This is a genomic window from Lentzea flaviverrucosa, from assembly GCF_003350445.1.
Taxonomy (GTDB): Bacteria; Actinomycetota; Actinomycetes; order Mycobacteriales; family Pseudonocardiaceae; genus Lentzea; species Lentzea californiensis.
The window spans coordinates 1-112435 of sequence record NZ_QQAU01000019.1; the positions used below are offsets into that span (position 1 = coordinate 1).

Annotated in this window: 117 protein-coding genes, 1 tRNA gene, 2 pseudogenes and 1 riboswitch (1 of these 121 cut by a window edge); of the genes and pseudogenes, 71 read left to right on the plus strand and 49 right to left on the minus strand. The window is 69.5% G+C overall.

All coding sequences use genetic code 11. The features are described from left to right. Positions 1-287: 287 nt before the first annotated feature. A complete protein-coding gene (locus DFR72_RS40095; protein ID WP_211335709.1) occupies positions 288-1235 on the minus strand; it encodes an MASE1 domain-containing protein in 948 nt (315 codons plus the stop codon). A 256-nt stretch (positions 1236-1491) separates the two neighbouring features. Between DFR72_RS40095 and DFR72_RS40100 the strand changes: the two genes are divergently transcribed. Together DFR72_RS40100 and DFR72_RS40105 are read left to right on the plus strand one after the other, a co-directional pair. Beyond that, entirely contained in the window at positions 1492-3630 is a 2139-nt protein-coding gene (locus tag DFR72_RS40100) for a molybdopterin oxidoreductase family protein (protein ID WP_090072292.1), read from the plus strand. 40 nt (positions 3631-3670) lie between these two features. Further along, entirely contained in the window at positions 3671-5452 is a 1782-nt protein-coding gene (locus DFR72_RS40105; RefSeq protein WP_090072294.1) for an AMP-dependent synthetase/ligase, read from the plus strand. Between the two features lie 217 nt (positions 5453-5669). Here the strand turns inward: DFR72_RS40105 and DFR72_RS40110 are convergent, their stop codons facing one another. Together DFR72_RS40110 and DFR72_RS40115 are read right to left on the minus strand one after the other, a co-directional pair. Beyond that, positions 5670-6653, minus strand: a complete 984-nt coding sequence (locus tag DFR72_RS40110) for a LacI family DNA-binding transcriptional regulator (RefSeq protein WP_090072297.1) — start codon at positions 6651-6653, stop codon at positions 5670-5672. Between the two features lie 258 nt (positions 6654-6911). Then, positions 6912-7472 (minus strand): TetR/AcrR family transcriptional regulator, encoded by a 561-nt coding sequence (locus tag DFR72_RS40115; RefSeq protein WP_090072299.1) that lies wholly within the window; start codon positions 7470-7472, stop codon positions 6912-6914. Between the two features lie 101 nt (positions 7473-7573). Between DFR72_RS40115 and DFR72_RS40120 the strand changes: the two genes are divergently transcribed. After that, positions 7574-8455 carry an alpha/beta hydrolase family protein gene (locus DFR72_RS40120; RefSeq protein ID WP_090072301.1) on the plus strand — a complete coding sequence of 294 codons (882 nt, stop codon included), beginning with the start codon at positions 7574-7576 and terminating at the stop codon, positions 8453-8455. A 13-nt stretch (positions 8456-8468) separates the two neighbouring features. Here the strand turns inward: DFR72_RS40120 and araD are convergent, their stop codons facing one another. The 3 genes from araD to DFR72_RS40135 are packed head-to-tail and all read right to left on the minus strand — an operon-like array spanning position 8469 to position 11708. Beyond that, positions 8469-10175, minus strand: a complete 1707-nt coding sequence (gene araD, locus DFR72_RS40125) for an L-arabinonate dehydratase (protein ID WP_425459941.1) — start codon at positions 10173-10175, stop codon at positions 8469-8471. Further along, on the minus strand, positions 10172-11077 hold the full coding sequence (locus tag DFR72_RS40130) for a dihydrodipicolinate synthase family protein (RefSeq protein ID WP_090072307.1): 906 nt from the start codon (positions 11075-11077) through the stop codon (positions 10172-10174). Before DFR72_RS40130 ends, araD begins: the two co-directional genes overlap by 4 nt. Continuing rightward, positions 11064-11708 (minus strand): GntR family transcriptional regulator, encoded by a 645-nt coding sequence (locus tag DFR72_RS40135; protein ID WP_090072686.1) that lies wholly within the window; start codon positions 11706-11708, stop codon positions 11064-11066. The genes DFR72_RS40130 and DFR72_RS40135 overlap by 14 nt, the downstream gene beginning before the upstream one ends. Positions 11709-11910: 202 nt before the next feature. Between DFR72_RS40135 and DFR72_RS40140 the strand changes: the two genes are divergently transcribed. From DFR72_RS40140 to DFR72_RS40160, 5 genes are all read left to right on the plus strand, one after another. Then, positions 11911-12465, plus strand: a complete 555-nt coding sequence (locus DFR72_RS40140) for a hypothetical protein (protein WP_090072309.1) — start codon at positions 11911-11913, stop codon at positions 12463-12465. 166 nt (positions 12466-12631) lie between these two features. Continuing rightward, on the plus strand, positions 12632-13567 hold the full coding sequence (locus tag DFR72_RS40145; RefSeq protein ID WP_245983858.1) for a DUF1996 domain-containing protein: 936 nt from the start codon (positions 12632-12634) through the stop codon (positions 13565-13567). A gap of 122 nt (positions 13568-13689) precedes the next feature. Then, positions 13690-14241 (plus strand): sigma-70 family RNA polymerase sigma factor, encoded by a 552-nt coding sequence (locus DFR72_RS40150; protein WP_090072311.1) that lies wholly within the window; start codon positions 13690-13692, stop codon positions 14239-14241. Next, positions 14238-14942 (plus strand): anti-sigma factor family protein, encoded by a 705-nt coding sequence (locus DFR72_RS40155; RefSeq protein WP_090072313.1) that lies wholly within the window; start codon positions 14238-14240, stop codon positions 14940-14942. The genes DFR72_RS40150 and DFR72_RS40155 overlap by 4 nt, the downstream gene beginning before the upstream one ends. A gap of 51 nt (positions 14943-14993) precedes the next feature. Further along, complete coding sequence (locus DFR72_RS40160; protein ID WP_090072315.1) at positions 14994-15338, plus strand: hypothetical protein; 345 nt, start codon at positions 14994-14996, stop codon at positions 15336-15338. Here DFR72_RS40160 and DFR72_RS40165 read toward each other — a convergent pair. Then, positions 15328-16272, minus strand: a complete 945-nt coding sequence (locus tag DFR72_RS40165) for a zinc-binding dehydrogenase (RefSeq protein WP_090072317.1) — start codon at positions 16270-16272, stop codon at positions 15328-15330. The genes DFR72_RS40160 and DFR72_RS40165 overlap by 11 nt on opposite strands. 188 nt (positions 16273-16460) lie before the next feature. On the opposite strand from DFR72_RS40165, the gene DFR72_RS40170 reads away from it, so the two are divergent. Continuing rightward, entirely contained in the window at positions 16461-17249 is a 789-nt protein-coding gene (locus DFR72_RS40170; protein ID WP_170176623.1) for an oxygenase MpaB family protein, read from the plus strand. Here the strand turns inward: DFR72_RS40170 and DFR72_RS40175 are convergent. Beyond that, complete coding sequence (locus DFR72_RS40175) at positions 17224-18612, minus strand: aldehyde dehydrogenase family protein (protein WP_090072321.1); 1389 nt, start codon at positions 18610-18612, stop codon at positions 17224-17226. The two genes, DFR72_RS40170 and DFR72_RS40175, sit on opposite strands and share 26 nt — an antisense overlap. After that, positions 18609-20222: a thiamine pyrophosphate-binding protein gene (locus DFR72_RS40180; protein WP_090072324.1), complete on the minus strand. Its 1614-nt coding sequence runs from the start codon at positions 20220-20222 to the stop codon at positions 18609-18611. The genes DFR72_RS40175 and DFR72_RS40180 overlap by 4 nt, the downstream gene beginning before the upstream one ends. Before the next feature lie 307 nt (positions 20223-20529). Here DFR72_RS40180 and DFR72_RS40185 point away from each other — a divergent pair. The 6 genes from DFR72_RS40185 (at position 20530) to DFR72_RS40210 (ending at position 25040) form a co-directional block, all read left to right on the plus strand. Beyond that, positions 20530-20601, plus strand: a tRNA-Glu gene (locus tag DFR72_RS40185). A 118-nt stretch (positions 20602-20719) separates the two neighbouring features. After that, complete coding sequence (locus DFR72_RS40190; protein ID WP_090072326.1) at positions 20720-21382, plus strand: SAM-dependent methyltransferase; 663 nt, start codon at positions 20720-20722, stop codon at positions 21380-21382. A gap of 96 nt (positions 21383-21478) precedes the next feature. Then, positions 21479-22087 (plus strand): DUF4383 domain-containing protein, encoded by a 609-nt coding sequence (locus DFR72_RS40195; protein WP_090072328.1) that lies wholly within the window; start codon positions 21479-21481, stop codon positions 22085-22087. 87 nt (positions 22088-22174) lie between these two features. Then, positions 22175-22855 (plus strand): M50 family metallopeptidase, encoded by a 681-nt coding sequence (locus DFR72_RS40200; RefSeq protein ID WP_211335711.1) that lies wholly within the window; start codon positions 22175-22177, stop codon positions 22853-22855. Positions 22856-22916: 61 nt separating this feature from the next. Then, positions 22917-24650: an arginine--tRNA ligase gene (gene argS, locus DFR72_RS40205; protein WP_090072691.1), complete on the plus strand. Its 1734-nt coding sequence runs from the start codon at positions 22917-22919 to the stop codon at positions 24648-24650. A gap of 72 nt (positions 24651-24722) precedes the next feature. After that, positions 24723-25040 (plus strand): WhiB family transcriptional regulator, encoded by a 318-nt coding sequence (locus DFR72_RS40210; protein ID WP_090072333.1) that lies wholly within the window; start codon positions 24723-24725, stop codon positions 25038-25040. On the opposite strand, the gene DFR72_RS40215 is transcribed toward DFR72_RS40210, so the two are convergent. Beyond that, a complete protein-coding gene (locus DFR72_RS40215; RefSeq protein ID WP_090072336.1) occupies positions 25013-25810 on the minus strand; it encodes a SigB/SigF/SigG family RNA polymerase sigma factor in 798 nt (265 codons plus the stop codon). The two genes, DFR72_RS40210 and DFR72_RS40215, sit on opposite strands and share 28 nt — an antisense overlap. Beyond that, positions 25807-26205: an ATP-binding protein gene (locus DFR72_RS40220; RefSeq protein WP_245983859.1), complete on the minus strand. Its 399-nt coding sequence runs from the start codon at positions 26203-26205 to the stop codon at positions 25807-25809. The genes DFR72_RS40215 and DFR72_RS40220 overlap by 4 nt, the downstream gene beginning before the upstream one ends. Before the next feature lie 131 nt (positions 26206-26336). Between DFR72_RS40220 and DFR72_RS40225 the strand changes: the two genes are divergently transcribed. Then, positions 26337-27005, plus strand: a complete 669-nt coding sequence (locus DFR72_RS40225; protein ID WP_170176624.1) for an ATP-binding protein — start codon at positions 26337-26339, stop codon at positions 27003-27005. On the opposite strand, the gene DFR72_RS40230 is transcribed toward DFR72_RS40225, so the two are convergent. Together DFR72_RS40230 and DFR72_RS40235 are read right to left on the minus strand one after the other, a co-directional pair. Next, complete coding sequence (locus tag DFR72_RS40230) at positions 27002-27358, minus strand: STAS domain-containing protein (RefSeq protein ID WP_143086978.1); 357 nt, start codon at positions 27356-27358, stop codon at positions 27002-27004. The two genes, DFR72_RS40225 and DFR72_RS40230, sit on opposite strands and share 4 nt — an antisense overlap. Before the next feature lie 142 nt (positions 27359-27500). Then, the gene (locus tag DFR72_RS40235; RefSeq protein ID WP_090072345.1) at positions 27501-28169 is read right to left on the minus strand and encodes an ANTAR domain-containing protein; all 669 of its coding nucleotides are present in this window, start codon (positions 28167-28169) and stop codon (positions 27501-27503) included. Positions 28170-28472: 303 nt separating this feature from the next. Here DFR72_RS40235 and DFR72_RS40240 point away from each other — a divergent pair, with 303 nt between their 5' ends. From DFR72_RS40240 to DFR72_RS40285, 10 genes are all read left to right on the plus strand, one after another. After that, the gene (locus DFR72_RS40240; protein ID WP_245983860.1) at positions 28473-28688 is read left to right on the plus strand and encodes a hypothetical protein; all 216 of its coding nucleotides are present in this window, start codon (positions 28473-28475) and stop codon (positions 28686-28688) included. A 104-nt stretch (positions 28689-28792) separates the two neighbouring features. Continuing rightward, positions 28793-29374: a cardiolipin synthase ClsA gene (clsA, locus tag DFR72_RS40245; protein ID WP_090072350.1), complete on the plus strand. Its 582-nt coding sequence runs from the start codon at positions 28793-28795 to the stop codon at positions 29372-29374. A 42-nt stretch (positions 29375-29416) separates the two neighbouring features. Then, entirely contained in the window at positions 29417-29800 is a 384-nt protein-coding gene (gene gcvH, locus DFR72_RS40250) for a glycine cleavage system protein GcvH (protein WP_090072352.1), read from the plus strand. 113 nt (positions 29801-29913) lie between these two features. Continuing rightward, entirely contained in the window at positions 29914-30372 is a 459-nt protein-coding gene (gene garA / locus DFR72_RS40255; RefSeq protein ID WP_030476302.1) for a glycogen accumulation regulator GarA, read from the plus strand. 48 nt (positions 30373-30420) lie between these two features. Next, positions 30421-30960, plus strand: coding sequence for a MerR family transcriptional regulator (locus DFR72_RS40260; protein ID WP_090072355.1), 540 nt, complete (start codon positions 30421-30423; stop codon positions 30958-30960). A 152-nt stretch (positions 30961-31112) separates the two neighbouring features. Beyond that, complete coding sequence (locus DFR72_RS40265; RefSeq protein ID WP_030468959.1) at positions 31113-31586, plus strand: bifunctional nuclease family protein; 474 nt, start codon at positions 31113-31115, stop codon at positions 31584-31586. Between the two features lie 330 nt (positions 31587-31916). Continuing rightward, positions 31917-32483 carry a MerR family transcriptional regulator gene (locus DFR72_RS40270; RefSeq protein ID WP_090072357.1) on the plus strand — a complete coding sequence of 189 codons (567 nt, stop codon included), beginning with the start codon at positions 31917-31919 and terminating at the stop codon, positions 32481-32483. A 104-nt stretch (positions 32484-32587) separates the two neighbouring features. Further along, positions 32588-33559, plus strand: coding sequence for a Clp protease N-terminal domain-containing protein (locus tag DFR72_RS40275; RefSeq protein ID WP_090072359.1), 972 nt, complete (start codon positions 32588-32590; stop codon positions 33557-33559). 56 nt (positions 33560-33615) lie between these two features. Continuing rightward, positions 33616-33711, plus strand: a riboswitch (glycine riboswitch). A 156-nt stretch (positions 33712-33867) separates the two neighbouring features. Beyond that, positions 33868-36762 carry an aminomethyl-transferring glycine dehydrogenase gene (gcvP, locus tag DFR72_RS40280; RefSeq protein WP_090072361.1) on the plus strand — a complete coding sequence of 965 codons (2895 nt, stop codon included), beginning with the start codon at positions 33868-33870 and terminating at the stop codon, positions 36760-36762. Between the two features lie 269 nt (positions 36763-37031). Then, positions 37032-37922 carry a hypothetical protein gene (locus DFR72_RS40285; RefSeq protein WP_090072363.1) on the plus strand — a complete coding sequence of 297 codons (891 nt, stop codon included), beginning with the start codon at positions 37032-37034 and terminating at the stop codon, positions 37920-37922. Positions 37923-37956: 34 nt separating this feature from the next. Here the strand turns inward: DFR72_RS40285 and DFR72_RS45200 are convergent, their stop codons facing one another. From DFR72_RS45200 to DFR72_RS40300, 4 genes are read right to left on the minus strand one after another with little or no spacing between them, the layout of a single operon-like run. Continuing rightward, positions 37957-38139 carry a hypothetical protein gene (locus tag DFR72_RS45200; protein WP_143086979.1) on the minus strand — a complete coding sequence of 61 codons (183 nt, stop codon included), beginning with the start codon at positions 38137-38139 and terminating at the stop codon, positions 37957-37959. Between the two features lie 12 nt (positions 38140-38151). Next, positions 38152-38757: a class I SAM-dependent DNA methyltransferase gene (locus tag DFR72_RS40290; RefSeq protein WP_090072366.1), complete on the minus strand. Its 606-nt coding sequence runs from the start codon at positions 38755-38757 to the stop codon at positions 38152-38154. Between the two features lie 11 nt (positions 38758-38768). Beyond that, positions 38769-39428, minus strand: a complete 660-nt coding sequence (locus tag DFR72_RS40295; RefSeq protein ID WP_090072368.1) for a maleylpyruvate isomerase family mycothiol-dependent enzyme — start codon at positions 39426-39428, stop codon at positions 38769-38771. 2 nt (positions 39429-39430) lie between these two features. Then, positions 39431-39808, minus strand: a complete 378-nt coding sequence (locus tag DFR72_RS40300) for a DUF3224 domain-containing protein (RefSeq protein ID WP_143086980.1) — start codon at positions 39806-39808, stop codon at positions 39431-39433. 49 nt (positions 39809-39857) lie between these two features. Between DFR72_RS40300 and DFR72_RS40305 the strand changes: the two genes are divergently transcribed. Together DFR72_RS40305 and DFR72_RS40310 are read left to right on the plus strand one after the other, a co-directional pair. Then, a complete protein-coding gene (locus tag DFR72_RS40305) occupies positions 39858-40829 on the plus strand; it encodes a helix-turn-helix transcriptional regulator (RefSeq protein ID WP_090072374.1) in 972 nt (323 codons plus the stop codon). Beyond that, complete coding sequence (locus tag DFR72_RS40310; protein ID WP_090072377.1) at positions 40817-41632, plus strand: aldo/keto reductase; 816 nt, start codon at positions 40817-40819, stop codon at positions 41630-41632. The genes DFR72_RS40305 and DFR72_RS40310 overlap by 13 nt, the downstream gene beginning before the upstream one ends. An 18-nt stretch (positions 41633-41650) precedes the next feature. On the opposite strand, the gene DFR72_RS40315 is transcribed toward DFR72_RS40310, so the two are convergent. Together DFR72_RS40315 and DFR72_RS40320 are read right to left on the minus strand one after the other, a co-directional pair. Continuing rightward, on the minus strand, positions 41651-43357 hold the full coding sequence (locus tag DFR72_RS40315; RefSeq protein WP_090072380.1) for a substrate-binding domain-containing protein: 1707 nt from the start codon (positions 43355-43357) through the stop codon (positions 41651-41653). Positions 43358-43420: 63 nt separating this feature from the next. Further along, positions 43421-44236: a 3-methyladenine DNA glycosylase gene (locus DFR72_RS40320; RefSeq protein WP_245983881.1), complete on the minus strand. Its 816-nt coding sequence runs from the start codon at positions 44234-44236 to the stop codon at positions 43421-43423. Between the two features lie 76 nt (positions 44237-44312). On the opposite strand from DFR72_RS40320, the gene DFR72_RS40325 reads away from it, so the two are divergent. Beyond that, on the plus strand, positions 44313-44771 hold the full coding sequence (locus DFR72_RS40325) for a DUF1801 domain-containing protein (RefSeq protein ID WP_090072384.1): 459 nt from the start codon (positions 44313-44315) through the stop codon (positions 44769-44771). On the opposite strand, the gene DFR72_RS40330 is transcribed toward DFR72_RS40325, so the two are convergent. Both DFR72_RS40330 and DFR72_RS40335 read right to left on the minus strand, forming a co-directional pair. Beyond that, positions 44746-44991, minus strand: coding sequence for a hypothetical protein (locus DFR72_RS40330; protein ID WP_143086981.1), 246 nt, complete (start codon positions 44989-44991; stop codon positions 44746-44748). The genes DFR72_RS40325 and DFR72_RS40330 overlap by 26 nt on opposite strands. Before the next feature lie 10 nt (positions 44992-45001). Beyond that, complete coding sequence (locus DFR72_RS40335) at positions 45002-45430, minus strand: winged helix-turn-helix transcriptional regulator (RefSeq protein ID WP_090072389.1); 429 nt, start codon at positions 45428-45430, stop codon at positions 45002-45004. An 82-nt stretch (positions 45431-45512) separates the two neighbouring features. On the opposite strand from DFR72_RS40335, the gene DFR72_RS40340 reads away from it, so the two are divergent. Next, on the plus strand, positions 45513-46169 hold the full coding sequence (locus DFR72_RS40340) for an SDR family oxidoreductase (protein WP_090072392.1): 657 nt from the start codon (positions 45513-45515) through the stop codon (positions 46167-46169). A gap of 242 nt (positions 46170-46411) precedes the next feature. On the opposite strand, the gene DFR72_RS46560 is transcribed toward DFR72_RS40340, so the two are convergent. From DFR72_RS46560 to DFR72_RS40355, 3 genes are all read right to left on the minus strand, one after another. Next, positions 46412-46693 (minus strand): hypothetical protein, encoded by a 282-nt coding sequence (locus tag DFR72_RS46560; RefSeq protein WP_090072395.1) that lies wholly within the window; start codon positions 46691-46693, stop codon positions 46412-46414. After that, the gene (locus DFR72_RS40350) at positions 46671-47267 is read right to left on the minus strand and encodes a dihydrofolate reductase family protein (protein ID WP_090072397.1); all 597 of its coding nucleotides are present in this window, start codon (positions 47265-47267) and stop codon (positions 46671-46673) included. Before DFR72_RS40350 ends, DFR72_RS46560 begins: the two co-directional genes overlap by 23 nt. 89 nt (positions 47268-47356) lie before the next feature. Continuing rightward, on the minus strand, positions 47357-48049 hold the full coding sequence (locus tag DFR72_RS40355; protein WP_090072693.1) for a DUF2848 domain-containing protein: 693 nt from the start codon (positions 48047-48049) through the stop codon (positions 47357-47359). A 46-nt stretch (positions 48050-48095) separates the two neighbouring features. On the opposite strand from DFR72_RS40355, the gene DFR72_RS40360 reads away from it, so the two are divergent. Further along, positions 48096-49439 (plus strand): MFS transporter, encoded by a 1344-nt coding sequence (locus DFR72_RS40360; protein WP_090072399.1) that lies wholly within the window; start codon positions 48096-48098, stop codon positions 49437-49439. On the opposite strand, the gene DFR72_RS40365 is transcribed toward DFR72_RS40360, so the two are convergent. Continuing rightward, on the minus strand, positions 49400-50017 hold the full coding sequence (locus DFR72_RS40365; RefSeq protein WP_245983861.1) for a GntR family transcriptional regulator: 618 nt from the start codon (positions 50015-50017) through the stop codon (positions 49400-49402). The genes DFR72_RS40360 and DFR72_RS40365 overlap by 40 nt on opposite strands. Before the next feature lie 55 nt (positions 50018-50072). On the opposite strand from DFR72_RS40365, the gene DFR72_RS40370 reads away from it, so the two are divergent. Further along, a complete protein-coding gene (locus DFR72_RS40370) occupies positions 50073-50849 on the plus strand; it encodes a carbon-nitrogen hydrolase family protein (protein WP_090072403.1) in 777 nt (258 codons plus the stop codon). Beyond that, complete coding sequence (locus DFR72_RS40375; RefSeq protein ID WP_211335713.1) at positions 50849-51235, plus strand: cupin domain-containing protein; 387 nt, start codon at positions 50849-50851, stop codon at positions 51233-51235. The genes DFR72_RS40370 and DFR72_RS40375 overlap by 1 nt, the downstream gene beginning before the upstream one ends. Here DFR72_RS40375 and DFR72_RS40380 read toward each other — a convergent pair. The 3 genes from DFR72_RS40380 to DFR72_RS40390 form a co-directional block, all read right to left on the minus strand. After that, the gene (locus DFR72_RS40380) at positions 51232-52257 is read right to left on the minus strand and encodes a hemolysin family protein (RefSeq protein WP_090072407.1); all 1026 of its coding nucleotides are present in this window, start codon (positions 52255-52257) and stop codon (positions 51232-51234) included. The two genes, DFR72_RS40375 and DFR72_RS40380, sit on opposite strands and share 4 nt — an antisense overlap. After that, the gene (locus DFR72_RS40385) at positions 52254-53564 is read right to left on the minus strand and encodes a hemolysin family protein (protein ID WP_090072411.1); all 1311 of its coding nucleotides are present in this window, start codon (positions 53562-53564) and stop codon (positions 52254-52256) included. Before DFR72_RS40385 ends, DFR72_RS40380 begins: the two co-directional genes overlap by 4 nt. Before the next feature lie 114 nt (positions 53565-53678). Beyond that, positions 53679-54695, minus strand: a complete 1017-nt coding sequence (locus DFR72_RS40390; RefSeq protein ID WP_090072694.1) for a LacI family DNA-binding transcriptional regulator — start codon at positions 54693-54695, stop codon at positions 53679-53681. 122 nt (positions 54696-54817) lie between these two features. Here DFR72_RS40390 and DFR72_RS40395 point away from each other — a divergent pair, with 122 nt between their 5' ends. The 3 genes from DFR72_RS40395 to DFR72_RS40405 are packed head-to-tail and all read left to right on the plus strand — an operon-like array spanning position 54818 to position 57775. Then, positions 54818-55960, plus strand: a complete 1143-nt coding sequence (locus tag DFR72_RS40395) for a Gfo/Idh/MocA family protein (RefSeq protein ID WP_090072413.1) — start codon at positions 54818-54820, stop codon at positions 55958-55960. Beyond that, the gene (locus DFR72_RS40400; protein WP_090072415.1) at positions 55953-56987 is read left to right on the plus strand and encodes a dihydrodipicolinate synthase family protein; all 1035 of its coding nucleotides are present in this window, start codon (positions 55953-55955) and stop codon (positions 56985-56987) included. Before DFR72_RS40395 ends, DFR72_RS40400 begins: the two co-directional genes overlap by 8 nt. Beyond that, positions 56969-57775: a sugar phosphate isomerase/epimerase family protein gene (locus DFR72_RS40405; RefSeq protein WP_090072417.1), complete on the plus strand. Its 807-nt coding sequence runs from the start codon at positions 56969-56971 to the stop codon at positions 57773-57775. Before DFR72_RS40400 ends, DFR72_RS40405 begins: the two co-directional genes overlap by 19 nt. A 114-nt stretch (positions 57776-57889) precedes the next feature. On the opposite strand, the gene DFR72_RS40410 is transcribed toward DFR72_RS40405, so the two are convergent. Further along, entirely contained in the window at positions 57890-58924 is a 1035-nt protein-coding gene (locus DFR72_RS40410; protein WP_211335715.1) for a serine hydrolase, read from the minus strand. A 50-nt stretch (positions 58925-58974) separates the two neighbouring features. Between DFR72_RS40410 and DFR72_RS40415 the strand changes: the two genes are divergently transcribed. Together DFR72_RS40415 and DFR72_RS40420 are read left to right on the plus strand one after the other, a co-directional pair. Further along, positions 58975-59658 carry an SDR family oxidoreductase gene (locus DFR72_RS40415; protein WP_090072419.1) on the plus strand — a complete coding sequence of 228 codons (684 nt, stop codon included), beginning with the start codon at positions 58975-58977 and terminating at the stop codon, positions 59656-59658. Between the two features lie 11 nt (positions 59659-59669). Continuing rightward, complete coding sequence (locus DFR72_RS40420) at positions 59670-60281, plus strand: alpha/beta hydrolase (RefSeq protein WP_090072422.1); 612 nt, start codon at positions 59670-59672, stop codon at positions 60279-60281. Here the strand turns inward: DFR72_RS40420 and DFR72_RS40425 are convergent. Further along, positions 60268-60693, minus strand: a complete 426-nt coding sequence (locus tag DFR72_RS40425; protein ID WP_090072424.1) for a MarR family winged helix-turn-helix transcriptional regulator — start codon at positions 60691-60693, stop codon at positions 60268-60270. The two genes, DFR72_RS40420 and DFR72_RS40425, sit on opposite strands and share 14 nt — an antisense overlap. Before the next feature lie 82 nt (positions 60694-60775). Here DFR72_RS40425 and DFR72_RS40430 point away from each other — a divergent pair, with 82 nt between their 5' ends. After that, positions 60776-61651, plus strand: a complete 876-nt coding sequence (locus tag DFR72_RS40430) for a hypothetical protein (protein ID WP_090072426.1) — start codon at positions 60776-60778, stop codon at positions 61649-61651. Here DFR72_RS40430 and DFR72_RS40435 read toward each other — a convergent pair. The 4 genes from DFR72_RS40435 to DFR72_RS40450 are packed head-to-tail and all read right to left on the minus strand — an operon-like array spanning position 61635 to position 64918. Beyond that, positions 61635-62186 (minus strand): S1 RNA-binding domain-containing protein, encoded by a 552-nt coding sequence (locus tag DFR72_RS40435; RefSeq protein WP_211335717.1) that lies wholly within the window; start codon positions 62184-62186, stop codon positions 61635-61637. The genes DFR72_RS40430 and DFR72_RS40435 overlap by 17 nt on opposite strands. Continuing rightward, positions 62183-62986: an alpha/beta fold hydrolase gene (locus DFR72_RS40440; protein WP_090072428.1), complete on the minus strand. Its 804-nt coding sequence runs from the start codon at positions 62984-62986 to the stop codon at positions 62183-62185. Before DFR72_RS40440 ends, DFR72_RS40435 begins: the two co-directional genes overlap by 4 nt. Positions 62987-63005: 19 nt before the next feature. After that, positions 63006-63437: a cupin domain-containing protein gene (locus DFR72_RS40445; protein WP_090072430.1), complete on the minus strand. Its 432-nt coding sequence runs from the start codon at positions 63435-63437 to the stop codon at positions 63006-63008. Beyond that, the gene (locus tag DFR72_RS40450; protein WP_245983862.1) at positions 63434-64918 is read right to left on the minus strand and encodes a GGDEF domain-containing protein; all 1485 of its coding nucleotides are present in this window, start codon (positions 64916-64918) and stop codon (positions 63434-63436) included. Before DFR72_RS40450 ends, DFR72_RS40445 begins: the two co-directional genes overlap by 4 nt. A gap of 137 nt (positions 64919-65055) precedes the next feature. On the opposite strand from DFR72_RS40450, the gene ruvC reads away from it, so the two are divergent. From ruvC to DFR72_RS40485, 7 genes are all read left to right on the plus strand, one after another. Then, on the plus strand, positions 65056-65625 hold the full coding sequence (ruvC, locus tag DFR72_RS40455; protein WP_170176625.1) for a crossover junction endodeoxyribonuclease RuvC: 570 nt from the start codon (positions 65056-65058) through the stop codon (positions 65623-65625). Between the two features lie 208 nt (positions 65626-65833). Beyond that, the gene (gene ruvA, locus DFR72_RS40460; RefSeq protein WP_090072434.1) at positions 65834-66415 is read left to right on the plus strand and encodes a Holliday junction branch migration protein RuvA; all 582 of its coding nucleotides are present in this window, start codon (positions 65834-65836) and stop codon (positions 66413-66415) included. After that, on the plus strand, positions 66412-67425 hold the full coding sequence (ruvB, locus tag DFR72_RS40465) for a Holliday junction branch migration DNA helicase RuvB (protein WP_090072436.1): 1014 nt from the start codon (positions 66412-66414) through the stop codon (positions 67423-67425). The genes ruvA and ruvB overlap by 4 nt, the downstream gene beginning before the upstream one ends. A 93-nt stretch (positions 67426-67518) precedes the next feature. Then, positions 67519-67869: a preprotein translocase subunit YajC gene (gene yajC, locus DFR72_RS40470; RefSeq protein WP_090072438.1), complete on the plus strand. Its 351-nt coding sequence runs from the start codon at positions 67519-67521 to the stop codon at positions 67867-67869. A gap of 129 nt (positions 67870-67998) precedes the next feature. Further along, on the plus strand, positions 67999-69783 hold the full coding sequence (secD, locus tag DFR72_RS40475) for a protein translocase subunit SecD (RefSeq protein WP_090072440.1): 1785 nt from the start codon (positions 67999-68001) through the stop codon (positions 69781-69783). A 1-nt stretch (position 69784) separates the two neighbouring features. Beyond that, positions 69785-70939: a protein translocase subunit SecF gene (gene secF / locus DFR72_RS40480; protein WP_090072442.1), complete on the plus strand. Its 1155-nt coding sequence runs from the start codon at positions 69785-69787 to the stop codon at positions 70937-70939. 23 nt (positions 70940-70962) lie between these two features. Then, complete coding sequence (locus tag DFR72_RS40485; protein WP_090072444.1) at positions 70963-71454, plus strand: adenine phosphoribosyltransferase; 492 nt, start codon at positions 70963-70965, stop codon at positions 71452-71454. A gap of 62 nt (positions 71455-71516) precedes the next feature. Here DFR72_RS40485 and DFR72_RS40490 read toward each other — a convergent pair whose 3' ends face one another. The 3 genes from DFR72_RS40490 to DFR72_RS40500 are packed head-to-tail and all read right to left on the minus strand — an operon-like array spanning position 71517 to position 72482. Then, entirely contained in the window at positions 71517-71798 is a 282-nt protein-coding gene (locus DFR72_RS40490; protein ID WP_090072446.1) for a hypothetical protein, read from the minus strand. Between the two features lie 12 nt (positions 71799-71810). After that, entirely contained in the window at positions 71811-72155 is a 345-nt protein-coding gene (locus tag DFR72_RS40495) for a hypothetical protein (RefSeq protein WP_090072448.1), read from the minus strand. A gap of 51 nt (positions 72156-72206) precedes the next feature. Continuing rightward, entirely contained in the window at positions 72207-72482 is a 276-nt protein-coding gene (locus DFR72_RS40500; protein ID WP_143086982.1) for a hypothetical protein, read from the minus strand. 222 nt (positions 72483-72704) lie between these two features. Here DFR72_RS40500 and DFR72_RS40505 point away from each other — a divergent pair, with 222 nt between their 5' ends. The 4 genes from DFR72_RS40505 (at position 72705) to DFR72_RS40520 (ending at position 77381) form a co-directional block, all read left to right on the plus strand. Further along, on the plus strand, positions 72705-73901 hold the full coding sequence (locus tag DFR72_RS40505; RefSeq protein WP_090072452.1) for an HNH endonuclease signature motif containing protein: 1197 nt from the start codon (positions 72705-72707) through the stop codon (positions 73899-73901). Between the two features lie 66 nt (positions 73902-73967). Further along, the gene (locus DFR72_RS40510) at positions 73968-74822 is read left to right on the plus strand and encodes a helix-turn-helix domain-containing protein (RefSeq protein WP_170176628.1); all 855 of its coding nucleotides are present in this window, start codon (positions 73968-73970) and stop codon (positions 74820-74822) included. Further along, on the plus strand, positions 74800-74973 hold the full coding sequence (locus DFR72_RS40515; RefSeq protein ID WP_090072456.1) for a DUF397 domain-containing protein: 174 nt from the start codon (positions 74800-74802) through the stop codon (positions 74971-74973). The genes DFR72_RS40510 and DFR72_RS40515 overlap by 23 nt, the downstream gene beginning before the upstream one ends. Before the next feature lie 122 nt (positions 74974-75095). Continuing rightward, on the plus strand, positions 75096-77381 hold the full coding sequence (locus DFR72_RS40520) for a RelA/SpoT family protein (RefSeq protein WP_425459942.1): 2286 nt from the start codon (positions 75096-75098) through the stop codon (positions 77379-77381). 70 nt (positions 77382-77451) lie between these two features. Here the strand turns inward: DFR72_RS40520 and DFR72_RS40525 are convergent, their stop codons facing one another. Beyond that, the gene (locus DFR72_RS40525; RefSeq protein WP_090072460.1) at positions 77452-78309 is read right to left on the minus strand and encodes a peptidylprolyl isomerase; all 858 of its coding nucleotides are present in this window, start codon (positions 78307-78309) and stop codon (positions 77452-77454) included. 114 nt (positions 78310-78423) lie between these two features. Between DFR72_RS40525 and DFR72_RS40530 the strand changes: the two genes are divergently transcribed. The 3 genes and pseudogenes from DFR72_RS40530 (at position 78424) to DFR72_RS40540 (ending at position 81109) form a co-directional block, all read left to right on the plus strand. Next, the gene (locus DFR72_RS40530) at positions 78424-79137 is read left to right on the plus strand and encodes an MBL fold metallo-hydrolase (RefSeq protein WP_090072704.1); all 714 of its coding nucleotides are present in this window, start codon (positions 78424-78426) and stop codon (positions 79135-79137) included. Between the two features lie 5 nt (positions 79138-79142). Next, a pseudogene (hisS, locus tag DFR72_RS40535) lies at positions 79143-80390 on the plus strand (histidine--tRNA ligase); the annotation flags it as partial. Positions 80391-80482: 92 nt separating this feature from the next. Continuing rightward, positions 80483-81109 carry a hypothetical protein gene (locus DFR72_RS40540; protein WP_090072464.1) on the plus strand — a complete coding sequence of 209 codons (627 nt, stop codon included), beginning with the start codon at positions 80483-80485 and terminating at the stop codon, positions 81107-81109. Positions 81110-81115: 6 nt separating this feature from the next. On the opposite strand, the gene DFR72_RS40545 is transcribed toward DFR72_RS40540, so the two are convergent. Continuing rightward, positions 81116-81952 (minus strand): spermidine synthase, encoded by an 837-nt coding sequence (locus tag DFR72_RS40545; protein ID WP_090072466.1) that lies wholly within the window; start codon positions 81950-81952, stop codon positions 81116-81118. A gap of 46 nt (positions 81953-81998) precedes the next feature. On the opposite strand from DFR72_RS40545, the gene DFR72_RS40550 reads away from it, so the two are divergent. Next, positions 81999-82352 (plus strand): DUF1304 domain-containing protein, encoded by a 354-nt coding sequence (locus DFR72_RS40550; RefSeq protein ID WP_090072468.1) that lies wholly within the window; start codon positions 81999-82001, stop codon positions 82350-82352. Here DFR72_RS40550 and DFR72_RS40555 read toward each other — a convergent pair. From DFR72_RS40555 to pnuC, 3 genes are read right to left on the minus strand one after another with little or no spacing between them, the layout of a single operon-like run. Further along, positions 82273-83679, minus strand: a complete 1407-nt coding sequence (locus DFR72_RS40555; RefSeq protein WP_342768720.1) for a YibE/F family protein — start codon at positions 83677-83679, stop codon at positions 82273-82275. The genes DFR72_RS40550 and DFR72_RS40555 overlap by 80 nt on opposite strands. Beyond that, a complete protein-coding gene (locus DFR72_RS40560; protein ID WP_090072472.1) occupies positions 83657-84718 on the minus strand; it encodes an AAA family ATPase in 1062 nt (353 codons plus the stop codon). The genes DFR72_RS40555 and DFR72_RS40560 overlap by 23 nt, the downstream gene beginning before the upstream one ends. Further along, positions 84715-85284, minus strand: coding sequence for a nicotinamide riboside transporter PnuC (gene pnuC, locus DFR72_RS40565; RefSeq protein WP_245983863.1), 570 nt, complete (start codon positions 85282-85284; stop codon positions 84715-84717). The genes DFR72_RS40560 and pnuC overlap by 4 nt, the downstream gene beginning before the upstream one ends. A 45-nt stretch (positions 85285-85329) precedes the next feature. Between pnuC and DFR72_RS40570 the strand changes: the two genes are divergently transcribed. Next, the gene (locus DFR72_RS40570) at positions 85330-87306 is read left to right on the plus strand and encodes an intein-containing Rv2578c family radical SAM protein (protein ID WP_090072477.1); all 1977 of its coding nucleotides are present in this window, start codon (positions 85330-85332) and stop codon (positions 87304-87306) included. A gap of 35 nt (positions 87307-87341) precedes the next feature. Here DFR72_RS40570 and DFR72_RS40575 read toward each other — a convergent pair whose 3' ends face one another. Continuing rightward, positions 87342-87689, minus strand: coding sequence for a nuclear transport factor 2 family protein (locus DFR72_RS40575; protein ID WP_245983864.1), 348 nt, complete (start codon positions 87687-87689; stop codon positions 87342-87344). A gap of 19 nt (positions 87690-87708) precedes the next feature. Beyond that, positions 87709-88440 carry a putative protein N(5)-glutamine methyltransferase gene (locus DFR72_RS40580; RefSeq protein ID WP_090072481.1) on the minus strand — a complete coding sequence of 244 codons (732 nt, stop codon included), beginning with the start codon at positions 88438-88440 and terminating at the stop codon, positions 87709-87711. A gap of 138 nt (positions 88441-88578) precedes the next feature. Here DFR72_RS40580 and DFR72_RS40585 point away from each other — a divergent pair, with 138 nt between their 5' ends. The 8 genes and pseudogenes from DFR72_RS40585 to DFR72_RS40620 all read left to right on the plus strand — a co-directional run bounded on the left by DFR72_RS40585 (position 88579) and on the right by DFR72_RS40620 (position 97818). Then, a complete protein-coding gene (locus DFR72_RS40585; RefSeq protein ID WP_090072706.1) occupies positions 88579-89106 on the plus strand; it encodes a TetR/AcrR family transcriptional regulator in 528 nt (175 codons plus the stop codon). After that, complete coding sequence (locus tag DFR72_RS40590) at positions 89103-89837, plus strand: TIGR03084 family metal-binding protein (RefSeq protein WP_090072483.1); 735 nt, start codon at positions 89103-89105, stop codon at positions 89835-89837. The genes DFR72_RS40585 and DFR72_RS40590 overlap by 4 nt, the downstream gene beginning before the upstream one ends. A 47-nt stretch (positions 89838-89884) precedes the next feature. Beyond that, positions 89885-91356 (plus strand): annotated as a pseudogene (locus DFR72_RS40595) (acyclic terpene utilization AtuA family protein). Beyond that, complete coding sequence (locus DFR72_RS40600; RefSeq protein WP_245983865.1) at positions 91353-92465, plus strand: acyl-CoA dehydrogenase family protein; 1113 nt, start codon at positions 91353-91355, stop codon at positions 92463-92465. The pseudogene DFR72_RS40595 and the gene DFR72_RS40600 overlap by 4 nt, the downstream one beginning before the upstream one ends. Beyond that, positions 92465-94015, plus strand: coding sequence for an acyl-CoA carboxylase subunit beta (locus DFR72_RS40605; RefSeq protein WP_090072487.1), 1551 nt, complete (start codon positions 92465-92467; stop codon positions 94013-94015). The genes DFR72_RS40600 and DFR72_RS40605 overlap by 1 nt, the downstream gene beginning before the upstream one ends. Before the next feature lie 17 nt (positions 94016-94032). Next, positions 94033-95865, plus strand: a complete 1833-nt coding sequence (locus DFR72_RS40610; protein ID WP_090072489.1) for an ATP-binding protein — start codon at positions 94033-94035, stop codon at positions 95863-95865. Then, entirely contained in the window at positions 95862-97001 is a 1140-nt protein-coding gene (locus DFR72_RS40615) for an acyl-CoA dehydrogenase family protein (protein ID WP_090072491.1), read from the plus strand. Before DFR72_RS40610 ends, DFR72_RS40615 begins: the two co-directional genes overlap by 4 nt. A gap of 13 nt (positions 97002-97014) precedes the next feature. After that, positions 97015-97818 (plus strand): alpha/beta fold hydrolase, encoded by an 804-nt coding sequence (locus tag DFR72_RS40620; RefSeq protein WP_090072493.1) that lies wholly within the window; start codon positions 97015-97017, stop codon positions 97816-97818. Here DFR72_RS40620 and DFR72_RS40625 read toward each other — a convergent pair. Next, positions 97758-98663, minus strand: coding sequence for a helix-turn-helix domain-containing protein (locus DFR72_RS40625; RefSeq protein ID WP_090072494.1), 906 nt, complete (start codon positions 98661-98663; stop codon positions 97758-97760). The genes DFR72_RS40620 and DFR72_RS40625 overlap by 61 nt on opposite strands. A 180-nt stretch (positions 98664-98843) precedes the next feature. Between DFR72_RS40625 and DFR72_RS40630 the strand changes: the two genes are divergently transcribed. The 8 genes from DFR72_RS40630 (at position 98844) to DFR72_RS40665 (ending at position 108051) form a co-directional block, all read left to right on the plus strand. Next, entirely contained in the window at positions 98844-100004 is a 1161-nt protein-coding gene (locus DFR72_RS40630) for a S8 family peptidase (RefSeq protein WP_090072495.1), read from the plus strand. A 76-nt stretch (positions 100005-100080) separates the two neighbouring features. Beyond that, positions 100081-101154 carry a S8 family peptidase gene (locus DFR72_RS40635; RefSeq protein WP_245983866.1) on the plus strand — a complete coding sequence of 358 codons (1074 nt, stop codon included), beginning with the start codon at positions 100081-100083 and terminating at the stop codon, positions 101152-101154. Positions 101155-101273: 119 nt separating this feature from the next. Next, entirely contained in the window at positions 101274-102443 is a 1170-nt protein-coding gene (locus DFR72_RS40640; RefSeq protein ID WP_090072499.1) for a S8 family peptidase, read from the plus strand. Between the two features lie 61 nt (positions 102444-102504). Next, positions 102505-103536 carry a hypothetical protein gene (locus DFR72_RS40645; protein ID WP_090072501.1) on the plus strand — a complete coding sequence of 344 codons (1032 nt, stop codon included), beginning with the start codon at positions 102505-102507 and terminating at the stop codon, positions 103534-103536. Then, entirely contained in the window at positions 103533-103889 is a 357-nt protein-coding gene (locus DFR72_RS40650) for a hypothetical protein (RefSeq protein WP_090072503.1), read from the plus strand. The genes DFR72_RS40645 and DFR72_RS40650 overlap by 4 nt, the downstream gene beginning before the upstream one ends. Before the next feature lie 66 nt (positions 103890-103955). Next, the gene (aspS, locus tag DFR72_RS40655) at positions 103956-105767 is read left to right on the plus strand and encodes an aspartate--tRNA ligase (RefSeq protein ID WP_090072505.1); all 1812 of its coding nucleotides are present in this window, start codon (positions 103956-103958) and stop codon (positions 105765-105767) included. Positions 105768-106213: 446 nt separating this feature from the next. Then, positions 106214-107224: a hypothetical protein gene (locus DFR72_RS40660; RefSeq protein ID WP_342768722.1), complete on the plus strand. Its 1011-nt coding sequence runs from the start codon at positions 106214-106216 to the stop codon at positions 107222-107224. Positions 107225-107277: 53 nt separating this feature from the next. Then, positions 107278-108051, plus strand: coding sequence for an SGNH/GDSL hydrolase family protein (locus DFR72_RS40665; protein ID WP_245983867.1), 774 nt, complete (start codon positions 107278-107280; stop codon positions 108049-108051). Between the two features lie 3 nt (positions 108052-108054). Here DFR72_RS40665 and DFR72_RS40670 read toward each other — a convergent pair whose 3' ends face one another. The 4 genes in view from DFR72_RS40670 to DFR72_RS40685 are tightly spaced (at most 18 nt apart) and all read right to left on the minus strand, a layout consistent with a single transcriptional unit that may run on beyond the window. Continuing rightward, positions 108055-109866, minus strand: a complete 1812-nt coding sequence (locus tag DFR72_RS40670) for a glycosyltransferase family 39 protein (protein WP_090072511.1) — start codon at positions 109864-109866, stop codon at positions 108055-108057. After that, positions 109863-110603: a dolichyl-phosphate beta-glucosyltransferase gene (locus DFR72_RS40675; RefSeq protein ID WP_090072513.1), complete on the minus strand. Its 741-nt coding sequence runs from the start codon at positions 110601-110603 to the stop codon at positions 109863-109865. The genes DFR72_RS40670 and DFR72_RS40675 overlap by 4 nt, the downstream gene beginning before the upstream one ends. Beyond that, positions 110600-112321, minus strand: coding sequence for an ArnT family glycosyltransferase (locus DFR72_RS40680; protein WP_090072515.1), 1722 nt, complete (start codon positions 112319-112321; stop codon positions 110600-110602). The genes DFR72_RS40675 and DFR72_RS40680 overlap by 4 nt, the downstream gene beginning before the upstream one ends. A gap of 18 nt (positions 112322-112339) precedes the next feature. Next, positions 112340-112435: the final stretch of a sensor histidine kinase gene (locus DFR72_RS40685; protein WP_090072517.1), read on the minus strand. It continues 1311 nt past the right edge of the window; the window shows 96 of its 1407 coding nt (coding positions 1312-1407); its start codon lies off the right edge, out of view — the gene reads right to left on this strand; its stop codon occupies positions 112340-112342.

Genomic DNA, 112435 nt, shown 5'->3' on the forward strand with positions numbered 1-112435 from the left:
ACGCCCGTGGTGGTCAGCCGGAGCAATTCTTCACGATCCCGCGCCGACAACGTGACCGGCCGCTTCAACTGGGAGGCCATGACAACAGCCTCCCATCCAAAGACTCCATAACTAAGCAGCGACACGCTACTAGTGACCCGGAAGGTTGGCTGGGTAATTCACGCTCAGCAGGACACCTCACGGCGCCGCCCCCACACCCCTGTACATCCAGTACGAGGATGTGGGGGCGGCGCCGCGATGCGCCCGTCTGACCGCGAATTCGCCCGGCAACCTTCCGGGCCACGCCACTAACCGGGCGGCACGACGCGGCCGAGCCGTTTGCGCACTCCTTCGTCCTGGTAGCGCGCGACGGTCTCGGCCAGCTGCTCGCACGCGCGCTCGATGGCCTGCCTGGCCTCGTTGCGCTCGCTGGTGATGGCGCTGAGGATCAGCCCGGTCAGCGCCACCGAGCCGTTGAACGCCTGCAGCACGATCATGGTGGTCGGCAGGTCGCCGTTGGCGAAGTGGCCGCCGGCCGCGGCCATCACGGCGGCCACGGAGATGATCACCGCGCAGGGGGCGGCGATCGCGTGCTGGAAGCGGAGCGCGGCCCAGATCAGCATCGGGAACACCAGGAACAGCAGGCGCAGTTCCGTCGTCGTGACGAAGAACGCGAGCGCGGCGGTCGTGACCAGCAGCGCGGCCGCCTCCGCCAGGCGGCGCGGCGAGGTCTTCCAGTGGCGCGGCACGGTGAGCAGCAGCGGCGTGAACACCAGCACGCCCATCGCATCGCCCGTCCACCACACCGACACCACGGCCGGCACCTCGCTCCACGAGATCACGCCACCGGCCCTCATCGCCGCCGCACCGACCAGCGCGCTGACCGACATCGCGCCCAGGGCTCCCGCGAACACGAGCAGCAGCGCGTCCTTCAAGCGGTCGAGCGCGAGGCGGAAACCGAAGCGGGTCAGCAGGTACCAGGCGAGCAGGGGCGCTGCCGTGTTGCCCGCGGTGATCAGCAACGCCGAGAACAGCGGCGCGCCCAGGGAGATGTTGGCGGCGAACGCTCCGAGCGTGACCCCCGGCCAGATCCGGCGGCCCGACATCAGCAGTGCCGCCACGGCGATCCCCGTCGGCAGCCACAGCGGAGTGACCTGACCCTTCACCAGGGCCAGGACCAGGCCGACCTGCGCGGTCGCGAAGTACGCGACGGCGACCGCGGCGATCGTGGCGGCGGAGCGGAGTGCGGCGTTCACCGCCACATGCTGCACCCGTGCACACAGGTTGGCCATACCTCACCACAGGGCGTACCCACCTGGACTCACTCCGTAGATAGGTACTAACCAGTTCCGGAAGTGCGACCGGCTTTGACCAGTGCAAATCGACATACCGGCTGGTATGCTCGGCGACTCTCAGGCAGTCGTTGGGCCGTTCGGGTCGACCTCGGCCGTGCGGTTGCGTCCGAGGGCAGGTGACTAGTACCCGTTGGTAACAAGCCGCATAAGGGGACCCATGAAGACGGTGTTCACGACCTGCCCGCTCTGCGAAGCGACGTGCGGGCTGGAGCTGACGGTCGAGGGCGACCGCATCACGAAGGTGCGCGGCGACCGCGAGGACGAGTTCAGCAGGGGTTTCATCTGCCCCAAGGGAGCCTCGCTCGGCACGCTCGACGCCGACCCGGACCGGCTGAGCACGCCGCTGATCAAGCGCGACGGCGAGTTCCAGGAGGCGACCTGGGAGGAGGCCTTCGCGTACATCGACGAACGCCTGAAGGACTTCCCGGACCGCGACGCCGTGGCGATGTACCTCGGCAACCCGGTCGTCCACTCGCTCGCCGGCGGCCTCTACGCCGGACCGCTGCGCAAGGCGCTGGGCAGCCGCAACGTCTTCACCGCCAGCACCGTCGACCAGATGCCCAAGCACGTGCAGGTCGGCCACATGTTCGGCGGCATCTTCTCGATCCCCGTGCCCGACATCGACCGCACCGACTTCATGCTGGTGCTGGGCGCGGACCCGTTCTCGTCCAACGGAAGCCTGTGGACGGTCCCGGACGCGCCGGGCCGCTTCAAGGACCTGCAGAAACGCGGCGGCCGGTTCGTCGTGGTGGACCCGCGCCGCAGCCGCACCGCCCAGGCGGCCGACCAGCACGTCGTGATCAGGCCGGGCACCGACGTGTTCCTGCTGCTGGCGCTGATCCACGAGCTGTTCGCGCAGGACCTGGTGAACCTGCGCGAACTCGCCGGGCACGTCACCGACCACACGGTCATCCGGGAGCACGTCGAGAAGTTCAGTCCCGAGGCCGTCGAGGGCCGCACGGGCGTCGACGCGGACACTATCCGTGCGCTGGCAAGGCAGCTGGCCTCCGCCGAACGCGCCGCGGTGTACGGCCGGATCGGCACGACGACCGTCGAGTTCGGCACGGTCGCGTCGTGGGCGGTCGACACCCTCAACGTCCTGACCGGCAACCTCGACCGGCCCGGCGGCGTGATGTGGCCGCTGCCCGCGCACAGCAGGCGCGGAACGGGCAGCGGCAAGGGCTTCGGCATCGGCCGCTGGCACAGCCGGGTCAAGGGCCACCCCGAGGTGATGGGGGAGTACCCGGCCGTCACGATGGTCGACGAGATCGAGACGCCCGGCGAGGGCCAGGTGCGGGCGCTGTTCACGATCGGCGGCAACCCCGCGCTGTCGCTGCCGAACTCGGCCCGGGTGAACGACGCGCTGTCCTCGTTGGACTTCATGGTCAGCGTCGACCCGTACCTCAACGAGACCACGAGGCACGCGGACGTCGTCCTGCCGACGCCACCACCGTCGCGCCGCGACCACTACGACATCGCGTTCCTCAACAACTCCGTGCGCAACGTCGCGAAGTACTCGCGCGCGGCGATCCCGTTGGAGGTGGGCAGGGTCGACGAGACGGACATCTTCTTCCGCCTCACCACGATCCTCGCCGGCATGGGGCCGGCGGCCGACCTCGACGCCATCGCGGCGTTCCAGCTCGACGACCTGAGGAAGAAGGCGGGCGCCGACTTCGAACCCGAGGGCGAGACGCGCGAGGAGCGCCTGCTGGACCTCAAACTCCGCACCGGCGCGTACGGGGTGACGCTGCGGCAGCTGCTCGACCACCCGCACGGCATCGATCTCGGACCGCTCACCCCACGCCTGCCGGAGATCCTGCGCACGCCGTCCGGCAAGGTCGAACTGACGCCGCAGCCGATCGTGGACGACCTGCCGCGCGTGCTCGCCGCCCTCACCACGCCCGAGTCCGGGATGGTCCTGGTCGGCCGCAGGCACCTGCGCACCAACAACTCCTGGATGCACAACGTGCCCGCGCTGGTGAAGGGCAAGCCGTTGTGCACGCTCCTGGTCAACCCCGGTGACGCCACCCGCATCGGCCTGACCGACGGCGGGACCGCCCAGGTCACCTCGCGCGTCGGCAAGATCGAGGTGCTGGTCGAGGTCACCGCGGACATCGCGCCCGGCGTCGTCTCGATGCCGCACGGCTGGGGTCACGACCAGCCCGGCACGCGGCTCACCGTCGCCGCGGAGCACGCCGGCGTGAACGTCAACCTCCTCACCGACGACCTGCGCATCGACCCGCTCTCGGGCACCGCCGTGCTGAACGGCACCCGAGTGCAGGTCGTGCCGGCCTGAAGAACCCGTCCGGAAACACCCAGTGCTCAGAGGAGTCGTGATGACCGCCGGAGTCACCAGCCCGAACGCGGTGCGAGCCATCCGCCGGATAGCCGACCTGCCGTTCCTCGCGGAGCAGTCCTACGGCGACGCGGTGGCGTGGCGGTTCAAGCAGGACGGGCAGTGGCACGAGCAGACCTACGCCGAGGTCGCCGAGGTGGTGCTGGACCTCGCGTCCGGGTTCGTCCACGCCGGACTGGAGGCGGGGGACCGGGTCTGCGTGCTCGCGAACACCCGTCCGGAGTGGACGGCGGTCGAGCTCGCGGTGCTCGCGGCGGGCGGCATCGTCGTGCCGATCTACCCGTCGAGCGCCCCGGAGGAGATCGCCTGGGTCGTCGGCGACTCCGGCGCGTCGATCGTGGTGGCCGAGAACTCCGAGCAGTGCGCTAAGGTCGAGTCCGTCGACTCCGAACTCCCCGAGCTGCGCACGGTTCTCTCGATCGATCCCGCCGGTGACCGCCCGCGGGTCGCGGACCTGCAGGACTCCGGCCGCACCTCGCCGCTGGCCGCCGTGCTGGACTCCCGCCGGGCCGCGATCAGGCCGGAGGACCCGAGCCTGATCATCTACACCTCCGGCACCACGGGCCCGCCCAAGGGTTGCGTGCTGACCAACGCGAACTGGGTCGCGCTGTGCCGGCTCGCGGAGGAGACCCGCATCGACGCGATGACCGGCGTCGTCTACCTGTTCCTGCCGCTCGCCCACGTCTTCGCGCAGATCATCATGTTCGGCACGATGTACCGCGGGGGAGCGCTGGCCTACTTCGGCGGCGACATGAAGGCGATCGTGCCGGAACTGGCCGAGGTCCGGCCGACCTTCCTGCCGTCGGTGCCGCGCATCTTCGAGAAGATCTACACGGTCGTCACGTCGAGCGTCCCCGCCGAGCAGCTCGCCCAGGCCGTGACGCTGGGCCTGGAGGTGCGGCGTCGGCGGGCGGCGGGCGAACCAGTGCCGGCGGAGATGGCAGCGGCGTTCGAGCAGGTCGACGCGTTGTTCGCCACCGTGCGCGCGGTGTTCGGCGGCCGGCTCGTGCAGGCCCTGTCCGGCGCCGCGCCGATCTCGCCGGAGGTGCTGCGGTTCTTCCACGCGGCCGGGGTGCCGGTGCTGGAGGGCTACGGCATGACCGAGTCCACGGCGGTCGGCACGATCAACACGCTGGACCGCTTCCAGCTCGGCTCGGTCGGCGCGTCCGGTGTGGCGGGCCTCGAGATGTCGCTGGGGGAGGACGGCGAGCTGCTGATGCGCGGCCCGCACGTCTTCGCGGGCTACTGGCGCAACGACGAGGCCACGGCCGAGACGCTGCGGGACGGCTGGTTGCACACCGGCGACCTGGGCGAGATAGACGCGGACGGTTTCGTGACGATCACGGGGCGCAAGAAGGACATCATCATCACCGCGGGCGGCAAGAACATCGCGCCGGCGAACGTGGAGAACGTGCTGCGCCAGTCCCGCTGGATCTCGCACGCCGTGCTGTTCGGCGACCGCAGGCCGTACTGTGTGGCGCTGATCACACTGGATGCGGACGAGATCGTGCCGTGGGCGACCGCCCGCGGCTTGCCGTCCGACGTCGAATCTTTGGTGGGTCACCCGGATGTGCGAACGCTCGTGCAGGAAGTTGTCGACGAAGCGAACTCGCACTTCGCCAGTGTTTCCCAAGTGAAGAAGTTCGTGCTGCTCACCCGGGATCTGTCCCAGGAGGAAGGTGAGCTCACCCCGACGTTGAAGGTCAAGCGCAGCGTGGTGCACCGCCTTCACTCTGCGTTGTACGAAGGGCTCTACGAGTAACCCGTACGTACGAGAAATCCAAAAACAGGTACATCCACCCTGGCGGATTTCTTCCGCTCAGGGCAGAGTGGGACACCAAGCGGCGCTAGGCCCCCTCCCCCCTCGGGCCAGCCGCTTCGCGGCCCCGGCTCAAGGCGTACTCCCCCCAGACGCCCAGCCGGGGCCGCCTTTGCATCTCCGTCCTTTGTGGTCGCGCAGGCGACGGATCGGACCCGTGTCAGCGTTTCGGCGGCGTCGTGGTCCCGCGCACGATCAGCTGGGTCTCCGCCACGATCTGCGGCGCGTCGGTGTGGTCCGAGTCGAGCCAGTCCAGCAGGAGGTTCACGGCCGTGCGTCCCGCCTGCGCCACCGGCATCGCCACCGTGGTCAGCGCGGGGGAGCACAGCGAGGCGTACGTGAGGTCGTCGAACCCCGTCACCGACATGTCGCCCGGCACGGAGACGCCCCGGTCGCGCAGCCGTGCCAGCACACCCAGCGCCATGATGTCGTTGTAGGCGGCGATCGCCGTCGTACCGGCCGCGAGGGCGAGGTCCGCCGCCTGCAGGCCGCCCTCGTACCGCGGTGCGAACGGCCCGAGGTCGACCAGGTCCACCCCGTGCTTCGCCACCGCTGTCATCAGGCCGCGGCGACGCTCCTGGTTGGACCACGAGGTGCGCGGCCCGTTGAGGTAGGCGATGCGGTGGTGCCCCAGCGCCACGAGGTGGTCGACGACGGCGTGCATGCCGCCCGCCGAGTCCATCAACGCCGCGGGCACGCCGGGCAGCCGCCGGTTCAGCAGCACCAGCGACGTCACGCCGGCCACCTCGTGCACCTGCGAGTCCTCCAGGCCCGGAGCGCACAGCACGACCCCGTCGACCTGCTTCGCCATCGCGTGCACCAGCCGGGCCTCGGTGACCGGGTCCTCGTCGCTGTCCGCCACGAACACCGCGTAGTCGGCCTGTGTCGCCCGTGCCTGCACGGCCTTGAGCACGCCGGTGAAGAACGGGTTGTCGAGGTCCGGCACGACGATGCCGATGTTGCCCGTCTTGCCCGTGATCAGCCCGCGAGCCGCCCGGTTGGGCTGGTAGCCGAGCTCGGTCGCGGCGGCCAGCACGCGGGTCCTGGTCTCCGGGCGCACGAGATCCGGGGACGTCAGCGCACGCGACACGGTGGCCACCGACACGTGTGCCCTGCGTGCCACGTCGCGGATCGTGACTGCCACTTGTACCTCACCCTCACCCAGCCGGTTGAACCAATCATGACGGGTCGAGCTCCTGGGGTGGGCATCGAGGAGGACCGGGATCACGACCTCCAACAGGGACAACGACTCCGCCGCGGGCAACGGAGACCCCGAGGTCCTGGAAGGTGCTCGGCCACGCCGTGCACGTGCAGCCTGGACAGGAACTCCTCGGCTGGCGGCACGCACACCACAGCCTCCGCTTGCGGCACGCCGGCCAGGTCGTCGTCGACCGCGGCCCGGTCACCGCTGGACGGAAAGCCCGTCCAGCAGCAGGCTGATCAGCCGCCGAGGGTCGTAGCGCGGGTCGTCGTCCCGGCCGATGCACAGGTTGCCGATCCCGCGCATCAACTCGAACGGCCGGACGTCGTCGCGGATCTCGCCGGCCTCCGCCGCCGCCTCGAGCAGCGAGCCGCACACCGGTCCGAGCCGGTCGAGGAAGTACGCGTGCAGCGACGCGAAGCCGCTGCTGTCCGACTGCATCGCGCCGGCGAGCCCGTGCTTGGTCACCAGGAAGTCCACGAACAGGTCGATCCACCTGCGCAGCGCGGCGAAAGGGGAGTCCTCTGTGGACAGCAGGGCGGGGCCTGCCTCCGCGCAGGCCTCGACCTGGTGCCGGTAGACGGCCACGACGAGGTCCGCGCGGGTGGGGAAGTGGCGGTAGATCGTGCCCATGCCGACACCGGCCTCGGCGGCGATCTCGCGGATCGGCGCGTCGACGCCCGACCTGACGAACACCTCGGCCGCGGCGGCGAGCAGCGTCTGCTCGTTGCGCACGGCGTCGGCTCGCTTGCGTGGTGGCACGCGCGCTCCTTCCCGAGCGGACGGTTGACAAAGTGGAACAGTGCTCCGTATCGTTCCGGAACGTCGCTCCGCTTGAGCGGACTGTACTCGAAGGGAAACCCATGACCGTCTTCACGGTGAGCCCTGTCGTGCTCGAGATCCCCGGCAGGCCCGTTGACCTGCAGCTGAAGGTCTCCGCGCCGACGGAGGGCACCGGCCTGCCGATCCTGCTGCTGTCACACGGGCAGGGCTACTCGAACCACCTGTCCTCGCTGAACGGCTACGCGCCGCTCGCGAACCACTGGGCGGAACAGGGCTTCGTAGTCCTGCAGCCCACGCACCTGAGCAGCAGGAGCCTGACGCTGCCGGAGAACACCCCTGGCGCACCGATGTTCTGGCGGTCCCGCGCCGAGGACATGTCGCAGATCATCGACCGCCTCGACGAGATCGAGAAGGCCGTGCCGCAACTGCAGAACCGCTGGGACCGCACCAAGATCGCCGTCGTCGGCCACTCGATGGGAGGCCACACCGCGAGCCTGCTGCTGGGCATGAGGACCGAGGGCGTCAGTCTGAAGGACGACCGGATCAAGGCGGGTGTGCTGCTCGGCTCGACCGGCCGGGGTGACGCGGTCACCGACGTGGTGAAGGAGAACTACTCCTTCATGCAGACCACGGACTTCAGCGAGATGACCCCGCCCGCGCTCGTCGTCGCCGGCGACGCGGACGCCTCCGCGCACCTGACCACCATGGGCCCGGACTGGCACGCTGACCCGTACCACCTGGCGCCCGGCCCGAAGGACCTGCTCACGCTGTTCGGCGCGGAGCACGGGTTCGGCGGCGTCTCCGGCTACGACGTCGCCGAGACCACGGACGAGAACCCCGAACGGGTCGCGGCCGTGCAACGGCTCACCACGGCCTACCTGCGCGGGCAGATGCACGCAACGACGGACTGGCAGGACGTGAAGGCCGCCGGGATCACCGACGGCCGCATCGAGTCCAAATAGGACTCCGAAGGCGCTAGTGCGCGTCGGGCTCCGGGTTCCGCCCGGGCCGTGACAGGAACTCGAAGTCGCAGCCCTCGTCGGCCTGCGTGATGTGCTCGTAGTACAAAGCGCCGTAACCGCGTTCGAACTTCGGCGGTGGCGTCGTCCACGCGTCACGACGACGCGCCATCTCCTCGTCGGAGATCTCCACGCGCAGCACCCGCGCCTCGACGTCCAGCGTCACGAGGTCGCCGTCCCGCACCAGCGCCAGCGGACCGCCGACGTGCGCTTCCGGCGCCACGTGCAGAACGCATGCGCCGTAAGAAGTTCCGCTCATCCGCGCGTCCGACACGCGCACCATGTCCCGGACACCCTCGCGCAGCAGCTTGTCCGGGATCGGCAACATCCCGTATTCCGGCATGCCGGGCCCGCCCTTCGGGCCGCCGCCGGCCAGCACGATCACCGAATCCCTCGTCACCTCCAACGACGGGGAGTTGATCCGTGCCTGCAGGTCCTGGTAGCCGTGGAAGACCACGGCGGGCCCGGTGTGCCTCCACAACGCGGGATCGGCCGCGACGTACTTGATCACCGCACCGTCCGGGGCCAGGTTGCCCCGCAGCACGGCCAGCCCGCCCTCGGGGGAGATCGGATCGTCCAGGGGGCGGATCACCGCCGGGTCGTGCACCTCGGCGCCGTCGAGGTCCTCGCCGAACGTCCGCCCCGTCACCGTGATCCGCTGGAGGTGCAACGAGTCCCGCAACCGCGACAGCAGCCCGCGCAGCCCGCCCGCGTAGTAGAAGTCCTCCATCAGGTGCGCTCCGGCGGGCTGGACCGAGGCGAGCACCGGCACCTCGCGCGACAACCGGTCGAAGTCGTCCAGCGACAACGGGATCTGCGACCGCCCGGCCATCGCGATCAGGTGGATGTACGAGTTCGTGGAGCCGCCCAGCGCCAGCACGGTCCGGATCGCGTCCTCGTAGGCCTCCGCCGACAGCACGTCGCCGATCGTCAGGCCCTCGCGCACCATCCCGACCGCGCGCATGCCCGACGCGGCCGCCATCCGGTGGTGCGCCGAGTCGACGGCCGGGATCGACGACGCCCCCGGCAGCGTCAGGCCCAGAGCCTCCGCGGCGGCCGTCATGGTCGAGGCCGTGCCCATCGTCATGCACGTGCCGGGGGAGCGGGCCAGCCCGGACTGGATCTCCGCCCAGTCGCCGGACGAGATCGTGCCCGCCCGCTTCTCGTCCCAGAACCGCCACATGTCCGTGCCGGACGCGAGCTGCTCTCCCCGCCAGTGACCCCGCAGCATCGGCCCGGCGGGCACGAAGACGGCAGGCAGCCCGGCGGAGGCCGCACCCATCAGCAACGCGGGGGTGGTCTTGTCGCAGCCGCCCATCAGCACGCAGCCGTCGACGGGATAGGACCGGAGGATCTCCTCGGTCTCCATCGACAGCATGTTGCGGTACAGCATCGGAGTCGGCTTCTGGTACGTCTCCGACAGTGTGGAGACGGGGAACTCCAGCGGAAATCCGCCCGCCTCCCAGACCCCGCGCTCGACCTGCTGGGCCCGTTCGCGCAGGTGCATGTGGCACGGGTTGATGCCGCTCCACGTGTTCAGGATCGCGATGACCGGCTTGCCGAGGTGCTCGCCGGGGTTCAGGCCGAGCTGACGCATCCGGGCGTTGTGCGAGAACGCCCGCAGCCCTTCGCCCTCGAACCACTCCGCGCTGCGAAGCTTCACCGCAGGCTCCACGAGTTCAACAGCACACCCACGGCCGAACGGTCCGCTTCCGGCAGAACCGAGGCAGGCGGTCGCACGTCCCGGCGGCACAACCCCAGCTGTGCCAGGGCTTCCTTCACGACGGACACGTTGTTCGCCGACTCACCGGCCGCCCGCAGCTCCTCGAACCCCCGGACGAACTCCCAGAACTCCATCGCCGCACCGAACTCACGGGCCTGCAGGCACCGGAACATCTGCAGCGACAGCTGCGGCGCGACGTTCGCGAGCCCGGACGTGAACCCGGTGGCCCCGACCGCGAAGTACCCCGGTGCCGACAGCTCGGCCAGCCCCGCGACCCACGTCAGCCGCTCGAGCCCGGCGTCACGGGCGACGGAGGCGAACCGCACCGGATCCGGCACCGCGTACTTCACGCCGACGACGTTCGGGCACGCGTCCGCCAGTTCCGCGATCTGCTCACCGCCGATGCGCGGGTTCCGCACGTACAGGACCACGCTCAGCTCGGGCACCGCCGAGGCGATCGCCCGGTGGTAGTCCACCCACCCGTCCAGCGAGACGTACGGGTGCACCGGCTGGTGGATCATGATCCCCCTGGCACCGGCCCGGTCCGCGAACCGGGCGGCGGCCACGGCGGACGTCAGGTCGTGCCCGACCCCGGCGATGATCGCCGCTCGGTCCGCGGCCACGTCCACGGTGATCCGCAGCGCGCGTTCGGTCTCGGTGGAGGACAACGTGTAGAACTCGCTGGTGTTGCCGTTCGGCGTCACGACCGAGATCCCGCCCTCGACCATCCGGTCCACGACGGCGGCGTAGTCCTTCTCGTCGATCGCCCCGTCCGCGCCGAACGGCGTGACGGTGATCGCCACCACGGAAGCCAGCTGCTCGGACAGGTCATCGAACGACATCGGGGAGCTCCTCGACCACTCGATCGGCGAAAGTCTGGATGTGGCGGCGCAACAGGCCGGCCGCGGCGTCGCCGAAGCCCTCCTCGGCGGCGACGAGGATCGCCCGGTGCTCGGCGGCCTCGGCGTCCCAGGTGGGGTGGATGCCCCAGCCGGCGACGGTGATCAGCGCGGCCTGGTCGCGCAGCCCGTCGAGGATCTCGACCAGCAACGGGTTGCCGCACCCCGCGTAGAGCGCGCGGTGGAAGCGGCGGTTGGCCAAGCTGCGTCGTGCCAGGTCGGGGACCTCGTCCAGGGCCGATCTCGCCTCGGTGAAGTCCGCTCCGAGCTCGACGGAACGGCGCAGCGCCTCCGGTTCCAGCAGCAGTCGCACGTCGTAGACGGACGCGGCCATCCCGGCGTCGACCGTGCGGACCGTGGCGCCCTTGTACGGGCTCATCACCACGAGCCCCGACCCGACGAGCGTCTTGAGCGCCTCGCGCACGGGCGTCTTCGAGACGTTGAGCGTCGCGGCGAGATCGGTTTCCACGAGCGCCTGACCGGGCTTCAGCTTTCCGTGAAGAATCGCTTCTTTGATCGATTCCAGAACAAAGTCCGTCCGGGACGCTGGAAGGACTCCAGACTGGTCATACATCATATATGAGAGCGTAGGAGCTGGTAGAGCCGTCGGTCAACCGTTTCGTGTGGGCTGCACAACCTCCTTGTATCCACGTTGAACCAACTTCCTCGCAGGCTCGTTCTGAAGGTGTTGGTCACCGCCGCACGCGGGACTGGAGAAGGAGAAAATTGAGTGCATCGTTCCGCGTGACCGTGTCCATTGCCGCGTCCGCCAGCGCATGGCACCGAACTTCCTGGGCACCGACGAGTTGAACGAGAACGACATGCTGATGGAAGAACTGCCACCGGAGGCCGCGCTCGACGGGCCGCCGCCGGACTTGGACCACCTGCTCCAGCGCACGCTGGGCACGGTCCGTGAAGAGAGATATCAGGCCGTGCGGCGCCGTGGGCGCATCACGGCCCTGTCGTCGACCCTTGTCGTCGCCGGAGTGCTCGCTGGGGGCGTCTGGCTGGGTCAGGGAATGGGGGTCGGCGGCACCGAGAGCGTCGACGCGCTCCTGCAGGGGACCTCGTCGTCGGGTGCGCGCATGGCCGTGCAGGTCACCGACACCGAAGGTGGCCTGAAGCTGGTCGCGACGGTCCACGGGATGCAGGACGGGGAAGCCTGCTGGCTGGTCGTGCACACGAAGGACGGACGAACGTTCACCGCCGGCTCGTGGAGGGCGCACGGAGGTGAGGTGACCTTGGCCGGGTCCGCGATGGTGCGGGCAGGAGACGTGACCGGGGTCAGCGTGGTCGACCACGACCGCCTGCCGCTGGTGACGGCGAACTGAGGCGGGACTCGGGGCGCGGAGCGACGTGCTCCACGGCCCCGAGTCCTCCTCAGGTCCACTGCCCGCTCGCCCGGCGCGCCGGGCTATCGTCGTGCCCGGACGCGCCGGTCAGACCTGCTGAGACGGCGCACTTCTGTTCGCCCGGACCGATTGGCAGGCTGTGGACGTGGCCCGGAACAAACCGGCGACCTTCGCAGTCGCGGTGGTCGCGCTCCTCGTCGTCACGGGCTCCGCGGTCCTGCTGCGCGGCACGTCCAACGGCGCGCTGTCCGCCGACCGGTACGTCACCGAGCTCGACCAGGTGCTCACCGGCCCGAAGACGCCGCACGTCGTCATCCGCTGCGGTGCGAACGAGGACCGCCACCTCAACGCGGACAACCCCGTCGTCTCACCCGGCATCCCGTTCGGCGCCCACCACACGCACGAGTACGTCGGCAACAGGTCGGCCGACGCCAAGTCCACGGACGAGTCCCTCGCGGCCGCCACCACCACGTGCGAGAAGAACGACCTCTCGACCTACTACTGGCCCGTGCTGCGCCTGACCGACGGCACCGGGCACGACGCGCACGCGGACGGCGGCGGCCTGCACGGCAACACCGGTGAGGTGCTCCGGCCGAAGAGCGTGGAGATCCGGTACGACGGCAGCGCGGTGAGCGACGTCCTGCCGATGCCCCGGTTCCTGCGCCTGATCACCGGCGACCCGTCGGCGTTCTCCAACGACTACGGCCCGAACACGCGCGCCCGGTGGGGCTGCTCGGACCGGCCGGACCGCTACACGACGAAGTACCCGTTGTGCGGAAACGCGACCACGTTGCGCAGCTACGACTTCGGCAGCTGCTGGGACGGCAACAACACCGACAGCGCCTCGCACCGCACGCACGTGGTGTTCCCGCTGGCCGGCGGCATGTGCCCGGCGAAGACCTTCCCGATCCCGCGCCTGCACGTCACGGTGGGCTACGACGTCCCCGCGGGCCGCCCGTTCGCGATCGACAGCTTCCAGGAGGAGCTGCGCGATCCGGCGACCGACCACGGCATGTACATCAACGCCATGCCGGAGGAGCAGATGGCGGAGCTGGTCGGGCGGCTCAACCGTTCCCGCTAACATCCGGCATCCGATTTTTCAGTGGAAAGCCGTTGAACCGAAGCTCTCTGTCGCTCGTGTGTCGGCTGAGGTCTTGAACAGGACGCCCGCAGAGGTGTTCGCGGGCGGGGAGGAGTGGGTGGATGGCGGCTTTGTTCTCCCGCAAACGGGAGACCGCGGCCGACGAGGCACTGATCCGATCGCTCTACGAGGAGCACGGGCGGGCGCTGCTGGCGTACGCGACGCGGCTCACCGGCGATCGGGCGGCTGCCGAGGACGTGGTCCAGGAGACCCTGGTCCGAGCTTGGCGCCATCCCGACGCCCTCGTGAACGGCAAGGGATCGGTGCGTGGCTGGTTGCTGACTGTGGCGCGCAACATCGTCACCGACAGGGTGCGTGCGAGGGCCGCGCGTCCTCAGGAGGTGGCGGAGTCTCCGGCGACGCCACCGATCGAGCGCGACCACGCTGACCAGGTCGTCGACTCGGTGGTGGTGCTCGAAGCGCTCGACAGGCTGTCCTCCGACCACCGCGACGTGCTGATGGAGATCTACTTCCGCGGCCGCAGCGTGACGGAGGCGGCGCAAGCGCTCGGGGTGCCACCTGGCACAGTGAAATCGAGATCGTATTACGCGTTGCGAGCCTTGAGGGAGACCTTCGGAGGTCAGAAGGTCGCACTGAAGGGGGTGGCTGGATGACCACGCGATACGACCCGCAACTGCTCGGTGCCTACGTTCTAGGGGCACTGGCCGAGCAGGAGGTGCGCGAGATGGACGAGCACCTGGCGTCCTGCCCCGAATGCGCGCGTGAACTCGAAGAGCTCCGCGACATGGAGGCCTTCCTCGGCGAGGTGCCGCCGGAGGCCATGCTGGACGGGCCGCCCGAGGGCGGCGATCTGTTGTTGCAGCGCACTCTGCGCCAGGTGCGTTCCGAACGGGGCGGCGTCGCACGGCGTCGTCAGTTCGCGATCGGTGCCGCGGCGGCCGTCGTGGCCGCGGTGGTGCTCGGTGCCGGTGTCTTCGTCGGTAAGGCCACGTCACCCGATGTGACGGCCCTTCCCACCCCGACGGTGGCACCGGACCCGGCGGGCACCAGGCTCGCCACGTTCACCGACCCGCTGACCAAGGCGTCGATGACCGTGAAGGTCGTCCCCGCCGCCGGGTGGGTCCGCACGAACATGGCGATCAACGGCATCCCCGAGGGCGAGAAGTGCCGGATCTTCGTCGTCTCGAAGGACGGCAGCCGCCAGGAGGCGGGCTCCTGGGTGGTGTCCAAGAAGGGCGCCGCCGAGGGCACGAACCTGGACGGTTCCGCGCTGGTCGACCCCAAGGACGTGCAGTCCGTGGTGGTCGAGAACTTCGCGGGCAAGAAGTTCGTCGAGGTGCCGGTGCAGGCGTGATGCAGGGGTGATGGGGCCGTCCTCTGAGGACGGCCCCATTACCCTTTCCGCATGTCCGGAATTTTCAACCTCGACTGGCCCGCCTTCCCCGACCGCGACTACGAGACGTGGAACCCGTCGCGTGGCGTGATGCTGTGGGCCGTCGAGGTGTGCGCGGACCACGTGCGGGACGAGGGACTGGCCGTCTCGCTGCGGGAGATCGTGGACGGCGGCTACGGCTACTTCGGGCTGAGCTTCTACGACCAGGAGCAGGCCGCCGAGATCGTGCGGGTCATCCGCACCGACCTCAAGGCAGCGACCGAGGCCGTGCAACCGATCGCCGAACCGGGGAACGCGATCATCCACGCCGATGTCGACGAACTCATCGCCATGGCCGACCGCTGGGTCACGGCTTGAGCACCACTTTCCCGGCCGTGGCACGGGATTCCAGCGCCACGTGGGCCGCGGCCGCGTCCTGCAACGCGAACGGCGGGTGCACCAGCGGCACGAACCGCCCGCTCGCCAGCCCGGCCATCGCCTCGTCCTCCAGCACCCGCAGCCCGCGCCGCATCAACCCGGGTCCCAAAGCGACAGTCGCGGTGAGGCTGTTGGCGAACAACGCCTCCGTGCTGATCGGGGTGGCGGCCCCGGACGCCCACCCGTAGATGATCTGCCGCCCACCGGCCCCCAGCGTCTTCAGCGCCTGCGCCCCCGCCTCACCGCCGACGCCGTCCAGCACCACTGTCATGTCCTTGAGCCCGTCCGCCCAGCCGGGCAGGGTGTAGTCGATCGCCGCGTCCGCCCCGTTGTCCATGACGAGGTCGAGCTTCGTGCCACCGGCGAGCCCGACGACCTGCGCCCCGACGTTGCGCGCCTCCTGCACGAACAACGCGCCCATGCCACCTGCCGCCGACGTCACCAGCACCACGTCGTCCTTCGTGAGCTTCGCGGCGTCCAGCACCCCGACCACCGTCCGCCCGGTGCCGATCATGGCGACGGCGGCCTCGAACGACACGTCGTCGGGCAGGGCGTGCAACGCGCCGACGCCGGCGACCGCCAGCTCGGCGTAGCCGCCGCTCGCCTGGCCCAGGTGCGCGACGACCCGGCGGCCGAGCCAGTCGCCCGGCACGTCCTCGCCGAGCGCCGTCACGACCCCGGCGACCTCGCGGCCAGGTGTCATCGGGAAGCCGACGGGACCGAAGCCGCCCTTGCGGATCGTGGTGTCGACGAGGTGGACGCCGGCGGCCGCCACGGTGACGCGGACCTGACCCGCGGCGGGCTCCGGGTCGGGTACCTCCTCGAAGCGCAGGTTCTCCGCCGGGCCGAACTCGTACTGCCGAATCGCGAACATGCCGCTGACGCTAGGAGCTCGACCTAGCTGGAGGTCAACGGGCAGTTCGCGGCGAGGTGTCGGCCCGGCTCGTCATCCCGGGACCCGGCCTCTACGGCGTGAAGAAGTGGAAGAAGGGCGCGCTGTGCCGGTAATTCTTTGGAGTGATGATCTTCGGCGGGTGGCCGATCTCCCGGAATGATCATGGTGTGACGCTGGGACCTGAGTCGGTGACGTGGCGGCTGGGCTGGTACACGCGGTTCGAGCTGGTGGTGCTGGGACGCGCGGTGCTGATGCAGGTCGCGCACCCGGTCATCGCCGCCGCGGTGCGCGACGGCTATCGGGCCGATCCGTTCGCGCGGCTGACGAGGACCATCACCTCGTCGCAGCTGCGGTTGTTCGGGGGTGAGCAGGCCGGGCCGGAGGCGGAACGGCTGCTGCGCGCCCACGCGCGGATTCCCGGCGCGGGCGAGGAGCTGTTCCGCTGGGTGCACGCGACCAGCTTCGACTCGCTGCTCACGGCGTACCGGTTGCTGCGGCCCCGGCTGCCCGCCATCCACGAGGAGCGGCTGTACCGGGAGTGGCGGGAGACGGGGGAGTCGCTCGGCATCAGGACGATGCCGGGCGACCTCACGGCGTTGCGGGACTACCTCGACGACGTGGTCGCCACGCAGCTGATGCCCACCGACGGGGTGGACGGACTGCTGGAGGCGTTCCAGTTGCGCACCGGCAAGGCACCGGGCGCCGAACACGTGCCGAGCGCGCTCTGGCCGTTGGTGCGGCCCGTGGCGGCGCAGGTGCTGCCGGACTTCGCCGTGGGGACGCTGCCGGAGGCGTTGCGGGCCAAGCTCGGTCTGGAGTGGACGGACTCCGACGGGCGCAGGCTGCGCCGGTGGATCCGGATGATCCGGGTGGTGTCCGCGTTCGTCCCGGCCAGCCTGCTGCACTACCCGATGCCGTACCGGGCGATGCTCAGTGCGCGATCATCACGTGCTTGACGCGCGTGTAGTCCTCCAGGCCGTGCATCGACAGGTCCTTGCCGTAGCCCGAGGCGCCGAAACCGCCGTGCGGCATCTCGGACGCGACGAGGCCGTGCGTGTTGACCCAGACGATGCCGAAGTCGAGCCGCGCGGTCAGTGACGCGACGCGGCCGCTGTCGCGGGTCCAGATCGAAGACGCGAGTCCTTGCGGAACGCCGTTGGCCAGAGCGATCGCCTCGTCGTCGGAACCGAACGCCTGCACGGTGATCAGCGGGGCGAACGCCTCCTCCTGGACCAGCTCGTCGTCCTGCGCCAAGCCGGAGACGACCGTGGGCTCCAGGAAGAACCCGGAGGACCCGTACCGGTTCCCTCCACAGTGGACGACACCGGGCGAACGGGCGAGCAGGCCGAGCACGCGGTCCAGCTGGGCCTGGCTGTTCAACGGCCCGAAGTCGGTGCCGGGTACCCGCGCCGACGCGGCTTTCACCAGTGCGGCCACGAACTCGTCGTGCACGGCCGAGTGCGCCAGCACCCGTGAGGCGGCCGTGCAGTCCTGGCCGGCGTTGTAGAAGGCGGCGCCCACGACGCCTTCCGCGGCGGCGACGACGTCCACGTCGTCGAACACCAGGACCGGCGCGTTGCCACCGAGTTCGAGGTGCGTGCGCTTCACCGTCGCCGCGGCGACGCGGGCCACCTCGACGCCGGCGCGGGTGGAGCCGGTCAGCGACACCATGGCGGGCACGGGGTGCTCGACCAGCAGGCGGCCGGTGTCGCGGTCGCCCAGCACGACGTTGAACACGCCCGCCGGGAGGACGGACGCGGCGAGCGTGGCCAGCAGCACGGAGGACGAGGGCGTCGTGCCGGCCGGCTTCAGCACCACCGCGTTGCCCGCGGCCAGGGCCGGGGCGATCTTCCACACGGCCATCATCAGCGGGTAGTTCCACGGCGTGATCTGCGCGATCACGCCGACCGCCTCACGGCGCTGGTACGAGGTGTGGCCCGGCACGTACTCACCCGCGGCGGCGGTGCCCAGAGCCCTTGCGGCACCCGCGAAGAACCGGATCTGGTCCACGCACTGCGGGATCTCCTCGTCCAGCAGCACCGAGCGGATCTTGCCGGTCTCGCGGACCTCCGCGTCGGCGACGACCTCGGCGTTCGCTTCGAGCAGGTCGGCGAGCTTCAGCAACGCCAGCTGGCGTTCGCCGGGCGTGGTGCGCGACCAGGCGGGGAAGGCCGCCTCGGCGGCACGCACCGCCGCGTCGACCTCGCCCGCCCGGGAGACGACCGCGCGGCCGAACTCCTCACCGGTGGCGGGGTCGACGAGAGGCGAGGTCTCCGCGGCGGTGGCGGAGGCGCCGTTGACGAAGTTCGCGACGATCACGTGTGCTCCAGGTGCGTGGGGGCGAACATGCGCAGCACCGCGGGCAGCACGACCACGTGCGGGCCGTCCCCGGCGAACGCCTTGGCGAGGTCCTCTCGCAACGACTCGGGCGTGCTGCGGGTGGCGGGCACCCCGAACGCTTCCGCGAGCGCCACGAAGTCCGGCCGGGCGAGCTCGGTCCCGGTGGCCTGGCCGAACGCGTCGGTCATGTACTCGCGCAGGATGCCGTAGCCGCCGTCGTCGACGATCAGCCACACGACCCGCGACCCGTGCTGCGCGGCCGTCGCGAGCTCCGAGATGCCGTACATCGCGCCGCCGTCGCCGGACACCGCGAGCACCGGCCCGTCGACGGCCGCCGCCACCCCGAGCGCCGCCGGGAAGCCGTAACCGAGCCCACCGGCACCCTGGGCGGAGAACTGCGCGCCGCCCCGCGGATCCCAGGCCGACCAGGCCCAGTACGCCAGGATGGTCATGTCCCAGCAGGTCGGCGTGCCGTCCGGGACGGCCGCCCGCAGTGCGGCGAGCACCTGCCACTCCAGGTCGAGCTCCTGCTCGCCGAACCGTTGCCGCACGTTCGCGAGCAGCCCCATGACCCGTCCCTCGGCGACACCGTCCACAGCACGCGGCGTCACGCCGGAAGCCAAGGCGCGCAACGCATGCCGGGCATCGGCGTGGATGCCGAGCGCGGGGTAGTTCGACTCCAGCTTGCCGAGGTCCGCCTCGATCTGGACCACCGCGCCACGCGGCCGGAACGTCCGGTAGTTGCTCGACAGCTCACCCAGCCCCGACCCGACGACGAGCAGCACGTCCGCGTCGGCCAGGAACTCCGTGGTGTACCGGTCCTCCAGCCACGACTGCGCGGAAAGCGGGTGGTCCCAGGGGAAGTTGCCCTTGCCGCCGAACGTCGACACGACCGGCGCCCGCAGCTTCTCCGCCAGTTCCAGCAGTTCCGCCGAGGCACCGAGCGCACCGCCACCGGCCAGGACCACCGGCCGGGCGGCGCCGTTCAGCAACCGCACGGCCTCCTCGACCAGTTCGGCCCGCGGGTGCAGTGCGCGCGGCGACCAGGCCACCGATGTCACCGGAGGCACGGAGGCGGGCGCGAGCAGCACGTCCTGCGGGATCTCCACCCACACCGGCCCGAACGGCGCGGTCAGCGCGCTCTCCCACGCCTCGGTCAGCGCCGGCGGGATCTGCGACACGTGCCGGACGACCCGCGCGTGCTTGACCACCTCGCGGAACGAGGCCAGCTGATCGGTCAGCTCGTGCAGGTACCCGCCCCGCACACCACCGAGGCCGGCGGCGGGGATCTGGGACGAGATGCCCAGCACCGGCGCCGACCCGGCGGCCGACTCCTGCAGTCCCGCAAGGGTTTGCAGCGCGCCGGGCCCGGTCGACACCAGCAGCGGCGTCACCGAGCCGGTGATCCGCGCGTGCCCGTCGGCGGCGAACGCGGCGTTGACCTCGGTCCGCGAACCGACGTACCGCAACTCGGACCGGCGCAGGGCGTCGAACAGGCCCAGGGCGTGCTGACCGGGGATGCCGAACACCGTGTGCGCGCCGAGCGCCTTCAGCGTTTCGACTACGACGTCACCGCCGTTGCGCGTCACTGCCCCTCCTCCAACGCCGGCAGGCCCACCAGGTCGTGGGCCACGTGCGAGGCTGCCACAAAGTGATGTTCGCGCGTCCACGGTCTCGCCCGCCCGCGTTCGTGATCTTGGAACGGCCGGCGCGCGGGCCGCCTCGCAGGTCGCGCCGACGTGGCTCGATTAATTCCTTTGCGGCAGGTGTGGGCTCTCGGTCATCATTGTTCACATGATCCGAGCAGATGAATGGGCCGGAGCGCCCTCAAAGCTGTGACCTGCTAGTTCACTTTCTTCTATTTCTGCGAGCATTTGTGCATCAATGCTCGTTCCAGGCGTGTTCGTCCAGTGGTCAGGACGTCGGATTCTCACTCCGGAAACACGGGTTCGATCCCCGTACGCGCTACGTGGCCCGGTCTTCGTGGGGTGGACCGGGCCCTCCCGCGAGAGGTCCATGTCAGACGGACCCAAAGAATCTTCGAAAACTTCGCCCGAATGGTCTAGGCGCCAGTTACGCTCTGCGAATGGCTGCGGTCCCCGCCTTCGCACGCTACGAGGTCGACGTACGTCGGCCGAACGCCGCGCGCATCCATGACTTCTACCTCGGTGGCGCGCACAACTACGCCGCAGATCGCGCCTTCGCCAAGCAGGCGGTCCGGATCGACCCGGAACTGCCGCTCGTGACGCGGGCCCAGCGCACGTTCCTGCGCCACGCCGTCCGCCACTGCTGGGCGGCGGGTGTGCGCCAGTTCCTCGACCTCGGCTCGGGCATCCCGACGTGCGGTGCCGTGCACCAGACGCTGCCCGACGCTCGTGTCGTCTACGTGGACTCGGACCCGGTGACGGTCGCGTTCTCGCGTGGACTGCTGCGCGGCGAACCGAGGGCGTGCGCGATCGAGGCGGACCTGCGCCGCCCGGAGCAGGTGCTGCGCCATCCCGGCGTGCTGTCGCACCTCGACCTCCGCGAGCCGTACGCGGTGCTGATGGTCGACGTCCTGAGGTACGTCGACGACGCCACCGGCCCCGGCCGCGTCGTGCGCCGCTACCGGCACGCGCTGCCGGCGGGCGGGTTCCTCGTGGTGTCGCACCCGGCTCCGGTCGACCAGCTCGTGGAAGGCCTGTCGATCGAGGCACCGGCCGTGGTGCCGGGCGCGTACGCGGCGATCGGGCGCAAGGGGCAGCGCTAGTCCACGCCGCTGGATCCACGCCGCAGGCCCGAACGTTTGGTCTCTGTGAGGCAGGGGTAGTCCGCCGGGCGACAAGACTGGAGCCTGGAGGGCGTCATGACCCACCGCATCAAGATCGCCGGTCTTCAGCCGGTGCAGGTGCTGGCCGGACTGGCCGGCATCGCGTTCATCGTGTTCGGCGTCGTGGGCTTCACCCGCACCGGGATCGGCGACTGGGCCGCTCAGTCGTTCGTGCTCGGGTTCTCCGTGAACCCGTTGCACAACCTGGTGATGGTGGCCGTCGGCGTGCTCGGTCTGCTCACGGCTCTCGGTTCGGGCCTCGCGCGGATGTACGGCTGGCTGCTGTTCGCCGGCTTCGCCGCGCTCTTCGTCTGGGACCTGATGATCACGGGGATCCTCGCCCAGAACCCGGCCGAGCGGTTCGGCAACCCGCTGGCGGTCAACGTCAACGACAACTGGCTGCACCTCGGCATCGCACTGTTCGGTCTGCTGCTCGCGGTCATGCCCGCGCGCCGCAAGCTGATCGAGGAAGAGGACCCGGTGCTGCCGGAGCCCCGCTCGGAGGCGTTCCACGGCGAGCGGGACGGGACGGCGATCACCGAGCCGCTTCCCACCGCGGCGCGGACCACGGAACCGATCACCCGCGAGCAGGCGGTCGTCGATCCCAAGACCGAGCGGGTGAGCAAGGACAGGATCAAGCACTGACCCAGGGCGGTACCAGCCCCGGTCCGGCACAGACGCGCCGTGAGAGCCCACATGCGGCTCTCACGGCGCGTCTGTTTCGATGTCGCGATGCCTTCCGAGCTGCTGACCGACGAAGTGCTGATCACGTGGGGGACCGCGGCCGCCGCTTTCCTGGCCGTCGCGTTGCACGGGCTCTGGCGGGTCACCCGCAACGTCATCACCATCGCCCACGAGGGTGGGCACGCCCTGCTGGCCGTGCTGACCGGACGGCGGCTGAGCGGGATCAAGCTGCACTCCGACACGTCTGGCCTCACCGTCTCGCGCGGCAAGCCCCGCGGGCCGGGCATGGTGCTGACCGCGGTGGCCGGGTACGTCGCGCCGTCCCTGCTCGGGTTCGGCGCGGCCGTGCTGATCACCAACGAGCAGATCCAGCTGATGCTGTGGATCAGCATCGGCTTCCTCGCCGCGATGCTCATCATGATCCGCAACGTGTTCGGCGTGCTGTCCATCATCGTCACCGGCGGGGTGTTCTTCTTCGTCTCCTTCTACGCCTCCGCGGAGGTCCGGGACGCGGCCGCGTACGTGTTCGCCTGGTTCCTGTTGCTGGGCGGGGTCCGGCCCGTGTGGGAGCTGCAGGTCAAGCGGTGGCGGCGGCAGGCACCGCGCTCGGACGCCGACCAGCTCGCCTGGCTGACCGGGGTGCCGGCGCTGGGCTGGGTGACGTTCTTCGGGGCGGTCAGCGTCGCCGCGCTCGTCGGTGGCGGGGCGTTGTTGCTCGGGCGGTGGTGAACTCGCTTGGCCGCGGGTGAAATACTCGGGTGAACAAGCCAGCGGTCGAGAGGTGGGTTCAGTGCTGCGTGGGGATGTCGGGCTCGAACTGGGCCAGCGGGTCGCGCGGGCGTTGCGCGTCGCCCTGGACGTGGACATCACCGCCGAGGAAGCGCTGATCCGACCGTCCAACCGAGACGGTGCCGACTACCAGTGCAACGTCGCGATGAGCCTCGCCAAGAAGGTCGGCAGGAACCCGCGCGAGGTCGCCGCCCTCATCGTCGAGCACCTCGACGCCCAGGACGCGGTCGAGTCGGCGGAGATCGCCGGCCCCGGCTTCATCAACCTGCGGTTGCGCCGCGAGTGGCTCGAGGCCGAGGCCGCGAAGCTGCTCTCCGACGACCGGCTCGGGGTGCCCGAGACCGAGGAGCCCCGGCGGATCGCGATCGACTACAGCAGCCCCAACGTGGCCAAGGAGATGCACGTCGGGCACCTGCGGTCGACGATCATCGGCGACGCCTTCTGCCGGCTGCTCGGCTTCGCCGGGCACGAGGTCATCCCGCACAACCACCTCGGTGACTGGGGCACTCCCTTCGGCATGCTCATCGAGCACCTCACGGACGAGGGCCACGGCGCCGACCACGAGATCAGCGACCTCAACGCGTTCTACCAGCAGGCGCGCCAGAAGTTCGACAACGAGCCGGGCTTCGCGGACCGCGCGCGGCGCCGGGTGGTGCTGCTGCAGGGCGGCGACGAGGCGACGCTGGCGCTGTGGCACGAGCTGGTGGGCGAGTCGCAGCGGCACTTCAACCAGGTCTACGAACTGCTCGGCATCGGCCTCACGGCCGGGGACAACTACGGCGAGAGCTTCTACAACCCGTACCTCGCGGACACCATCACCGAGCTGCAGCAGAAGGGTCTCATCGAGACCAGCGACGGCGCGCTGTGCGTGTTCCCGCCGGGGTTCAGCAACCGTGAGGGCGACCGGCTGCCGCTGATCGTGCGCAAGAGCGACGGCGGCTACGGCTACGCCACCACGGACTTCGCGACCGTGCGGTACTGGGTGCGGGAGCGCAAGGTCGACGACCTGATCTACGTCGTCGGCACGCCGCAGGCCCAGCACTTCCAGATGATCTTCGCCACCTCGAAGCAGGCCGGGTGGCTCGACGACGCGCACACCGCCGTGCACACCGGGTTCGGCACGATCCTCGGTGCCGACGGCAAGACGATCCGGACGCGGGCCGGCGGCACGATCAAGCTGATCGACCTCCTCACCGAGGCCGTCGAGAACTCCTACCAGGTGATGCCGGAATCGTCCGAAGTGGAGGGTGCGGAGAAGGAAGAGCTCGCCCGCACGCTCGGACTCGGCGCGGTGAAGTACGCGGACCTCTCCAACGACCGGGAGAAGGACTACGTCTTCACCTGGGAGAAGATGCTGGCCAAGACCGGCGACACGTCGGTGTACATCCAGTACGCGAACGCGCGCATCCTGTCGATCATCCGCAAGGTCGGCCGTGAGGCGCCCCTGGACGCGCCGCTGGTGCTGCAGGAGCAGGCCGAGCGGGAGCTGGCGCTGAAGCTGTTGCAGCTGCCCACGGCGATCCAGGCGGCCATCGACGAGCTCGCGCCGCACAAGCTCACGACCTACCTGTTCGAGACGGCGACGGCGTTCTCGACCTTCTACAACGACTGCCCGGTGGCGACGGCGGAGACGCAGGAGTTGCAGGATTCGCGCCTGCACCTGCTCACGCTGACCTCACGCGTGCTCACGCTGGGCCTGTCCCTGCTGGGTATTGGGGCACCCGAAAGGCTCTAACTGGTTTATCCCTGGTCAGACCGAGGTACGCAGTGATCGCAACTCTTTCCCCCTAGTCCTCAGGGAGTCGCGATGACCTGCACCACACGTCTGCCCAAGCCGGTCACCGAGGTCTGGGACTGGCAGATGGACGGCCTGTGCCGCGGCGAGAACAGTGCGATCTTCTTCCACCCCGACAACGAACGCGGCTACGCGCGAGCGGCCCGTGAGGACAAGGCGAAGGCGATCTGCGGACACTGCCCGGTGCTCGAACGGTGCCGTGCCCACGCGCTCGAGGCTCAAGAGCCGTACGGCGTGTGGGGCGGCATGGGGGAGGACGAACGGCGCCAGATCGTCAACGCGGCCCGGCGCCGTGTTCGTGCCTACTCCTCCAGCACGTCCCGCAGCTGACGCAACGTCTTCGCGAGCAGGCGCGAGACGTGCATCTGGGAGATGCCGACCTTCTGGGCGATCTGGGTCTGGGTCATGTTGCCGAAGAAGCGCATGACCACGATCTTGCGCTCGCGCTCCGGCAGCTTCTCCAGCAACGGGTGCAGCGCCTCGCGTTGCTCGATCATCGCGATCTCGGGGTCTTCCTCGCCGATGGTCGAGCCCAGCGAGATCGACGAGTCCTCCGACATCAGCATGTCGTCCAGGGACGCGCTCTGGTAGGCGTTCCCGGCCGCGAGTCCCTCGTGGATCTCCTCGCGCGACAGTCCGAGGTGCTCGGCCAGTTCCGACGGCGTCGGGGCGCGACCGAGTGACTGGGACAGGCGCGACGTACCCGCGTTGATCGCCAGGTGCAGCTCCTTGAGCCGCCTCGGCATCCGCACCGACCAGCTGGAGTCGCGGAAGTACTTCCGGACCTCACCCATGATCGTGGGCACCGCGAACGACAGGAAGTCGCTGCCGCGTTCGGGGTCGAACCTGTCGACCGCGTTGATCAGACCGACCGTCGCGACCTGCACCAGGTCCTCGTGCGGTTCGCCGCGGTGGCCGAATCTGCGTGCGATGTGCTGGGCGACCGGGAGGTGCTCGGTGACGAGTCTGTCCCGCAACGTCTCGCGCGCCGGACCCCCAGGGGTTCCGGCGAGCTCGGCGAACAGCGGCGCCAGGTGGTCGTAGTCACCCGACCGGGTCTTCTTCTCCTCGGTCTTGGTCGCCTCTTCCGATCCGGTCACGCATCCACCGCCCCTGCCGTGGACTTCACGAGGTTGATGTGGACCAGGAACCCTTCGGTCTCCTCGACTCGCGTCTGCACGGAGTCGACGAGCGCGGTCAGCACCCGCCAGCCGAAGCTGGCCTCGTCAGGGCCGGCCGCGGACTTCGCGGAGATCTTCGCCGCGATGTGGACGGCGCCCTTGTCGTCCACCGCGAAGTGGCAGCTGAGCACGGCGTCCTGTGCTGCCAGCGTGATCAGCGTGGAGCAGGTCTCGTCCACGGCGAGCTTCAGGTCCTCGATCGAGTCGAGGTCGAAGTCCTGCCGCATCGCGATGTCCGCCGCTACCGCACGCACGATGGACAGCTGCGTGGGATCCGCCGCCATCCGGAGCTCGACGCCTGACAATTGAGTCACAGCCACCTCGTAGTCCGTTCTGCTTAGGGACGGCATGTCATTGCCGTACCCGAATCGATCTCATCTCACACGTGTACTGACTGGGCGCCCAGGGAAGTCACCTGGTGAAGGCAATCGACCGGAGGAGCGCTGTGCTCGTGCACGAAGACTTCCTGGCCCTCCGATTCCCGGCGGACCCGCACGAGGTGGCGCCGGTGAGGCACCAGCTCCGCGAATGGCTGCACGGTGCCGGTTTCGGTGAGGACGAGGCCAGCGATCTCGTCCTCGCCGTCAGCGAGGCCGTCAACAACTCGGTGGAGCACGCCTATCCGGGTGCCGCGGGCGGCACCGTCGAGGTGAACGCCCACTGCGAACTGGACGGTTCGGCCCACGTGGACGTCACCGACCACGGCCAATGGCGCGTGCCGCCTCCGGCGATGACCATGCGCGGACGAGGTCTCCTGCTCATGCGGGAGAGCGTGGACGACGTCGAGATCGACCGCAGGGCGAGCGGCACGACCGTGCACCTGCGGCGGGCCCGTTCGCCCGTGCTGCCCGTGGCCAGAGCGGCGCTCGAATGCGACGTCCAGATCCACGAGACCTCCTCCGGCGTAGTAGCGGTGGTGCGCGGGAACGTGCCGGTGGAGGCAGGTCCTTCGCTGCGCCGCACGCTCACCACGGCGGCACGCGGGGGCACCGTGCCGTTGACCGTCGAGCTCGGCGAGCTCGGCGTGGAGGAGGGCGGGGTCGAGCAGGCCCTCCACGACGTCGCCGAGGCGCTCAGCGCGGCGGGCAACCGGCTCGTCGTCCGGCGGCCTTAGGCCAGTGCGGAGTCGACGGAGTCGTGCATGCTGAAGACCTCACCGAGGCCGGTCGCCTCCAGCGGACGCGTCACGGCCCGGGCCTTCGCCACGACCTTGAGCGAGGCTTCTTCCTGCTGCGCGCGCCTCGCGGCCTCGACGAGCACGGCGAGGCCCGCCGAACCGAGGAACGTCACACCGGTCATGTCCACGACGAAGACGCCACCGTCGCCGAGACCGTTGATGAGGGCTTCGCGCAACGACGGCGCGGACACCATGTCGACCTCGCCGGACACGGCGAGGACGGTGACTCCGGGCGCCGGCTGCCGCACCTTCAGCTCGATCTGCTCCGCACGCGGATCCTGCACAGTCACCGAAGTACTTCCTCTCGAATACAGGAAGCCGCCACGCAGCGGCCCCGATGCGGCTGGTGGCTCAACCGCTGCGGACACCACCGTACGGGAGTGGCCGCCCAACAGGACAGGTCGAGTGGTCCATACCCGGACAATGGTCGGTTCAAACGCTCAACGCGTCCCACAGTTTCCGCGCGACCTCCAGCGCGGCCCCCGGTGGCTCGACGACCTCCTCCGCGCTGTCCTCCAGCGTCCCTCCGACGACCAGCACCAGCGCGGTGGCCACGTCCCGCAGCTTCACGTTGGCGCGCTGGCTGGCCCGCACCAGCAGCTCGAACGCCTCGCCGGGTGCGCACGGCCGCGCCCCCATGACCAGGCCCTTCGCCTGCTCGATGTAACGGCGGTGCTGCACCATCCGCACCATCTGGTCCGCCCGCAGCACCTCGCCCGAGCAGAACTCGACGACCGCGGCCGCCGTCGCGACGAGAGGCTCTATCTCCTCGATGGCCTTGAGGTCCTCGACCTGGGGGACGTGCGACAGGTAGACGGTCAGCACGACCGGCCCGCTGTCACCCCAGCTGCCCGGGACCGCGACCACGTGCGTACCGGCGACCTCACCGGACACCTGCCGTTCGTCGCGTGAGGCGTCGACGAGCGGCCCGGCACTGGCGCTGAGCTGCTCGGCGTCCAGTTCGACCGCGACCCCGATGGAGCGCAGCAACGTGCCGTCCGGCCACACGCTCAGCCCGACGCCTTCACAGCCGTCGAGCCGCGAGCACAGGTGGTCCATCAACCGGGAGATGAGCTCCGCACCGAATTTCACCTGGGTCACGCCATGAGGCTAGAGCCTGTGTCGAAGTCCGATCGCGAACCGGACTTCGACACGGGCTCTTGGGTCCAGCCGATCCCGAATGGACGTTGTGCGGTCATCGGCGTACGACGAACGGTTGCGCAGGCAAGGACCCGGAGTTCCGCCCCGCTTCGGGCCCGAACAGCTCGGCGCGCCGATTGATCCAGTTAACGCTAAGGACCCAAACAGGACACGTGTTCTGAACCACAGTCGGCCAGAATTCGTTCTCAGGGATAACGCCGGAGCCCCGGCACGCGACATCCCTGATGTCACGGAGGGACTGAAATGAGAACCGCCATGGAGACCCAGCCGCAGCAGGACGAGCAGTCCGGTTCCGCGCTGCCGACCACGCCGTGCAGCGTGGTCTGGAGCCGGGGTCACGCCTACGTGCTCGAGGGTTTCCGCGCCCGCTGGGTGGGCCGCGACGACCGGGGCCGCCCGCACGCCATCACCGGCGCCGAGATGCAGCGCCGCGGCTGGACGTTCACCCGGACAGCCTGAGCCCCACCCCCGAACGCAGAACGACCGCACCCCGCAACCAGTCGCACAGCGTGCCGTGACGCCATCCGGCAGCCCCTGCGCAGTCACTCGTTTAGAGTGCGGGTGTGCGTGACCCGGCTGATCGCCTGCTGACGATTCCGAACCTGCTCAGCGTGCTGCGGCTGGCCGGTGTTCCGCTGTTCCTGTACCTGTTGCTCGGACCCCGCGAAGACGGCTGGGCGCTGCTCATCCTCATGTTCGCGGGTTTCTCCGACTGGCTCGACGGCAAGCTCGCGCGCTGGCTCAACCAGATGAGCAACCTCGGCGCGCTGCTCGACCCCGCAGCCGACCGCCTCTACGTGTTCTGCACGCTGCTGGCGTTCGTCATCAGGGACATCGTGCCGCTCTGGATCGCCCTCGTGCTCGTGGGCCGAGAGGTCGTCGTCGGCATCTGCCTGCTCGTGCTGCGCCAACGGGGTTGGGGCACGTTCGAGGTGACGTACCTGGGCAAGGCCGCGACCTTCAACCTGCTGTACGCCTTCCCCCTGCTGCTCATCGCGCAGGGGGACTCGGGGTGGGCGCAGGTCGCGCAGCCGATCGCCTACGCGTTCACGGCCTGGGGCGGAGCCCTCTACCTGTGGTCGGCGCTGCTGTACGTCTACCAGTTCTTCCTGGCCCTGCGGGTCACACCTCGCACGGTCGCGTGAAAAGATCACCCCATACAGGTTCAGCACGAGGAGCGCAGTCAGTTGATTCCCGAGGAGCTTCGTTACACCGAGGAGCACGAGTGGATCGCCACCCACGGCGAGAACACAGTGCGCGTCGGCATCACCGACTACGCCCAGGAACAGCTCGGTGACGTCGTCTTCGTCCAGCTGCCCGAGGTCGGTCACACCGTGGCGGCCGGCGACACGTTCGGCGAGGTCGAGTCCACCAAGAGCGTGTCCGACCTCTACTCGCCGCTCGACGGCGAGGTCGTCGCCATCAACGACGCGTTGGTCCAGACGCCGGACTCGGTGAACACCGATCCGTACGGCGAGGGCTGGATGGTCGAGATCAGGCTGAACGACCCCGAGGCGCTGGAAGGCCTGTTGGACGCGGACGGGTACAAGGCGTTGGTGGAGAAGGAGTGACGTCGATCTTTCGCCGGATCTTCGGCCGGAAGGGGAGCCGCGCTGAAGGCGGAGACCCCAACGCGATAGGTTTTACCGGAAGTGACGGATCCAGCAGCAGGAGGAGAGCTCAGGTGAGCACGAACGACGGCCCAGGCGTTCCGCCGGAGCAGTCCCCGGAGCGGACCTCCGTCTTCCGGGCGGACTTCCTCCAGGAGATGGAAGGCGGCGCCGAGGCGCCCGCACAGGAGCCGGCCGTTGCCGGTGTTGACGCCCTTCCCGCCGGTTCCGCGCTGCTCGTGGTGAAGCGCGGCCCGAACGCCGGTTCCCGGTTCTTGCTGGACCGCGACACGACGAGCGCCGGGCGCCACCCCGACAGCGACATCTTCCTGGACGACGTGACGGTCTCGCGCCGCCACGCCGAGTTCCGCCGGGAGAGCGGCGAGTTCGTCGTCATCGACGTCGGCAGCCTCAACGGCACCTACGTCAACCGTGAGCCGGTCGACCAGGCCGTCCTCGCGAACGGCGACGAGGTTCAGATCGGCAAGTTCCGCCTCGTCTTCCTGACGGGTCCTGGCTCCGCGGGAGCCTGACGCGTGACGGCCGGGCGGCCACAACGCGGGGGCACGAGCATCGGGGCTGTGCTCGCACAGCTTCGGCCCGAGTTCCCCGACGTCACCATCTCCAAGATCCGCTTCCTGGAAGCGGAGGGGCTGGTCCGCCCGGCACGCACCGCCTCCGGCTACCGCCAGTTCAGCGTGGCGGACGTCGAGAGGTTGCGGTTCGTGCTGTCCGCACAACGCGACAGGTACCTGCCGCTCAAGGTGATCCGCGAGCAGCTCGACTCCACCCCGGTGGACGCGAGCTCCATCTCGCGGTTCGATCTGCTCGCCCAGACCGGTTTCAGCGCGGAACAGCTTTCCCAGCTGGAGCGCGACGGTCTGCTGCGCCCCGGCCCCGGTGGCCGGTTCGCCACCGACGACATCACCGCGCTCCGCACGATCCGGACGATGACCGGACTCGGCGTCGAGCGCGAGCACCTGCGCGCGGTCCGCGCGGCAGCGGATCACGAGGTGGTTCTGCTGAAGTCGTTCTCAGATACCGAGACGCTCCGGGAATTGACCGGCCTCTTCGCCTCGTTGCACACGTTGTTGGTGAGAGCGGGCCTGCGCCAGTCCTGATCAGTCGGCGGAGCGTGCCTTCTTGATCACGATCTGCCCGAAACGATTGAGCACTGGGCCCGCTTGGCGGGTAGCGTCGGAGAGGTACGCCGGGGGATGCTCGGGTGTGAAACCGGGTCGTCCCCGAACGGATTAGAGGGAGGCGAGGCCCGATGAGCGAAATGCGTGTCGTCGGCGTGCGGGTGGAGCTGCCCCAGAACCAGCCGATCCTTCTTCTGCGCGAAACCGAGGGCGAGCGCTACCTGCCCATCTGGATCGGCAGTGTCGAGGCCACGGCGATCGCACTCGAGCAGCAGGGCGTCCGCCCCGCTCGCCCGCTCACCCACGACCTCCTCAAGGACGTCATCGGGGCGCTGGGGCGCAACCTCGAGCAGGTGCGGATCACCGACCTGCAGGAGGGCACCTTCTTCGCGGAGCTGGTGTTCGACGGCGACGTGCGGGTGTCCGCGCGGCCCTCGGACTCGGTGGCGCTCGCGTTGCGCGTCGGGGTGCCGATCCACGCCGAGGAGTCCGTTCTGGCCGAAGCGGGCCTCATCATCCCGGACGAGCAGGAGGACGAGGTGGAGAAGTTCCGCGAGTTCCTCGACTCCGTCTCCCCGGAGGACTTCCGCGGCGCGGACACGTAGGCACTGTCGCGGCGTGGACACCTGAGTTTTCTCCGGTGTCGCACTCCGTCTCGCAGGGGCTGAAGGGCAGTTCGTTTGGACGTCCCTCGGTTGGACTACTCACGGTCGTTATGACCGCTAAACGATCACTAAACGTCACCTGAACGTGCTTGTTCGGGTGACGGTATGACTCTCTACCTCAGGTTGAGGGTCGCAACTCCCCGCGCGTCGCGTTGACCTGCCATCGGAGCGGTCTTACCGTCGAACTCGAGTGGACGTCGTTGCTTCACGAGAGTGGACGCGGCGGCTTGACGGTCATGAGTTTCGTGGCCGTTCCGAGGGGAGGCAGGCGTGGTCGAGGAAGCGCCCTTGCGGGCCGAATCCGGGCTGCAGGGTGAACTGTTCCCGGACTCCTCGCTGCCGGACGAGCTCGTCGGTTACCGAGGACCCGCGGCGTGTCAGATCGCGGGCATCACGTACCGGCAGCTCGACTACTGGGCAAGGACCGGGCTGGTCGCGCCGACGATAAGGATGGCGCACGGCTCCGGCAGCCAGAGGTTGTACTCCTTCAAGGACATCCTGGTGCTCAAGGTCGTGAAGCGGCTGCTGGACACCGGTGTCTCGTTGCAGAACATCCGCGTGGCGGTCGACCACCTGCGCCGCCGCGGCGTGCAGGACCTGGCCAAGATCACGCTGTTCTCCGACGGCACGACGGTCTACGAGTGCACCTCGCCCGAAGAGGTCGTCGATTTGCTGCAGGGCGGTCAGGGCGTGTTCGGCATCGCGGTCAGCGGTGCGATGCGGGAGATCTCCGGCACGATCCACGAGTTCCCGGCAGAACGCGCGGACGGCGTCGAGATCGCCCCGATGACCGAGGACGAGCTGACCCGCCGGCGTCGCGAGCGCGCCACCGGCTGACCGGCCCGGCTGATCGATCGGCACTGTGAACGTGGCCGACTGGCGCTGGTGAGTGGCCGGTCGGCAGAAGCGCCCCGATCTTGTTCTTCCCTAGCGTTTCCGGCATGACGATCACCCCCTCCTACCAGGTCGTGAAGGTGCTGGCCGCGGCGACGAAGCGCGCGTTCCGGCTGGAGTTCGGCTTCCTCGGCACCGAGAACCTGCTGATCTCGCTGATCGACACCGTCGGGCCCGGCCGCAAGCTCGGCGTGCGGTCGCTGGCGGCCCAGGCGATGGCGCGGGGGCCGGAGCACTGGGCCGACGACGACGGTGGCGTCGTTCCCGAGGCTCATCCGGACGTCACGGCGTTGATGAACACCGCGTGCGACAAGAGTCTCATCGGGACCGTGCTGCCCGTCAGCCGTGCGCTGGAGGAGTGTCTGCTCGGGGCGGTCGCTCTGGCCGGCGACGGCGTGCTGACCACGACCCACCTCTCGCTCGCGTTGCTGGAGCAGGGTTCCGGGCGTGCCGCCGACCTGTTCGTGCTGCGCGGAGTCGACGTCGAGGCGACGGCCGCCGCTGTGCGGACCGATGCCGCTCGACGCCACGCGGAGGTCGAGGAAGCGCCCGCCGTGCGGTTGCTGCGCAAGGCGGGAGCGCTGGAGGGGGACTCCGGCGGCGGGTACGTGCGCTGGCTGCTGCGCTGGGTCGCGCGCGGCCAGGGACTGGGCGGGCCGGTGCTGACCGTCGTGCGCAACGAGGCCGGACGGCTGGCCGTGGCCGCGCGGCGAGAGGTGTCGTCCCGCGATCTGGTGGAGGCGGTGGTGTCGGTCGACCGCCAGTTGGAGGTGGCGGGCAGGAAGCTGAAGCCGGAGTTCGAGTCGGGCGGGGCGGCGGCGTTGCGCGAGGCGGGGATCGACCTGGCCGCGTTGCCCGTCAGCGGTGGCAGGGTGGAGCGTGCGATGGAACGGGCGAAGCTCGTCGCCGCTCGCCGCGGTGACGCCGTCGTGGGCACCAGGCACCTTCTCGTGGCGCTGCGCGACGACCCCGCCGACCCGGTCGCCGGGACGCTCGCCGGTCTTCCCACTGAGATGTAGGTCGCGTCCCTAGGGACTACGTGAGCTGCCTGCGGGTATTCTTCTCGGGTAGTCGCTGAACTCAGGCGGGAGAGCCCGGGCTTCGAGCCCGGCGCCGAAGGAGCAAGTCCCTCCCCGGGAACCTCTCAGGCATCCAGGACCGCCAGAGCGAGACGCCTCTGGAAAGTGGAGTCCCCCGCAAGGGGAATCCCGCCGACGGTGAAAGCCCATCCTCGTGGTGGGTGAACCTCTCAGGCGCCCTTCGGGGTACGGACAGAGCGGGGAGGGCACAGGACACGTGTGCCCGCAGCCACCCCCGGAGGCGTTTGATGACGCAGGACCGCATTCCGCTCGCCGCTCTCGAGCACGGCACCCCGTTCGCCGACCGGCACGTGGGTCCGCGCCCCGCCGAGCTCGCGCGCATCCTCGACGTCATCGGCGTCGGGTCGCTCGAGGAGCTGGCCCAGCACGCGGTGCCTTCGTCCATCCACGAGCGCGACCTCGTGCTGGACCTGCCCGCCCCGGCCACCGAGACCGAGGCGCTGGCCGAGCTGCGTGAGCTCGCGTCGCAGAACCGCCCGATGACGCAGATGATCGGCCTCGGCTACTACGACACCGTGACGCCGGGCGTGATCCTGCGCAACGTGCTCGAGTCGCCCGCCTGGTACACCGCGTACACGCCGTACCAGCCCGAGATCTCGCAGGGCCGCCTCGAAGCGCTGCTGAACTTCCAGACCATGGTCGGCGACCTGACGGGCCTGCCGGTCGCGAACGCGTCCATGCTGGACGAGTCGACCGCCGCCGCCGAGGCGATGACGCTGGTGCGCCGCGCCGGCAAGTCCAAGTCGAACAAGTTCGTCATCGACGCGGACACGCTGCCGCAGACGCTGGCCGTCATCGAGACGCGCGCCGAGCCGCTCGGCATCGAGATCGTCGTCGCGGACCTGTCCCAGGGCATCGAGGGCCTCGGCCTCGGTGGCGACTTCTTCGGCGTGCTGCTGTCGTACCCCGGTGCGTCCGGTGTGGTGCGCGACCAGGCCGCGTTGATCGAGGAGATCCACGCCGCCGGCGCCCAGGCCGTCGTCGTCGCCGACCTGCTGTCGCTGACGCTGCTGCGCGCGCCGGGTGAGATCGGCGCGGACGTCGTCATCGGCACCACGCAGCGCTTCGGCGTGCCGATCGGCTTCGGTGGCCCGCACGCCGGTTACATGGCCGTCCGGTCCGGTCTGGAGCGCCAGTTGCCCGGCCGTCTCGTCGGTGTCTCCGTCGACGCCGACGGCTCGCTGGCCTACCGCCTCGCGCTGCAGACGCGCGAGCAGCACATCCGCCGCGAGAAGGCCACGTCGAACATCTGCACCGCGCAGGTGCTGCTGGCCGTGATCGCGTCCATGTACGCCGTCTACCACGGTCCCGAGGGCCTGCGTTCGATCGCGACCCGCGTGCACCGCCTGGCCACCGTGCTCGCCACGGGCCTGTGCGAGGCCGGGCTCGACGTCGTGCACGGCGAGTTCTTCGACACCGTCCAGGTGCGCGTCGAGGGCCGGGCCGCCGCCGTCGTCGAGAAGGCGCGCGAGGCCGGCATCAACCTCCGCAAGGTCGACGACGACGTCGTGGCCATCGCCTGCGACGAGAAGACGACCCGCGCGCACATCGTCGCGGTGTGGGAGGCCTTCGGCGTCAACGGGTCCGATGTGGACGCCATCGACGGCGACACCGCCGACGGCATCCCGGCCGACCTGCGCCGCACCTCGGACTACCTGACCCACCCGGTCTTCCACGCGCACCGCTCCGAGACCGCGCTGCTGCGCTACCTGCGCGCGTTGTCCGACAAGGACGTGGCCCTGGACCGCAGCATGATCCCGCTCGGCTCCTGCACGATGAAGCTGAACGCCACCGCGGAGATGGAGTCCATCACGTGGCCGGAGTTCTCGACGCTGCACCCGTTCGCGCCGGTCGAGGACGCCAAGGGCCTGCTGAAGATCGTGTCCGACCTGGAGGCCTGGCTCGCCGAGGTCACCGGCTACGACGCCGTGTCGCTGCAGCCCAACGCCGGTTCGCAGGGTGAGTTCGCGGGCCTGCTGGCGATCCGCGCCTACCACCGCGCGAACGGCAACGCCGACCGCGACGTCTGCCTGATCCCGTCGTCCGCCCACGGCACCAACGCCGCGTCCGCCGTCATGGCCGGCATGCGCGTCGTCGTCGTGAAGTGCGACGACAAGGGCAACATCGACATGGGGCACCTGCGCACCACGGTCGCCGAGCACGCCGACGACCTCGCCGCGATCATGATCACCTACCCGTCGACCCACGGCGTGTACGAGGACACCGTCCGCGAGGTCTGCGGCCTGGTCCACGACGCGGGCGGCCAGGTGTACGTCGACGGCGCGAACCTCAACGCGTTGATCGGCCTGGCCCGCTACGGCAAGTTCGGCTCGGACGTCTCGCACCTGAACCTGCACAAGACGTTCTGCATCCCGCACGGCGGCGGTGGCCCCGGCGTCGGCCCGATCGGCGTGAAGTCCCACCTCGCCCCGTTCCTGCCGAACCACCCGCTGCAGCCGACGGCGGGACCGGCCACCGGTGTCGGCCCGATCTCGGGCGCCCCATGGGGTTCCGCGTCGATCCTGCCGATCTCGTGGGCTTACGTGCGCATGATGGGCGGCGACGGCCTGCGCCGCGCGACCCTGACCGCCGTGGCCGCCGCGAACTACGTGGCCCGTCGCCTCGACGAGCACTACCCGGTCCTCTACACCGGCGAGGGCGGCTTCGTGGCCCACGAGTGCATCCTCGACCTGCGCCCGATCACCAAGGCCACCGGAGTGACGGTGGACGACGTGGCCAAGCGCCTCGCCGACTACGGCCTGCACGCCCCGACGATGTCGTTCCCGGTCGCCGGCACCCTGATGGTCGAGCCGACCGAGTCCGAGGACCTGGCCGAGATCGACAGGTTCATCGACGCCATGATCGCCATCAAGCGCGAGATCGACCGCGTCGGCGCCGGCGAGTGGCCCGTCGAGGACAACCCGCTGCGCAATGCCCCGCACACCGCGGCCTGCGTGACCGTCGGCGAGTGGAACCACCCGTACACCCGCGAAGAGGCCGTGTTCCCGGCGGGCCGGAGCGCGACTCCGAAGATCTGGCCGCCCGTCCGCCGCATCGACGGCGCGAAGGGTGACCGCAACCTGGTCTGCTCCTGCCCGCCGCTCGAGGCGTACAGCAACTAGGTCTGAAGCGGGAACTGGGGCGCACTCGGGGGTGCGCCCCAGTTTGCTTTCGGAGAACGAGATCGACATAGTTCGAGTCACGGCGTGCAGACGCCGCGTCTCGGTCTCACCCCGGTCGTGAGATCTTCAGGCGAAACAGGCCCGGCCGACCTGCGTTCACAATCATCGACGTGTGCATCGGCGTCTCGGCTTGAGCGCGGACCGGGTAAGTGCTCAGGAACTGAGCCAGTGACATGCCTGACCGTCGTCAAGAAGCAGCGCGCGAGCGGATGGCTCGGACCGGCTTGACCTACAGCGAGGCACTCGCAGCGGAAATCGAGTGTCCACAGGCTTCTCCCGGTCAGGCAGCCTTCGAGGCCCAGTTGCTGAGGAAGATCGGCAACGGGCTCCGACCGTACGAGTCCGGTTCGGCTGCTCAGATCGCCTTCGGTGTCCGCGACGTGGTGGTCGGCCGCAACAAGCTGGTGATCGTCCTCGCGAGCAGGCGTGCGCTGGTCGCGTTCGCATCGGCTGTGGTGCCGGTGCTAAATCCCGACCGCACCGACCTGGAGGGCATTCCGGGCTTGCGCGTCGAGTACTCGGACGTGGGAGTGGAGTTGCGCCTCCGCCTCCGCCACCGGCCGGGGCGGATCGTGTTGGACGGCGTCGGCGCCGCTCAGTGGATCGATGCGCTGGAGCACACGTACGACCGGAGTCTGCTTGCCAGTTCGGCACATCTCGGCGACGAGCGCTCTCTCCATCCGATCGAGGATCGCGTGCTCAGGAGTTCGTTGTTCGTGAAGCCACCACGACACGTCGCTCGTCGCTTCTCGCTCCTCAGCGCGATTCTGAGGCGGCCGAACGTGTTCCGCTTCGGTTCCTGGATGCGCTTCACCGACCTGTGGTTCGACCTGAGTTCCACGTCTGACATCACCGTCGAGTGGTCGGGAGACCTGTCTTCCTTCGATGTGGCCAGCCGGCTCGTCGACCCGCGCAACGGCCTTCCCCTGAGGTGGCATCCCGAAATGCCCTGTCTCTGCGAGCCGTGCATCGACAGGAGGTACGCCGTGGCTCTGCTGCACGTCGATGACCCGAGAGCCAGGATCTGGCTGACTCGAAGCGACCTGTACGACGATGAGTTTCCTCGGGGGAAGCCTCGTCGGTGTATGCATCTCAGCTGAGAAAACGGGCGCACTCGGGGTGCGCCCGTTTTTTTCATGCTCCGACGGGGCAGGCGTCGTCGCCGCAGTTCTCGTCGGCGCCGATGCCCGGCTTGTTCAGGTCGTGCTCGAACGCGAAGTGGAAGCAGTCGGGGTGCATCCGCTCGAACAGCTCGAAGTCTTCCTTCTCCAGCTCCACCGTCTCGCCGCACCGCTGACACGTCTGTTCATCTGACACGGTCAGATCGTCTCACCCGCGCCGCGCGAACAGGACCGCCCCGTCCTCGCCGAGCAGCCACCGCGCCTCGACGGTGAACCCGGCCGCCCGCAGCCACTCCGCTACCCGCTCGGGCCGTCGCAGGTGGACGTGCACGCGCATCGGATGCCCGCCGTAGCCCTGCGTCTTCAGCCGCGTCTCGTCTCCGACGTGGAAACCCAGCTGCAGCAACCCGTCCGGCCGCAGCGCTTCCCGGAAGTGCCCGAACACCGCGGGCACCTCGTCGTCGGGTACGTGGATCAGCGACCACCAGGCGATGATCCCGCCGACCGCCTCGGGGAGCGGTTCGGTCATCGACCCCACCTCGAACCTCAGGCCGGGGTTGTTCCGCCGGGCCAGCGCGATCATCGCGGGGGAGAGGTCGATTCCGAACGCGTCCACGCCCAGTCCGTGCAGGAGCGCGGTGATGATGCCCGGCCCGCAGCCGACGTCCGCGACGGGACCGCGCACCTCCTCGGCGAACAACCGCAGCGCCGCCCGCAGGTGCGGGAGGCCTGCCAGGAGGTCGCGCGTCTGGTCGGCGTAGCTGACCGCGACCGTGTCGTAGGAGTCGCGCGTGTCCGCCAGCCAGTCGCTCACGCCGGGGAATCCTACTCCTCGAACGGCTCCGGCCGGTGCCGTCCGGACAACGCCAGCGCGGCGATCCAGACGTCCGGATCGCCGTCCCAGTCCAGTGCCTTGATCTGGTCGGCCGACCGCCGCCCGCCGATGGCCCGCATCAGCTCGAACGACGTCGTCCGCAGCGTCCCGGCGGGCTCGCCGTGCCCGAGCACCCGGTCGCCGTGCTCCAGCGTGATCCGCAACGCCGGCACGTCGTTGTCCCGCATCCGCTGGTCGAGCTGCTGCAACGGCTTCACCAGCGCCGCCCGCACCTCGACGCCGTCCCGCCGGCCCGGAACCTTCAGCGCCGAACGGAGGTCGTGCTCGTGCGCGATCACCTCGGCCACGAGGACCGGTCCCATCGGCGTGTCGAACAGCGGCCGGGCCAGTTCCAGGTTCGCGTCCCACTCGGCGAAGGCGTCCGCCAGGGAGTTGTCGCGGCGGTCGCGCACCTGCCGTTCGCCCCACTCGCCCGACTCGACACCGTCGAACCGGCGGTCCGCGAAGTCGCGCAGACCGCCGGCGAGGTGCGCCACCACGTCCTTGACCGACCAGCCGGGCGTCGCCGGCACGGGCGTCTGGGGATCAGCGCCGGAGACCAGCGCGGTGATCCGTTCCTTGGCCGCGTCGTAGAGAGGGGCGTTGGTCATCGTCAGACCTCGTACTCCAGGGTGTAGGTGCCGCTGCCATCCTCCGCCCAGTCCACCGTCACCGCACCTCGCGCGTTCAGGTACCTCCCGGTGCCGTCGACGATCTCGATGACGGCCTCCACAGAGGACCGGTACGCGCCGACGTGCCGCAGGACCAGCGTGCCCTCGTCCGTCGTGACCTCCTCGATCGCGGTCGTCCACGCCACGTCGTCGCCGTAGTACATGAGGTACCGGCAGTTCCCGACGCCGCTGACGTCGCCCGCGTACCCGAACTGGACGTGCGCCTCGGTGAGCTTGCGGCCCTCGACCTCCTGGTAGGACCGGCCGTCCCAGGTCTTCTCGTCCCAGCTCTTCACTTCGATGGTTCCGGTTGCCTTCATGCGGACCACTCTGCTGGTAATTCCTGACAGATCGTGTCAGGTTCATCCCGTGAAATCCGGCAGGCTCCTCCAGGTCCTCCTGCTCCTGCAGGGAAGGGGCCGGATGACGGCCGACGAACTGGCGTCCGAACTGGAGGTGTCGCCGCGCACGATCTACCGCGACGTCGAGGCCCTCTCCGCCTCCGGCATCCCGATCTACTCCGACCGCGGCCCGGCGGGCGGCTACCAGCTGGTCGACGGCTACCGCACCCGCCTCACCGGCCTGACGACCGACGAGGCGCAGTCGCTGTTCCTCGCCGGTCTCCCCGGACCCGCGCAGGCGCTGGGGCTGGGGGAGTTCGCGGCCGCCGCCCAGCTCAAGCTCCTCGCCGCGCTGCCGACGGAGCTGCGGTCCCGGGCCGACCAGATCCGCCAGCGTTTCCACCTCGACACCCCGACGTGGTTCCGCGGCGACGAGCCCACCGAGCACCTCGCCACCATCGCCGACGCCGTCTGGGAGCAGCGCAGGGTCCGCATGACCTACCGGCGCTGGGGCGACCAGACCGTCGAGCGCGAGGTCGACCCGTACGGGCTCGTGCTGAAGGCCGGCACCTGGTACTTCGTCGGCAGCGGCCGCACCTACCGCGTCTCGCGCGTGCTCGCGCTCCAGGCCACACCGGACACGTTCGAGCGTCCCGGCGACTTCGACCTCGCGCGGTTCTGGGCCGAGTGGTCGGAGCAGTTCGAGGCCCGCATGTACGGCGAGCGCGTCACGGTCCGCATGACGCGCTCCGGCCTGGACAAGACCCAGTACCTGCTCAGCGGTCATCAGGCGCGCGTGATCCGGGACCTCGCACCCGAACCGGGACAGGAGTTCGGCTTTCCCACCGAGTCGAACCGGCACGCTGTCGCTGACCTGCTCAAATTCGGTGCGGACGTGGAAGTGCTGGCACCGAACGAGGTGAGGCGCGACATCGTCGACACAATCAAGGCGATGCAGGACGTCTACAACGATGCGAAGCTACGGGCATGGTTCCGCTGATTGCGTTGAACAACGGAGTACGGATCCCCCAACTCGGCTTCGGCGTCTACCAGGTGCCGGAGGACCAGGTGGCCGGTGCGGTCACGACGGCCATCGAGGCCGGCTACCGCAGCATCGACACGGCCGCGGCCTACGGCAACGAGTCCGGCGTCGGCGACGCGATCGCCGGCGTGCCGGACCTGTTCATCACCACCAAGCTGTGGAACGCCGACCAAGGCCACGACGCGACGCTGCGCGCGTTCGACGAGAGCATGCGCCGCCTGCGCCGCGACGTGCTCGACCTCTACCTCATCCACTGGCCGACACCCGAGCGCGACCTCTACGCCGACTCGTGGCGCGCTCTGGAGGAGCTCTACGCCGACGGCCGCGTGCGCGCGATCGGCGTCTCGAACTTCCACACTCCCCACCTGCAGCGCCTGTTCGACGAGTTCCCGACCACCCCGGCGGTGAACCAGATCGAGCTGCACCCGTTGCTGCAGCAGGAAGAGATGCGCAAGGTGCACGTGACGCACCGCATCGTCACCGAGGCGTGGTCACCGCTGGCGCAGGGTGGCGCGCTGCTGCGCGAACCGGACATCACCGGTCTCGCCGACAAGTACGGCAAGACCCCGGCCCAGATCGTGCTGCGCTGGCACGTCCAGCTCGGCAACGTCGTGATCCCGAAGTCCGTCACGCCCTACCGGGTCAAGGAGAACATCGACATCTTCGACTTCGAGCTGGCCCAGGACGACATGCTCGTGATCACCGAGCTCGACAACGGGACCCGCACCGGTCCGGACCCCGACCGCTTCAACGCCGCCTGAGCGACCGGTCGCGCCCGGTCAGGCGTTCGTCGACAGCACCTGACCGAGCGCCGCCTCCACGCCGTCCACGTTCTCCACCACCGACACCGACCCGCCGGTCGTCTGCGCGATGTCCGTCAGCGCGGCCTGGTCGACCTCGCCGCCGATGGCGATGAAGCTGACCGGCAGATCGGTCCCGTGCAGCTGCGCCTTCAGCGCCGCCAGGTCGATCCCGCCGTCCGAGGTGCCGTCGGTGATCACCACGACCCGGTTGACCCGCCCGGCCACGAACCCGTCGTGCGCCGTCTCGTAGCAGGCCGCCAGCGCGGTGTAGAGCTGCGAGCCGTCCGCCGTCTTGAGCGCGTCGATCGACCTGCGCAACGCGTCCCGCTTCTCGCTGACGGGACCGGTGGCGACGAGTTGCTTGTGCGGCTTCGACCCGTCGAGGTCGCGGGCGAACTCCCACAGCCCGAACGAGCCCGAGACGGACCTGTCGACCTGGCCGCGCAGGGCCGCCTTCACCTTGTCCAGCCTGGGTTTCATCGACGTCGAGACGTCCGCCAGCACCGTGACGACCTGTCCGCCGCGGTCCGCCGACGCCCAGGCCGAGGAGAGCTGCTGCGTGGTCGTCGCGTCGGCGGCGACCAGGTTCTCCGTGACGGGAGACCAGGAGACGCCCGGCGAAGGGGACGGACGGTCCTGAGTGGACTCCACCCGCAGGCCGCCGCGCGCCAGGATCGCCTGCTGCGAGGGCTCGGTCATGAAGTCGCGGAACGCCTGCGCCGCACGCACTTCCGCCTCGCCGACCTCGCTGCCGCCCAGTGCGACGTACGGGAAGTCCGCCACCGGAGCTGGGCCGGCGGGCAGCACGCCCACCAACGGCTTCGACGGGGCTTCCTTGCCCGTGTTGTGCTTGAACAGGTCCACTTCGGACACCGGGGTGGCCGAGAAGCCCGCCGCGTTGACCGTCGCGCTGTCGCCCAGGCGCCGCAACGCGTCCCGCGTCGTCGGCGGAACCTCCGGCGGCACCGTGGCGGCCAGCTTGGACAGCGAGGACTTCGCGGCGTCCGATCCGAGCGACTCCGCGGTGACCGGGCCCTTGCCGCCGGCCAGCGCCGCCTGGATCGCGAGCGCGGAGGCCGTGTTCGTGGCCGGATCGGGCATCGCGACGCTGAACCGGCCCCAGGACTGGCCGTACTTGTTCCAGTCCGTCACCTCGGGCATGTCCGACCAGCGGAAGTCCTTCAGCACCGGCGCGGCGGCCTCGGGAGCCGCGAGCAGCACCGGCGACGTGCCGACGGACTTCGGTGCCGAGCCGACCAGCTTCGCGTTCAGCGCGGACAGCCGGTTCGCCCAGAGCGTCGAGTCGGGCAGCCACGCGTGCGGGCGCTTGCCGAGCTTCTGCTCGTCCCACGCCGTCGTCAGGCCTTCCAGAACCGCGGAGGAGTCAGCGGAGATCACTTCGATCGCGATGCAGTGGTCGTACACGACGGGCCGTGTCGCGCTGTACGCGTGGGCGACGTCCCTGACGGCCTCCGCGACGCTGGGCGTCACGGAGATGCGCAGCACCGAGTCGCCCTCGCTGCAGTTCTGGGCCAAGGCCTGCGAGCGCTTGTCGAGCACTCCGCCGGCCCACGACAGGGCGAGCCAGCTGAGGCCAAGCAGCACCACGAGCACGACGATGAGCACGGGCCATTTGGCGATTCCGCGCTTCACCTTCGCCCGCAGAGCGCGGTGTCGAGACATCGATCCCTCACAACTACTCAGCGGCCCCCGACGACCGCCAATCACGCTAACAGGTGAACTTCGTCAGCGAAGTGAAGTCACTCCATGTATCGACTGGCAAACGAAGATGAGCCGTTCTCGCAACGGTCGTGCCTGCTCAGCGAACTCGGCCTGCCGCCGGACGTACTCCGCGCGCCCCTCCGGCGTCTCGATCCTCACCGGGGGGTACCCGAGCCCGGCCAGGTCGTACGGGGAGGCCTGCATGTCGAGTTCGCGCACGTCAGCGGCCAGTTCGAAGCAGTCGGCGACGAGATCGGACGGCGTCGCCGGTTCCAGTTTATAGGCCCACTTGAACAGGTCCATGTTCGCGTGCAAGCACCCCGGCTGTTCGTTCAGCAACTGCTCGTCACGAGTCGGCTGCAGAGCGTTGCGCGGCCGGGCGGGTCGTGTGAAGAACCGGAAGGCGTCGAAGTGCCCGCACTGGATCCGGCTCGCCTCGACCACCTGGTCCGTGCCGCCGCTGCCGAGCCGGAGCGGCCACGCGTTGTGCCGGACCTCCTCCGGCTGCTGCCGGTAGACCATCGCCCACTCGTGCAGCCCGAAACAGCCGAGGCGGGCCGGCCTGCTCAGCGTCGCCGTGAGCAAGCCCTGGACGAACTCCAGCGTCTTCGCCCGCTGGCCCACGAAGCTCTCGACGTCGAGCGTGACGCCCTCGGGCGTGGCCTTGTAGTGCGGGAACTCCAGGTACTCCGCCGCGTCTTCGAGAACGACGCCGGGCCCTGGGTGCCAGCGTTCGAGCCGCACGGGCCGATGGCTGTAATACGTGAAGAGGAAGTCCATGACCGGGTGCTTCTCTTTGCGAAGCTTCCGCTCCTGATGCGGTCCCGTGAACCTGCGCATGCGCGCGACGTGCGCGTCGCGCAGTTCGTGCCATTCGGCTCGGGACAGGACCTCCACGGGCGATTACCGTACGCGAATGGTGAAGAGCCAAGCCTCCACGGTCGCCCAGTACCTCGCCGAACTGCCTGATGAGCAGCGTGCGGAGATGGAGGTGGTGCGCGACGTCGTCCTCGCCAACCTGCCCGACGGCTACGTCGAGATGATGGACTGGGGGCTGATCGTCTACGCGGTGCCGCTGGAGGTGAGCGGCCCGACCTACAACAAGAAGCCGCTGCTCTACGTCGCCCTGGGCGCCCAGAAGCGCTACTGCTCCGTTTACCTGACCACGGTGATGGAGGAGTTCGAGGAGTCGTTCCGCGCCCGGTGGGCGGAGACCGGCAAGAAGCTCGACATGGGCAAGGCCTGCGTGCGCTTCAAACGGGCCTCGGACCTGGCCCTGGACATCATCGGCGCCGAGGTGGCGCGCCTGCCGGTGGCCGAGTTCGTCGACTGGCACGCCGAGAACAGGGCTAGAGCGGCGGCACGAGCCCGCTGAACGTCCGCGCGCCGTTGCAGTGCGGGCACTCCCGCCCGTTGTCGACGGTCCGCGGCGCGCCACCGATGATCGCCAGCGTCGGTGCGGCGATGTAGCTCGCACCCCCGCACAGGTGGCAGACCGTGCGCGGCTCGGGCGTGACGGCGAAGAGGTCGTCCGGGTCTTCCTCGTCCTCGAAGTCGTCGTCCTCGGCGAACTCGTCCTCGTCGTCCTCACTCATGCCGCCCAACTTAGTGGGTCAGCTCCGCCGCACGAGTCAGTGACTCGGATGTGGCTTCCTCGCCACACGCCGTGCACACCACCCGCGGCTCCAGCACGGCACCGCACGAGTGCTCCCACACGAGGGGAAGGGCCCCCTCCGTCACGTACGTGTCGCCCCACTCCTTGAGCATGAGCATCACGTTGTGCAGCGCGCGCCCCGAGTCCGTGAGCAGGTACTCGTGCCGTGGCGGGTGCTCGGAGTACTGGTGCTTCTCCAGCACGCCGGCGGCGACCAGCTTCTTCAGCCGCACGGTCAGCACGTCCCGCGAGGCGCCGGTGTTCGCGGCGATCTGGTCGAAGCGGGTGACGCCGAGGAAGACCTCGCGCAAAGCCAGCAGCGACCAGCGTTCGCCCACGACTTCGAGTGCGTTCGCGATGGAGCAGCTTCGAGGTGCCATGTGACCATCCTATCAGTGAGTTGGAAAATCCAACTTACGTCGCTAATGTGAGTTGGGAAAGCCAACTTAGGAGGTAGGGGTCATGGACTTCAACGGTGCGGCAGTGCTGGTGACCGGAGCCAACCGCGGACTGGGCAGGGCGTTCGCCCAGGAGTTCGCGAAGCGCGGCGCGAAGGTCTACGCCGGTGCGCGCAACCCGGCGTCCGTCGTGGACGAGGGCGTCGTCCCGGTCCAGCTGGACGTGACCGACGACGCGTCCGTAGCGGCCGCGGCCAAGGAGCTCGGGGACGTCTCGATCGTCATCAACAACGCCGGCGTGCTCGTCGCGGGCGAGGACGTGGACAGCATCAAGGCGGAGTTCGAGGTCAACTTCTACGGCCTCGTCCGCACGACGGACGCGTTCGCGCCCGTCCTCAAGGCCAACGGCGGCGGCACCCTCGTCAACGTCCTGAGCATCCTCTCGTGGGTCGGCCGCCCGGCCTGGCGCGGCTACGCGGCGTCGAAGGCGGCGGGCTGGTCGCTCACGAAGTCGACGCGCGAAGACCTGCGGGAGCAGGGGACCAACGTCATCGGCGTGCACGTGGGCTTCATCGACACCGACATGACGGACGGCATCGACGCGCCCAAGATCGCGCCGGAGGACGTCGTCTCCCAGGTGCTGCAGGCGATCGAGAACGGTGACGAGGAAGTGCTCGCCGACGACCGCACTCGCGCGGTGAAGGCGTCGCTGGCCTCTTGAGGCGGACCGTTCCGTGGAGATCACGCCCGACGGTGACCTGCGGGATCGTCCGGCGACAGCGGCGGGCGGGGGACCCGGAAGCGAGATTCGCCTCAGCGTGTTCCGCGAGCCTCGTCCGGCGACAGCGGCGGGCCGAGGGCATCGGAGGCGGTGCCGCGGTGCGCCAAGTACAAGGGTGCTGCGGCGGCACCGCCTCCGGGGGCGCTCGCCCGTGTCACACCGAACGAACTCGCAGGACTCGGTCAGCGGCGCAGCTCCCACACGACGTCCACCCCGACGCGGTTGCCGATCGCGGGTTCGCGCGGCGGTGCGCGGCGATCGATCTCGGTGAACCCGAGCCGCCGCAGCCGTTCAACATCGCGAGGAGGGCGGGGCCTGACCTCGGTGTCCGGCTCGCACCACTCAGCGATGGCAGGAGTGCCGTTCGCCGCCCAAGGCATCCACAGCCGCAGGTGCGCAAGCGACTCCGTGATGGCCTGGAACAGCTCCGTCGAGTCGGCGTCAGTCAGTCTCCGGAGCTTCATACGTGACTTTGTAGCGCAGGTGAGTGACCGAAGTGCTCTCCACCACCGAGAGCGGGCCCTCCAGCGCGTATCCCTTGCCGGGCGCGAAGAACGGCGTGCCTCCGCCGAGGATCACCGGCACCAGGTCGAGGAAGATCTCGTCCACCAGGCCCGCGTCGACGGCCTGCCGTGCGATCTCGCCCGAGTTCAGGCCGACGGCCTTGTCGCCGGCGTGCTTCTGAGCCACCGCAACGGCTTCCTCGATGCCGCCGGTGACGAACGTGAAGTGTTCGTCGTCCTCCAACGGCCGGTGGGTGAGCACGACGGTGTGCACGCCCATCGGGTGCTGGCCGCCCCAGCCGTTCGTGAAGTCGTAGAGCTTGCGGCCCACGACCAACGCGCCGGTCGCCTGGATCAGTCCGCCGAAGTAGGCGGCACTGGCGGGCGTGAGGTTGACGGTCATAGCACCCGTCGGGACCGTGAACGCCACGTCGCCCGCCTCGTACCAGGCGAACAGCTTGTCGAAACCGGAGAAGTCCGGGCCCGAGACGTAGCCGTCGATCGAGGTGCTGGCGCCCGTGTAGACCTTGCTCATCTTCTGTGCCTCCCTGTGTCGTGTCCTTCACAGGTGCGTCGAACGCGCCGGCACCCGGATCGACACGGCCCCCGGCACCACATACCGGTTCAGCCGACGGGGTCGGGCAGCCTGGTGACCTCGTAGTCGCAGTCGAGGACGTCACCGGTCGCCGGGTCGCGCAGTTCGACGCGCCACCTCGACGCGAACTGGTCCACGCCGTGGTGCATCGGGATCGTGCCGGACAGCAGCACGGTGCCGGGCTCGAACTGCCCCAGTTCGCGCAGCCGCTCGACCCAGTACTGCGGGGTCAGCAGCTCGGCCAGGGTGCCGCGCTGGATCTCCACGCCGTCCGCCCACGCGGTGAGCTCGATCGAGTCGATCCGGTCCGCGACCTCGGACAGCCGCCACGCCCCGCGGCCCAGCACGTCCGGCCCGGCGTTCTTGCTCCACGCGACGCCGTGCACCTCCAGCGCGCGGTCCGTGTGGTCGCAGGCGACGGTCAGCAGGACGTCGTCCGAGGTCACGACGAGCGCCCACTCGGCCTCGCCGGAGGTCTTGCCGTGCTGCGCGGGGACCGACGAGGTCTGCTGCGCGAGGTACGGCGAGACCGGGTAGAGGCTCGGCGTCACGGACGGCGCCGGCACCCCCAGCTCAGCCAGTTCACGCACGTGAGCAGCCACGTCATCCTGGCTGCGACCTGCGTAGCCGCCGTTCAGCAAGGTCGTCACGGCGACCTCGGCGACGGAGCCGTCCGGAAGGTCGAACTGCAGCGTGGTGGCCTGTGTACGAACGGTAGACATGCGGTACTCCTTGCGCATACGAGTTGTATACAGGCAGTATTACAGCATGTCCGCTGCTACGACAACGACAGCCACAACAGAGGTGCCACGCTCCGCGCTCGTCAGGGCGTTCGTGGCCTCGCTCTCCGGTACCGCCCTGGAGTGGTACGACTTCGCGATCTACAACGTCGCCGCGGCCGTCGTGCTCGGCCCGTTGTTCTTCCCGAGCTCCGAACCGCTGACCGCGACGCTGCTCGCGTTCTCGACGTACGCGGTCGGCTACCTGTCCCGGCCGCTCGGCGGGTTCCTGTTCGGCCGGCTCGGCGACAAGATCGGCCGCAAACGCGTGCTCGTCACGACGTTGCTGATCACCGGTATCGCGACGCTGCTCATCGGCCTGTTGCCGACGCACGCCGCGATCGGTCCCGCGGCCGGTGTGCTGCTCGTGCTGCTGAGGTTCGCGCAGGGCGTCGGCCTCGGCGGCGAGTGGGGCGGCGCGGTGCTGCTGTCCAGTGAGTACGGCAACCCGGAGCAACGCGGTTTCTGGGCGTCGGCCGCCCAGATCGGCCCGCCCGCCGGCAACCTGATGGCCAACGGCGTGCTCGCTCTCCTCGGTGTCGCGCTGACGGACGAGGCGTTCATGTCGTGGGGCTGGCGCGTGGCGTTCCTGCTGTCCGCGGTGCTCGTGATCTTCGGACTCTGGATCCGCGTGAAGCTGGAGGAGACGCCGGTCTTCAAGGCGATCGAGGCGCGCGGCGACCGCCCGTCCGCGCCGATCAGCGAGGTGTTCCGCACGCAGACCCGGCCACTGGTCGCCGCCGTGCTGTGCCGCGTCGGCCCGGACGTGCTGTACGCGCTGCACACCGTCTTCGTGCTGACCTACCTCACGACCCAGCTGAAGCTGCCGCGCAACGTCGGCCTCGTCGCCGTGCTGATCGCCTCGGGCTTCCAGCTGTTCCTGATGCCGCTCGCCGGCTGGCTGTCGGACAAGGTCAACCGGCGCGGCCTCTACGCGGTGGCCGCGGTCTGCGGCGCGGTGTGGCCGTTCGTGCTGTTCCCGCTCATCGACACGAGGTCGTGGCCGCTGATCGTGCTCGGAGTCGTGGTGGGACTGGGCTTCCACGCGTTCATGTACGGGCCGCAGGCCGCGTTCATCGCCGAGCAGTTCACCGAACGCCTGCGCTACACCGGAAGCTCGCTCGCCTACACGCTGGCCGGTGTGATCGGCGGCGCCATCGCCCCGTTGCTCTTCACCGCACTGTTGGCCGGGTTCGGCACGTGGGTGGTCGTCGGCCTCTACGTCACCGTGGCGTGCGTGGTGACCCTCGTCGGCCTCTGGCTCGGCCGCGATCCTCAGCCGGAAGACGAGGTTCAGCCGTTGAGCAGCACCTTCAACGTGGTGTCCAAGTGAGCGGTGATCGCCGCGGTGGCCGCGCCGACGTCTCCGGACTCGAGCGCGGCCACGATCACGTCGTGCTCGTCGATCACGGCCTGCTGCCTGCCGTGCGCCCGGTACAAAGCGACCACCCCCGCGCGCACCTGCCGTGCGCGCAGCCCCTCGTAGGTCTTCGTCAACAGCTCGTTGCCCGTCGCGGCCACCAGCAGTGCGTGGAACTGCCTGTCGACGTCGATGAACTGCCGGGGGTCCTCGACCAGGAACCGCTGCTGCTCGATGAGCTCCTGCATCTGCCGCAGCGGAACGGTGCCCTCGCCCATCGTGCGCTCGGCGGCGTACCGCTCGACGACGCCGCGCAGCTCCATCAACTCGCTGATCTGCCGCGAGGACAGCGGCGCGACGTACGCACCCTTCTTCGGCACGAGCTGCACGAGGTCTTCGGCCGCGAGCAGCAGCAGGGCCTCGCGGATCGGCGTGCGGGAGACGCCGATCTGGTTGGCGACGTCCTGCTCGCTGATGAACCGGCCCTGCATCTCAGGGTCGGCGAGAATCGTGTCCTTGAGGAACTCGTAGGCCTTTTCTCTGCCAGACAAGCTGTCACTTTCTTTGCCCGCACCCTGCATACAACATGTATACCAGAGGAGGATCATGCGCTTCGCGTTGTGCCAGATCAGTTCCACGGCTGATCCGAGGGAGAACCTTGCCACCGTCCGCGCCGAAGTGGCGAGCGCTGCTGCGAACGGCGCACGCGTGGTGCAGTTCCCGGAAGCCACTCAGTGCCGCTTCGGCGTGCCACTGGAGCCGATCGCCGAACCTCTCGACGGCCCGTGGGCGACGGCGGTCCGCGAGATCGCCGACGAGCACGGCGTGGTGGTGGTCGCCGGCATGTTCACACCGGGCGAGGGGGACAGGGTCGCCAACACGACGCTCGTCACCGGTGCCGGCCTGCACCTCGGCTACGACAAGATGCACCTGTTCGACGCCTTCGGCTTCCGCGAGTCCGACACCGTCACCCCCGGCGAGAAGCCCGTGACGTTCGAGGTGGACGGCACCACGATCGGCCTCGCCACCTGCTACGACGTCCGGTTCCCCGAACTCTTCCGCGCCCTCGCCGGCACCGCGCCCGTCATCCTGCTCGGCGCGTCCTGGGGAGCGGGCCCCGGCAAGGCCGACCAGTGGGACCTCCTGGTCCGCGCCCGAGCCCTGGACGCGACCTCGTGGGTCCTCGCCTGCGGGCAGGCTGACCCGGACGCCGACCACGGTTCGGCGCCGACAGGAATCGGCCGCAGCTCGGTGGCCGACCCGCTCGGCACGGTGCGCGAGCGGCTCGGCGGCGCACCGGGCACCATCGTGTCCGATGTGGACGCTCACCTCGTCGAAGAGGTCCGCGCCAAGCTGCCCGTGCTGGCGAACCGGAGGCTGTGATGCGCGAGGAACACGAGTTCTTCCCGACCGGCGAACTCGAATGGCACCCGGCCGATCCGGGCATCACCGAACGGGTCCTGAGCCGCGACCCGGACACGTCGACTCTGACGAGGATCGCGCGCTGGGAACCGGGCCTCGAAACCGAGGGCGTGATCCGCCACGACTACCACGAGGAGGTCTACCTGCTGGAAGGCGACCTCACCGACCTGACGCTGGGCAGGACGTTCCACGCGGGCGACTTCGCGAGCCGGCGCCCGGGCATGCCCCACGGTCCATATAGGACGGACGCGGGCTGCGTGATGCTGGAGATCCGCACCGCGCCCTGGAAGCTCACGGCCCGAGCGGCGTCGAGCAGGACACCAACGACCTGCTCGACGAAGCTCTAGACCCAGCGCACGTGGGTGCCGTCGCGCACCGTGCCCACGTACTCCTCCAAAAGGTCCTCCATCGCCACGACACCGAGCACGGTGCCGTCCGCGCTCACCGCGCGCGCGAGGTGCGACTGGGCCCGGCGCAACGCGGTCAGCGCCTCGTCCAGGCGGGCGTCCGCGGGCACCTCGGGCAACCCGCGCACCCGGTCTCGTGGCACCGACGTCTCCGCGCCCTCCAGGTCCAGCACGTCCTTGACGTGCAGGTACCCGATCAGCCCGGCGTCGGCGAGCACGGGGAACCGCGAGAACCCGGTCTCCGCGACGGCGGCCTCGATCTCGCCCACGGTCGGCGACGCGGACACCGTTGTCAGCCTGTCCAGCGGAACGAGCACGTCGGCCACCGTGCGTGCGGCAGACGACAACGTCTGCGCCAGCCGGCGGTGTTCCGAGTCCTCGAGCAAGCCCTCTGACCGGGACTGGCCGATCAGCAACGCCAGTTCGTCCGGCGTGTAGGCCGATTCCAGCTCGTCGACCGGCTCGACGTCGAACCGGCGCAGCACCCACCGGCCCACGGCCGTGAACAGGGCCAGCGCCGGTGCGATCATCCGCGAGAACCCGTAGTGCACCGGGACCAGCCACACCGCGGCCCGTTCGGGACCGGCGATCGCCAGGTTCTTCGGCACCATCTCGCCGAGGATCGTGTGCAGCGCGACGACGATGACCAACGCCACCGCGAACGCCACACCGTGCACGACGGCCAACGGCAGCCCGACGGCGCTGAGGGGCCCCTCGAGAACGGAAGCCAGCGCGGGTTCGGCGATCGCACCGAGCCCGAGAGAGCACAACGTGATGCCCAGCTGCGCGCCCGCGATCAGCAACGGCAGCTGCTGCGACGCCTTGATCGCGGTGCGGGCCCGGGAAGACCCCTTGTCCGCCAGCGCCTCCAACCGGTCCCGGCGCGCGGTGATCACCGCGAACTCGGCACCGACGAAGAACGCGTTGCCCGCCAGCAGGAAGGCGATGATGAGGAAGTTCACGAGGACGACACCACCCGGAGCTCGGCCACGCGGTGCTTGTCCATCCGCATGACGGTCACCCTCCACCCGTCGACGCGAATCTCGTCGCCGACGTCCGGAATCCGGCCGAGCCGCGCCAGCACCAGGCCGGCCAGCGTCTCGTAGTCGCCCTCGGGCATCTGGAACCCGGTCGCGTCGGCCACCTCGTCGTCGCGCAGCAGCCCGGACACGATCCAGCTGTTCGACCCCAGCGACCGCACCGGCGCCGCCTCACCGCGGTCGTGCTCGTCGCGCACGTCGCCGACGATCTCCTCGACCACGTCCTCCAGCGTCACCATCCCGGCCGTGCCGCCGTACTCGTCGACGACCAGCGCCGTCTGCAGCCCGGACGCCCGCAGCCGGTCCAGCAGGGCATCGCCCTCCAGCGTCTCCGGCACCGAGTACACGGGCCGGGTCAACGCCGACAGTGGCGTGGACGTGCGCAGGGCGGCAGGCACCGCGAAGGCCTGCTTCACGTGCACGATGCCGCTCACCTCGTCCAGCGAGCCGTTGTGCACGGGAAACCGCGAGAAGCCGGTCTGTCGGGCCTTCATCACGAGGTCCGCCACCGTCGCGTCGCCGCGCAGCGCCTCGACCCGCACGCGTGGCGTCATCAGCTCGCCGGCCGTCCGGTCACCGAAGCGCAGCGACCGGTCCAGCAGCACCGCGGTGCCCTGGTCCAGCGTGCCGTGCTCGGCGGACGTGCGCACCAGCGCGCCCAGCTCCTCGGGTGACCGCGCGGACGCCAGCTCCTCGACCGGCTCGACGCCCAGGCGCCGGACCAGCCAGTTCGCGGAGTTGTTCATCCAGTTGATCAACCAGCGGAAGACCCTGGAGAACCCCGCCTGGATGCTGACCACGCTCCGCGCGGTCTCGAGCGGCTTCGCGATCGCCAGGTTCTTGGGCACGAGCTCGCCGAACACCATCGACAACGACGTGGCGATCGCCAGCGCCAGAGCCAGTGACAACCCGTCGGCCAGGGCTTCGGACGCGCCGAGCGCCGTGAGTCCGGGCTCGATCAGGTTCGCGATCGCGGGCTCCGCGATGTAACCGGTGATCAGCGTGGTCAGCGTGATGGCGAGCTGTGCGCCGGAGAGCTGGAACGAGAGAGTGCGATGCGCACGGTCGATGGTGTGCGCCTTGGCGTCGCCCACCTCGGCCACGTGACGTTCGACGGTGCTCCGTTCCAGCGCGGTCAGCGAGAACTCCGCCGCCACCGCGATGAAGGTGCCCGCGGTCAGTGCCACGACGGCGACCAGACCGAGCACGCTGAGAAGGATTCCGGTCACCTACGTGCTCCTGAACTGCAGGAACAAGGGACCGGGTTGGTATGCCAGCCGGGGCCAGACCCCATGGGGACGGCTCAACTCCTCATGACTAAGTACGTGAACAGCCAGGTGAGTCTAATTGTGGGCAGTCGAGGCCCGGAGCACCACCTCACCCGCCACCCGGACGGTGCGTGCCTCGTCACCCCCGGCGTCCAGCACGAGACCTGCGGCGATCTCGCCCATCTCCTCCAGCGGCAGTCGCACGGTGGACAGTGCCGGAACCGTGTCGCGCAGCGTCGGGATGTCGTCGAACCCGGCGATCGAGATGTCCTCCGGAATGCGCACGCCGCGTTCGCGCAGCGCGGCCATGGCCCCCATCGCCATGACGTCCGTCACGGCGAACACGCAGGTGGAGCGCGCTTTCGACGCCAGCAGTTCCATCGCGGCGCCGTACCCGCCGTCACGCGTGAAGGCGCCGTTGATCACCACGGGCGGTGCGATCCCGGCGTCGGCGAGGCCGGCCTTGAACCCCGCGAGCCTGTCGCGGGCCACCACGAGCTCGGAGGGACCACCCAACACGGCGAACTTCTTGTGGCCGAGCTCGGCCAGCGCACGGGCCAAGGCGCGACCACCCGCGCGGTTGCCGGGGACGACCGTGTCGGTGCCGAGCTTCGCCTGCGACACGCACGCGACACGCCCGCCCTGCTCGCTGAACGCGTCGATCTCGGCCGCCAGCCGGGACTGCGCGGCGCGGTCCGTGGTGCGCGACCCGGCCAGCACCACCGCACGGGCCCGATGCGCACGCAGGGTGGAGAGCAGCTCCGCCTCACGCTCGGGACGGCGTCCGGTCGTGCCGAGGACGACCGAGAGCCCGGCGGCCTCGGCGACCCGCGTCACCCCCGCCGCGATGCACGAGAAGTACGGGTCGGTGATGTCGTGGACCACCAGCCCGACCAGCGAGCTGGAGTTGCGGGCCAGCGCCTGCGCGGACGCGTTCGGCACGTAGCCGAGCTCCTCCGCGGTGCGCAGGACGCGCTCGCTCAGGTCCTCGCTCACCTGCCGCGTGCTGCCGTTGAGCACGCGAGAAGCGGTCGCCAACGACACACCCGCCTGCTTCGCCACCTCGGCGAGCGTCACCTGTCGGGCGGACACGACCACCTCCGTCAACCTGCATGTGAGCGCTGAGACTAACTCGCGAGGAGGTTGACGTCCGTCAAGCGCCGCGATTAGCGTGGCGGGAAAGCGCTTTCCAGCGCTGTTTCCAGGGAGGTGCGATGGCGGAACGGACCATTGGCGTGGCGGTCAACGGCGTCACCGGGCGGATGGGGTACCGCCAGCACCTGGTCCGTTCGCTGCTGCCGTTGCGCGACGAGGGCGTGCGGTTGCCGGACGGGACCGTGCTGAAGGTCGAACCGGTCCTCGTGGGCCGCAACGCCGACAAGCTCAAGGAGATCGCCGAGCGCCACGACCTCGCGCGCTGGACGACGGACCTCGACAGCGCGCTCGCCGACCCGACGGTCGAGATCTACTTCGACTCGCAGGTCACGTCGAAGCACGTCGAGTCGATCACGAAGGCGATCGAGGCGGGCAAGCACGTCTACACCGAGAAGCCGGTCAGCGAGACGGTCGAGGAGGCGCTGGGGCTCGCGCGGCTGGCCGAGGCCAGGGGCGTGAAGCACGGCGTGGTGGCGGACAAGCTGTACCTGCCGGGCATCCGCAAGCTCAAGCGGCTGATCGACGGCGGCTTCTTCGGCCGGATCCTCAGCGTGCGCGGCGAGTTCGGCTACTGGGTCTTCGAGGGCGACTGGCAGTCCGCGCAGCGCCCGAGCTGGAACTACCGGGCCGAGGACGGCGGCGGCATCGTCTCGGACATGTTCTGCCACTGGAGCTACCTGCTGCACGACCTGTTCGGCCGGGTCGAGGCCGTCACCGCGAAGGCCGTGACGCACATCCCGACCCGGTGGGACGAGCAGGACAACGCCTACGAGGCGACCGCGGACGACGCCGCGTACGGGATCTTCGAGATCGCGAACGGCGTCATCGCCCAGATCAACTCGTCCTGGTGCGTGCGGGTGCGCCGCGACGAGCTCGTCGAGTTCCAAGTGGACGGCACCGAGGGGAGTGCGGTCGCGGGGCTGCGCGAGTGTTTCGTGCAGCCCCGCGCCGTCACGCCGAAACCCGTGTGGAACCCGGACCTCCCGGTCACGCACCCGTTCCGCGACCAGTGGCAGCAGGTGCCGGACAACGAGGAGTTCGACAACGGCTTCAAGGTGCAGTGGGCGGAGTTCCTGCGCCACGTCTACGGGGACGCGCCGTTCCCGCACGACTTCCGCGCCGGGGCACGGGGCGTCGCGCTGGCGGCGGCCGGTCTGCGGTCCTCTTCGGAGGGTCGCAGGGTGGAGATCGCCGATGTCTGAACGAGATCAGTTCAACCGCATCGTGTTCGCGGCCGCACACGTCGTGGCCCAGGACGAACGCACGGTCGACTGGGACGCCACCCTGGCGTTCCGGCACCACCTCTGGTCGCACGGCCTGGGTGTCGCGGAGGCCATGGACACCGCGCAACGCGGCATGGGCCTGGACTGGCCGACGGCGGCCGAGCTCATCCGCCGCAGCGCCGCCGAGAAGACGGGACGGATCTGCGCCGGTGTCGCGACCGACCAGCTGACCGGTGGGGCAAGCCTCGACGAGGTCCTGAACGCCTACCTGGAACAGCTCGACGTCGTCCAGGAGGCCGGCGCCCAGCCCGTCCTGATGTGCTCACGCCAGCTCGCTGCGGCGGCACGCGGTCCCGAGGACTACGAGAAGGTCTACGGCACGCTGCTCGACCGCGTCAGCGAACCGGTGGTGCTGCACTGGCTCGGCACCGCGTTCGACCCGCGGCTGGAGGGGTACTGGGGCTCGGCCGACGTTCCCCGGGCAACGCGGAACTTCCTGGAGATCATCCGCTCGCGGCCGGACAAGGTCGACGGCGTGAAGGTCTCGCTGCTCGACGCTGCCCACGAGATCGGGCTGCGGCGCGCGCTGCCGGACGGCGTCCGCTGCTACACCGGCGACGACTTCCACTACCCGGAGCTGATCGCCGGCGACGAGCAGGGCCACAGCCACGCTTTGCTCGGCATCTTCGACCCGATCGCACCGGTGGCGGCGAAGGCACTCGCGAAGCTGGCGGAGGGCGACGCCGACGAGTTCCACCGGATCATGGCGCCGACGGTTCCGTTGTCCCGCCATCTGTTCAGCGCGCCGACTTACCACTACAAAACGGGCGTCGTGTTCCTGGCGTGGCTCGCCGGGCACCAGGAACGGTTCCAGCTCCTCGGTGGTCTGGAATCCGCGCGCGGCATCGAGCACCTGGCCGAGGCGAAACGCCTCGCGGAGATCGCCGGCGTGGTCGAACCGGAGTTCGCGGAACGGCGGTGGAGCGAATGGCTCGCCTCTCGCTGAACCAGGCCACGATCAAACGCGCCACGGTCGCCGAAGCCGTCGACGGCTGTGCGCGGCACGGCGTCGAGTCGATCGGGCTGTGGCGCGAGCCGGTCGCCGACCACGGCCTGGAACGCACCGCCAAGATCGTCCAGGACGCCGGGCTGCGCGTGTCGTCGTTGTGCCGCGGCGGGTTCCTCACGGCCGTGGACAACCGGGCCGCGCTCGACGACAACCGCCGCGCCATCGACGAGGCGGCGGCGTTGCGGACTGACACGCTGGTCATGGTCGTCGGGGGAGTGGCGGGCGACAAGGACCTGATCGGCGCACGTCAGCGCGTCGCCGACGCCATCGCCGAGCTGTCGGTGTACGCGGCTCAGGCGGGCGTGGTGCTGGCGCTGGAACCGATGCACCCGGTGTTCTGCGCGGATCGCGGCGTGCTGTCGACGCTGTCCCAGGCGCTCGACATCGCCGAACGGCACGAGTCGGTCGGCGTCGTCGTGGACGCGCTGCACGTGTGGTGGGACCCGGCCGTGGACGAGCAGATCGCCCGCGCGGGACGGCTCATCGCGTCGTACCAGGTGTGCGACTGGCTCACGCCCGTGCCCGCCGACGTGCTGCTCGGACGCGGTTATCCCGGTGACGGTGACATCGACCTGGACCGGCTGACCCGGCAGGTCGCGGCGACCGGGTACGCGGGTGACGTCGAGGTGGAGATCTTCAACGCGGCCATCTGGGCGGCGGACTTCGACGAGGTCATCGGGGAGGTGACGCGCAGGTACCACGACGTTGTGGAACCGGCGCTGTGACTCCCGCGCGGGGAAGCCGGTCGTCGACGGCGGCGACGACCGACCCCGGCGAAGCTGTCTGTATATCCGAAACCGGTGCCGATTGCCCGGGGTTTCAGAGAAATCTCAGCAAAATCAGCCGCCGTTGAAGAACCTGTAGACCTTCGCACGGTGCTTCGGACGCGTGGTCGTGATCTTGATGACGGCGTCGAACAGGGACCGCCCGAGCTCCGCGCGGGCCGCGACGGCCGGGTGCGTGGTGCTGAAGTCCTCGTCGTTCACGGCCTTGTCGCCGGAGAACTCGCCGGACGCGAACATCGAGTAGATCAGGATCGCCCGGCTGTCCGCGCTGAACATGATCCCGGCCTCGTTGCGGCCGTCCTCGAACCAACCGGCCTTCGTGGCGACGCGCAGGCGCTCGTTCGTCGTCAGGTTGAGCCGCACGCCGTCGGTGAAGCTGGCCGTGGCGCGCAGGATGTTCAGCAGGTACGCGGTGGACGCGGCCGAGAGCAGCTGGCCGTCGACCAGCTTCTGCAGCAACGTGTGCGTCTCGCGCGCCGTCGTCGTGCCGAGGAAGAACCGGTTCGGGTTCGCGACCGGGACGACCTGGGTGTGCACGAAGCCCTTGGAGCGCAAGATCTCGTTGAGCTCCAGCGCCGGCACGACCAGGCCGCACAGGCGGACCGCGGTGTTGTCCGACACGGTCAGCAGGTTCGCGAGCGCGTGGCCGACCGTGACCTCGCTCGGGTACGCGCCGTCGAGCGCGAAGATGCCGTCGGTGTCCTGGATGACGATGGCGGACGACACCGTGACCGTCTGGTCGAGCTTGATCAGCCCGCGGTCCACCTTGTCCAGCACGGCGACGGCGACGGCGATCTTGTTGACGCTGTAGGCCTCGACGACCTCGTCCGCGTTCTCGTCGACGGCGGGCTTCGTCGTGCCGTCCAGGTCGGCGACCGTGATCAGCGACGACCAGCTGCCTCTCGCCTTGCGGGTCTGCCGCTTGTAGATCTGGGCCACGCGCTTGCGCGACCGGTCGGCCGTCGCCGGGGAGCGTTCGATCTCTACCTCCGCGTCTTCCTGTGCCTGCGCTGCACCGTTGGAGCCGAGCACGGCCGTCGCGGCCGCGACGGTTCCCAGCCCGAACACGGACCTGCGGTTCAAAGTCATGGGCGACATCAAAACAGGCGGCACTGACGTTTCCCTGACTAGGGTTCCGGATCATGGAAAACGTCTTCGTGGTGACCGGTGCTTCCCGCGGAATCGGGGCGGCGACCGCCTCCCTGGCCGCCCAGGCGGGGTATCGCGTGGTCAGGGCCTCCCGTTCGGCCGAAGAATCTGTGGGTGATCGCGGCTGGGACGCCCGATGCGACGTTTCTTCCTGGAATTCCGTGCAGGATCTCATGTCGCGCGTGGAGTCCCGCTGGGGCCGGATCGACGTCGTCTTCGCCAACGCGGGCGTTTCGGTGGACACGTCGTTCGTCTCTTCGGCGGGCGCCGAGCCTCGCGAATGGACGGACATGGTCGTCACGAATGTCTGCGGACCGGCCTTCACGGCCCGCGCCGCGATGCCCGCGCTGATCCGCTCCGGCGGCCACCTGGTGATGACCGGCTCCGCGGCCGGCCGAGGCGTCCGCCCCGGCAACCTGTACTCGGCGACGAAGTGGGCCATCACCGGTCTGGCACAGGCGATCCGCGCCGAAGCCGTGGAGACCGGGGTCAGGGTGACGGTCGTGCAGCCGGGCCTCGTCGACACCGACGCCATCCCGGCGTCGCGTGTGGATGACCCGAAGCTGGCACCGGAAGACGTTGGCAGGGCGGTTCTCTACGCCGTGTCCCAGCCATCCACTGTGGACGTGAACGAGATCCTGCTGCGGCCCACCGGCCAGGCAGCGCATCGCTGAGGGGGAAGTTCGTGATCGTGCTCTTCGCGGTAGGCGGCGGCGGTGACCCGGAACGGCACCGTCCGCTCCTGGACCACTTCACCGCCCGCGGCCACCAGGTCATCGCACCGTCGTTCCCGCGCCTGCACCCGCACCAGGCCACCTGGGACGACTACCTGGCCCGTCCGCTCGGCCTGGCGGAGGCCCTGCGCGACGTCGCCCCGGACGCCGAGGTGGCCGTGATCGGCCACTCGATCGGCGCCTGGGCGGGGTTGTGCCTCGCGGGCGCGACCCCGTGGAGCAAGGAGGGCGAGCCCCTCGACGTGCCAAGGGATCCGCGAGTCAGCCGCCTGGTGCTCTACACCCCGCCCGCGGGCTGGTTCGCGGCCCCCGGCGCACTCGACGCGGTGCGGACGCCGATCCTCGCCTACGTCGGCGAACTGGACACCTTCGTGCCGGCCGCGGAGGTCGAGGTCCTGAAGACCGCGCCGGCCGAGGTGGACCTGCGGGTCGTGCCGAAGGCGGGCCACTTCGGCTTCGTGCACGTGCCGCCGCCGGGCATCGAGGACGACCCGGCGTTCGACCGCGACGGCTTCCTGGCCCGGATGGTCGACGAGACCTACGAGTTCGTCACTTCTCGCTGAGCACGTCCGAACACCGCTGCAGGAGTGCGCGCAACTGCGCGCGCTCCTCGTCGGTGAACGCGTCCGCCAGCTTCTGCTCCACCATCACCGCGGCCTTGTCCGCCTCGCGGAACCTCGCCTGCCCCGCCTCGGTCAGCCGGTTCTCCAGGACGTTGCGCTGCCACTGGTTCGACGTGCGTTCCACGAGACCGAGCGCGACCAGGTTCTGCAGGATCGTCGTCATCGTCTGAGGCGTGGTCAGGCACAACCGCGCGAGCGTCGCCGCGGGCGCACCGGGGTGCTCGCTCAGGGCCAGCAACGCCGCGTACTGCGGCACGGTCAGCCCCGCGGGCTTCACGGCCGCCGACTTCGCGGCCACCAGGTCGAGCTCGGTGCGCTTGATGTCTCCGCCGATCCGATCACCGCTGCGCATCCCTCCAGCATAGGACTGTGGTAAGAGTATGGATGAGCATCAGAACTCTGATAATCATCAGTGCTCGTACTGGAGGGAAGCAATGCGCGTCCTGCTCGCCGTCATGGCGGTGCTGGTGCTGTTCACGGGCACGGCCCACGCCACACCGAGGCACATCGAGGCACGCTCACCGTCGCTGCACCCCGAGGGCGTGGCCTGGGACCAGAGCCGCGGCCAGTTCCTCGTCAGCTCGCTGCGCCACGGCACGGTGTCACTGGTCGGCACGAACGGCCGGGTCCGCTCGCTCGTCACCGGAACCCACATGGTGTCCACCTTCGGCCTCCAGGTGGACGGCGGCCGGCTGCTGGTCACCTACGGGGACATCGGCTTCGGCGAACGATCGGTACCCGGCCAGTCCGGCCTCGGCATCTTCGACCTGCGCACCGGCCGCGCGCTGAAGTACGCCGACATCCCCGACGGAGCCAACGACGTCGCCGTCGACCCACGTGGCAACGCCTACGTCACCGGCACGCTGGGCGACACGATCTGGAAGGTCGGCCGCGACGGCACCGTGACACCGTTCGCCCGCGACCCCCGCCTCGGCGGGCCGTCGTTCGGCAACAACGGAATCGTCTGGGACCCCAGGGGATTCCTCGTCACCGGCCACTACACCGACGGCACCCTGCTCAAGGTCACGCAGAACCACGTGGAGGAACTGCCCGCACCGAAACTGCCGGGCGCGGACGGCCTCACCCTCACCCCGCAGGGCCTGGTCGTCGTGACGAACGGCCTGGCCGCGCCGGGCAAGAACGCCGTGACGCTCCTGGACACCCGCACGTGGCAGGTGAAGTCCCAGCGGGACTGGAAGACCGCCCCGACCACGGCCGCCCGCACACCGCACGGCACCTACGTGCTCAGCGGCCGCGTGGACCTGCTGGTGAAGGGGGAGACGACGGACGAGTTCAGCCTCGACCGCTAGCCAGGACCACCCTGCGCCGCTCCCGGTCGATCTCGGTGACGACGACGGAGACCTCGTCGCCGACGGCGAGATCGACATCGGGGACCAGGCCCTCGACGCCGTCGGCGATCTGGACGAAGACGCCGAACGGGACCACCTTGGTCACCGGGCCGTGGAGTTCCTGCCCGTTCGTGGTGATGTCGGCGAACGCCTGGAATGGGTCCGGCTGCAACGCCCTCAGCGACAGCCGGGCCTCCATGTTCCACGTGTCGTACTGCAGGAACTCGCCGGTGATCCGCTCCCCGGTTCGCACGGCCTCGGACAGATCGTCGACGTGGCGCCAGGTGACCTCAGGCCAGGTGACGAACCCGACGCCGGGAAAGACCGGGTGCGCGGGTCCCTTGTCGAGCCGCACGAACACCCCGAAGTTCTCTACCGCCGCGACCGTGCCGGACAGCACTTCGCCGGGTCGCAGCCCGGACAGGAACTCGTGCAGCTCCGGGTGTTCCCGCGCCATCTCCAGCCACCGCTCGTGCGGGGACACCCGTGCCGTCAAGCGCCGCCCAAGAACTCCACCAGCAGCCGGTTCACCTCGTCCGGCCGCTCCAGGTACCCGACGTGCCCGGCACCTGAGACCTCGGCGTACCGAGCACCGGGGATCGCGTCCGCCACCTCGCGCGACAACAGCGGCGGCAGCACGACGTCGTCGGCGAACCCGATCACCAGCGACCGGACCGCGATGTCGCGGTAGGCCGCGAGGCGCGTGTCGTACTCGCCGAGGCCGAGCTGGATGCGTTCGCCCGCGCCGAGCGTGTTGCCGGCGAACTCGTACATCTGCAGCCAGTCGCGGGCGACCACCGGGTCGGCCAGCGTCGTCTGCGACAGGTTCCTGACCACCGACGCCACCGCGTAGAACTGCAGCGGGATCTCGACGCCCTTGTCGTGCAGGTCGCACACCGCCTGCGACCAGGCCTGCGACACCGGTTCGGGCCGGCCGGCGGTCGCCATCATCACCGCCGAGCGCACCAGCGCCGGACGCGTCAGCGCCAGTTCCTGGGTGATGCGGCCGCCCAGGGACGTGCCGATCACGTGCGCCGGGCCGCCCAGGTGCTCGATCACGGCGGCGGTGTCGGCGACCATGTCGTCGAGCGTGAAGCCCTCCGCGCACTCGGACGACGGCCTGATGCCGCGGTTGTCGAAGTACGCGACGCGGTACCCGGCCTTGACCAGCGCGGGTACCTGGTACGAGCGCCAGACCCTGCCGGGACTGCCGGTACCCATCACGAGCACGACGAGATCGCCGGAACCCTCGGTCTGGACGTTCAGCTCGATGCCGTTGAGCGGGACAAGCGCCATTCCGGGGATCTTAGAGACGCTAGAACCTGCACAGGGGCCGAATGAGAGCGGCGTGTGAGGGATAACGCGCGCACAGGTCGTCCGCGTGCCCGAACTCGACGACGTCGTCGGTGTACGGCGGCACCACCACCGTGCCGACCAACGACCAGTCACCGGCCGGAGTGCTGCCTTGCCACACGCCCGCGGGCACGACGACCTGCGGGTTCGACGCGCTCAGCAGCGGTTCGGTCACCGCGCCGTCCGGGTGCAGCAGCAGCATCCGCAACGGCGCCCCGGCGTGGAAGTGGTAGATCTCCAGGTGCTTCAGCACGTGCATGCCGGAGAAGTCCGGGCGGCGCAACAGGTACGCGATCGCGGACGCCTCGGCGGACCGGTGCGTCTGCGCGAAGTACCCGCCCTCGACGGGCAGCTCCTGCATGCCGAGGTCGCTGATCAACTGCTCAGGGGTCACGTCATCTCCGGAAGCGGTGAACCGTGCACGACGACCATGCCCTTGCCGAGCCGTTTCGCCGTGTACATCGCGGCGTCCGCGGCCCCGAGCACGTCGTCGGCGGTGATCATGGGATCGTACGAGAGCCGTTGCGCCACACCGATGCTGGCGTGCACCCGGTGCACCCGGCCGTGCACCTCGTGCGGATGCCCCAGCACCTTCAGCAACCGGTCGCCGATCTCGTCGGCGTCGCCGCCGTCGACCAGCACACCGAACTCGTCACCGCCGAGCCGCGCCACGGTGTCCTCCGGCCGCACGCTGTTCACGAGCCGTGCGGCGACGTTGCGCAGCACCATGTCGCCCTCGGCGTGCCCGTTGTTGTCGTTGACGGCTTTGAAGCCGTCCACGTCGATGAACAGCAGGATCAACGGCATGGAGCGATCACGGTCTGATAGCGCGCGCTCCAGCCGTTCGCGAAAGAGCGACCGGTTCGCGACGCCGGTCAACGGGTCGTGCGTCGCCTCGTGCCGTAGCTGTTCGCGAGAGACGCGGAGCTGGTCCATCAGCCGGACGTTGTCCATCATCGTGAACAGCTGACGCACGATCACGAGACACACGACCAGAAGCCCGACGTAGATCTCGACCGGGTTCAGCCGCCCGCCCGTCGCGGTGTTCCAGCTGACGAACAGCCCGGTGATCGCGAGCGGCAGGTACGGCACGAGCAGGTGCAGCAGGTCGGCCATGCGCATGCGGCCGGGCGTGGGGTCGAGGTTGCGGACCGGGGCCAGCGCGCTCAGCAGGAAGAACGCCGGGCACAGCATGAAACCGATGTCCGCGGTCGCCGGGATCACCGTGTTGCCCTTGGAGATGTAGTACGCGAACACCCAGCCCGACGACGACTGCGCGATACCGGCCAGCGCCACGAAAAGCATCGGCCACTGACGCACGGCCTGATGCGTCCACGACATCACCACGATCGCCACGAGCAACACGAGGTACGCGGCGGGATGTGCGATGACCGTGGCGAACCCGGGGCCTTCGGTGGCCCACGCGCGGGTCAGCGACTCCAGCGCCGACACCCACGTCAGCACGAACAGCGACCCGATCACGATCAGCCCGTCGAGCACGATCACCGTGCGGCTGCGGTAGTTCGGCAGCAGGTCGTCGGAGCGGCGCTTCTGCGCCTTCGCGATCACGGCGGCCAGGCACAGCACCGGCACCATCGTGAAGCCGATCGGCGCGATCGTGGACGACGGCAGTTGCACGCCCATGATCTGCTGGCCCCAGATCCACGCGGACAACCCGACGCTGAGGCTGGTCATCGCCGCCGTCATCCACCGGTCCCGCGACCGCGCGTAGGCGATCAGCGCCGCGACGGCGAAGACGAGCTGCACGACCTTGTCGATTGCGATACCGATATCGCGGGGTGCGGCCAGGGCGGTGAGGATGGCGATCGCCATGAAGACGCCGACGCATCCCGCAACGGCCCAGAACCTCTTCACCCGTCACTCCCGAGATCGAAACCCGACCACCGTAGTAACGGCGGAGCAGGCTTGTCGAACCGTGTCGGTGACTGTCACCTGTAGGTGCACCCGATATGGTTCGAACTGTTGTTCGTTCGGCGATCCGGGGAGCTGTTGTGCGGGTGTTCGGGGTCGACCCCGGTCTGACCAGGTGCGGCTTCGGCGTGGTGGACGGCGGGCCGGGCCGGGTCGTGCGCGCCGTGGCCGTCGATGTGCTGCGCACGCCCGTCGACGCTCCGCTGTCCGTGCGCCTGCACGAGCTGTACGACGGCGTATGCGTGTGGCTGGACCGTTACGAACCACAGGTCGTCGCCATCGAACGAGTCTTCGCGCAGCACAACGTCAGCACCGCGATGGGGGTCGCACAGGCGTCGGGCGTCGTCGCTTTGGCTGCCGCGCAACGAAACCTGCCGGTCGAGTTCCACACGCCGTCCGAGGTGAAGGCCGCCGTCACGGGATCGGGCCGCGCGGACAAGGCCCAGGTGACCGCCATGGTGACCAAGCTGCTCGGCCTGAAGGTCGCGCCGAAGCCGGCCGACGCGGCGGACGCGCTGGCCCTCGCGATCTGCCACCACTGGCGCGCGCCGATGCGCAGCAGGCTGGAGGAGGCGCAGGCCCGTGCCGCCGAGCTCGCCCGCGTGCACAAGGCGAAGCTGGCCGAGGCGGCACGGCGGAGCGGGTCATGACGGCTTCAGTGCGCGCCGGTTCGACCGTGAGTCGTCACGGCACGCCGTCTGGTTCGACCGCGAGCTCGCCCCGGCAGCCCTTCACCAGGGCCTGGCCGAGCTCAGCTTCAGTGCGCGCCGAAATTGTCGGTGCCGGCTGGAAGAATGAAATCAAGGGGTCCCCTTCGCGAGGGGACGCCTGCGTGAGCGTGAAGTCCGGAGGACAAAGGTGATCTCGTCACTGCGCGGCCAGGTGCAGCACGTCGGCCTAGACCACGCCGTCGTCGAGGTGGGCGGCGTCGGGTTCGCCGTCCAGATGACCCCGACCACGCTCGCGACCCTGCGCCGCGGCGAGGAGGCGAGCCTCGCCACCACCCTGATCGTCCGCGAGGACAGCCTCACCCTGTTCGGGTTCGCCGACGCCGAGGCCCGCGAGCTGTTCAGCCTGCTCCAGACCGTCAGCGGCATCGGCCCGCGGATCGCGCTGGCCACCCTCGCCGTGCTCGAACCGGACAAGCTCCGCCACGCGCTCGCCGAGGGCAACATCACCGTGCTCACGCAGGTCCCGGGCATCGGCAAGAAGGGCGCGGAACGCCTCATCATCGAGCTGCGCGACAAGGTCGGTCAGCTGCCCACGCCCACGGCGCCCGCGCACAGCCAGACGCGTGACCACGTCGTCGAGGCGCTCCTCGGCCTCGGCTTCCCGGCCAAGTCCGCGGAGGCCACGGTCGACGGCGTCCTCGCCGCGAACCCCGACCAGTCCACGTCCGCCGTCCTGCGCCGGGCGCTCGCGACCCTGGGGCGCAAGTGACCGAGGACGAGCTCAGCCCGTACGTCGCGCCCGCCGAGCGCGACCTCGAGACCAGCCTGCGCCCGGCCGACCTGCACGAGTTCGTCGGTCAGCAGCGCGTCCGCGAGCAGCTCGAGCTCGTCCTGCACGGTGCGATGCGCCGCGGCACGGCCCCGGACCACGTCCTGCTCAGCGGCCCTCCCGGCCTGGGCAAGACCTCCCTCGCCATGATCATCGCGAAGGAGCTCGGCGCGGCCATCCGCATCACCAGCGGCCCCGCCCTGGAACGCGCCGGCGACCTCGCCGCGATGCTGTCGAACCTGGTCGAGGGCGACGTGCTGTTCATCGACGAGATCCACCGCATGGCCCGCCCCGCCGAGGAGATGCTCTACCTCGCGATGGAGGACTTCCGCGTCGACGTCGTGGTCGGCAAGGGCCCCGGCGCGACCAGCATCCCGCTCGACATCGCGCCGTTCACGCTGGTCGGGGCCACGACGAGGTCCGGTGCGCTGACCGGCCCGCTGCGCGACCGCTTCGGCTTCACCGGCCACATGGAGTTCTACAGCGCCGACGAGCTCGACCTCATCGTGAAGCGCAGCGCGAAGATCCTCGGCGTCGACATCGCCGAGGACGCCGCCATCGAGATCGCCGGCCGGTCCAGGGGCACGCCCCGCATCGCGAACCGGCTGCTGCGCCGCGTCCGCGACTTCGCCGAGGTCAGGGCCGACGGCAGGGTCACCGAGGAGATCGCCAAGCAGGCGCTCGAGGTCTACGACGTCGACCAGCTCGGCCTCGACCGGCTCGACCGCGCGGTGCTGAACGCGCTGGTCAAGACCTTCAACGGAGGCCCGGTCGGCGTCGCCACCCTCGCGGTCGCCGTCGGTGAGGAACCGACCACCGTGGAAGAGGTGTGCGAACCCTATTTGGTGCGGGCTGGCATGCTGGCCCGGACACCGCGCGGCCGAGTGGCGACACCCGCCGCGTGGTACCACCTGGGACTGGAACCGCCCGCCGGTGATCAACTGTGGTGACCTGGCACAATCGGTGAAGGCACCTGGACATATCGGACGTGCGTCGAGGCATGTCCACTTGATCGGAGAATGATGGGCAACCTTTCGTCTTTGATGTTCCCGTTGCTTCTGGTTCTGCTGGCGGTGCCGCTGTTCCTCAGCGCGCGCAAGCAGAAGCGGGCGATGGCCGAGCAGAAGAACCTGCAGGACTCGCTCGCCCCTGGCGACAAGGTGATGACGACCTCAGGCCTGTACGGCACCGTTGCCGACGCGAGCCACGAGACCACCATCGACATCGAGATCTCCGAGGGTGTCGTCACGCGCTGGCTGCGTGCCGCCATCCGCGAGAAGGTCGCCGAGACCGACGAGGCCGTGATCGAGGACAAGACCGATGACGCCGAGGAAGAGGTGCCCGCGACCACCGCACAGGTCGCCGAGCCCCTGGACCACAGCGCCAAGAAGTAACCAGCAGGCTCGTGACACCTGGAGTTGGCAACTGTGAACACCGCCAACTCCAGGTAGTGACGCGCAGCTCACGCGGCGCGCGTTACGCTGCGCGCTCGGAAACCATAGCTACTAGGAGACGGACGGATCGTGGCACCTCCGGCCGGGCAAATTCGCCCTGCGAAATATCTGGCGAGTTTTGTCCTCATCGTGGTCGCGCTCTACGCCCTGGTGTTCTTGACCGGGAACGGTTCGGCCAAACCCAAGCTCGGGATCGACCTCCAGGGTGGCACGCTCGTCACCCTGACAGCTCGGCAGGAAGACGGCGCACAGCCGAGCGAGGAAGCGCTCAACCGGGCACGTGACCTCATCGAGGTCCGCGTGAACGGTCTCGGCGTCTCCGGTGCCGAGGTCGTGCGAGACGGCAACAACCTGGTGATCACGGTCCCGGGCGCGGACAGCGAAGGCGCGAAGGGCCTCGGCCAGACCGCTCGCCTCGCGTTCCGCAAGGTCATCGGCCAGCCGGTCCCGGCGGGCGCCGCGCCGCAGACCCAGACGAGCACTCCGCCGTCCGGTGACGCGAGCACGCCTCCGTCGACGCCGCCGAGCCAGAGCGCCGGCAGCCCGCCGCCGTCGAGTGGTGCCCCGCAGGGTCGTCCCGCGCCGAACCTGGCCGCGCAGCCCTCCAGCGCCCCGCCGTCGAGCAGCACCGCGCCGTCGAGCACCGCGCCGAGCACGCCGTCCGCCCCCTCCAACGTCGACCCGAGGGTCGCGAAGGAGATCCAGGAGGCGAAGGCGCTGCGCCAGTCCACGGACCCGCAGGTCCTGCAGCAGGCCGCGCTCCTGCTCGACTGCTCCAAGGCCGACCCGCTGCGCGGCAACGACGACCTGGACAAGCCTCTCGTCACCTGTGACGAGAAGGGCGAGTTCAAGTACACGCTGGCCCCGGTCAACCCTCCCAAGGAGGACACCCAGACCAAGGCCGACGACTACACGAACTACTCCCGCCTCACCGGTGAGGACATCAGCAACGCCGCCGCGAACAACAACCCGAACGGCACCGGCTACGTCGTCAACCTCGACTTCAAGTCCGAGGGCGGCACGAAGTGGGGCGCGTTCACCGCGGCCAACGTCCAGCAGGCCGTCGCGGTCGTGCTCGACGGCGAGGTCATGTCCGCGCCGACCATCCAGGCGGCCATCGCGGGTGGATCCACCGAGATCAGCGGCAAGTTCACGCTGAAGGAGGCCCAGAACCTCGCGAACACGCTGAAGTACGGCGCGCTGCCGCTGTCCTTCGACGCGTCCGAGGCGCAGACGGTCTCCCCGACGCTCGGCCTGCAGTCGCTCAAGGCGGGTCTCATCGCCGGCGGCATCGGCCTCGCGCTGGTCTTCGTCTACTGCATGTTCTACTACCGCCTGCTCGGCGTCCTGACGATCCTGTCGCTGGTCCTGTCCGCGGTCGTCATCTACGCCGTGCTGGTCCTGCTCGGCCGCGTCATCGGCTTCACGCTCGACCTCGCCGGCATCGCGGGCTTCATCGTCGCCATCGGTATCACAGCCGACTCGTTCATCGTCTTCTTCGAACGACTGAAGGACGAGGTGCGTGAGGGGCGCACGTTCCGTTCGGCCGTGCCACGTGCGTGGGTGCGTTCCCGCCGCACGATCCTCTCCGCCGACGCGGTCAGCTTCATCGCCGCCGCCGTGCTGTACGTCATCGCGGTAGGCCAGGTGAAGGGCTTCGCGTTCACCCTGGGCATGTCGACGGTCCTCGACCTCGTCGTCGTGTTCCTCGTGACGCACCCGCTGGTCGCGATCGCGTCGAAGTCCAAGTTCCTGACCAACTCGAGCCTGTCGGGTCTGGGTGGTGCGGCCCGCGAGGGCGCCGCGCACCGGGCGACCACGACCGGCAAGACCACCGCCGTGAAGGAGGCCTGACGTGAGCAGCGTGTTCTCGCGCCTCTACGTGGGCAACGGCGCATTCGACATCGTCGGCAAGCGCACCCGCTGGTACATCACCTCCGCCATCATCCTGCTGGTCTGCATCGGCTCGATGGTGTTCAACGGCTTCAACTTCGGCATCGACTTCAAGGGCGGCACCAAGATCTCGATGCCGTCGGTGTCGGCCAGCGGCCAGGCCATCTCGACGTCCGCCGTCGAGGACGTCTACGCCAAGGCCCTGCCCGGCAAGAAGCCGAACGCCGTGCAGTCCGTCGGTTCCGGTGCCAGCGCGTCGATCCAGCTCAAGTCGCCCGCCCTGAGCATCGCGGAGGTCGCGACCCTCAAGGCGGCGCTGGCGCAGGACACCCAGCCGCAGGGCGGTGCGGGCGCGATCTCCGACAGCGCCGTCTCCGCCTCCTGGGGCGGTGAGATCAGCGGCAAGGCCCTCTGGGCCCTGTTCTGGTTCTTCGTCGCGGTGACCATCTTCCTGGTGTTCTACTTCGAGTGGCAGATGGCCGTCGGCGCGCTCGTCGCCGTGTTCCACGACGTCATCATCACCGCGGGCGTGTACTCGCTCATCGGCTTCGAGGTGACGCCGGCGACGGTGATCGGTCTGCTCACGATCCTCGGCTTCTCCCTGTACGACACGGTCGTCGTGTTCGACAAGGTCAAGGAGAACACCCGAGGCCTGCTGGGCCTGACCCGCCGCACGTACGCCGAGGCGTCGAACCTGGCGCTGAACCAGACCCTGATGCGCTCGATCAACACGTCGCTGATCGCGTTGCTCCCGGTCATCGGCCTGCTGGTCGTCGGCGTCGGCATCCTGGGCGTCGGCACCCTGCAGGACCTGGCGCTCGTGCAGCTCGTCGGCATGTTCATCGGCGCCCTGTCCTCGATCTTCCTCGCCACCCCGGTGCTGGTGGACCTGAAGATGCGCGACCCGAAGTACATCGCGCAGGCCCGCCGCGTGGCCGCCCGCCGCGCCAAGGCCACGGGCCCGCAGGCCGCCGAGGGCATCGAGTCGGTGGACGACGAAGCCCTGTCCGCCGACCTGCGCAAGGAAGAGGCGTACGCCGCCGCCGCGTCGGTGCCCCACCGCACCGCCAAGGCAGGCGACGCCCGCCGTCGTCCGACCGGAAAGCGTCAGCGTTGAAACTGGATCGTGCTCTGGGACTGATGCGTGAAGTCCCGGACTTCCCCCAGCCGGGGGTCGTCTTCCGGGACTTCACGCCGGTCCTCACCGACCCCGACGCCCTGCGCGCCGTGGTCGACGCTCTTCAGGACAAGATCGACGACAGCACCCAGGTGATCGCCGCCATCGAGTCGCGCGGCTTCCTCCTGGGTGCTGCCCTGGGTTACGGCTGGCGCTACGGCGTCGTGCCGCTGCGCAAGCCGGGCAAGCTCCCGGTCGTCGCAGACTCGGTGTCCTACGCGCTCGAGTACGGCGAGGCCTCGCTGGAGCTCCCCGCGGACGCCATCCAGCCGGGTCAGCGCGTGGTCGTGGTGGACGACGTGCTCGCCACGGGCGGCACCGCCGAAGCCGCGTGCACGCTCGTCGAACGCGCCGGTGGCATCGTCACCGGTGTGTCGGTGGTGCTGGAGATCCAGGCTCTCGGCGGCCGTTCGCGCCTCGCCGGCCGTGACGTGCAGGCACTGATGACCGTGTGACCGCGTTCTGCGGGTGGAGGGGGACAGGGCGGATGCCTCGTCCCCCTTTTTTCGTGCCGGGGTCAGCCCGTGACCGGCACGACGAACCGGTAGGCGACCACGACGGTGATGGCCCACAGGAAGTAGAAGATCGGCAGCCCCAGCAGGATCAGCCGCCAGGCCTTCATGTCACCGTGCCCGACCCGCATCAGAGCGGCCGAGGCACCGAGCCACGGCACCACCCCGAGCATGGCCGCGCGAGCACCCTCGTCGCCGCCGTTGGTGATGAGGTTGAGCAGGACGATCGCGGCGTACCAGATGCCCGCGAACGCCAGGCAGTGCCAGATCGGCCGATGTGAGTGCATGGGCTCAGCTTGTCAGCCTGTGAGGAGCATCCGGAACACGGCGCCCAGCGCGCCCATGAAGCCGCTGACCAGCACCCACACCACGAAGTAGATCGGCAGCGTCACGAAGATGACCACCCACGGCTTGATCCGCACCTTCGACAGGATGAGCCAGGTGACGAACGTGGTGGGCACGAACAGCAACGCGCCCACCAGGAACGCGGCCCCGAGCTGACCCAGGCCTGAACCGGTCCTCACGCTGGCGACGACGTAGACCGTGATGAGCGCGGCGTACCAGATCGAAGCACCCGCCGCGCAGTGTGCGAGAGGCGTGCCGCGCTTGACGACCGGCGCGGACGGTGGCGGAGCAGGAAACATGAGCGGTCCCCCCAGACCTCGTTCACGTCGAGTGAACGATCATGCCACACGTCAGGCGATCGGAGGGGGCGCCACGAAGGCGGCACCGATGCTGACGAACACCAGCGTCACCAGCGACGCCGGGGCCGTCACGACCGCGATCTCCCACAGCTTCGGCGCCTTCGCGCGGCGCAGCACCAGCCAGCTCAGGGTGGTCGCGACCACCCAGCCGACCGACGAGCCGGTGACCGACCGCGGGTCGATGTAGCCGGGGTCGTCGAGGGCGAGGTACGCCATCGTGCCGAGCCACACGAACGTCATGGCGGCGCACCAGATCAGAGTCCTCACGGTCCGATTCTCTCAGGCGTGCGGATTAGTCCTTCCGGCGCGGTGGCTGGCGCGCGGTTTTATGTGGTTTCGCGTTTTTTCGCGTGCGTGTGTTTTGGTGAATGCGTTGCATCTAGAGAGATGTGCACTAACGGCGCCTATAGCCGTATGTCCAGTCTGTTCACTCGAACGTGTGAGTCGTGACGTGCGTTTATGTGGTGATCTTGCGGTACGGTCGAACGCATGAGCGAACCGGAACTCCGCCTTCTTCCCACCGACGAGCTGCTTGCCGCAGTCGTCGGAGACGTGGCGGAAATTCGCGTTCTGGAGAATCGGTTGATGCGGAAGATCGCTGAATTGTCGCGTCGCGAAGCCGCCGTCGAGCTGGGGTACAGGAATGTGGCGCAGGTGCTGCGTCATGCCGTGCGGTGGGACCTGAAGACCGCGCGTCAATGGGTCGCCCGCGCCGAGTTCCTGTCCGGCTCGCTGGTGGAGTTGCCGGTCACCGCCGTCGCGATGGCGGAGGGTGCGCTCTCCGGCGACCACATCTCGGTGGTGGCCGAGGTGATGAGGGAGCTGCCGCCCGAGGCCGAACGGTCCGTGGTCGAGTTCGCCCTGGCGCACGAGCCCAGCGCGGTGCGTGTGTTCGGCAGGGAGCTGGCCTACCGGCTCTTCCAGCGCGACGCGGAGCCGGGCGAACCCTTGGCAGCGGAGCCGCCGGCCAACAGGCTGCGCATGGCGTGGAGGGGCGAGCAGCTGGAGGTGTCGGCGAGGCTCGACAAGATCGCCGGCGCGAAGCTCGAGGCGCTGATCGACCCGCTGGCCAAACCCCGCCCCACCACCCCGGAGGAAGGCCCGGACGCCCGCTCGCGTGCCGAACGCGAGGGCGACGCCTTCGCCGACCTGCTCGACCTGGTGCTGCGCGCCGACCGCCTCCCCGAACACGGCGGCGAGCCGGTCAGCCTCACGCTGACGATGTCGTACGACGCCCTGGTGCGCCGGACGGGCTTGGCGGTGCTCGACAACCGTGTCCGCGTCCCCGCCAGCCTGGTCCGCCGTCTCGCCTGCAACGCGGGCGTGATCCCGGTGGTCCTGGGCGGCCGCTCCGAAGCGATGGACATAGGCCGCAAGGCGAGAACCTTCCCGGCGTCCATCCGGCGCCTGCTGGTGGCCAGAGACCAGGGCTGCGCCTTCCCAGGCTGCGACCGCCCGCCGAAGCACTGCGACGCCCACCACGTCAGACCCTGGTCAGAGGGCGGCGAGACGTCGATGGGCAACGCAGTCCTGCTGTGCCGCCACCACCACACCTTGATCCACCAAAGCGATTGGGAGGTGAAGCTCCACGATGGAACCCCGACCTTCATCCCGCCGGCCTGGCTCGACCCCGCCCGCGTTCCGAGAACCAACACCAGGCTCCACACCGGCCGCCACGTCGCCTAGCGGCGTACCCGTTTTCATCCGAACGAGCTGGTTCGTGGAGGAGGGGCAATGCCTACCGTCGGACGAATGACTGCGATCACCTCCACCGCCTACAGCCGCGACCTTGGCGACGAACTGCGCCGCCTCCGCGAGAAGTTCACCGGCCTGACCGGCCACGCCTTCGCCGAACAACTGGGATGGGACCCGAGCAAGGTCTCCAACATCGAGAAGGGCAAAGCGCGTGCGAGCGAGATCGACCTCGTCCAGTACCTGATGACGTGCGGCCGCGACAGCAACCACTTCGAGGCGTTCCGCGAGCGCTACCGCTACGCCTTCGACCCGTACGTGCTGGTCGTGCCGGACAACCTCCGCACCCTGGCCCTGGCCGAGGCGCAGGCGGTGAAGATCACGAGCTTCGACGGGCTGACCATGCCCGGTCTGGCTCAGACCCCTGAGTACGCGCGGGCACTGCTCACCGAGGGCGGCAACGAGGCGCCGGAGAACATCGAGAAGTACGTTCAGTTGCGCATTGACCGGCAGACGATCATGCGACGTCCGAACCGCCCGAAGTGCACCTTCTACGTGCATGAGCTCGCGCTCAGAATGCGCGTGGGCAACGCCCAGATCATGGAGGAGCAATATCTGCGCCTGCTCTTCGAGACCCACTGTCTTCGCATCGTGCCCATGTCGGCTGGTGTCGCCGTCGCGATGCGGTCAGCGCGGAGGCTGTTCAGCTTCGAGAAGATGTGCCCCCTGGCTTACAGCGAAACGGACCTCGCGAGGGTGTTTGCACACGACGGCAAGGCCATCGCGAGCACCAGGGAGTTCTTCAACTGGCTGGATGCCTTGGCGCTTAGTGAGGGACACTCGAGGAGCATGCTGACGGATTACGTCGGCGGACTCCGAGAGGACCTTCATGATGCTCGACCGGAGCTGGCGTAAGAGCACCTACAGCGGCGACATGGACAGTGGCTCGTGCGTTGAGGTGTCGCTCGCGGGGGACGCTCTCGTGCGTGACTCCAAGGCGGCAGGCGGCGACGTCCTGGCGTTCTCCGTCTACGCCTGGCGGGCGTTCGTGGTGAGCGTCGCCTGATCGGCCCAGCGGTAGTTTGCGCGGCGTTCACCGTGTGAGCTGTGCCGCTCAGCGCGCCACCGGAAGTTTCCGCATCGTAAACGCGTTATCCTCGGTACTCGCGAGACCCGAGGAGCGTGGGGTTGAGTCAAGACACCGAACCCGCTGCGACGGTTGTTCAACCGTCGGCGACCCGGCGTGTGCGCGCCCGCCTTGCGCGGCGTATCACCGCCCAACGTGCGGCCCCGGTGAAGCAGGTCCTCGAACCTCTCGCCGCCGTGCACCGTGACCTCCATCCCAAGGCCGATCTGGCGCTTCTGCAGCACGCGTACGACGTTGCCGAGGAGAAGCACCGCCCGCAGCGCCGCAAGTCCGGCGACCCGTACATCACGCATCCGCTCGCCGTGGCGACCATCCTCGCCGAGCTGGGCATGGACACCACGACGCTGGTGGCAGCGCTGCTGCACGACACCGTGGAAGACACCGACTACTCGCTCAACCAGCTCAAGGAGGACTTCGGCGAAGAAGTCGCCCGGCTGGTCGACGGGGTCACGAAGCTCGACAAGGTCAAGCTGGGGGCAGCGGCCGAGGCCGAGACCATTCGCAAGATGGTCATCGCGATGGCGAAGGACCCGAGGGTCCTGGTCATCAAGCTCGCCGACCGGCTGCACAACATGCGCACCATGCGGTTCCTGCCGCCGGAGAAGCAGGCCCGCAAGGCCCGTGAAACGCTCGAGGTGCTCGCGCCGCTCGCCCACCGGCTGGGCATGGCGACGGTCAAGTGGGAGCTGGAGGACCTCGCGTTCGCGATCCTGCAGCCGAAGAAGTACGACGAGATCGTGCGCCTTGTCGCGAAGCGCGCGCCCAGTCGCGACACGTACCTGAGGTCCGTCGTCTCCGAGCTGAACACCCAGCTGGAGAGCGCGCGGATCGTCGCGAAGGTCGAGGGCAGGCCGAAGCACTACTACTCGATCAACCAGAAGATGATCGTCCGCGGCCGGGACTTCGACGACATCCACGACCTCGTGGGCGTCCGGATCCTCGTGGACGAGGTGCGTGACTGCTACGCCGCGATGGGCGTCGTGCACGCCGCCTGGCAGCCCATGCCCGGGCGGTTCAAGGACTACATCGCGCAGCCCCGGTTCGGCGTGTACCAGTCGCTGCACACGACCGTCATCGGTCCCGACGGCAAGCCCCTCGAGGTGCAGATCCGCACCTCGGAGATGCACCAGCGGGCCGAGTACGGCATCGCGGCGCACTGGCGCTACAAGGAGACCAAGGGCACGCACAACGGCAAGTCCGTCGAGATCGACGAGATGGCGTGGATGCGCCAGCTCCTCGACTGGCAGCGGGAAGCCGCGGACCCCGGTGAGTTCCTGGAAGGGCTGCGCTGGGACCTCGCCGCGCGCGAGATCTTCGTGTTCACCCCCAAGGGTGACGTCGAGACGTTGCCTACGGGCTCCACGCCGGTCGACTTCGCCTACTCGGTGCACACCGAGGTCGGTCACCGCTGCATCGGCGCCCGTGTGAACGGTCGTCTCGTCGCTCTGGAGCGCAAGCTCGAGAACGGTGAGGTCGTCGAGATCTTCACCTCCAAGGCGGAGGGCGCGGGTCCGTCCCGCGACTGGCTGAGCTTCGTGGCGTCCCCGCGCGCCAAGGCGAAGATCAAGCAGTGGTTCGCCAAGGAGCGCAAGGAAGAGGCGATCGAGCAGGGCAAGGACGCGATCACCAAGGAGGTCCGGCGTGTCGGGCTTCCGATCCAGCGCCTGGTCAGCGTCGACTCGATGCAGGCTCTTGCGAAGGAACTGCACTACCCGGACATGAGCGCGCTGTACGCGGCGGTCGGCGAGGGGCACACCTCGGCCCGCCACGTCGTGCAACGGCTCGTGGCGCAGCTCGGCGGTGTCGACCACGCCGAGGACGAGCTGGCCGATCGCGCCACGCCGTCCACGGTCACCCGGCGCCGCCCCACCGGCGACGCGGGCGTGATCGTCAAGGACGCGGGCGACGTGTGGGTCAAGCTCGCCCGCTGCTGCACCCCGGTGCCGGGCGACGACATCCTCGGCTTCGTCACGCGGGGCGGTGGCGTCTCGGTGCACCGCACCGACTGCACGAACGCCGAGGAGCTGCTGAAGTCGCCGGAACGGCTCCTCGACGTCGAGTGGGCGCCGTCGTCCTCCAGCGTCTTCCTGGTCGCCATCCAGGTGGAGGCGCTCGACCGGCACCGGCTGCTCTCGGACGTCACGAAGGTGCTGGCCGACGAGCGCGTGAACATCCTGTCGGCGTCGGTGACGACGTCACGCGACAGGGTGGCCGTCAGCCGGTTCTCGTTCGAGATGGGCGACCCGAAGCACCTCGGCCACGTTCTGAAGGCCGTGCGCGGCATTGAGGGCGTCTACGACGTGTACCGCGTGACGTCAGCGTCGTAACTGGGGCAAGTCGCACGAAAGGGCCCCCGGAGCGAGTTGCTCCGGGGGCCCTTTCACGTGCGGGTGGCGACTAGTTCGCGACCAGTGCCGACTTGATGTCGACCGGGGTCTTCGGCTTGCCGTCGCCCTGGCCGGGCTGCTGGGAGATCGTGCCGGTCTTCGCGACCTCGTCGACCTTCTTCAGCGACTCCTCGTCGACCGTGCCGAAGATGTTGTACTTCGCCTGCAGGTTCGAGGCGTCGCCGTAGACGATGAAGAACTGCGAGCCGTTGGTGTCCGGGCCCGAGTTCGCCATGGCGAGGACGCCGCGGCCGTAGGTGAGCTCCGGGTAGACCTCGTCCTTGAACGAGTAGCCGGGGCCGCCCATGCCGTTGCCGCCGGGGTCGCCGCACTGCAGGACCTGGATGCCGGTCACCGTGAGGCGGTGGCACGTGGTGTTGTCGAAGTACTTCTGCTTCGCCAGCTCCACGAAGTTGTGGACGGTGCACGGCGCGAGCGAGCGGTCCAGGTTCAGCTTCAGGTCGCCGATCGAGGTGCCGAGCGTGACGCCGACGGTGCCGGTGGTGGGCTGCTCGCCGTTCGCGGGCGGCGTGTTCTCCTTGGCCGCCGGCTCCTGGCCCTTCGTGTATTCACAATTCACCTTCTCCGGAAGCGCGGCAGGGCGCTTCGGGATCTGGTGCATCGCGGTGGGGATGTTCTCCGCCTTGTCCACCGACTCCTGGGTGGGAGTCTCCGACGCGGCGGCATCACCATTTCCGAAGACGTCGTTAGTCGCGAGGAACCACACGCCACCTCCGACGAGCGCAACAACGACGACCGTCGAGACGACGGCGATGATGCGACGCTTCTTGGCCCGCTCGTGGCGGTAGACCATCTGACGCTCAAGCTTGCGCTTGGCTGCCGCGCGTCGCTGCTCGTTGGTGGGCACGTGCTCCCTCCCCAGGGACTCATGCGAATAGGGCGGTCGGCTCGGGAGTCTAGGGCCTGGGCATATGAGCTTTGTGTGGTGGTTAGGCTGTCGTTGAACAGGGAGGTCATTTTCGTGCTCGTGATCGGGTTCCCGACTGGTGCGCTCCAGGCGAACTGCTTCGTCCTGGCGGCCGGTGAGGGCGAGCCCTGCGTGATCATCGACCCCGGTCAGGACGCGGTCGAACCGATCGAACAGGCCCTGCGCCAGCACCGTCTCGCGCCTGTCGCCGTGCTGCTCACGCACGGGCACTTCGACCACACGTTCTCCGTCACCCCCGTCTGCGACGGCAACGACATCCCCGCGTACATCCACCCGGATGACGTAGCGATGCTCGCCGACCCGTTGAAGGGCATCAGCCGCGAGTCCGCCGCGTTCTTCGGGGGCAACCTGGAGATGCGGGAGCCGTCCGAGGTCCGCGAGCTGGCCGACGGCGCCGCGCTCGACCTCGCCGGGCTGCAGCTCACCGTCGACCACACGCCGGGCCATACCGGCGGGTCGGTGATGTTCCGGTCCGGTGTGCAGGAAGGCGGTCGCCTGGTGATCTCGGGTGACACGCTCTTCGCCGGTTCCATCGGACGCACCGACCTGCCCGGCGGTGACCACTCGCGAATGCTGTCGTCCCTGCAGAGCAAGGTCATGACCTTGCCCGACGACACAGTGGTGCTGCCCGGCCACGGCCCGACGACGACCATAGGCCGCGAACGTGCGACGAACCCGTACCTGCTCCAGCTGCAGGACGCCGTTCGGACGGACGACGCGCCGGCCGCCCCGCACCGAGGACTTTGAGAGACGTGTTTTCCGCACCCAAAGGCGTTCCCGACTACATCCCGCCGACGTCCGCCGCGTTCGCGCACGTCCGGTCGACGCTGACCCGTGCCGCCGAGCTCGCGGGCTACGGCTACATCGAGCTGCCGGTCTTCGAGGACACGGCGTTGTTCTCGCGCGGTGTCGGCGAGTCGACCGACGTCGTGACGAAGGAGATGTACACCTTCCTCGACCGCGGTGACCGCTCCATCACCCTGCGCCCCGAGGGCACCGCGGGCGTGATGCGGGCCGTGATCGAGCACAGCCTCGACCGCGGCTCGTTGCCGGCGAAGCTCTACTACGCGGGCCAGTTCTTCCGCGCCGAGGCGCCGCAGGCCGGCCGGTACCGGCAGTTCCACCAGGTCGGCATCGAGGCGATCGGCATCGACGACCCGGCCCTGGACGCCGAGGTCATCGCCGTCGGCGACGCGGGGTTCCGCGCGATCGGCCTGACCGGCTACCGCCTGGAGCTCACGTCGCTGGGCGACGCGAACTGCCGTCCCGCGTACCGCGAGCTGCTGCAGGCGTTCCTCGCGAAGCTGCCGCTGGACGAGGCGACGCAGAAGCGTGCCGAGCTGAACCCGCTGCGCGTGCTGGACGACAAGCGCCCCGAGGTGCGCGCGCTCGTCGCCGAGGCGCCGCTGATGGTGGACCACCTGTGCGACGCGTGCCGTGCGCACTACGAGCTCGTCAAGGGGTACTTGACCGAGCTGGGCGTGAAGTTCGTCGAGAATCCGCGCATGGTCCGCGGTCTCGACTACTACACGAAGACGACGTTCGAGTTCGTCCACGACGGTCTCGGTGCCCAGTCGGGCATCGGCGGCGGCGGTCGCTACGACGGCCTGATGGCGCAGCTCGGCGGTCAGGAGCTCTCCGGTGTCGGCTTCGGCCTCGGCGTCGACCGGGCGCTGCTCGCGGCGCAGGCCGAGGGCGTGCTGCCGGAGTTCAGCCGGGTCGACGTGATCGGCGTGCCGCTGGGCGAGGCCGCGCGGGCCCGCCTGGTCGCGATCGCCGGTGAGCTGCGTGCCGCGGGCGTCCGGACCGACCTGGTCTACGGCGGCCGTTCGATGAAGGCGGGCTTCAAGGCCGCCGACAAGTCGGGCGCGAAGCTGGCGCTGGTGCTCGGTGAGCGCGACCTGGAGGCCGGCAACATCGGCGTGAAGACCCTCGCGACCGGCGAGCAGGTCACGGTGCCGCTGGCGGACGTGGTCGAAGAGGTGCGCGGTGCGCTGAAGGCGGCCGCACTCGTGGCCGCGGTGCCGGGTGGTGTCGAGGGCATGGCGTCGGACGCCGGAGCGGTCGTGGCCGAGGCGGTGCGTGAGACCCCGTGAGCGACGACAAGCTCGTTCTCGACCTGCTCGACAAGGCGACGGTCCGCAAGCGTGCGCGCATGGTGGCGATCGGCGGCATCATGGTCGCCCTCGCCTTCGGCGCGATCGTGGGTCTGATCGGTGGCCGCTGGCCCGGTGTCATCGCCGGGGCGATCGTGTCGGTGCCGGTGATCCTGCTGGCTATGTCCGAGGCGCGCCGCACGGTGTGGCTGCAGGGCACGACCGTGTACGTGCGGGCGTTCGGCACGCGCAAGGTCGACCTGGCGGTGGCGGACGGCCTGGACCTGCTGGTCACGGACCTGCGTGGCGCCCGGACCGTCGGCCTGTTCGTGCGCGGCGGCAAGAAGGCGATCAACATCGCCCTGTCGATGTACGCGGGCACGGGCGGCCGCGAGCTGGGCGTCTACCAGCTCCGCCGGCTCGCTGACGCGCTGGCCGCACGCGGGGACACGCCCGGTCTGGTGTTCTCGGAGCTGCTCGTGGCCCAGCTGCGGTCCGAGGCGCGCGGGATGGCGGCGGCGGAACGGCCGCTGTACCGGCTCGGCTCACTGGCTCCGGCCGGGCGGATGGCGCAGAAGCTCCATCCGGACGCCGTCTCGAAGTTCGTCACGTCGCTCGACTGAAGCGGCTCAGGTGCCCCAGAGGCCTGAGGGCGGGGCGGGGGAGAGGGTCGCGGTCGCGTCGGTGGTGACCGGCGCGCCACCGATGAACTTCGTCAGCCCCGTCCCGTGCTCGACCCGGCCAGGGAACGGGTCCCCGGCCGTCGCGCGGGTCAGCTGCTGCATCGGCAGGCCGTTGTGCGAGGCCATGATCACGAAGTTGCCGAAGCGCCTGCCGCGGAACACTCCCGGCTCGGCCATCACGCAGACGTGTTCGAACACCGAGCGCACGGTCGCGCACTGGGCGCGGGCGAACTGCAGGCCGTTGCCGTCGCCGATGTTCGCCGCGTAGATGCCGTCGCCGGCGAGCGCGGCCGAAGCCTGCTCCACGAACTCGACCGACGTCAGGTGCGCGGGCGTGCGGGCCCCGGCGAAGCAGTCGGTGATGATCAGGTCGAACGAGCCGGGCCGCGCCTTGACGAGCACGGCGCGGGCGTCGCCCGTGGTGATCTTCACCCGCGGGGGTGGCGGGAGTTCGCGGCGGATGAACGCGATCAGGCCCGCGTCGATCTCGGCCACCTGCTGAGACGCCCGAGGCAGTAGATCGGCCACGTAGCGCGCTAGCGTGAGAGCGCCACCACCCAGGTGGAGCACACGCGAAGGCGCGGTGAGGTCGACGATGTGACCCAGCCGGCGGACGTACTCGAACTCCAGGTAGGTCGGGTCGTCGAGGTCCACATGCGACTGTGGGGTTCCGTTGACCCGCAACGTCCAGGAGTTCCGTCCACCGAGATCGGGGACCAGTTCGGCGACACCGGAGTCGATCGACTCGGTGATCGCCTCTGTGTCGGGCCGCTGTCTTCCCACTGCTCTATTGTCTCATCGCGTGTGTCAGCTCTGAGGAGGAACCCAAGTGCAGGTCATCGCAGGCGTTCTGCTCGCCCTCGTGGCGTTGATCCACCTCTACATCGTGGTGCTGGAGATGTTCCTCTGGACGACGCCGCGCGGCCAGAAGGCGTTCGGCCTCACGCCCGAGTTCGCGCAGGAGTCGAAGGCCCTCGCGGCGAACCAGGGTCTCTACAACGGGTTCCTCGCCGCCGGTCTCATCTACGCGCTGATCCGCCAGGACTTCGGCGCGTCCGTGCTGTTCACGGTCTTCGTGATCGTCGCCGGCATCTACGGCACGTTCACGGCGAGCCGGAAGATCTTCTTCGTGCAGGTGGTGCCGGGCGTGCTGGCGCTGCTCTTCGTGCTCTTGGCTCACTAGGACGTTCCCACGGCCCCTTGTCGGGGTCGTAGCCGGTGAAGAGGTCGCCCTCGATGCGCGCGGGCCGTGGCTTTTCGGGTTTCACGGGCTTCGCGGCACGCTTCACGGTCTTCGGTTCGGGCTCAGGCTCGGGTTCGGGGGCCTGCTGTGACATGGGCTGGGCGATGGGGGCGACCTCTTGGCGTACCGCGATCAGGGCGGCCAGCGCGGTGGTCACCGGGATCGCCGCCACCAGGCCGATGCTGCCCACGAGCGTGCGGACGATCTCCTGCGCGATCTGCTGCGACGTCAGGATCTCGCCCATCGACCGCCCGGCCAGCGAGATCGCCAGCAGCAACGGCAGCGCGGCGCCCGCGTAGGCCATCACGAGCGTGTTCACGACGGACGACATGTGGTCGCGCCCGATCCGCGAGCCCGCCGCGAAGAGCTCGCGCCAGGTCAGCTCGTCGTTGGCCCGGCGAAGCTCCCACACCGCACTGGTCTGCGTGACCGTCACGTCGTCCAGCACGCCCAGCGCGCCGATCAGCGTGCCGGCGAGCAGCAGCCCGCGGGTGTCGATGTCGGTGCCGAGCAGTGTGACGAGGTTCGTCGTGTCCTCGTCGAGGCCGGTCAGCCTCGACGCGGCCGAGAACAACGCGCCCAGCACGCCGATCAGCGCGAGGCTGACCAGTGTTCCGAGCACCGCTGTCGACGTGCGCGCCGAGATGCCGTGCGTCAGGTACAGCACCATGAACATGATCAGCCCGGCGCCGACCACCGCGACCATCAACGGGTTCTCGCCCGCGAGGATCGACGGCATCACGAACAGCACCAGCACCACGAAGCTCAGCAGCAACGCGCCCAGGGCGGCGAGTCCCTGCCATCGGCCGAGCAGCAGCACGGCGGCTGCGAACAGCAGCGCCAGCACGGCGAGCGACCAGCCGCGCTGGAAGTCGACGATCTGGTACGACTCGGCGGCCTGCGGCTGACTGCCCGCGTAGGACAGCACCACCTCGTCACCGATCTGGAAGCTCGGCGCTCCGGGGCCCTTCACGCTCGGGATCGTGATGCTCTGCCCGCTCGCGGCGCCGTCTTCCATCTGCACGGTCACCGCGACGCACTTCTCACCGCAGTTCTGGGCCAGGCCCGTGACGACGGCCTCGACCGGCGTCTGGTGCAGGCCGATCTCCGCGCCGGTCTTCTGCTCGTGCCCGAACGGGTACAGCAGCGCCGCGCCGACGATGGTGGCCAGCGCCAACGGCACCAGCAGCCACATCAGCAACGTGCGCACGCGCTGCGATGCGGGTTCCTCGTTCAGCGCGTGGCTATGCCCGTGACCGTGACCCACGCGCGACATCCTGCCCCATGAGATATTCGACCGCGGTTATGGCCGTCGCGAACCTGTTTTCTGTGAGCTTCAGCCACGGCACGCCGCGCTGGGCGAGCTCGCGTTCGAACAGGCCCGTCATCCACTCCCGCAGGTGTTCGCCGTCACGCCAGCCGTCCTGTTCGAACGGAACGCCGACGTGGTCGGTCAGCAGGTAGAGGTCCGGTTCGGAGCCGAGGGGGAGGGTCGGCCGGAAACCGAGGTAGCGCTCGCCCCAGACGGTCGCGGCGAACGCGTCGTTGTCCGCGACGACCAGCGGTGCGGTCTCGGCCTGGATGCGGCGTTCCTGCTCGTGCGCAACGTCTTCGAAGTCGCCCAGGGTCCACACCAGACCGTCCACGGTGGCTGATGGGTCGAACGCGCGTGCCGCCGTGAGCTTGTGCTCGGTGTGCTCGCGGCCGTACTCGGGGATCCACGGCGCTCCGAAGTGGGCGGCCAGCTGTTTCGAGAGCGTGGTCGTGCCGGTGCTCTCGGCGCCGACGACCACGACCTTCCAGCCGAGGCCGCGCTGGGTCGCGGGCGCGAGGTGGTGCCAGTTCGCGAGGGGATCGGTGCGCATCGCCGTGCCGGAGACCTGGTGCGTCAGGCGGTCGATGTCGACGAGCACGTGCCGCGCGCCGAGCCGCTCGGCCAGTTCGTCGCCGTACTTCTCGCTGGAGAACACGACGTCGACGGGTGCCGCGCCCGGTTCGCCGTCCGCGATCGCACGCCGGGCCAGCACCGCGCGGGTCAGTGCGACGTGCAGGTTCCAGATCTCGTCGGAGTCGAAGTCCATCGGGTGGTCGTCGAGGTCGCCGATGATGCGGACGCCGGGCGTGTCGCGGTGGGTCTCGGTCAGCCAGCGCACGCGGTGTTCGAGCGGGATGGTCTCGTGCGAGGCCGCCAGCACCGTGACGGTCGTGCGTTCGCTGCGCGCGGCCGCCGTCTCGATGAGGTGGTGGTGCCCGTTGTGCGGTGGGTAGAACTTGCCGAGCACGAGTGCGTGGCCGAACTCCTTCACGCGGGCACCTCCTTCTTGATGTCCTTCGTCCAGTTGCGCAACCCCAGCACGCACAACACCATGAACCCCACGTACAACACAGCCGTCAGATAGAGCTCTTTGTACGCGTAGAGCGGCACGTAGATCACGTCCGCGGCGATCCACAACCACCAGCACTCGACCTTCTTGCGCGCCTGGCCCCACGTCGCGAGCAGCGACAGCACCGTCGTGATGGCGTCCCAGAACGGCACGGTCGACTCGGTGAACGTCACCAGGACCCAGTGCAGCAGACCGGTTCCGAGCACACCGGCGACCGCGAGCCAGACCCATTGCGGCGTCGTGGTGCGGCTGACGTGCAACGCGCTGTGCTGCACGCCGCCACGCACCCACGCCCACCAGCCGTAGAGCGCGAGTGCCATGTAGACGATCTGCAGGCCGGAGTCGGCGTAGAGGCCGCTGCCCCAGAACAGCACGAGGAACGCGATGTTGTTGGCGATCCCGATGGGCCAGTTCCAGGGGTTCTGGCGGGCGACCAGCCACACGCACAGTGCGCCGGTGACGAAGCCTGCTACCTCAATGGGTGACACGTGCACTCCTTGACCGCTGTTCGAACATGTGTTCGAATCGACGGTGTGCGATGGGACGGACAGAAACTCGAGGCAGAGCCGCAGCAGGCGCTACCGGGGCTACCGGGACTGGTGCGCAGCGTACGAACTCCTGAGTTCGCGGACGTGGTGTTCCACGAGGTCCGCGCCAAATCCGTGCTCAACGGGGTACCGGGTTCGTCGTTGCCGTTCTCGTGGACGGTGAACCCGTATCGCGGCTGCTCACACGCCTGCACCTACTGCCTGGCCGGTGACACGCCGATCCTCATGGGCAACGGTCGCACGAAACCGTTGGCCGAGTTGCGCGAAGGCGACGAGATCTACGGCACCGAACTCGTCGGCAACTACCGGCGCTACAAGCTCACGACGGTGCTCGCCCACTGGGAGACGCGCAAGACCGCGTATCGGTTGACGCTGGAGGACGGCACCACTGTCGTCGCGTCCGGCGACCACCGGTTCCTCACCGACCGCGGCTGGAAGCACGTGACGGGCGACACGGCGGGCGTCGGCCGGCGTCCGCACCTCACGACCGGCAACAAGCTGATGGGCACGGGGGCGTTCGTCGAGCAGCCCTCCGTGACCGACGACTACCGCCGCGGCTACCTGCGCGGCATGGTGGACGACGAGACCGAGTTCCACATCCCCCTGGCCGACATCGAGGCCATGGACCGCACACGGGAGTACCTCGACTACTTCGGTGTGCGAGAAGGGAGGGGATTTCTGCACCAGGTGCGCGAACTAGCGCACTGGCAGATAGCCCCGAACCCCGACTGGCTCAAGGGATTCCTCGCCGGAGCGTTCGACTACCTCGGGACCTGCTCGCGCAGCATCCTGCGGATGTCGACGCGCAACGCCACCGTGCTGGAAGCGATCTGCCTGGCGCTCAAGCACTTCGACTTCGACTTCGCGATCGAGGAGCTGCGCCGCCGGCGTGGTGTGCGGGTCGTGCGGTTGCGTGGAGGGCTGCGGGAGAACCTGCGCTTCTTCCACACCGTCGACCCGTCGATCACCCGCAAGCGCGACATCGACGGCGTGGCGATCAAGTCGAAGCAGCCGCTGGGCGTCGTGTCGGTGGAACCGCTGGGGGAGATGACCCTCTACGACATCTCGACCGGCACCGCGGACTTCATCGCGAACGGGATCGTGTCCCACAACTGCTTCGCCCGCAACACCCACTCCTACCTGGACCTCGACACCGGCAAGGACTTCGACGACCAGCTGATCGTCAAGGTCAACGCGGGGGAGGTGCTGTCGCGCCAGCTGCGGTCCACGCGCTGGAAGCAGGAGCACGTGGCGCTGGGCACGAACACCGATCCGTACCAGCGGGCGGAGGGGCGGTACGCCTTGATGCCAGGGATCATCGAGGCGCTGACCGCCTCCCGCACGCCCTTCTCGATCCTGACGAAGGGCACGCTGCTGGCACGTGATCTGCCGTTGCTGACGGCGGCCGCCGAGGTCGTGCCGGTCGGGATCGCGGTGTCGCTCGCGTTGATGGACCGGGACCTGCACAAGTCGCTGGAGCCCGGCACGCCGACGCCCGCCGCCCGGCTCGACCTGGTGCGCAAGGTGCGTGAGGCAGGCTTGCCGTGCGGGGTGTTCGTGGCACCGGTGTTACCGGAGCTGACGGACTCCACCGAGCAGCTGGACTTCCTGCTGGAGCAGATCGCGGCCGCCGGCGCGACCGGGGTGACCGTGCTGCCGCTGCACCTGCGTCCGGGTGCGAAGGAGTGGTTCGCGGCCTGGCTGCGGCGCGAGCACCCGGACCTGGTCGAGACGTACCGGTACCTGTACGGCAACCGGTCCTATGTGGACAAGCGGTATCGCGCCCGGCTCGCGGCGCGCGTGGTCCCGTTGATCGAGAAGCACGGGCTGGCACCGCGGGGTCGTTCCACCGACGCCGCCACCGGTGTGCCCGGTGACGACGAAGGTGTGTGGCCCGACGGCAGCCTGCCGGTGGGTGTGCCGGCGCCGCGCGTCGATCAGGAACAACTCACACTGCTGTGATCCTCAGTGGGACGCCCTCTTCCCCAGGGTGTCCTTCACTCGGCCCACCCGCCCTGGGCCATCGTCTGGAACTTCCACTCGCCGCCGACCTTCGTGAGCAGGTCGCCGTAGCGCACCGTGATCCCGTTGATCGTGCCGTCCGTGATCACGAAGACCAGGTTGTCGTTGATGAAGTGCGGCGTCCTGGTGGACTCCATCTGCACCTCACCGCCCAGCTGGGCCCCCATCTCCTTCAGGAACGTCTCGCGGTCCCACGACGTGGCCGAACCGTCGGTGACCGTGTTGACCGGGAACAGGGCCATGTCGGCCATCGCCTCGACGTCGCCCTTGACCGCGAGCTCGTCCCATTTCGCAAACCACTGCATGACCTCGTCGTACGCCATACCGTACATTGTACGGAACTTAGCGCCGCCCGACCACCGCCGTGGTGTCCTCGCTGGTCACGAGCTTGGTGTCGAGTCCTGCGGTGGTGAAGGCGGCGAGTGCGGCCGGTGCCTGGCGTTCGCTGGTCTCGCTCATCAGGTGTCCGCCGGGGCGAAGCCAGGTCGCCGCCTGGGCCGCCACGCGGCGCATGACCTCGAGGCCGTCCGCGCCGCCGTCGAGCGCCACCCGTGCCTCGTGGTCGCGGGCTTCTGAAGGCATGAACGGGATGTCGTCGGTCGGCACGTACGGGACGTTGGCGACCACGACGTCGATGGTGCCCTTGAGATGCGTGGGCAGGGCGTCGAACAGGTCGCCTTCGAACACGTTCGTCAGGTTCTTGCGCGCGCACGCCACGGCCACGGGGTCGATGTCGGCGGCGTAGACCGTGGCGTCCGGTAGCCGGTGTTGCAGGACCGCGCCCACCGCGCCGGAGCCGCAACACAGGTCGACGACGGTGGCGGGCTTCAGTTCGGTGGCGAGGTCCACGAGCAGCTCGGTGCGGTGGCGGGGGACGAAGACGCCCCTGGTGACGACGATCCGCCGCCCGCAGAACAGCGCCCAGCCGACGGCGTGCTCCAGCGGCAGGCCGTCGGCCCGTTGCCTGACCAGGTCTTCGAGGTGCTCGGCGTCGCGAGCGGCTTCCTGCAGCAGTGCGGCCTCTTCTTCGGCGAAAACGCAGCCGGCGGCCCGCAGTCGTTCCACGATGCTCATCGCTCGCGGACGCTAGCAGCAACTCTTCCCGGGTCACTTACAAGCAGGCTTGACTGTTTGTTTGTCTGGCGGAACACTCCGGGTGTGGAGACGAGGCAGCGCCAGGCCGACCGCACGCGCGAGACGAAGCGGAAGCTGATGGAGGCGACCGTCGAGTGCCTGGTGGAACGCGGCTGGTCGGGCACGACGACGACCGAGGTGGCCGAGCGGGCAGGGGTGTCGCGCGGCGCGCAGTTGCACCACTTCCGCACGCGCGGTGAGCTGGTCGCGGCGGCCGTGGAGCACGTGGGGGCCGAGAGCGTCGAGGCGCTCAAGCGCCGCGCTCAGGTCGCCGAGAAGAGCACGCACGCCGTGGTGGAGCTGATCGCGGACTTCCACGCCAGCGACCTGTTCACCGCGGCACTCGAACTGTGGGTGGCCGCGCGCACCGACCCGGAGCTGCGCGAGCAGGTGCTGGAGCTGCAGGCACGGCTGGGGCGCGAGGTGTACGGGCTGGCTCTGGAACTGCTCGACGCAGACGACTCGAAGCCGGGTGTGCGGGACGCGGTGCAGGCGACCCTTGATCTTGTGCGCGGGCTGGCGCTCGCCAACCAGCTCGCCGACGACACCAAGCGCCGGGCGCACGTCGTGCGCTACTGGGCGCGGATGCTGGAGGAACAGCTGTGATCACGGAACTGCTGGCCGACCTCGACGCCGAGTCGCGCTCGCTGGACGAGATCGTCGCGGGGGTGGACGACTGGTCGGTGCCCACGCCGGCAGAGGGCTGGACGGTGGCGCACCAGATCGGTCATCTCATGTGGACGGACAAGGCGTCGATCCTCGCCATCACCGACCCCGAGGCGTTCCAGGCGCAGCCGCTGACCGCCGACATCGTCGACCGCACCGCGGCGGAGGCGGCGGTGTCGCCGAACCTGCTGGAGCTGTGGCGGGACAGCAGGAAGTCGTTGCTGGAGCACCTCGCCCAGGCCACCGGGAAGATCCTGTGGTTCGGGCCGCCGATGAGTCCGGCGTCGATGGCGACCGCGCGGATCATGGAGACCTGGGCGCACGGGCAGGACGTCGCGGACGCGTTGGGGGTGGTGCGGGAACCCACCGCGCGCATCAGGCACGTGTGTCACATCGGCGTGCGGACGATGGGGTTCGCCTTCCTGCTCAACGGGTTGGCGGTGCCGACGGACGAGGTGCGCGTCGAGCTGACCGGGCCCGGCGGCGAGTCGTGGACCTGGGGACCGGAGGACGCCGGGAACCGGGTTTCCGGGCCGGCGCTGGACTTCGCGTGGCTGGTGACGCAGCGCCGCAACCGCAAGGAGCTCGCGATCGAGGCCTCGGGCCCGGTGGCGGAGGAGTGGATGCCGATCGCGCAGGCGTTCGCGGGGCCGCCCGGAGGTGGCCGTTGATCAGGATCGGCAACGCGTCCGGGTTCTACGGCGACCGGCTGTCCGCGATGCGCGAGCAGCTGGAAGGTGGCGAGCTCGACGTCCTGACCGGCGACTACCTCGCCGAGCTGACCATGCTCATCCTCGGGCGCGACCGCATGAAGGACTCGTCGCTGGGCTACGCGAAGACGTTCCTGCGGCAGATGGAGGACTGCCTCGCGCTGGCGCTCGACAAGGGCGTCAAGATCGTGGTCAACGCCGGTGGCCTGAACCCCGAAGGCCTGGCGCGCAAGCTCGGCGCCAAGGTCGGGTACGTCACGGGCGACGACCTCAAGGCGCGGTTCCCCGAAGCGTTGACCGCCAACGCCTACCTCGGCGCGTGGGAGATCGCGGAGTGCCTGGACCAGGGCGCGCAGGTCGTGGTCACCGGGCGCGTCACCGACGCGAGCCTCGTGGTCGGGCCCGCCGCGGCGCACTTCGGCTGGGCGCGCGACGACTGGGACCGGCTGGCCGGAGCCACGGTCGCCGGGCACGTGCTGGAGTGCGGGACGCAGGCCACGGGCGGCAACTACTCGTTCTTCACCGAGATCGACGTGACCCGGCCGGGGTTCCCGATCGCGGAGATCGAGGCCGACGGCTCGTGCCTGATCACCAAGCACGACGGCACGGGCGGCGCGGTCACGGTCGACACCGTGACGGCGCAGCTGCTGTACGAGATCGGGGCGCCCGAGTACCTGGGGCCGGACGTCACCACGCACTTCGACACGATCAGGCTCGACGCGCACGAGCGCGGGGTCAGGATCAGCGGCACCAGGGGGAGTCCGCCTCCCGGCACGCTCAAGGTCTGCCTGAACACGCTGGGCGGCTTCCGGAACTCCACGACGTTCGTCCTCACCGGACTCGACGTTCAGCAGAAGGCCGACCTGGTCCGGCGGCAGCTCCACGACGCCATCGGTGAGGACGGACTGACCTGGACGCTGGCGCGGACCGACCAGCACGACGCGGCCACCGAGGAGCAGGCCAGCGCGTTGCTGCACGTCACCATCAAGACGGCGGACCCCAAGCGGGCCAAGGGTTTCAGCCGGGCCGCGATCGAGCTGGCGCTGGCGAGCTATCCCGGGTTCCACGTCACGGCGCCACCCGGCGACGGGACGCCGTTCGGCGTCTACCAGGCGGCTTACGTGAACCGCGACGAGGTCAGTGCCAAGGCGGTGTTGCTGTGAAGAGGCCGCTGGGAACGATCGCCGGTGCACGCAGCGGCGACAAGGGCGGGGACGCGAACCTCGGTGTGTGGGTGCGCAGCGACGAGGCCTTCGAGTGGCTGAACGGCTTCCTCACCACCGAGAAGCTCCAGGAGCTGCTGCCGGAGGCGCGCGAGGTCAGCAGGTACGAGCTGCCGAACCTCAAGGCGCTCAACTTCGTGCTGCACGGCCTCCTCGGTGACGGGGTGGCGAGCAGCACCCGGTTCGACCCGCAGGCCAAGGCGCTGGGCGAATGGCTGCGCAGCAGGGAAGTAGAGATCCCGGAGGAGCTCCTGTGATCACGAAGGACCTGTACGAGCGGAAAGAACTGCGGCAACTGGTCCGCGACTTCACCCGCAGGGAGATCGCGCCGCACCTCGACCAGTGGGAACGCGACGGCGAAGTTCCTCGTGAGCTGCACGAGAAGGCCGCGGAACTCGACCTGCTCGGCATCGGGTTCGAGCACGGCGACCTGCTCGACTCGGTCGCGCTGACCGAGGAGATCATCCAGAACGGCGGCTCGTCGGGCGTGATGGCGGCGCTGTTCACGCTCGGCATCGCGATCCCGCACATCTGGCAGAGCGGCAACGACGACCTGGTCGAGAGGTTCGCGAAGCCCGCGATCCGCGGCGAGAAGATCGGCAGCCTCGCGGTCACCGAACCCGGCGCCGGCTCCGACGTCGCGGCGATCAGGACCAAGGCGGTCAGGGACGGCGACCACTACGTCGTCACCGGCGAGAAGACGTTCATCACCTCCGGCTGCCGGGCCGACTTCGTCACGACCGCGGTGCGGACCGGCGGCGAGGGCTACCAGGGCATCTCGCTGCTCGTGATCGAGGACGGGTTCACGCGCCGCAAGCTCGACAAGATGGGCTGGCACTGCAGCGACACCGCCGAACTGCACTTCGACGGCGTGCGCGTGCCGGTGAAGAACCTGGTGGGCGAGGAGAACCAGGGCTTCGCGCAGATCATGCGGCAGTTCCAGGTCGAACGCGTGACGATGGCGGTCGAGGCGTACGCGACGGCGCAACGGGCGCTGGACCTGACCGTCGAGTGGGTCCGCAACCGCGAGACGTTCGGCAAGCCGCTGATCAAGAACCAGGTGGTGCGGCACAAGCTCGCGCACATGGCGCAGAAGATCGACCTGGCACGGACGTACACGCGCGAGGTCGCGGCGAGGATCGACCGAGGCGAGGACTGCGTCACGGAGGTCTGCTTCGCGAAGAACGCCGCCGTCGACGCCTGCTCCGAGGTGGTCGACGAAGCGGTGCAGCTGCACGGAGGCATGGGTTACATGCGGGAGTCCGAAGTGGAGCGTCACTACCGGGACGCCCGCATCCTCGGCATCGGGGGCGGGGCGAGTGAAGTGATGACCGAGCTCGCGGCACGACGATTGGGGTTCGCCTGATGGGCAACAGGGAGGCGCTGCTCGCGAAGATCGCGGGACTGGACGCCGAGCACGCCAAAGCGCTCGCGGGCGGTGGGCCGAAGTACGTCGAGCGGCACCACAAGCGCGGCAAGCTCCTCGCCCGCGAACGGGTCGAGCTGCTCGTCGACGAGGACAGCCCGTTCCTGGAGCTGTCCCCGCTCGCCGCGTGGGGCACCGACTTCCCGGTCGGCGCGTCGGTCGTCACCGGCATCGGGCGCATCGAGGGCGTCGAGTGCGTGATCGTCGCGAACGACCCGACCGTGCGCGGCGGTTCGTCGAACCCGTACACGCTGCGCAAGTCACTGCGGGCCAACGACATCGCGCTGCAGAACCGGCTGCCGCTGGTCAGCCTCGTCGAGTCGGGCGGAGCGGACCTGCCGACGCAGAGCGAGATCTTCATCCCCGGCGGCAGGGCGTTCCGCGACCTGACCCGGTTGAGCGCGGCCGGCATCCCGACGATCACGGCGGTGTTCGGCAACGCGACGGCCGGCGGTGCGTACGTGCCCGGCATGTCCGACTACGTGATCATGATCAAGGACCGCTCCAAGGTGTTCCTGGGCGGTCCGCCGCTGGTCAAGATGGCGACCGGGGAGGACTCCGACGACGAGTCGCTGGGCGGCGCGACCATGCACGGCGCCACGTCCGGGCTCGCGGACTTCGTGGCGGAGGACGAGACCGACGCGATCCGGCTGGCGCGCAGGGTCGTCGCCCGGCTGAACTGGCGCAAGCAGGGTCCTGAGCCGGCACCGGTGGAAGAGCCGCTGTTCGACGCCGAGAGCATCCTCGACCTCGTCTCCGAGGACCAGCGGGTGCCGTTCGACCCGCGCGACGTCATCGCACGGCTCGTCGACGGGTCGAACTTCGACGAGTTCAAGCCGTTGTACGGCAACAGCCTCGTCACCGGCTGGGCCCGCATCCACGGCTACCCGGTCGGCATCCTCGCCAACGCGCGCGGCGTGCTGTTCAGCGAGGAGTCGCAGAAGGCCACGCAGTTCATCCAGCTCGCGAACCAGAGCGACACCCCCTTGGTGTTCCTGCAGAACACCACCGGCTACATGGTCGGCGCCCAATACGAGCAAGGCGGCATCGTCAAGCACGGCTCGATGATGATCAACGCCGTCTCCAACAGTCGGGTCCCGCACCTGACGATCACGATGGGCGCCTCGTACGGCGCCGGCAACTACGGCATGTGCGGCAGGGCGTACGACCCGAGGTTCCTGTTCACCTGGCCCAACGCCAAGTCGGCCGTGATGGGCCCTGCTCAGCTCGCCGGTGTGCTCTCGATCGTCGGACGGCAGGCCGCGATGGCCAAGGGGCAGGAGTACAACGAGGAGCACGACGCCGCCATGCGCAAGATGGTGGAGGCGCAGATCGAGGAGCAGTCGCTCGCGCCGTTCCTGTCCGGGAAGCTCTACGACGACGGCGTGATCGACCCGCGCGACACCAGGACCGTGCTCGCCCTCTGCCTCTCCGCTGTCCACAGCGGACCGATCAAGGGCGCCGACGGCTTCGGCGTCTTCCGGATGTGAGCCCGAAGATGAGCGCAGTGATCAAGACCCTCCTGATCGCCAACCGCGGCGAGATCGCCCGCCGGATCATCCGCACCTGCCAGGCAGGCGGGATCCGCACGGTCGCGGTGTTCTCCGACCCGGACGCCGAGTCGCCGCACGTCCGCGAGGCCGACTTCGCGGTGAGGTTGCCCGGCGCGTCACCGACCGAGACCTACCTGCGGGCCGACCTGCTGGTCGAGGCCGCGGTCAAGGCGGGCGCGGACGCCGTCCACCCCGGCTACGGGTTCTTGAGTGAGAACGCCGATTTCGCGCGGAAGGTGCAGGCCGCGGGCCTGACCTGGGTCGGCCCGGAACCGGACTCGATCGAGGCGATGGGCTCCAAGGTCGCCGCGAAGAAGCGGATGGCGGCCGCGGGTGTGCCGACGTTGCCGGAACTGGACCCGGAGACCGTCACCGAGTTCCCGGTGCTGATCAAGGCGTCGGCCGGCGGTGGTGGCCGCGGCATGCGGATCGTGCGGGAGAAGGCCGAGTTCGCCGACGCGCTGGCGAGCGCACGGCGTGAGGCCGAGTCGGCGTTCGCTGACCCCACGGTGTTCTGCGAGCCGTTGCTGGAGCACGCGCGGCACGTCGAGGTGCAGATCCTCGCCGACGCGCACGGCACGGTCTGGGCGCTCGGCGAACGCGAGTGCTCGATCCAGCGCCGGCACCAGAAGATCGTCGAGGAGTCGCCCAGTCCGGCCGTGAGCGACGACGTGCGCCGGCGCTTGTTCGCCGCGGCGACGGCGGCAGCCGAGTCGATCGGGTACGTCGGCGCGGGCACCGTCGAGTTCATGCTGAAGGGCGAGGACTTCCACTTCCTGGAGGTCAACACCCGGCTGCAGGTCGAGCACCCCGTCACGGAGCTCGTCCACGGCGTCGACCTGGTCGACTGGCAGCTGCGGATCGCCGAAGGTGCCGAGTTGCCGGTGGACGTGCCGCAACCGCGGGGTCACGCCATCGAGATCCGCCTCTACGCCGAGGACCCGGCGAACGACTGGCGCCCGGCGAGCGGCACGCTGCACCGGTTCCACGTGCCCGGCGACGTCCGGCTCGACAGCGGAGTCGAGGACGGCTCCGTGGTCTCGGTGCACTACGACCCGATGCTGGCCAAGGTGATCGCGTACGCGCCGACGCGCCGTGCCGCCGCCCGCAAGCTCGCGACGGCGTTGCAGAGCGCTCAGATCCACGGCCTGGTCACGAACCGCGCACTGCTCGTGGACGTCCTCGGCAGCGAGGCGTTCCTCGACGGCGACACGCACACCGGGTTCCTGACCGAGCACGACTTCACCCGGACCGTTGACCCGCAACCGTTTGCGCTCGCGGCGGCGCTGGCGAGCGCGGCCGGCCGGAAGATCGGGCACCTGCCGCTCGGCTGGCGCAACGTGCGGTCGCAGCAGCCGAAGGCCAGGTTCCTGTTCGGCGAGGAGCCGGTCGAGGTCGAGTACGACCCGAAGCAGGCGACTCCCGGTGTGGTCACGCTGGACCTGGACGGCGTGCGCGTTCCGTTCCACGTCGCGAGGTACGGCGATCTGGTCGAGGTCGACTCGCCGCGCGGCTCGGTGACGCTGAAGGTCGTGCCGCGCTTCCCCGAACCGGAGACGAAGCTCGCGCCGGGCGCGACCGTCGCCCCGATGCCCGGAACCGTGGTCAGGGTGTCGGTCCAGCAGGGCGACGTGGTCGAGGCCGGCGCCGAGCTCCTGGTGCTGGAGGCCATGAAGATGGAACACCGCGTGCTCGCGACCAGCGCGGGCACCGTCACCGAACTCCTCGTCTCGCAGGCACAGCAGGTCAATGCCGGAGATGTCCTGGCCGTAGTGGAGGAACTGTGAGCTTCGTCGAGTCCGAAGAGCGGATCGCACTGCGCAAGGCCGTCGCCGAGTTCGGTGCCCAGTACGGCCACGACTACTTCATCGCCAAGTCCCGGGCGGGGGAGAAGACCACCGAACTGTGGGAGGAGGCCGGCAAGCTCGGCTACCTCGGCGTGGCCGTGCCCGAGGAGTACGGCGGCGGTGGCGGCGGCATCGGCGACCTCGCGGCGGTGTGCGAGGAGCTGGCGGCAGCCGGATGTCCGTTGCTGCTCATGGTGGTCTCGCCCGCGATCTGCGCCACGGTGATCGCGCGGTTCGGCACCGAGGAGCAGAAGTCGAAGTGGCTGCCCGGTTTCGCGGACGGCACGCTGAAGATGGCTTTCGCGATCACCGAGCCGGACGCGGGTTCCAACTCGCACAAGCTGAAGACGCACGTCCGGCGCGACGGTGACGACTGGGTCCTCAAGGGCACCAAGACCTACATCTCCGGCGTCGACGAGGTCGACGCCGTGCTCGTGGTCGCGATCCAGGCGACCGGGCCGGTGCTCGTGGTCGTGCCGACGAACTCCGAAGGCTTCACCCACCACCAGATCGAGATGGACCTGGTGGCGCCGGAGAAGCAGTTCACCCTGTTCTTCGACGACGTCAGGCTGCCGTCCGACGCCGTCGTGGGCTCGCCGGACCAGGGCCTGCTGCAGGTCTTCGCCGGTCTCAACCCCGAACGGATCATGGGCGCGAGCATGGCGACGGGCTCGGCCCGCCTCGCGATCGCCAAGGCCGTCTCCTACGCGCGGCAGCGTCAGGTGTGGGACAGCCCGATCGGCGCGCACCAGGGCCTCTCGCACCCGCTGGCGAAGATCCACATCGAGATCGAGCTGGCCAGGCTGATGACGCAGAAGGCGGCCGCGCTCTACGACTCCGGCCGCGACAAGGAGTCCGGTGAGGCCGCGAACATGGCCAAGTACGCGGCGGGCGAAGCCATCGCGGCCGCGGTCGACCAGGCCATCCAGACCCACGGCGGCAACGGGCTGAGCTCCGAGTTCGGGCTGGCGTCGATGCTCGGCATGTCCCGGCTGTCGCGCATCGCGCCCGTTTCGCGGGAGATGGTGCTCAACTTCGTCGCGCAAAACTCGCTGAAGTTGCCGCGCTCGTACTGACACACTGCGGGACATGGGGACTTTCACGAACGCGGACGGGCTCGGCCTCGCCTACCACGGTGAGGCCGGGGACCCGCTGATCTGCCTGCCCGGCGGGCCGATGCAGGACTCGTCGTACCTGGGCGGGCTGCCGCTGGACGACGTGATCAGGCTGGACCTGCGCGGCACGGGCGAGTCGGAGAAAGCCGGCTCCTACCGCGTCGATCGTCAGGTCCACGACGTGGAAGCGCTCCGCCGGCACCTCGGTCTCGACCGGGTCAGGCTGTTCGGGCACTCGGCGGGAGGCACCCTCGCGATCCTCTACGCCCTCCGGTTCCCGCAGCGCGTCGAGGAACTCGTCCTCGTCGCGCCCAGCCCGCGCGTGGCCGGCGTCGACGTCACCGACGAGGACCGCCGGGAGGTGGCCCTGCGGCGCGCCGATGAGCCCTGGTACGCCGAGGCGGTCAAGGGGTTCGAGGAGATCTGGGCGGGCAACGTGACGCCCGAGGCGTTCGCGAGGATCAGCCCGTTCTTCCACGGTCGCTGGGACGACGCCGCGCGTGCGGTGGAAGAGCACCCGCGCCATCCCGAGGCCGCCATGGAGTACTACGCCGACGGCGCGTTCGACGTGCGGACTGTGCGCGAGAAGCTCGCGAACCTCGACGTGCCAACACTTCTGCTGACCGGTGAGCTGGACGTGTCACTGCCGCCGAACCGCGCGCGGGAGTACGCCGGCCTGTTCCCGCGCGCGACGCTGGTGGTGCAGCCCGGTGCCGGTCACTTCCCCTGGGTGGAGGACCCCGAGGCGTTCGCGTCGACCGTCCAGCGCATTCCGTAGAGGCCGGGACCGAAGTCGAGGGCGGCGGCGTGCGCGTACCCGCCTTCGTCCACGGGCGCGGGACGGGCGCCGGCGAACATTTCCGTTCCGGCCGGGCCGGACGAGAATTGCTCGCAGGAGGCGGGCGGGGACTCGGCCGCGAATTTGATCTCCAGCACGTAGTCGTGCACGCGCTCTCCGAACCGCCGGAAATGCGTGTGCTCGACGGTCGGACGTGGATAGATCAATTCGTACTCGATCGCGATCGAGTCGCCGGAGGAGATCGGTTCGTCGAACAACATCTCCGCGACGAGCACGCCGTTCGTGCGTTCCCTGGCGATCCGGCCGACCCGGCAGGAACGGACCGCCGTGACCGCGGGCTGCGCGGAACCCGTTTCCTGGCACAGGATCCAGCGGTCCACATTGGCGGTGCTGGCCTGCATGACCTGCCGTGACCGGATGCCGAGCACCCCGCCGCACGGCGCGACGTCGACCCGGTCGTGCTGGGCGGTCAGCACCAACCCGGAACCGTCCCACGCGGCCCGTGCCGCCTGCTCCCGCCTGCGGGAACGGCCACGCGGCCGCGGCGGCCCCAGCAGGCGGCTCAGTGCGGCCGCCGGCAGCCCGAGGACGTCCTCCAGGTGCGCCAGCGCCATCAGCGACTCCGGCCGCTCGGGTCTGCGCCGGCCCGACTGCCAGTAGCTCAGCGCCGTCACGCTGATCGGCGCGCCCCGCACCTTCAGGCGGTGCTGCAGCCGTTCCAGACTGAGTCCCCGCACCTGGATCGCGACCCGCAACGCGTCCGCGAACGGACCCGTCACGAGAAGGTCGGCGAGCTCCTCGCGCGGTGGGTAAATCGTGAGCATCCACTCCTCCGTTTCACGGAGTCAAGCTCGGAAGGCTATCGGCAGCAAAGGGAACGCGGTACAGCCGATCGGCGGTTTTGTCCCGGTTCGAAACTCGGCAGGTTCAGATCTCGGGACTATTACGCCGCCAATAGCCCCGGTCAGCTTCCTGAGCATCCCTGCGACGAACAGGACTGCACAATGCGCAAGACTGCAACTCTGCTGGGCTCGGCGGTCATGATCGCCGCGTTCGCGGCCCCCGCCACCGCCGCGGTGGGCGAGATCCGCGTCTCGCCCGGTGAGAACATCGCCGGCAGCTTCATCGTGAAGCTGAAGGACGACGGGGTCACCGCGAGCGCGCAGACTCTCGGTTCCCGGTTCGGCGGCCAGGTCGGGCACGTCTACGACACGGTCTTCCAGGGCTTCTCGGTCAGGATGAGCGACGCGCAGGCGCGCAGACTGGCCGCTGACCCCTCGGTCGAGTACGTGGAACGCGACCAGGTCGTCAGCATCCAGGCCACGCAGGTCAACCCGCCGTCGTGGGGCCTCGACCGGATCGACCAGCGCAACCTGCCGCTCGACCAGCGCTACACCTACAACAGCACCGGTTCCGGCGTGAACGCCTACATCATCGACACCGGCGTCCGCATCACCCACCGCGACTTCGGCGGCCGTGCGAAGAACGGCTACGACTTCGTGGACAACGACGCCGTCGCGCAGGACGGCAACGGCCACGGCACGCACGTCGCCGGCACCGTCGCGGGCACGCTGCACGGCGTCGCCAAGCAGGCGAACATCATCGGCGTCCGCGTGCTGAACAACTCCGGCTCCGGCACCATCGCCGGGGTCGTCGCCGGCGTGAACTGGGTGGCGTCGAACCACGTCAAGCCCGCTGTCGCCAACATGTCGCTCGGCGGCGGCGCCAACACCTCGCTCGACAACGCCGTGTCCGGCGCTATCACGCGCGGCGTGACGTTCGCCGTCGCGGCGGGCAACTCCAACACGAACGCGGCGAACACCTCGCCCGCCCGGGTGGCGGCGGCGCTGACCGTGGGCTCCACCGACCGCACCGACGCCCGCTCCTCCTTCTCCAACTACGGCCCCGTGGTGGACGTCTTCGCGCCCGGTGGTGGCATCACGTCCACGTGGAACACCAGTGACACGGCCACGAACACCATCTCCGGCACCTCGATGGCGGCGCCGCACGTCGCCGGTGTGGTGGCCCGGTACCTGCAGGGCAACTTCAACGTGACGCCCGCCCAGGTCGCGACCGCGATCACGTCCAACGCCACCAACGGCAAGGTGACCAACCCCGGAGCGAACACGACCACGAGGCTCCTGCACTGGGCGCCGACCAGCTGAACGCAGCACTGAGATGTGCGGCCCCGGTTCCTGCGAGCCGGGGCCGTTTTCCCTGCAAATGAAAGGAAGTCTGCCTGTGAGAGCCCTGCTGGCAGTCGCCGCCCTCGCGGCAATGGTCGTGGTCGCCCCTGCGTCCGCGGCCACGTCGTCGTACATCGTCGTGCTGAAGGACGGCGCCGTCTCGTCGTTCAGCGGTGCCGTCGAGCACCGGTACTCCAGTGTGCTGAACGGTTTCAGCGCCCGGCTGACGTCGGCGCAGCTGAAGGCGTTGAAGGCCGACCCGAACGTGTCCTCTGTGGAGCGTGACGGGATCGTGCACGCCAACAGCGTTCAGCTCGACCCGCCGTGGGGCCTGGACCGCATCGACCAGCGCGCGTTGCCACTCGACCAGCGCTACGAGTACACGACCACCGGACGTGGCGTGAACATCTACGTGATCGACACCGGCCTCCGCGTGACGCACACGGACTTCGGCGGCAGGGCGCGCAACGGCTGGGACACCGTCGACAACGACGCGATCGCCCAGGACGACAACGGTCACGGCACGCACGTCGCCGGCATCGCCGCGGGCACGAAGCACGGCGTCGCCAAGCAGGCCACGGTGTGGGGTGTGCGCGTGCTGAACGGGTCGGGTTCCGGCACGATCTCCGGTGTCATCGCGGGCGTCGACTGGGTGACGCGCAACGCCGTGAAGCCCGCGGTGGCGAACATGTCGTTGGGGGGCGGTGCTTCCGCGGCTCTGGACACGGCCGTGAAGAAGTCGATCGACTCGGGCGTCTCGTACGCGGTCGCGGCGGGCGGCAGCAACACGGACCCGGCGAACTCGTCGCCGCAACGGGTCGCGGCCGCGATCTGCGTGGGTGCGTTGACGCAGAACGACACCAAGTCCTCGTCGTCGAACTACGGCCCCCTGGTGGACATCTGGGCGCCGGGCGTCAGCATCCCCTCCGCCTGGAACAGCTCCGACACGGCGACCAACACGTTGAGCGGGTCGTCCATGGCCGCACCGCACGCGGCCGGTGTCGCGGCACGGTTCCTGGAACGCAACCGCACCGCCACGCCCGCGCAGGTCGAGCGCGCGCTGGTTACCACGGGCACCCCGGGCACGCCACCCGTCACTCGTATCCTCTACTGGCCGCCATCCTTGTGAAGGGTGAATTGTCCGGCAATACAAGCGCGTCTTAATCCGTAAGACACCCTTGGCAGGAACCGGATCTCTCCATAACGTCGAAAGCGCTTCGTTCCCCTGCAAAGAACGGAAAGCGAATCATGACGCGAAAGATCCGGTTCCTGGCCGGTGCCGGCGCGGCGACTCTCGCCATGTCGGTCCTGATGGTTCCCAACGCCTCCGCCGCCGAGGGCGAGGTGTTGTCCCTCAACGCCCCGGAGAAGATCGCCGGCAGCTTCATCGTGAAGCTGAAGGAGGGCAAGGCGAACGGGCACGCCCTCGCTTCCCGGTTCGGCGGCACGGTCGAGCGCGAGTACAAGACCTTCGGCGGCTTCAACGTGAAGCTGACCGAGAAGCAGGCCAAGCGCCTGGCCGCCGACCCGTCGGTGGAGTTCGTGGAGGCCGACCAGGTCGTCCACACGCAGGCGACGCAGACGAACCCGCCGTCGTGGGGTCTCGACCGCATCGACCAGCGCAACCTGCCGCTCAACAGCTCCTACAGCTACACCTCGACCGGATCGGGCGTCACCGCGTACGTCATCGACACCGGTGTCCGCATCAGCCACTCGACGTTCGGTGGCCGTGCCGCCAACGGCCGTGACTTCGTGGACAACGACAACGTCGCCCAGGACGGCAACGGCCACGGCACGCACGTCGCCGGCACCATCGCGGGCTCGCAGTACGGCGTCGCGAAGGCCGCGAAGATCGTCGCCGTCCGCGTGCTCGACAACAACGGCTCCGGCACCCTCGCGGGCGTCGCGGCCGGCATCGACTGGGTGGGCGCCAACGCCGTCAAGCCGGCCGTCGCCAACCTGTCGCTGGGCGGTGGCGCCAACGCCACCCTCGACACGGCCGTCCGCAACGCCGTCGCCAAGGGCGTCACGTTCGCCGTGGCCGCGGGCAACTCCAACGCCAACGCGTCCGGCTTCTCGCCGGCCCGCGTGACCGAGGCGATCACCGTGGGCGCCACCGAGCGCACCGATGCCCGCGCTTCGTACTCGAACTTCGGCACCGTGCTCGACATCTTCGCGCCGGGCTCGGCGATCACGTCGGCCTGGAGCACGTCGGACTCGGCCACCAACACCATCTCGGGCACGTCGATGGCCACCCCGCACGTCGCGGGTGCCGCCGCTCGCTACCTCTCGACGAACCGCGCGGCGACGCCGGCTCAGGTCGCCTCGTACCTGATCGGGCAGTCGACGCCGTCGAAGGTGACGAACCCGGGCACCGGTTCGCCGAACCGCCTGCTCTACCTCGCGCCGACCGCGTGAGCTAGCTCATGGTGAGAAGGCCGCGACCTACTGGTCGCGGCCTTTTCCTATTGTTGGGTCCATGGTGGAGGGTCTGAAGGGCATCGACTGGTACCGGTTGCGCAGTCATGACGGGTACGCCGACGACCTTCCCAGGTTGCTGAGGCAGGCCCGGACGTCCGCCGAGCCGCACGAGGAGCTGGTGCGGCACCTGACCGGGGAGGAGTCCGAGGTCAGCGAGGCGACGGCGGCGGCGTGGCCGTTCCTGCTGGAGCTGGTCGCGCACGACAACACCCCCAGCCGTGAGTGGCTGCTGGAGAACGTCTGCGGGGCGATCGCGGTCGCCGGGGGCAGCGGCTCCGACGGGGTGCACCCGAGCTGGCCGGCCGCCTGGGAGGCCTCGAAGCCGGCGTTGCTGGCTCTGCTCGACCACGGCTACGCGGGCGTGCGCCGGGGCGTGTTGTTCATGCTGGGGAAGGGGCACGGGGACAGCGCGCTCGTGCTGCCCGCCCTGTCCCGGCGGTGGGAGGACGAGCTCGATCCGGCCACGCGGTTGTGCCTGGTGATCGTCGCCACGGAGTTCGCCGGGCGCGGTGACGAGGCGGCGGTGGAGTGGTTGCGGGAGCTGACGGTCTCCGGCGACGAACCGCTGGTGCGGCTGCTCGTGTCGGCGGCGACCAGGCCGGACGCCGACGTGATCCTGCGCGGGCTGACCGGGGACCTGGAGCTGTTCCTCGCGACCGGGTCGTTCGAGATGGGCTACGAAGAGGTGCTGGAGCACGTGCTCTGGCTGGTGGGGCCCAAAGACTTCGACGGCATGGACCTCGTGCTGGCGCTGGTGGACGTGCTGCCGTGGCGGACCGAAGCGCTCGACTACCTGCGCAGGCTCTTCGAACGCGACACCACCGACGTGGGCCTGGTCGTGCCGTTCGTGCCGGTGTGGATCGCCGATCCGGACGTGCGGCTGCGGGCGTTCGCGGTGTGGCTGGCCGGCGTCGCGGGGGCCCGGGAGTACCGGGACCTCGTCGCCGGGAGGGTGCACGACCACGGGGTGACGTCGCTGGGGCAGAAGGTCTCGACGCTGGCCACGTCGGTGCTGCTGGAGCTGCGATGAGCCTGGAAGGTCTGGACGACGTCGCGTGGCACGCCATCGACCACGCCTTCGGTCCCGCGCTCGACACGCCGGGGCACCTCAGGGCATTGCTGTCCGACGACCCCGAGGTGGTCGCCCAGGCCGTCACGGACCTGGACCGGACCGTGTACGAGGAAGGCGGGTTCGTGTGTCCCGCGGCCACGGCGGTGCTGCCGTTCCTGGTCGAGGTCATGCCCTCGCTCGCGCCGCAGCACCGGGCACGGCTGCTGGACATGATCGAACGGATCGCGGACGACGGCGAGAACGCCGAGCAGGTCGACCCCGGCTGGCACGCCGCGTGGGCGAAGGCGGAGCCCGCCATCCGCCCTGCCTGAAAATCTGTCGGTGGCTCCGGCTAGCCTTGACGGCAAAGCTGACTTCGTCTACAAGGAGCCACCACCGTGTTGCGCACGCACGAGGCCGGGTCACTCCGGGCCGAGCACGCCGGGCAGTCCGTCACCCTCACCGGGTGGGTCGCTCGCCGGCGGGATCACGGCGGTGTCATCTTCATCGACCTCCGCGACGCCAGTGGTGTCGCCCAGGTCGTGTTCCGCGAGGGCGAGATGGCGGAGCGCGCGCACCGGCTGCGCAGCGAGTACGTCGTCAAGGTCACCGGCGAGGTGAGCAAGCGCCCCGAGGGCAGCGACAACCCCGACCTGGCCACCGGCGCCATCGAGGTCTACGTGAGCGACCTCGAGGTCCTCAACGAGGCCGCGCCGCTGCCGTTCCAGGTCGAGAGCGACGTGGAGCCCGGCGAGGAGGCCCGCCTCAAGCACCGCTACCTCGACCTGCGCCGCTCCGGCCCCGCACAGGCGATCCGGCTGCGCAGCGAGGTCAGCCGCATCGCCCGCGAGGTGCTGCACGGCGAGAAGTTCGTCGAGGTCGAGACGCCGACGCTGACCCGCTCCACCCCCGAGGGCGCGCGCGACTTCCTGGTGCCGGCGCGGCTGCGTCCGGGCAGCTGGTACGCGCTGCCGCAGTCGCCGCAGCTGTTCAAGCAGCTGCTCATGGTCGGCGGCCTGGAGCGCTACTACCAGATCGCGCGCTGCTACCGCGACGAGGACTTCCGCGCCGACCGCCAGCCGGAGTTCACCCAGCTCGACATCGAGATGAGCTTCGTCGAGCAGGACGACGTGATCGGCCTGACCGAGAAGCTGCTCGCCGCGATCTGGAAGGAGACCAAGGGCGTCGACATCCCGCTGCCGTTCCGCCGGATCTCCTACGCCGACGCGATGGCGAAGTACGGCTCTGACAAGCCGGACCTGCGCTTCGAGCTCGAGCTCACCGACCTGACCGAGTACTTCAAGGACACGACGTTCCGCGTGTTCCAGGCGCCGTACGTCGGTGCCGTCGTCATGCCGGGCGGTGCCTCGCAGCCGCGCCGCACGCTCGACGCGTGGCAGGAGTTCGCCAAGCAGCGCGGCCACAAGGGTCTCGCGTACGTGCTGGTCGGGGAGGACGGCACGCTGGGCGGCCCGGTCGCGAAGAACCTCACCGACACCGAGCGCGAAGGTCTCGCGAAGGCCGTCGGCGCCAACGCGGGCGACTGCATCTTCTTCGGCGCGGGCGACCCGCGCGACGCGCGTGCCCTGCTGGGCGCGGCCCGCGTCGAGATCGCGCACCGCGTCGGCCTGATCGACGAGAACGCCTGGGCGTTCGGCTGGGTCGTCGACTTCCCGATGTTCGAGTCGGTCGACAAGCTCGAGGCCGGTGACGTCGCCGTCGGCGGCAGCAACTGGACGGCGCTGCACCACGCGTTCACCTCGCCGACCCCGGAGTGGATCGACACCTTCGAGGAGTCTCCCGGCGAGGCGCTGGCCTACGCCTACGACGTGATCCTCAACGGCAACGAGCTCGGCGGTGGCTCGATCCGTATCCACCGCGCCGACGTGCAGCAGCGCGCGTTCAACGTCATGGGCATCGGTGCCGAGGAGGCGCAGGAGAAGTTCGGCTTCCTGCTCGACGCGTTCAAGTTCGGCGCCCCGCCCCACGGCGGCATCGCGCTCGGCTGGGACCGCCTGTGCATGCTGCTCGCGGGTGCCGACTCGATCCGCGAGGTCATCGCGTTCCCGAAGTCGGGCGGCGGCTACGACCCGCTGACGGCCGCTCCGGCGCCCATCACGGCGCTGCAGCGCAAGGAGGCCGGTGTGGACGCGAAGCCCCAGGACAAGGCAGCGGACAAGGCGGCCGAGAAGGTCGAGCCGAAGGCCTGACGATCTCTTCCCATGCGGAGGCAACCTGCGGGATGCCTCCGCACGTCCCAGAACATGAGACCGGTTCGCCCGATCGAGCACCTACTTGATCGGTATTGACGAGTGCGTGCCGATCGATCGCCTTGATCGGCACGTAGTGGGCAACGGAAGGTGTTTCCACACGTCCACACCTCGGAGGGGTGTCCGGGAACGGTGCGAGCCGTTACCAACGAGTGGTGGTGGTCGCAGCCTGGCCCGATTAGCGTCGGTCCGGCTCACGGACATGGGGAGTAGGGTCGGAGGGGATGAGCGTGGAGATCACCGCGGGCCCTCCTGACACGACTTCACCTGAGATCGCAGACGCTGTCGTGGCGGCTGAGCGGGTACTGACCAAGCGACTGGGCGCACAGGTGCGCCTCGCAGACCCCGAGGCTCTCGGGGGCACCGGTCGTTCCGTCGTCATTCGTGTGAGAGTCGCTTCCTCGCCGTTCTCCATGCCGCGCACGCTGGTCGTGAAGCGCTATCCCGCCGGCTCGGGCGACCGGGACCCGTGGGCCCACGAGGCCGTGAGCCACCAGCTGCTGACGGCGCTGCCGGCCGAAGAGCGCGCCACACCCGAACTGTTCGCGCACGACGCGGCGTCGCGTCTCGTCGTGCTGGAAGACCTGGGCCGTGCGCCGAGGTTGTCCGAGAAGCTGCACGCCAAGGACGCGCGGGCGGCCGAACGCGGCCTGCTGTCCTGGGCACACGCCATGGGTCGCCTGCACGCCACGACGGCGGGCCGTGACGCCGACTTCGACGCGTTGATGCGCAGGGCCGGGGCGCAGTGCTGCCAAGACCCGATCGCGGTCGACGTGCACGCGGCGATCGCGGGCTTACCGGGGCTCCTGGAGTCCACAGTGGGCGTCGGCACGTCCACGCAGGCCATCGAGTACGCCAACGGCGCCGCACGGGCGTTCAGCACCTCGCGGCGGCGCGCGTTCAGCCCGTCGACGTCGTGCCCGGACAACCACCTGGTCACCTCGCGCGGAGTCCGGTTCGTCGACTTCGAGGGCGGCTGCGTCCGCGACATCGTGTTCGACGCCGCCGCGTTGCGCGTGCCGTTCCCGTCCTGCTGGTGCGGGTGGGGCCTGCCGCCGGGGATGTCCGAGGCCATGGTCGCCGCCTGGCGCGCGGAGGTCGGGTCGGTGTGGCCCGAGATGGACGACGACGCGGTGTTCTTACCGCGGCTGCTGGAGGCCCAGCTGCTGTGGGTGTGGCTCGCGACGTGGCGGGCGCTGTCCAAGCCCATGCCCGTCGACGTCAACGCTCCGCCGCGCAGCGTCGTGCTGACGGGCCGGTGGATCCGGTTGCGGTCCGACGCGCTGCTGCTGGGCGAGAAGACCGTCGCGTCGCACGCCGACGCGGTGATCGGCGCACTGGCCGACCGCTACGGCCCTGAGGTGCTCGAACTCCCGCTTTACCCTGCATTTCGCTGAACCGTTCCCGCACGGTCATTCGCGGATCACCGCGCCACCTGATGCTGTTTCGCGTGCTGGTGTTACTCGGTGACTCGACAGCGGTCGGGATCGGCGACCTCGTTCCCGGCGGATGGCGCGGCTTCGGCCCGATCCTCTCCTCCGCCTACTCGGACTACGGTTACCGCAACTACGCCGTCTCCGGCGCACGGCTGGCGGACGTCAGACGCGTCCAGCTGCCGCAGGCGTTGCGGGACAGGCCCAGTGCCGCCGTGGTCATCGCCGGTGTCAACGACACGCTGAGGTCGGACTTCTCCGTGCGGCGCATGCACGCGGACCTCGACCACGTCTGCCGCGAGCTGACCGCGGCCGGCGTCTCCGTCGTCACCGTGCGGTTCCACGACCAGGGCCGCGTGTTCAAGCTGCCCGGCAAGCTCCGGCGGGTCCTGAAGGACCGCATCGACGAGTACAACCGCGTGGTCGACGTGGTGGTGGCGCGGCACGGCGTGCGGTGCGTCGACCTGCACACGATGCCCGGCGCCTACGAGCTGGGGACGTGGGCGGTCGACCGGCTGCACCCGTCGGAGCGCGGTCACCGGATGCTGGCGCGGGCGTTCGCGGCCGAGCTGCGCGCGCTGGGGCACCAGTTCGGCGAGGTCAGCCTGGAGTGCTCCGGCGGCCGCGAGCTGACGGTGTGGCACCACGTGGCGTGGCTGGCGCTCAAGGGGGTTCCGTGGCTGTTCCGGCGGGGCGCCGACCTGGTTCCGTTGCTGTGGAACGACGAGACGCCGGTCGAGGCGTGGCCGGTGCCGGGGGAGGTGTTCCCCGCCGACACCGGCCGCCTCTGACGATCAGCCCAGGTCGTAGAGCGTCTGGCCGCCGACCGTGATGGGTTCGGAGTTCGCCGCGACCCACTCGCTGATGTCGCTGCTGCCACCGCCGGGCCCGCCGCCCCGGCCGCCCTCGACGTAGTAGCGCACCTTGCCCGCCGCGACGAGCGCCTTGAACTCGTCGAGCGTGGGCGCGGGATCGCTGCCGTTCCAGCCGCCGATCGCGATCACCGGCCGGCCGGACGCCAGCTGGAGCGACGCCGCGTTCTGGGCGCCGGTCGTCGCGGCCGCCCACTCGGTGCCGGTGGTCTTGAGCAGCTGCACGACCTCCGTGGACGACGTGCCCCCGCGCATGCCACCGCCCTGCTGGGAACGCGGGCCGGACAACGGGATCGAGCCGCTGTGCGTCACCGACGCGGTCGCCACGGCATAGCCGGAGGTGCCCAGCAGCGCCGCCACCACCAGAACGCCCGCCAGCCAGCGCCGGTTCAGGCCGAACACCAGCGCAGCCAGGGCGACCGCGGTGACGGTCAGCAGGACCCAGCGCAGCCACGGCGTCCAGTCCGGGGTGCGGTCGAGCAGGATGAAGCCCCACACGCCGGTCGTCGCGACCATCGCCGTCAGCGCCATCCGCACCGGGAAGTGCGCTCGGCCGCGCCACAGCTCACTTCCCGCGATTCCCGCGACCGCCGCGATCGCGGGAGCGAGCGCCACCGTGTAGTAGGGGTGCGTGATGCCGCTCATGAAGCTGAACACCGCGCCGCTCACGAGCACCCAGCCACCCCAGAGCACCAGCGCCGCACGGGTGCGGTCGGTGCGGGGCGCGCGGCGCAGGAACCACAGTCCGGCACCCAGTCCGATCAGCGCGGCGGGGAGCAGCCAGGAGATCTCCGGGCCCATGCTGGCGCCGAACAACCGTCCGATGCCGGTTTCGCCGCCGAAGCCGATGTTCCCGTTGCCGCCGCCCATGCCACCGCCGCCAGGCCCACCGCCGGAGCTGCCGAAGATGCGGCCGAGGCCGTTGTAGCCGATGGCGAGTTCCCACAGGGAGTCGTTGGTGGAGCCTCCGATGTACGGGCGGCTGTCCGCCGGCCACAGCTCGACCAGCGCGATGAACCACCCGGCCGAGACGACGACCGCGACACCGGCGCCGAGCAGGTGCAGCAGCCGCTTGAGAGGCGAAACAGGTGCCGCGATCAGGTACGCCAGCGCGAGGGCGGGCAGCACCAGGAACGCCTGCAGCATCTTCGTGAGGAACGCGAACCCGATCGCCGAACCCGCGAGCGCCAGCCACAGCGGGCTCGCCTTCTCCAGCGCCCGCACCGTGCAGTACGCGGCCGCCACCATCAGCAGCACCAGCAGCGCGTCCGGCAGGTTGAACCGGAACATCAGCGTGGCGACCGGGGTGAGGGCGAAGGCCGCGCCGGCGAACAACGCCGCCGCCGGACCGGACGTGCGCTTCACCGTCGCGTACAGCAGTCCCACCGCCGCAACGCCTTCCAGCGCCTGCGGGGCGAGCACGGTCCAGCTGGAGAAGCCGAACACCTTCGCGAACAGGCCGCTCACCCACAGGAACGCGGGCGGCTTGTCGACCGTGATCGTGTTACCGGGATCGAGCGAACCGAACAGCAGCGCCTTCCAGCTCTGCGACGCCGCCTGGGTCGCCGCCGCGTAGAACTCGTTGCCGTAGCCGGAAGCGGTGAGGTTCCACAGGTACAGCACGGCGGCTGCGGCGAGCAGACCGAGGAAGGCGATGCGGTGCAGCGTCTTCGTGTCCCGGCGCTCCTGCGGCTTCGGTGGTGCGACGGGCGCAGTGGCGAGCGTGGCGGTCATGCCGTGACCCTTTCCGGTGCGGTGACCGGCAGGGCCGGCGATGAACGGCGCAACCGCGCGATGCCGCGCAGGTCGGCCAGGGCGGTGGCGAGGATGTCGACGCTCGAGTCCGGGTCGTCCACCCAGTCGACGGGGACCTCGTGGACGCGCAGTCCCGCGCGTTCGGCGAGCACGAGCAGTTCGGTGTCGAAGAACCAGCCGGTGTCCTCGACGTGGGGGAGCAGGCGACGTGCGGCACGGGAGTGGATCGCTTTGAAACCGCACTGCGCGTCGGTGACGTGTGTGCGGAGACTGGCGCGCAGCAAAACGTTGTAGCAGCGGGAGATCACCTCCCGCTTGACACCGCGCACGACACGGGCGCCGTGCGCGAGCCTGCTGCCGATGGCGAGGTCGGAGTGCCCGGACAGCAGCGGCGCGACGAGTGGTGCCAGTGCGCGCAGGTCCGTGGAGAGGTCGACGTCCATGTACGCCAGCACTTCCGCGTCCGACGTCGACCAGACCTCCTTGAGCGCGCCACCGCGGCCCTTGCGCGGCAGGTGAACGACGCGCACCCGGTCGTGCGCGCGCATCAGGTTCTCGGCGATCTGGAGCGTGTGGTCGGTGCTCGCGTTGTCCGCGACGGTGACGCGGAAGTCGTGCGGGAGGAGCTTCGGCAGTTCGGTGAGCAGCCGGTCGACGCACCTCGGCAGGTCGCGTTCCTCGTTGTAGACCGGGATCACCACGTCGACAGTGGTCATGACTCGTCCAGTGGGTAGAGGGTGGCACCGGCGACGGTGGTCGCGGTGTAGTTCTCGGCGACCCACGCGGCGATGTCGTGGGCGGCGTCGCTGCCGGTCTCGCCCTGCATCATCCGGCCGGCGGCGACGTAGTAGTGGATCTGTCCACTTCGGACCATCTCCTGGAACTGCTCCAGGGTCGGCGCGGGATCGGTGCCGTTGAAGCCGCCGAGCGCCATGACGGGCTGCCCGCTGGCGAGCTGGAGCCCTGCGGCGTTGTTGGAGCCGATGGTCGCGGCGGCCCATCTGTAGCCGCTCGCGTTGTCCCGCAGGAGGGCCACTACCTCGGCGTCCGGTGTCGTGGCGTCGAGCAGCCCGCCGCCCATGCCGCCCATCCGGCCGTTCGACGGGCCTGCGACGGGCAGCGCGCCGGTGTGCGGGGTGGTGACGGTGGCGAAGGAGTACGTGGTGGGGCCGAGCAACGCGGCGATGAGCGCGACCGGGATGGCCCAGCGCATCGACAGGACAAGCCCGACCGCCGCGATCAGCCCCGCCATGAGCACCAGCACCGCGACAGGCGTGGAGAACTCGTTGACCAGCACGTAGCACTGCAGCGCGCTCAGCGCGACGGAACCCGAGAGCACCGCTGCCGCAACGGGTTCGCTGCGGCGCTCCCAGAGTTCGGTGGCGGCGATGCCGACGACGGCGGCGATCGCGGGGGCCAGCGCCACGGTGTAGTAGGAGTGGATGATCCCGTTCATGAAGCTGAACACCCCGGCGGTGACGACGAGCCAGCCGCCCCACAGCGCGAGCGCGGTGCGGGCGCGTCCCTTCGCCAGCCACAGCCCGGCGACCAGCAGCACCACCGCGGCGGGCAGCAGCCACGCGATCTGACTGCCCATCTCCGCGCTCAGCAGGCGGCTCCACCCGGCCGTTCCCCAGCCGCGGCCACCTCCGACGCTGCCGACCTCGTCACCGGTGAGGCGGCCGATACCGTTGTAGCCCAGGGTCAGTTCGAGGACGCTGTTCGTCTGCGAGCCGCCGATGTAGGGCCGGTCCGGCGTCAGTTCGACGGCGGCGACCCACCAGCCGCCCGCGACGATCATGGCGCCGAGCGCGCCGGTCAGGTGCAGAACCTTCCGGCCGGCCGTGGTGGGCGCGGCGAGCAGGTACACCAGCGCGAACGCGGGCAGCACCAGGAACGCCTGCAGCATCTTGGTGAGGAAGCCGAACCCGATCGCCACACCGGCGAGCGCGAGCCAGAACGGGCCGGCGTTCTCGACCGCGCGGGTTACGCAGTAGGCGCCCGCGATGAGCAGCAGCACCAGCAGCGCGTCCGGGTTGTTGAAGCGGAACATCAGCACCGCGACCGGGGTCAGCGCGAGCACGGCGCCGGAGATCAGCGCGGCCGCGGGGGAGAACCAGCGGCGGACCGTCGCGTGCAGCAGCCAGACGCTGCCGACGCCCATCAGCGCCTGCGGTACCAGGATGCTCCACGCGTTGACGCCGAACAGCCGTGCGGACAGGCCCATCACCCACAGCGAGGCGGGGGTCTTGTCGACGGTGATCGCGTTCGAGGCGTCCGACGAGCCGAAGAACCACGCCTTCCAGCTCGTCGCGCCGGCCTGTGCGGCCGCGGAGTAGTAGGCGTTGGCCCAGCCCGAGTCCCCCAGCCGCCACAGGTACAGCGCGCCGGTCGCGATCAGCAGGACCGCCAGCGCCAGGCGTTCTCGTCTCATGGGGACGACAATCGCGGCCTAGCCTGGGTCGGTCGTGTGCTCCCGCTGTGAACGAGCTGTGTCCGGAGATGTTCTCAGCGACACCGTGAACGTGGTGTGGCCCGGCTTGCTCAC

Coding starts and splice junctions, on each gene's coding strand:
- DFR72_RS40400 (WP_090072415.1), top strand. CDS start 55,953: ATGTCTGAACGAGATCAGTTCAACCGCATCGTGTTCGCGGCCGCACAC.
- DFR72_RS40165 (WP_090072317.1), bottom strand. CDS start 16,272: ATGTTCGCGATTCGGCAGTACGAGTTCGGCCCGGCGGAGAACCTGCGC.
- DFR72_RS40135 (WP_090072686.1), bottom strand. CDS start 11,708: ATGTATGACCAGTCTGGAGTCCTTCCAGCGTCCCGGACGGACTTTGTT.
- DFR72_RS40265 (WP_030468959.1), top strand. CDS start 31,113: ATGAGCGAAATGCGTGTCGTCGGCGTGCGGGTGGAGCTGCCCCAGAAC.
- DFR72_RS40105 (WP_090072294.1), top strand. CDS start 3,671: ATGACCGCCGGAGTCACCAGCCCGAACGCGGTGCGAGCCATCCGCCGG.
- DFR72_RS40300 (WP_143086980.1), bottom strand. CDS start 39,808: ATGAAGGCAACCGGAACCATCGAAGTGAAGAGCTGGGACGAGAAGACC.
- DFR72_RS40575 (WP_245983864.1), bottom strand. CDS start 87,689: ATGGCGTACGACGAGGTCATGCAGTGGTTTGCGAAATGGGACGAGCTC.
- DFR72_RS40490 (WP_090072446.1), bottom strand. CDS start 71,798: ATGCACTCACATCGGCCGATCTGGCACTGCCTGGCGTTCGCGGGCATC.
- gcvP (WP_090072361.1), top strand. CDS start 33,868: ATGACGCAGGACCGCATTCCGCTCGCCGCTCTCGAGCACGGCACCCCG.
- DFR72_RS40210 (WP_090072333.1), top strand. CDS start 24,723: ATGACCTGCACCACACGTCTGCCCAAGCCGGTCACCGAGGTCTGGGAC.
- DFR72_RS40585 (WP_090072706.1), top strand. CDS start 88,579: ATGGAGGCGACCGTCGAGTGCCTGGTGGAACGCGGCTGGTCGGGCACG.
- DFR72_RS40485 (WP_090072444.1), top strand. CDS start 70,963: ATGCGTGAAGTCCCGGACTTCCCCCAGCCGGGGGTCGTCTTCCGGGAC.
- DFR72_RS40410 (WP_211335715.1), bottom strand. CDS start 58,924: ATGACTTTGAACCGCAGGTCCGTGTTCGGGCTGGGAACCGTCGCGGCC.
- DFR72_RS40605 (WP_090072487.1), top strand. CDS start 92,465: ATGGGCAACAGGGAGGCGCTGCTCGCGAAGATCGCGGGACTGGACGCC.
- DFR72_RS40200 (WP_211335711.1), top strand. CDS start 22,175: ATGCCTTCCGAGCTGCTGACCGACGAAGTGCTGATCACGTGGGGGACC.
- DFR72_RS40340 (WP_090072392.1), top strand. CDS start 45,513: ATGGACTTCAACGGTGCGGCAGTGCTGGTGACCGGAGCCAACCGCGGA.
- DFR72_RS40155 (WP_090072313.1), top strand. CDS start 14,238: ATGACCACGCGATACGACCCGCAACTGCTCGGTGCCTACGTTCTAGGG.
- DFR72_RS40645 (WP_090072501.1), top strand. CDS start 102,505: ATGGTGGAGGGTCTGAAGGGCATCGACTGGTACCGGTTGCGCAGTCAT.
- DFR72_RS40295 (WP_090072368.1), bottom strand. CDS start 39,428: ATGACCAACGCCCCTCTCTACGACGCGGCCAAGGAACGGATCACCGCG.
- DFR72_RS40440 (WP_090072428.1), bottom strand. CDS start 62,986: ATGGCGCTTGTCCCGCTCAACGGCATCGAGCTGAACGTCCAGACCGAG.
- DFR72_RS40430 (WP_090072426.1), top strand. CDS start 60,776: ATGCGCGTCCTGCTCGCCGTCATGGCGGTGCTGGTGCTGTTCACGGGC.
- DFR72_RS40315 (WP_090072380.1), bottom strand. CDS start 43,357: ATGTCTCGACACCGCGCTCTGCGGGCGAAGGTGAAGCGCGGAATCGCC.
- DFR72_RS40495 (WP_090072448.1), bottom strand. CDS start 72,155: ATGTTTCCTGCTCCGCCACCGTCCGCGCCGGTCGTCAAGCGCGGCACG.
- DFR72_RS40360 (WP_090072399.1), top strand. CDS start 48,096: ATGTCCGCTGCTACGACAACGACAGCCACAACAGAGGTGCCACGCTCC.
- DFR72_RS40670 (WP_090072511.1), bottom strand. CDS start 109,866: ATGACCGCCACGCTCGCCACTGCGCCCGTCGCACCACCGAAGCCGCAG.
- DFR72_RS46560 (WP_090072395.1), bottom strand. CDS start 46,693: ATGAAGCTCCGGAGACTGACTGACGCCGACTCGACGGAGCTGTTCCAG.
- DFR72_RS40320 (WP_245983881.1), bottom strand. CDS start 44,236: ATGCGCAGGTTCACGGGACCGCATCAGGAGCGGAAGCTTCGCAAAGAG.
- DFR72_RS40325 (WP_090072384.1), top strand. CDS start 44,313: ATGGTGAAGAGCCAAGCCTCCACGGTCGCCCAGTACCTCGCCGAACTG.
- DFR72_RS40510 (WP_170176628.1), top strand. CDS start 73,968: ATGACTGCGATCACCTCCACCGCCTACAGCCGCGACCTTGGCGACGAA.
- DFR72_RS40505 (WP_090072452.1), top strand. CDS start 72,705: ATGAGCGAACCGGAACTCCGCCTTCTTCCCACCGACGAGCTGCTTGCC.
- DFR72_RS40650 (WP_090072503.1), top strand. CDS start 103,533: ATGAGCCTGGAAGGTCTGGACGACGTCGCGTGGCACGCCATCGACCAC.
- DFR72_RS40195 (WP_090072328.1), top strand. CDS start 21,479: ATGACCCACCGCATCAAGATCGCCGGTCTTCAGCCGGTGCAGGTGCTG.
- DFR72_RS40330 (WP_143086981.1), bottom strand. CDS start 44,991: ATGAGTGAGGACGACGAGGACGAGTTCGCCGAGGACGACGACTTCGAG.
- DFR72_RS40160 (WP_090072315.1), top strand. CDS start 14,994: ATGTCCGGAATTTTCAACCTCGACTGGCCCGCCTTCCCCGACCGCGAC.
- DFR72_RS40405 (WP_090072417.1), top strand. CDS start 56,969: ATGGCTCGCCTCTCGCTGAACCAGGCCACGATCAAACGCGCCACGGTC.
- DFR72_RS40515 (WP_090072456.1), top strand. CDS start 74,800: ATGCTCGACCGGAGCTGGCGTAAGAGCACCTACAGCGGCGACATGGAC.
- DFR72_RS40425 (WP_090072424.1), bottom strand. CDS start 60,693: ATGCGCAGCGGTGATCGGATCGGCGGAGACATCAAGCGCACCGAGCTC.
- yajC (WP_090072438.1), top strand. CDS start 67,519: ATGTTCCCGTTGCTTCTGGTTCTGCTGGCGGTGCCGCTGTTCCTCAGC.
- DFR72_RS40680 (WP_090072515.1), bottom strand. CDS start 112,321: ATGAGACGAGAACGCCTGGCGCTGGCGGTCCTGCTGATCGCGACCGGC.
- DFR72_RS40630 (WP_090072495.1), top strand. CDS start 98,844: ATGCGCAAGACTGCAACTCTGCTGGGCTCGGCGGTCATGATCGCCGCG.
- DFR72_RS40355 (WP_090072693.1), bottom strand. CDS start 48,049: ATGTCTACCGTTCGTACACAGGCCACCACGCTGCAGTTCGACCTTCCG.
- DFR72_RS40100 (WP_090072292.1), top strand. CDS start 1,492: ATGAAGACGGTGTTCACGACCTGCCCGCTCTGCGAAGCGACGTGCGGG.
- DFR72_RS40310 (WP_090072377.1), top strand. CDS start 40,817: ATGGTTCCGCTGATTGCGTTGAACAACGGAGTACGGATCCCCCAACTC.
- DFR72_RS40370 (WP_090072403.1), top strand. CDS start 50,073: ATGCGCTTCGCGTTGTGCCAGATCAGTTCCACGGCTGATCCGAGGGAG.
- DFR72_RS40285 (WP_090072363.1), top strand. CDS start 37,032: ATGGCTCGGACCGGCTTGACCTACAGCGAGGCACTCGCAGCGGAAATC.
- DFR72_RS40620 (WP_090072493.1), top strand. CDS start 97,015: ATGGGGACTTTCACGAACGCGGACGGGCTCGGCCTCGCCTACCACGGT.
- DFR72_RS40640 (WP_090072499.1), top strand. CDS start 101,274: ATGACGCGAAAGATCCGGTTCCTGGCCGGTGCCGGCGCGGCGACTCTC.
- DFR72_RS40395 (WP_090072413.1), top strand. CDS start 54,818: ATGGCGGAACGGACCATTGGCGTGGCGGTCAACGGCGTCACCGGGCGG.
- DFR72_RS40335 (WP_090072389.1), bottom strand. CDS start 45,430: ATGGCACCTCGAAGCTGCTCCATCGCGAACGCACTCGAAGTCGTGGGC.
- DFR72_RS40120 (WP_090072301.1), top strand. CDS start 7,574: ATGACCGTCTTCACGGTGAGCCCTGTCGTGCTCGAGATCCCCGGCAGG.
- DFR72_RS40580 (WP_090072481.1), bottom strand. CDS start 88,440: ATGAGCATCGTGGAACGACTGCGGGCCGCCGGCTGCGTTTTCGCCGAA.
- DFR72_RS40625 (WP_090072494.1), bottom strand. CDS start 98,663: ATGCTCACGATTTACCCACCGCGCGAGGAGCTCGCCGACCTTCTCGTG.
- DFR72_RS40675 (WP_090072513.1), bottom strand. CDS start 110,603: ATGACCACTGTCGACGTGGTGATCCCGGTCTACAACGAGGAACGCGAC.
- DFR72_RS40240 (WP_245983860.1), top strand. CDS start 28,473: ATGAGAACCGCCATGGAGACCCAGCCGCAGCAGGACGAGCAGTCCGGT.
- DFR72_RS40140 (WP_090072309.1), top strand. CDS start 11,911: ATGGCACCGAACTTCCTGGGCACCGACGAGTTGAACGAGAACGACATG.
- DFR72_RS40350 (WP_090072397.1), bottom strand. CDS start 47,267: ATGAGCAAGGTCTACACGGGCGCCAGCACCTCGATCGACGGCTACGTC.
- DFR72_RS40375 (WP_211335713.1), top strand. CDS start 50,849: ATGCGCGAGGAACACGAGTTCTTCCCGACCGGCGAACTCGAATGGCAC.
- DFR72_RS40190 (WP_090072326.1), top strand. CDS start 20,720: ATGGCTGCGGTCCCCGCCTTCGCACGCTACGAGGTCGACGTACGTCGG.
- DFR72_RS40130 (WP_090072307.1), bottom strand. CDS start 11,077: ATGTCGTTCGATGACCTGTCCGAGCAGCTGGCTTCCGTGGTGGCGATC.
- DFR72_RS40275 (WP_090072359.1), top strand. CDS start 32,588: ATGACGATCACCCCCTCCTACCAGGTCGTGAAGGTGCTGGCCGCGGCG.
- DFR72_RS40150 (WP_090072311.1), top strand. CDS start 13,690: ATGGCGGCTTTGTTCTCCCGCAAACGGGAGACCGCGGCCGACGAGGCA.